This is a genomic window from Streptomyces sp. NPDC007929, assembly GCF_042959065.1.
Lineage (GTDB): Bacteria > Actinomycetota > Actinomycetes > Streptomycetales > Streptomycetaceae > Streptomyces.
The window spans coordinates 115,343-230,685 of sequence record NZ_JBIBKD010000007.1; the positions used below are offsets into that span (position 1 = coordinate 115,343).

A 115,343-nucleotide genomic window follows, 5' to 3' on the forward strand; every position below is an offset into this window, starting at 1 on the left:
GCCGCGCCCAGGCCATCGCCGCCTGGCAGGCCGGACTGCGGGACACGGCACGGCCGGAGCCGGTGTTCGAAACGGACGGCGAACACAGCGTCAACTCGGACGTGTCAAAAGATCGCCAACTTGCGCCGGTAATAGGCGAGTTCATTACACTGGGGCCCCTGGGTACCGCCCTGCTGCCCTACGAACGGCCCCGGGTGCTCCTCGTCGACGAACTCGACAAGAGCGACATCGACCTGCCGAACGACCTGCTGCACGTTCTGGAGAATGGAAGTTATGAGGTTCCGGAGCTGGTGCGTGACGCCGCCGACGCGGCGAACGTGCACACCAGCGACCCGGGGCGCCGGGCCGTGGTGCGCGGCGGACGGGTCGAGTGCCGGGAGTTCCCGGTCGTGGTGATCACCAGCAACGGGGAGCGGGAATTCCCCGCCGCCTTCCGCCGCCGCTGTCTGCCCATGGAGATGCACACCCCCACCCGGGAGCAACTACTGGCCATGGTGGAGGGCCATCTCGGGCTCCGGCCGCGAGGCACCGAAGACCTCGTCGACCTGTTCGTTCAGCGGGTCCAGGCGGGTGGGGTCCACTCCCTCGACCAGTTGCTCAACGCTGTCCAGATGACTACCGCGGGTGGTTTCCAGGCCGACGGTGACGGGCGTAAGCTCGTCGAACTGCTGCTCCGCGACCTCGCGAAGGGCCGCTGATGACCCGGGAGCGCGCATCCGGACCCGGCGACGGGGATCCCGCATCGGGATCGTCGCCGCCTCCTTCGGTGTACCCCGAGCCGCCCGAGGGCGAGCGCGGAGACCGGGTCCCCGCCGCTCCCGATGACTGCGTCCCGCGCTGGCAGGAGTTCGCCGACGCGGTATGGCTCGCCGCGCACCGCAGCCGGTACGACCGCCCCGGCGACGAGGACCGGCCGGCCGTGAAGGCGCAGACCGGACACCCGCGGGACGCCGAGGGCGAACAGCCACCGCTCCCACCCACGGCGGACGACGACGCCCTCCCGCACCGGCCCGCCCCCGACGACCAGGACACTCCGGCCGGGACGGAGGCCGAGCTGTCACCGGCCGGCCGCGTCCCGGCGCCGGTCCCGGCCGACGACGGGGCCGCCTCCCTCGCCAGCGACGGCGCGGCGGCCCGTAAGGCCGACCGGGTCGCGCCCCGCGCCGCCGAGCGCTTCTTACCCCACCCCGAAGGCGGCTTCACCCTGCACCTCGGGCCGCCGCTGCTGCCCCGGGCCGAACCCGACCCGTCCGGCCCCGGCCGTGTCACCGCCCTGCTCGCGCGCGCCCTGCACCACCTGGCCCGCCGCGTCCCCTCGCGCAGCAGCCTGGAGCTGGACGAGGAGACCACGGCCGAGCAAGGCCTCGCCGACGGACTGTGGATGCCGTTCCTGCGGCCCGCCCGGGTCTCCGCCTTCGACCTGGTGCTGCTGCTCGACGACGCCCCCACCATGCGGATCTGGGAGGAGAGCGCCGCACGCCTCGCCCGCGCCGCCGAGCACAGCGGCGCCTTCCGCAGCGTGCGCACCATCCGGGCGACCGTGCCGCGCACCGGCGCCGCGACCCTGCGCTGGCCCACCGGCCGGGCCGTCGCCGACCCGGCCGAACTGCTCGACGGCCGGGGCAGCCGGATCTTCCTCGTCGTCACCGACGGACTCGCCCACGGCTGGGCCGCCACCGCCGCCGACGAACTCCTCGGCCGCCTCGCCCACGCCGGGCCCACCGCCCTGGTCCACCTGCTGCCGCCGCACCTGCGCCACCGGTCCTCGCTCTACCCGTACCCGGCCGTCCTGGAGGCCGGCGGCTTCGGAGCCCCGAACGGCGCCCTCGGGCACTGGGCCCCGCCCGGCGGCCCCGATCCGATGCGGCCGCTGCCCGAGGCGGGTGACGCCTCCGTCGCCGTCCCGGTGCTCTCCCTGAAACCCGCCTCCCTCGCCGCCTGGTCCGATCTGGTCACCGGCGGGCGGGGCGTGCGACGTTCGCTGCCCGTGGTGCTGGCCGGCACCCTCAGCAAGGGGGCGCCCGCGCCCGGTCTGCGCGCCCCGCGGCTGCCGCGCGCCGCCACCGCCGCCGTACGGCGCTTCTCCAGCCTCGCCACCCCCTCCGCCCGCCGGCTCGCCACCCAACTGGCCGCCATCCCCTTCGACTTCGACCTGGTCGAGCAGTTGCGCAGGCGCGTCATGCCGGAGACCGGCCCCGATCACCTCGCCGAGATCCTCATGGGCGGGCTGATCGACTGGGAGGGCGGACAGCAGGGGCGCCCCGAGTTCGCCGAGGGTGTCCGCGAGGCACTGCTCGCCACCACCACCCGCAGCCAGCTCGCCCGCACCGTGAGCGTGGTCGGCGAGCTGCCCGCCGCCGGGGAGCGGGGCGTCGCCCTGCGCGCGGCGCTGCGCGACCCGCTGCGCACCCGGCTGCCCGACCCGGCCGAAGCCGGCTGGGCCCGCAGCGAACTGGCCGTGATGCGAGCCCTGTCGGGTCCCTACTCCGACCGGGCCAGGCGCATCGAACCGAACCTGTCCGGGAACCTGCCCCCCGCGGCCGGACAGGTGGACAACATCACGTCCGCCCACCCACCCCCACAGGTGAAAAACCCGGGCGAAACGACTCCATCCAGCCCAGCGGGCGGTAACCCGGATTCGGGAATCTCCGATCCGACTGGAGAATCCGCGCCGTCGGAGACGGCCGAGGCGCACCGACCACCACAGACCCCGGAGGCAGAGCCGCTCATGCAGCGCACCACGACCGCAACGCCGGCCCTACTGGTGAACGTGCCCATGCGCAACACCTCGTTCGTCGGCCGGCAGGCGCTGCTGAGGGCCGTGGAGGAGCAGCTGGCGGCCCAGGACACCGCGGCCGTGCTGCCCAACGCCCTGCACGGCCTCGGTGGCGTCGGAAAGTCCCAGCTGGCGCTGGAGTACATCTACACCCGGCAGCGTGACTACCGGATCATCTGCTGGATCCCGGCCGAGCGCGAGAGCCTCATCCTGGCCGCGCTGTCCTCCCTCGCCACCCAGCTGGGCGTCGCCCCGGCCGGCCAGGACAGCCTGGGCGCCGCCGCGGCCAACACCGCCGTGCCCGCCGTACTGGAGGCCCTGCGCACCGGGACGCCGTACGACAACTGGCTGCTGGTCTTCGACAACGCCGAGGACATCGGGGCGGTGCGCGGCTACTTCCCGCACAACGGCCCGGGCAAGGTCATCGTCACCTCCCGGAACCGGGGCTGGGAACGGGTGGCGACCTCCCTGCCGGTGAACGTCTTCGAACGCGACGAGTCCATCGAACTGCTCCAGAAGCGCGCCACGGACCTGCCGCGGGAGGACGCCGACCGCCTCGCCGAAGCACTCGGCGACCTGCCGCTCGCCGTGGAGCAGGCGGGCGCCTGGCTCGGTGTCACCGGCATGGAGGTCGACGAGTACCTCGACCTGCTCGCCCAGCGCAGCCCGGAGATCCTGGAGATCGAGCAGAGCCCCGACTACCCGGTCTCCGTCGCCGCCGCCTGGGACATCTCCCTGGAGCGCATCCGCGAGAACAACCCCGGCGCCCGGCAGCTCCTCGACATCTGCGCCAGCATGGCCCCCGAGCCGATCCCGCGGTCGATCCTGCGCAGCAGCCGCGGCGTCAACATCACGCCGCAGGTCGACCCGATGCTGCGCGAGCCGATCAAACTGAACCGCGCCATCCGCGACCTGAGCCAGTTCTCCCTGATCAAGGTCGACTCGCGCCAGGGCACCCTGCAGATGCACCGCCTGTTGCAGACCGTGCTCCTCGCCAAGCTGAGCGAGGAGGAACGCGAGCGGATGCGGGACGCCGCCCACCAGCTGCTGTCCGCCGCCAACCGCGGCCCGTTCGGGTCCTCCCAGGAGTGGCGCGACTACCAGGCGCTGCTGCCCCACGTCCTCGCCTCCCAGGCGGTCACCAGCACCGACCCCTATGTGCGCGACCTGGTCTACGACACCATGTGGTTCCTCTACTACTGGGGCGACCACGAGGGCGCCGCGTCCTTCGGCCGGCAGGCCTGGAGCGCCTGGCTCGCCGCCTCCGGCGAGGAGGACATCTACGTCGTCCGGATGACCAAGGGCTTCGCCTTCCTGCTGCGCCAGGTCGGCCAGATCGCCGAGTCGATCCCGCTGACCGAGAAGGCGCTCGGGGTGTCCCGCCGGATGGAGGTGGAACCGGAGGAACTCATCGACTCCCTGTGCGAGATGTCCGACGCCCACCGCTACCAGGGCCGCTTCCAGGAGGCCCGGGACCTGGGCAAGGAGGCCACCGAACTGGCCCGCTCGCTGTTCGGGCCCGACGACCCGGCCACGCTGCGGGCCAGCCACAGCTGGGGCGTCGACCTGAGACTGTGCGGGGAGTTCGAGGAAGCGCTGTCGCTGGACCAGGAGACCGCCCGCCAGCGCGACCTGCTGCTCGGCGGAACCAGCTTCTTCACGCTCAACACCATGCACTGCGTCGGCATCGACATGGGCGAGGCGGGCCGCTACTCCGCCGCGCGCGAGTGGCAGGAGGACGTCTACCGCCAGGCGCTCACCGCGCTGGGCGAGAAGCACCCCCTGACCCTGCGCATCGCCCGCTCCCTCGGCGTCTGCCGCCGCCGGGACGGTGATCTGTCCGAGGGCGCGAAGCTCGCCGAGGAGACCCTGCTCCACTTCAAGTCCCGCTACGGCGACGAGCACCTCGACTCGCTCACCACGGCGACCAACGTCGTCGTCGACCGGCGTCTGGCCGGGAACCTGGAGGGCTCGCTGCGGATCGCGGAGTCCACCGTGGCCCGGCTGGTGCGACGGCTCGGCGGCGACCACGCGCACACCCTGGTGACCCGGGCGAACCTGGCGGCCACCCAGCGGACTCTGGGCTCGCTGGACATCGCGCAGGAGGTGGAGGACGACGTGGTGCGCCGGCTGAACGACACGGTCGGCCCGCACCACATGATCACGCTCACCGTGGGCATCGGCCAGGCGAACACCGCCTACGCACGGCTCGACTTCGAGCGGGCGCACGCGATCGACTCCGCCAGCCTGCCGCTGCTGACCGAGGTGGCGGGCGAGCACCACCCCCTCACCCTCGCCTGCACCTCCAACCTCGCCCTCGATCTGCGGGGCCTCGGACGGGGAGACGAGGCGGACGTCCTCCAGCGCAAGGCCGTGGAGGGCTTCGCCGCGGCCCTGCGCAGCGACCACCCCTGGCTCCAGGCCGCGCGCCAGCGCCGCCGCATCGAGTGCGACGTGGCGCCCATGCCCATGTGACGCGCGGCTGCCCAGGTGACGCGCTGCGCACCTCCGCACGGCCCGCGGCCCGGTATCTCCCGGGCCGCGGGCCGTTTGCGCCTGACTGCCAGGCTTCAACTTCCCCGCGATGTGGGTAAGTTGACTCTCGCAACGGCAATCCGGCCAGAGGGGGCGTATGACGACGGTCGTCCTCGTCCATGGGACCGGGGTCCGCGAGCCGGGTCTCTCCGCGCTGGTCGAGCGGGTGACGGCCGGACTGGCCGCACACCGTGACGGGCCGCGCGTCCTGCCCTACCCCTGGGGCGCGGCACACGGTGCCACGCTCGCGGCCGGCGGAGCGAGCCTGCCGTCCCGGTCCGGCACCACACGCGCCCTCGGCGGAGACCCGGGCGACGAGGCGACGGCGGGATGGGCCCTCCTCTACGACGACCCGTACGCCGAACTGGCCCTGGCCGCCGCCCGGTCCGCCCCGGCCGCCGAACGCCCGCCCGGCACCGTCCCGCCGCAGCAGCCGCTGCGGGCGCTGCTCACCGCGCTGGCCGCCCGGGGCGACGCCCCCGCGGCCGAACTGGGCCCCGGGCTGCCCCGGGCCTGCACCGCCCTGGCCGCCCACCCCCTGCTCGGCCCCGCGGCGGACACCCTCGGCCCGGCGGACCTCGCCGTCCTCGCGGCCCGCTCCCTGACCGCGCGGATCATCGCCGACGCCCTCGACGCCGACTCCCCGCTCATCCCCACGGGCGAGACCCGTGACGCCGTCACCGACCGGATCGCCGAGGCCCTCGGAGCGCCGCCCCAGGGCGCGGAGCGAGGACTGCGCTCCCTTCTGCTGCGCACGGCCGGGGGTGTGGCCGCACGCGCCGTCGAGCGCCGCCGGCGCGCCCTCACCGAGGCCGCCCACCCCGCCGCCGGTGACATCCTGCGCTACCTGAGCCGGGGCGAGGCCTTCCGCGCCGGCCTGCGCACCCTCGTCGCCGGTCTCGAGCCGCCCGTCGCCGTGGTCGGCCACAGCCTCGGCGGCGTCATCGCCCTCGACACGCTGATCTCCGCCCCGCTGCCGCAGGTCGCGCTCCTGGTGACCGCGGGCTCCCAGGGACCCTTCCTGTACGAGACGGGTGCGCTGCCCTGCCTCGAACACCCCGCGCCCCTGCCCGGGCACGTCCCCGCCTGGCTGAACCTGTACGACCCGCGCGATCTGCTGGGCTACGTGGGCGCGCGGCTCTTCCCGGGCCGGGTCACCGATGTCGCCGTCGACAGCGGGCAGCCGTTCCCCGCGGCACACAGCGCCTACTGGACCGACCCGGCCGTGTACCGCCACATCGCGGACCACCTGCCGTGACCGCCCCGGACCCGCCCGTCGACCCCGCTCGGGTGCACGCCCTCATCGTCGGGATCGAGGCGTACGAGGCAGGCGACGCCTGGCGCCTGTCCGGGCCCGCCCGGGACGCCGTACGGTTCCGTCGGCTGCTGCGCGACGCCGGGGTGCCGGAGTCGCACCTGCGGCTGCATCTGGCGCCCTTGCCGTCCTACGACCCGCGGGTCCCGTACGAGCGGGCGGACCGGGCCACCCTGCGCCGGGTCCTGGTGCGTGAACTCTCCCTCGCCGAGGGCGAGATGCTGTGGGTGTGGTGGGGCGGCCACGGTGTGCTGGACCGGGCCGGGCGGCTGCGGCTGTTCTGCGCGGACGCCGGCGTCGCCGACAAAGTGGGCATCGACCTGGACTCCGCGCTCGCCCGGTTCTCCGGGGACGCCGTGCCGGGACTGCGCGAGCAGATGTGGATCGTGGACGCCTGCGAGACGTTCGAGGAGGACCTCGGCTTCCAGGAGGCGCTGCCCGCCGACGCGCTGCCGGTGGGCCGGCCCGGCCACGCCCACCGGCAGACGGTGCTGCGCGCCGCCGGCCGGGGCAGGGTGGCGGCCAACGACCCCGTCCGCGCGACCGGTCTGTTCTCCGACGTCCTGCTCGGTCTGCTGGCCGACCGGGCGGCCGTGCTGCCCGCCCCGCCCGATCCGGAGGAACTGTTTCCGGCCGTTCGGGAGCGCATCGCGGCCCTCAGGGAAGAGGGCCGTACCCTTCAGCACCCCGAGATCCGGCTCCAGGGAGCCGACCGCACCGAAACCCTGCCCCCGGCCGTACCGCCCGCCGCCGCGCGCCCGCTCACGGCGACGCTGCGGGCGGTGGAGGCCCTCCTCGCCTACCCCTTGATGCACGACCCGGACGAGCGGCAGACGGTCGTCGCCGCGCTGAACCCCCGTGTCACGGCAGTGCTCCGCCGCCACAGCAAGGCACGCACCGACGTCGTCAACATCCTGGGCGGGCTCGCCCGGCGGTCACCGGAGGCACTGTGGGACCTGTTCGACGCCGTGGTGTCCCTCGACGACGATCCGGAACTGGCAGAGGAACTCTCGGCCGCGATCGCCGCGTTGGCGCCCGGTCCGCCGCATCGGCGTGACCGGTGATGATCAGTGGCGTGATCGTACGGTTTTCGCCCCGGGGGGTATTGGCCATGATGGAAAGACACGGGGCATCGCGTGCCACCGTGCGAGAAGGGGGAGCATCTTGGACCAGCCGCCCGCTCTGCACCACGCCGGAGCCGCCGCACCTGTACCGGCCGTTGCCACGACGGGGACCGACGTCTGGGAATCCGATCTGGCGGACCTCGCGGCACTGCCCCTGAGTGCCGTGGACCGTCTCCCCGCCCTGCCCTACGGCACGCGCCTGCTGACCGAGGTACTGCGCGCCCGCAGCAGCATGAGAAGCGGTGAGGGCTCGGGCGCCCGAGCCGACTAGCCGCCGACCTTCCCGACGGCCGAAGCCCGGTGCGACACCCGCACGCGCACCGGGCCCTGTGCATGTCCGCCAACCGACCGGAGGCCCGCGACGATGACCAGAGAGCAGCACCTCGCTCCCTTCCGCATGCCGGACCGGCTCTTCGCGGAGCTGGCCGCCGGAGGCGGCTCGGCAGCGGCCGTCGCCTTTCTCGAACGGGCAGAACGGGCCCGGCGGTTGCTGCTGCTGCGCACCCTCCTCGGTCACCTCGATGCCCTGCCCACCCCCCTCACCCCGGCCGCCGAGGCCTGGCGGGTGCTCAAGGAGGCGGCGGAGACGTCGCCCGAGCCGGTCGAGCGGCTGCTGCTGGCCCCACCGACCGGCGGCTGGCTCTCCCACATGCTGCGCAGGGTCCACGGCACCGCCGCCGGGCCGCCGCTGTGGGCGGAGGCGGGCCACTTCAGCGCGCTCGCCCTCTCGGCGTCCCTGCACGCGGGCCTGGAGACGGCCTTCGACGTCCCCCTCACCGACGGGCGGTTGCCGCTGCCCGGTCTCGGCATGGTGCGCCTACCCGGGGCGCGCGAGGGACTGACGGTCGGCCGGGCCACGACGGCCGCGGGAGTGCTGACGGTCACCGGGCCGGGCCGCACGACCGGCTCGGTGCGGGTGACCTGCCGTCCGCTGGGCGATGACGACGGCACCGGCGGGGGCGCCTGGCTCGCGCTGCGGACCCTCACCCACGAGGGCCCCGACGGCACCGCCCCGGTCGCCGTGGCGCTAGAGGACCTCGACCCCTATCGCGATCTCGACAACCATCTGCCTCCCGCCCGCCTCGACGAGGACGAGGCGCGGGAGTGGCAGCGGCTGTTCGGCGAGGCCGCGCGGATCCTGACCCGCCCGGGCACGCCCGGCCCGGGGCGGGTGCACCCGGCGATGATCCGGGCGATCGTGCCCTTCGGGCGGACCGGGGTCAGCCCGCCCCCGTTGCCCTTCGTGCAGGTGTCGGCCTCCAGCGGGGACTCCTTCGGCGGCATGCTCATCGTCCGCCCGGCCTCCGCGCTCGCCCTCGCCGAGACGCTGGTGCACGAGCTCCAGCACAGCAAACTGGCCGCCCTGCTGCACCTGTTCCCGCTGCTGGACGACGACCGCGCCGAGCGCTACTACGCCCCCTGGCGCACCGACCCCCGCCACCTCACCGGCCTGCTGCACGGCGCCTACGCCTTCACCGGTGTCGCGGGGTTCTGGCGGGACCGGCTGACCGACGCGCGCGGCGCCGACGCGGTGGAGCGCGCCGGCTACTTCTTCGCCCTGCGCCGGCTGCAGAGCCGCCTGGCCGTGCGCACCCTGCTGACCAGCGGCCGGCTGACCGTCGAGGGCCGCGCCCTGGTGTCGGGGCTGGCCCGCACCCTGGACGGCTGGCTGCGGGAGGACGTCCCACCGGCCGCGCTGGCCCGCGCCCGCACCGCCGCCGCCCTGCACCGCACCGAGTGGCGGCTGCGCAACGTCGTGCCCGCCCCGGCCGCCGGCCCCTCCGACCTCCGCTTCCGGCGCGACCGAACCGTCTGGCCGGACGTGCGCACCCACGCCTTCGCCACCCGCCCCGCCGTCCCGCGCACCGCCGACGAGCACCTCGCCGCCGGGGACGCGGCCGCCGCGCTGATGCGGTACGCCGACGTCCTGGCCGACGCCCCGGCGGAACCGCGGGCCCTCGCGGGCTGGGTCGTGGCCCGGACGATCCTCGAACCGGGCCGGGCCGCCCGCCGGATGCTCGCCCGGCCGGAGGAACTGCTGGAGCCCTCCCCCCGGGTGTGAGCCGGTCCCGCCCCGCTTGTCGTCGGCGCGACGAGAACTGGCCGCCATGGAAACGGCCGAGGAGCGCGTCAATACGCCCTCCGGTGGTCAGGATGGAGGCATGGCATACCACGTCCACTCCGAGGCCGGGCGGCTGCGCCGCGTCATCCTGCACCGGCCCGATCTCGAGCTCAAAAGGCTCACCCCCAGCAACAAGACCTCGCTGCTCTTCGACGACGTGCTGTGGGTGCGCAGGGCCCGCGCCGAGCACGACGGATTCGCCGACGTACTGCGCGACCGCGGTGTCGACGTCCACCTCTTCGGTGATCTGCTGGCCGAGACGCTGGAGGTCCCGGAGGCCAGATCGCTCGTCCTGGAGCGGGTCTTCGACGAGAAGGAGTACGGCCCGCTGGCCACCGACCCGCTCAGAGCGGCCTTCGAGAACATGCCCGCTCCGGAGCTGGCCGAGGTCCTGATCGGCGGCATGACCAAACGCGAGTTCCTCGACGTGCACCCGGAGCCGACCTCCGTGCGCTTCCACGTCATGGAGCTGGACGACTTCCTGCTGGGCCCGCTGCCCAACCACCTCTTCACCCGCGACACCTCCGCCTGGATCTACGACGGCGTCTCCATCAACGCGATGCGCTGGCCCGCCCGGCAGCGCGAGACCGTGCACTTCGAGGCGATCTACCGGCACCATCCGCTGTTCCGCGACGAGACCTTCCACGAGTGGTCGAAGGGGCAGAGAGACTACCCGTCCACCATCGAGGGCGGGGACGTGCTGGTCATCGGGAACGGGGCGGTGCTCATCGGCATGAGCGAGCGCACCACCCCGCAGGCCGTGGAGATGCTCGCGCACAAGCTGTTCGCCGCCGGGTCCGCCGAGACGATCGTGGCCCTGGACATGCCCAAGCGGCGTGCCTTCATGCACCTCGACACCGTGATGACGATGGTCGACGGCGACACCTTCACCCAGTACGCGGGCCTGGGCATGCTCCGCTCGTACACCATCGAGCCCGGCGTCGGCGAGAAGGAGCTGAAGGTCACCGATCATCCGCCGGAGCACATGCACCGCGCGATCGCCGCCGCCCTCGGCCTGAACGAGATCCGCGTCCTGACCGCAACCCAGGACGTGCACGCCGCCGAACGCGAGCAGTGGGACGACGGCTGCAACGTCCTGGCCGTCGAACCCGGCGTCGTGGTCGCCTACGAACGGAACGCCACCACCAACACCCACCTGCGCAAACAAGGCATCGAGGTGATAGAGATCCCGGGCAGCGAACTGGGCCGCGGAAGGGGCGGCCCGCGGTGCATGAGCTGCCCCGTCGAACGCGACCCCGTATAGGCATGCTGAAGCTCGTATAGTATTCCAGCGTTCCCGTCCCCGTATCCCTGGAGTGCCCTCATGGCGACTGTCCCGACCGCCCTCGCCGGCCGCCATCTGCTCAAGGAGCTGGACTTCACCGCGGAGGAGTTCCTCGGTCTGGTCGAGCTGGCCGCCGATCTGAAGGCCGCCAAGCAGGGCGGGATCGAGCCCCGGTACCTCCAGGGCCGGAACATCGCGCTGATCTTCGAGAAGACCTCCACCCGCACCCGCTGCGCGTTCGAGGTCGCGGCCGTCAACCAGGGCGCCTCGACCACGTACCTCGACCCCTCCGGCTCCCAGATAGGGCACAAGGAGTCGGTCAAGGACACCGCGCGGGTGCTGGGCCGGATGTACGACGCGATCGAGTACCGGGGCGACAGCCAGCAGAAGGTGGAGGAGCTGGCGGCGCACGCCGGGGTGCCGGTCTACAACGGGCTCACCGACGAGTGGCACCCCACCCAGATGCTCGCCGACGTGCTGACCATGACCGAGCACTGCGCCAAGCCGCTGACCGAGGTCGCCTTCGCCTACCTCGGCGACGCCCGCTTCAACATGGGCAACTCCTACCTGGTCACCGGGGCCCTGCTCGGCATGGACGTACGGATCGTCGCGCCGAAGGCGTACTGGCCCGCCGAGGAGATCGTCGACCGGGCCCGCGCGCTCGCCGCGGCCAGCGGCGCCCGCATCACGCTCACCGAGACCGTGGACGAGGGCGTGCGCGGCGCCGACTTCGTCGCCACCGACGTCTGGGTCTCGATGGGCGAGCCCAAGGAGGTCTGGGCCGAGCGCATCACCGCCCTCGCCCCCTACGCGGTGACCATGGACGTCCTGCGCGCCACGGGCAACCCGGACGTGAAGTTCCTGCACTGCCTGCCCGCCTTCCACGACCTCGGCACCAAGGTCGGCCAGGAGATCCACGCGGCCTACGGCCTGGACTACCTGGAGGTCTCCGACGAGGTCTTCGAGTCGGAGCACTCGGTGGTCTTCGACGAGGCGGAGAACCGGATGCACACCATCAAGGCGGTCATGGTGGCCACCCTCGCCTGAACCAGCCTGGCCCATCCGTCGCCTGATCAGGCCTTATGCTGTCCGGTGGCCCGGAACCACCCTCCTCCGCGGCCGCCGCGCGACGAACCCGTCGCACTCCCGCACCACCAGAAACGAGCACCACCCGCATGCCCGCTCCCCGTAGCAAGCCCCCCGCCCTTCTCGTGGCGGAGTCGGGCGCCGACCGTGAGGGCCACGGCCTCAAGCGCACGATGGGTCTCTTCCAGCTGGTCTGCTTCGGCGTCGGCGCGATCGTCGGCACCGGCATCTTCGTCGGACTGTCCGACTCGGTCGCCCAGGCCGGCCCCGGAGTCGTCGTCTCCTTCCTCCTCGCCGCGATCACCTGCGTCTTCACCGCGTTCGCCTTCGCGGAGCTGGGCGGCGCGATCCCGGTCTCCGGCTCCTCGTACTCCTTCGCCTACGCCGGCCTCGGCGAGGGCACGGCCTTCGTCGTCGGCTGGTGCCTGCTGCTGGAGTACGGCGTGTCGGTGTCCGCGGTGGCGGTCGGCTGGAGCCAGTACGTCAACGAGCTCCTCGACAGCGTCGTCGGACTGCACCTGCCCACCGCCCTGTCGGCCGGGCCCGGCGACGGCGGGGTCGTCAACCTCCCCGCGGTGATCGTCATCGCCATGGCCGCCGTCCTGCTGGTGCGCGGCGTGCGCGAGAGCGCCCGGGCCACGGCCGCGATGGCCGTGCTGAAGCTCGCCGTCCTGGTGGCCTTCGTCACGATCGGCTTCACCGCCTTCGAGGACGGCAACCTCACCCCGTTCTCCCCGACGGGCCTCGCCGGCATCGGCGCGGGCACCACCGCCGCCTTCTTCTCCTACATCGGCTTCGACGCGATCACCACCGCCGGTGAGGAGGCCAAGAACCCGCGCCGGGACATCCCCGTGGCGATCCTCGTCTGCATCGGCCTGGTCACGCTGCTCTACTGCGCGGTCGCGCTCGCCGCGATCGGCGCCATCGGCGGCGACGCGGTCGGCGGCCGCCCGGCGGCCCTGTCCTACGTGGTCAACCAGGTCACCGGCTCCACCGTCGGCGGCGGTGTGATCGCCTTCGGCGCGGTCGTCGCCATCGCCTCGGTCGTGCTCGCCGTGATGTACGGCCAGACGCGGATCCTGATGTCGATGTCCCGGGACGGGCTGATCCCGCGCGTCTTCGAGAAGGTGTCGCCGAAGACCTCCACGCCGGTCACCGGCACGCTGATCGTGGCGGGCGTCTTCGCGCTCCCCGCGGCCTTCGCCCCGCTGGACGCCGTGGTCAACCTGTGCACCATCGGCACGCTCGCCACCATGGCCGTCGTCAACATCGCGGTCATCGCCCTGCGCCGCCGCGAGCCGGACCTCGCCCGCACCTTCCGGGTGCCGCTCTACCCCGTCACCCCGCTGCTCGGCGTCGGCTTCTGCCTCTACCTGATGTACGAGACGGGCGTGACGACCTGGCTCCAGTTCGCGGTGTTCCTGCTGGCCGGGATCGCCCTGTACCTGCTCTACGGACGCCGCAACTCCCGGCTCGCCGCGCTCACGCCGTCGAACGACGCTGAGCGGGAACCACAGGCAGTCTGAACCAGACCGCCTTGCCGGACTCGGTCGGGCGGTGCCCGCAGGAGGAGCTCAGGGCGCGGATCAGCAGCAGCCCGCGCCCGTGCTCCTGCCAGGGGTCGGGCGGCCCGCCGGACGGGCGGGTGAGGTCGCCGGGCGGGGACGGGTCGGCGTCGTGCACCTCCACCTGACATCCCGACGGCATCAGCTCCACGACCAGCTCTATCGGCGTCTCGCCCGTGGTGTGCTCCACGGCGTTCGCCACCAGCTCCGCCGTCAGCAGCTCGGCGGTGTCGCAGTCCGCCCCGTGCGCCAGCTCGGCCAGCGCCGTACGGACCAGGGCGCGGGCCACGGGGACCGCCGCAGCGGTGTGCGGCAGCGCGATGCGCCAGGAGGCGGGAGCTGAGGAGAGTTCGTACACGGCGGGTCCGTTCATGGAGCAGGACATCCTGCTTTCAACCAGATGAATGGTACGGCGCCGCTCTTCCGAGGCGTCCGAGGGGCACCGTCGGAGGCGCCCTTGCCCCCTTGCCGGACGGCTTACCCAGGTGAACGCGCCGCCGCGCACAACTGCTCCCGCCGTTACGCCGGTGTGGACGATCTGTGACGGATGTGACCGGCCCGGGTCGAGCCGGGCCCATATCCGAGTCCTACCCGGACGGCCTATCGCGCACTCATGACGACAGTCACGGATGAGTGATAGCTTCGAGGGGTAGAGCTCTGTGAGGCAGTGCCCGCCCGAGGAGGCCGCACGTCATGAGTCCCTTCACCGGCTCCGCCGCCCGCACCCCAGGCTGGGAGCATCTGCGCGTCGACATCGCCGACGGCGTCGCCACCGTCACCCTGGCCCGCCCCGAGAAGCTCAACGCGCTCACCTTCGGCGCCTACGCCGACCTGCGCGACCTGCTCGCGGAGCTGTCCCGGGAGCGGTCGGTACGGGCCATGGTGCTGGCCGGGGAAGGCCGCGGCTTCTGCTCCGGCGGCGACGTCGACGAGATCATCGGCGCCACCCTCGCCATGGACACCGCCCAGCTCCTGGACTTCAACCGGATGACCGGCCAGGTGGTCCGCGCGATCCGCGAGTGCCCGTTCCCCGTGATCGCAGCGCTGCACGGAGTGGCCGCGGGCGCCGGGGCCGTCCTCGCCCTGGCGGCGGACTTCCGTGTCGCCGACCCCACCGCCCGGTTCGCCTTCCTCTTCACCCGCGTCGGCCTCTCCGGCGGCGACATGGGCGCGGCCTATCTGCTGCCCCGGGTCGTCGGCCTGGGCCACGCGACCCGCCTGCTGATGCTGGGCGACCCGGTCCGGGCCATCGAGGCGGAGCGCATCGGCCTGATCAGCGAACTGACGGAGGAGGGCGCCGCCGACGAGGCCGCACACCAGCTGGCCCGGCGCCTGGCCGAGGGCCCGGCCCTGGCCTACGCCCAGACCAAGGCCCTGCTCACCTCCGAACTGGACATGCCCCTGGCGGCCTCGGTGGAACTCGACGCCTCGACCCAGGCGCTGCTGATGAACGGCGAGGACTACGCCGAGTTCCACGCCGCCTTCACGGAGAAGCGCCCTCCCAAATGGAGCGGACGGTGACCGCGATCCCCTCCGGGCCGGGCAGCCCCCTACGCGTCGCGATCATCGGCGGCGGCCCCGGCGGCCTCTACGCCGCCGCCCTCCTCAAACGCCTCGACCCCGCCCGCGAGGTCACCGTCTGGGAACGCAACGCCCCCGACGACACCTTCGGCTTCGGCGTGGTCCTCTCCGACGAGACCCTCGGCGGCATCGAACACGCCGACCCGCAGGTCTACGCGGCCCTCCAGCGGCACTTCACCCGCTGGGACGACATAGACATCGTCCACCGCACCCACCGCCACACCTCCGGCGGACACGGATTCGCGGCCCTGGGCCGCAAGCGGCTGCTGGAGATCCTCCACACCCGCTGCCGCGAACTCGGCGTCGACCTGCGCTTTCGCACCGAGGCCCCGCACGACCTCCCGCACACCCACGACCTGGTCATCGCCGCGGACGGCATCCACAGCGCCACCCGCGAGCGTCACGCCGACGTCTTCCGCCCCCGGGTGACGGCCCACCGCTGCCGCTACATCTGGCTCGCCGCCGACTTCCCCTTCGACTCCTTCCGTTTCGAGATCGCCGAGACCGAGCACGGCGTGATGCAGCTCCACGGCTACCCCTACGCCCCCGACGCCTCGACCGTGATCATCGAGATGCGTGAAGAGGTCTGGCACGCGGCCGGCTTCGACGAACTCGGTGCGGCGGAGTCGATCGAGCGCTGCGGCAAGATCTTCGCGGAGGCCCTGCGCGGCCGCCCCCTGAAGTCGAACAACTCCACCTGGACGACGTTCCGCACGGTCGTCAACGACCGCTGGTCGCACGGCAACGTCGTGCTCCTCGGGGACGCCGCCCACACCGCCCACTTCTCCATCGGCTCCGGCACCAAGCTCGCCGTCGAGGACGCGCTGGCCCTCGCCGCCTGCCTTCAGGAGTACGAGTCGCTGCCCGAGGCCCTGAGCGCCTACGAGGAGGAGCGGCGCCCCGTCGTCGCCTCCACCCAGCGCGCGGCCCGGGCCAGCCTGGAGTGGTTCGAGAACATCGCCCTGTACCTGGACCAGCCGCCCCGCCAGTTCGCCTTCAACCTGCTCACCCGCAGCCGCCGCGTCACGCACGACAACCTGCGGCTGCGCGACGCCCGCTTCACGCGGACCGTCGAGCGCGAGTTCGGCTGCCCGCCCGGCACACCCCCCATGTTCACGCCGTTCCGGCTGCGCGGCCTGACCCTGCGCAACCGCGTCGTCGTCTCGCCCATGGACATGTACTCGGCCGTCGACGGCGTCCCCGGCGACTTCCACCTCGTCCACCTGGGCGCACGGGCGCTGGGCGGGGCCGGGCTGGTGATGACGGAGATGGTGTGCGTCAGCGAGCAGGGCCGGATCACCCCCGGCTGCGCCGGCCTCTACACCGGCCGGCAGGCCGAGGCGTGGAAGCGGATCACCAATTTCGTACATGCTCAGGCCCCCGGCACCGCCATCGGCGTGCAGCTCGGCCACAGCGGCCGCAAGGGTTCCACGAAACTGATGTGGGAGGGCATGGACGAGCCGCTGGAGGAGGGCAACTGGCCGCTGGTCGCCCCCTCGGCGCTGCCGTACAAGGAGTTCAGCCAGACGCCGCGTGAGCTGTCCCGCGCTCAGCTCACCGACATCCGGGAGCAGTTCGCGGCGTCCGCGGTGCGCGCCGCCCGGGCCGGTTTCGACCTGCTCGAACTGCACTGCGCGCACGGCTACCTGCTCTCCGGGTTCCTCTCCCCGCTGACCAACCGGCGCACCGACGCCTACGGCGGCTCCCTGGAGAAGCGGCTGCGCTTCCCGCTGGAGGTCTTCGACGCCGTACGGAACGTATGGCCGGGGGAGCGGCCGATGACCGTCCGGGTCTCCGCCACCGACTGGGCCGAGGGCGGCACCAGCGCCGAGGACGCCGTCGAGATCGCCCGGGCCTTCGCCGCGCACGGCGCCGACGCGATCGACGTCTCCACGGGCCAGGTCGTGGCCGACGAGCGGCCGGAGTTCGGGCGGTCGTACCAGACGCCGTTCGCGGACCGGATCCGCCACACCACCGGCGTCCCGGTGATCGCCGTCGGCGCGATCTCCTCCTGGGACGACGTCAACTCCCTGATCCTCGCGGGCCGCACCGACCTCTGCGCCCTGGCCCGCCCCCACCTCTACGACCCCCACTGGACCCTGCACGCGGCGGCCGAGCAGGGCTACACGGGCCCGGGCGCGCCCTGGCCGGCCCCGTACCGCGCGGGCAGCCGCCGCCCCCAGACGGGCAGGCTGGACGCCCCCAAACCGCGCCTGGAGCTCGGCGGCGGAGACGCCCGGGGGCGTTAGGATCCGTGGCATGCCCCTGACGCTGGACGACGTGGACCGGTTCGAAGCCAACCGACCGCGCCTGGAGGCCGTGGCCTACCGGATGCTCGGGTCGGCGAGCGAGGCCGAGGACGCCGTGCAGGAGACGTTCCTGCGCTGGCAGGGCGCCGACACCGACCGCATCGAGGTCCCCGAGGCCTGGCTGACGAAGGTGCTCACCAACCTGTGCCTCAACCAGCTCACCTCCGCCCGCGCCCGCCGTGAGACCTACGTCGGGCAGTGGCTGCCCGAGCCGCTGCTCGCCGGGGACCCGATGCTCGGGCCCGCCGACACCGCCGAACAGCGCGAGTCGGTCTCGTACGCGGTGCTCGTCCTGCTGGAGCGGCTCTCCCCGAACGAGCGGGCGGTGTACGTCCTGCGGGAGGCCTTCGACTATCCGCACCGGGAGATCGCCGAGATCCTCGACATCACCGAGGCCTCCAGCCAGCAGATCCTCCACCGCGCCAAGAAGCGCGTCGCCGACGGCAGGGCCCGCGCCCGCACCGAGATCGACGAGGCCGCCGCGCAGCGGATCATCGACGAGTTCCTCGCGGCCGCCTCCAGCGGCCGGACCGAGCCGCTCGTGCAGCTGCTCACTGGGGACGCCGTCGCGGTCGGCGACGGCGGCGGGAAGGTCCCGGCCCGCGCCAAGGCGTTCGAGGGTGCCCTCGCGGTCGCCACGTTCATGCGGGGCCTGTTCAAGCCCAGCGCGGCCAAGCGCGCCCTGGTCGGCGGCTCGCCGCAGGTCTACGCCTGGACCGCCAACGGCGAGCCCGCCCTCGTGGTGGTCGTCGAGGACCGGGTCATCGGCGTCATGTGCCTGGAGATCGCCGACGACGGCATCCTGGCCTTCCGCAGCCAGGTCAACCCCGACAAGCTCGAACGCGCCACCCGGCTGTGGGCCGCCGAGGACCACGGGGAGCCCCTGCTCACGGTCTTCTGACCCACCCCACCGTGGTGTGACGCGCATCACATCGCACTCCTGTCAGGAAACGGCGGGCCGCCCGGTTCAAGAGGCGTAACCCGCTGAAGACAGCCGTCATGACAGGAGCCACGCCATGCAGCACCGCATCGTCGTCCTCGGAGCCGGCTACACCGGAGCGACCGCCGCCGGCCGCATCGCCAAGCGACTGCACCGCGAGGACATCGACATCACCCTCGTCAACGCCCAGCCCGACTTCGTCGAGCGCGTCCGGATGCACCAGCTCGCCGTCGGCCAGGACCTCGCGCCCCGGCCCTTCGCCGAGATGTTCGAGGGCACCGGCGTCGCACTCAAGCAGGGGAAGGTCACCGCCGTCGACGTGGACCGCAGGACGGTCACCGTCGCCGCCCTCGTCGACGACGCGGCGGGGGAGCCGGCCACCGAGGAACTCCCGTACGACACCCTCGTCTACGCCCTCGGCAGCGGCTGGAACGACCAGGGCGTGCCCGGCACCGCCGAGTACGCCCATGAGATCGCGAGCCGCCCCGGGGCGCTCCGGCTGCGCGAGCGCCTGGCCGGTCTCGCCGCCGGGGAGTCCGTGGTCGTGGTCGGCGGTGGCCTCACCGGGGTGGAGGCGGCGACCGAGATCGCCGAGGCCCGCCCGGACCTCGACGTCGCCCTCGCCGCCCGCGGCGGGCTCGGCGACTGGCTGTCGGAGAAGGGCGCCGGGCATCTGCACACGGTCGTCGACCGGCTCGGCATCACCGTCCACGAGCACACCGCCGTCACCGCCGTCGAGGCCGCCCGCGTCACCACCGCCGACGGCGCCACCATCCCGGCCGCGGTCACCGTGTGGACCGCGGGCTTCGCCGTCCACCCGATCGCCCGGGCCACCACCCTGGAGGTCTCCGGCACCGGCCAGATCGTGGTCGACCGGACCATGCGCTCGGTCTCCCACCCGGACGTGTACGCCGTCGGCGACGCCGCCCTGGCGATGGGCCCCGGGGACAAGCCGCTGCGGATGTCGTGCGCCTCGGGCGTGCCCACCGCCTGGCAGGCCGCCGACGCCATCGCGGCCCGGCTGACCGGCACGAAGATCCCGACCGTGCCGGTGCGCTACTTCAACCAGTGCATCTCGCTGGGCCGCAAGGACGGCCTGATCCAGTACGTCACCGCCGACGACCGCGCGAAGTCCGCGGCCTTGACCGGCCGGCTCGCCGCGTTCTACAAGGAGATCATCTGCAAGGGCGCGGCCTGGGGCGTCGCCCACCCGACGCTGCTGCCGGTGCGCCGCCGCCGCGTCGTGCGGGAGAGCGCCGTCGTCCCGGAGGCCGTGCCGGTCAGGGCGGCGGCCTGAACCGTGGGGACGCCGGCCGTCTCAGACCGGGTAGGCGTGGGTCTGCGCCGCCTTCACCGTCGCCCAGACCTCCGCGCCCGGGTGGAGCCCGAGTTCCGCTGCGGCGACCGTGGTGAGGTCGGCGGCGAGGGGCACGTCGCCGGTGAGGTCGGCCCGGATCTGGTCGCCGTGGGTCTCCAGGCCCGCCACCTCGCAACGCCACAGGTTGCGGGCGCTGGAGCCGGTGGGCCGCTCCTGGTGCAGGGTGACCGCGCTCGGCGGGAACGCCACGAACACCGGGCCGGACAGCACCTCCGTGGTCGTCAGGTCCGGGCCGTCCGCGAGCCGCACGGTGTGGCCGTCGGACTCGCCCCGGTAGAGGTTCAGGCCGACCAGCCGCGCGATGTAGTCCGTACGGGGACGGCGGGCGATGTCGGCCGGGGTGCCCTCCTGGACCACCCGGCCGTGCTCCACGACCACCAGCCGGTCGGCCAGCACCATGGCGTCGAGCGGATCGTGGGTGACGAGCACGGCGACCGCCTCGAAGTCGGCCAGATGGCGCCGGAGCCGGGCTCGCACCTCCAGCCGGGTACGGGCGTCCAGGGCGGCCAGCGGCTCGTCCAGGAGCAGCAGCCGGGGGTGGGTCGCCAGGGCGCGGGCGAGGGCGACGCGCTGGGCCTGACCGCCGGAGAGCCCGCGCGGCTTGGCGCCGGAGTGCGCGGCGAGGCCCAGGCGCTCCAGCCACTGGGCGGCCCGGGCCCTTGCCTCCGCCTTGGTCGCGCCCTGGCAGCGGGGGCCGAAGGCGACGTTGTCGAGGGCCGTGAGGTGCGGGAAGAGCAGATAGTCCTGGAAGACCACACCGACCGGACGGGCCTCCGGCGGCGTCCGCTCCAGTTCCGCGCCGTCCAGCCGCAGATGGCCGCCGGAGAGCGGGGCCAGACCGGCCAGGGCCCGCAGTGCGGTCGTCTTGCCGGCGCCGTTCGGCCCGAGCAGGGCGACGACCTCGCCGGGCGCGACGGTCAGCGCCACGTCGAGACGGAAAGCCCCGCGCTCCACGAGGAGACGGGCGTCGAGGCCCCCGGCGGAGGGATCGGTGGCGGTGTGGGCGTCGGTCATCCGGCTCGCATCCATCGGTCGCGCAACCCCGCCAGCACCGCGATCGACACCGCCAGCAGCACCAGGCTGAGGGCGATCGCGGCCTCCGGGTCGCTCTGCAGGGCCAGGTAGACGGCCAGGGGCATGGTCTGGGTCCGGCCGGGGAAGTTGCCGGCGAAGGTGATCGTCGCGCCGAACTCGCCGAGCGCCCGTGCCCAGGCGAGGACCGCGCCCGCCGCGATGCCCGGGGCGATCAGCGGCAGCGTCACCCGGCGGAACGCGGTGAAGCGGGACGCGCCCAGGGTGGCGGCCGCCTCCTCGTAGCGCGGATCGGCGGCCCTGAGGGTGCCCTCGACGCTGATCACGAGGAAGGGCATCGCCACGAACGCCTCCGCGAGCACCACCCCGGCGGTGGTGAAGGGCAGCGTGATCCCGAACCACTCGTCGAGCCATCGCCCGACGATGCCGTTGCGGCCGAGCGCCATCAGCAGCGCCACACCGCCGACCACCGGGGGCAGGACGAGGGGCAGGGTGACCAGGGCGCGCACGAGACCGCGGCCGGGGAAGTCGACACGGGCCAGCAGCCAGGCCAGCGGCACCCCGACGACCAGGCTCACGCCGGTGGCGAGGGTCGCGCAGATCAGCGAGAGCCTGAGCGCCTGCCATACGTCCGGGCTGGTCAGCTGCGCGGGCAGGCTGTGCCAGGGGGTCCGCGCGACCAGCGCGATCAGCGGCACGATCAGGAAGGCCAGGCCGATCAGCGCGGGGATCAGCAGCGGCAGCGGGACGCCCGTGCGCAGGTGCTTGAGCCGCGGACCGCCCGATGACCGCGGACCGCGCCTGAGGGTGCCGTCGGTGGCGGGAGGCTTGGCGGTCGGGAGGGTCATGGCTTGAGGAACCCGGCCCCGCTCAGCACCTTCTGGCCCTCGGCGGAGCGCACCAGCGCGATGAACGCCTGGCCGGCCTCGGCGTTCGGCGCGTCCTTCAGCAGGGCGATCGGGTAGTCGTTGACGGCGTCGGCGGACTCGGGGAACTCCACGCCCCGCACCTTGTCACCCGCCGCGCGCACATCGGTCCGGTAGACGACGGCGGCGTCGGCCTCCTTCAGCTCGACCTTGGTGAGCGCGGCCTTCACGTCCTGTTCGTAGGAGACGGGCGTGAGCTTCAGTCCGCTCGCGGCCAGGGCCTTCTGCGCGGCGGCGCCGCACGGCACCTCCTGGTCGCAGAGCACGACCTTGCGCCCCGCCCGGGTGAGGTCCGCAAGGGAGGAGATCTTCCCGGGGTCGCCGGGCAGGGTGGCGATCTCCAGCTCGTTGCGGACGAAGGTGGCGGGGGTGCCCGAGGCGTCCCCGGCGTCCGTGACGATCTTCATCGTCTTCGGGCTGGCCGAGGCGAAGACGTCCGCCGGGGCGCCGCCGGTGATGCTCGCGGCCAGCGCGTCGCTGCCGCCGAAGCTGAAGGTGACCTTCGTGCCGGGGTGCTCCTTCTCGAAGCGCTCGCCCAGCGTCGTGAAGCTCTCCTTCAGCGAGGCCGCGGCGAACACGGTCACCTCGCCGGAGAGCCCGCCCGGCCCGGAGGAGCCCTGCTGCGCCGAGGAGTCCGAGCCGGACCCGCAGGCGCTCAGGGCCAGCAGCGCCACGGCTCCTCCCGCGGCCACCTGGAGCGGGCGGCGGGTCCGTCGGGCGATACGGGTCGTCACGGATCTACTCCCTCGGCTGGGCATGCGCCGATGATAATGCCGCAGATGCGAGGGGAAAGCCCCCTGTCGATTCGCATGAGCGTGGGAAGGGATCCAGGAGGCTGGCATGTGCGTTCGTACACAAGCTCCGGCCCGGCCCCGGTCGCCCCGGTCTACTCGGCGTGGTCCCGGTGCCCGTGGTGCTCCAGCACCCAGCGGCCGACGAGCGCGCCGCCGTAGACGACGAATCCCACGCCGATGAGCCAGGACTCCACGACGAGGACGACGCCCATCGCTCCGTAGCTGATGGCGTTGGTGACGATGAGCGGGGTGAAGACGAAGTAGGAGAACATGCGCAGGCCGACCAGGCCGGCCATGGTGGCCAGCGCCCCGGGGAGCAGATCGGTCCAGCGGACCTGCCCGCCCAGCAGGAAGCGCTGCCCCCACCAGAAGAACAGCACACCGGACGCCGAGCTCAGCGCGATCCGCTCCGTTCCCGAGACGATGCTGCGCGTCTGCACCTCCTGGTACAGGTACGCGGTCATCGCGATCATCCACACCGCCTGCCGCCAGACGCGGTGCCACGGGCCCGAGGGCAGGCCCCAGATCCGTTCGTAGGCGTTCTGCACGCTCCCGCCGAAGGCGACACCGAAGACCGCGAGGGCGACCCCGCCGAGCACGCTCGTGGTGCCGATGACCTTGCGCGGCGGGTTGAAGATGTCCGTGAGCACCCGCGCGGACCGCCCGGACAGCCCCATGCCGTCGGCGAGCCACAGGCCGAATCCGCCCCGTCCCAGGGGGTCGGCGGCGGCGACCACGATGAGCAGCGGGGCCAGGGTGACCAGCGCGAGGGTGGCGAACCCCGTGGCCCGGTGCAGCAACTCCACGTCGCGGCCCCGGCGGACGAGGGTGTGCGCACCGGCCCGGTGCCAGCCGACATGCACCGAGCGCCCCCACCGCCTCACGGGAGCCGGTCCGCGCGGGCGCCTGTCGTCCTCGGTGGTGTGGTGACGGTCATCCCTCGGTCCGCCTCCCGGTACGCGCTCCGTCCAGTCGCGGACATCGTTGACCGTTCCATGGCGGGGCAAACGCCGCAAACCGGGCGGCGTCCGGGGGTGAGTCAGAGTCCCACGAACGCCGCCCCCGCGTCCCGCAGCCGCTCGTGCAGCCCCCGGAACACCGTCGCGGAGCGGACCCCCGGCCAGTCGGCGGGAAGCAGCTCGGACGGCAGGCCCGGGTCGGTGTAGGGCAGGTGGCGCCAGGAGTCCAGGGCGAGGAGGTAGTCCCGGTAGGCCTCCTCCGGCGGGGTGTCCTCGCGCTTCTCCCAGTCGCGCAGCACGCGCGCGTGGCGGTCGAGGAACTCCTCGTGCTCCTTGGCGATGGCCGCCAGGTCCCACCAGCGGGCGACGGCCTCCGCGGTCGGGGCGAAGCCGAGGTGGTCACCGCGGAAGAAGTCCACGTACCCGTCGAGCCGCAGCCGCTGGAGGGTGTGCCGGGTCTCCTCGTACAGCCGCGCGGGCGCGATCCACACGCCCGGAGCTGCCGTGCCGAAACCCAGCCCGGCCAGCCGGGAGCGCAGCACGTGCCGCTTCTGCCGCTCCGACTCCGGCACGGAGAACACCGCCAGCACCCAGCCCTCGTCCTCGGGCGGAGCGTCGGCGTAGATGCGACGGTCGCCGTCGTCGAGCAACTGGCGGGCGTCCGGGGACAGTTCGTAACCGGCCGCGCCCTGTGCGGTGCGGGCCGGCACGAGCAGGCCGCGTCTCTTGAGCCGTGACACCGAGGAGCGTACGGACGGGGCGTCCACGCCGGCCGCGGCCAGCAGCCGGATCAGTTCGGCTACCGGCACGGGGCCCGGCACGAAGCGGCCGTACGCGCCGTAGAGCGTGACGATGAGAGACCGTGGTGCATGGTGGTCGGACACGTTGATCATCTTAGGTCGTACGGATCATTCCCGGTCGTCTTCCGGTATCCCCGGGGCCCGCAGCCTGAACCGCTGGAGCTTGCCGGTGGCCGTGCGCGGCAGCGCGTCCAGGAAGACGATCTCGCGCGGGCACTTGTACGGCGCCAGCTCGCTCTTCACGAAGGCGCGCAGCGCCTCGGCGTCCCGTTCCGCGCCTTCCTTCAGGACGGCGAAGGCCAGCACGACCTGCCCGCGGGCCTCGTCGGGCCGTCCCACGACCGCCGCCTCCACCACATCGGGGTGCCGCAGCAGCGCGTCCTCCACCTCGGGTCCGGCGATGTTGTACCCGGCCGAAATGATCATGTCGTCCGCGCGGGCGACGTAGCGGAAGTAGCCGTCGGGGTCGCGGACATAGGTGTCGCCGGTGACGTTCCAGCCGCCGCGCACGTAGTCGCGCTGCCGCGGGTCGGCGAGGTACCGGCAGCCGACCGGCCCGCGCACGGCGAGCAGGCCCGGCTGCCCGTCGGGCACGGGCTCGCCGTCCGCGTCCTGCACCCGCGCCTGCCAGCCCGGCACCGGAACGCCCGTGGTTCCGGGCCGGATCAGGTCGTCCGCCGCGGAGATGAAGATGTGCAGCAGCTCCGTGGCGCCGATGCCGTTGATGACGCGCAGACCCGTGCGCTCGTGCCAGGCCCGCCAGGTGGCCGCCGGCAGGTTCTCGCCGGCCGAGACGCAGCGGCGCAGCGAGGACACGTCGTGCCCGTCGAGCTCGTCGAGCATCGCGCGGTACGCCGTCGGGGCGGTGAACAGCACGGAGACTTGGTGCCGGGCGATGGCGGGCAGCAGCTGCCGGGGCCCGGCCTGTTCGAGCAGCAGCGCGCTCGCGCCGGCGCGCAGCGGGAAGACCACCAGTCCGCCGAGACCGAAGGTGAAGCCCAGCGGGGGGCTGCCGGTGAACACGTCGTCCGGGCCCGGCCTCAGGACGTGCCGGGAGAAGGTGTCGGCGATCGCCAGCACGTCCCGGTGCAGGTGCATACAGCCCTTCGGGCGGCCGGTGGTGCCGGAGGTGAAGGCGATCAGCGCCACGTCGTCCGACGCCGTCGCGACCGCCTCGTACGGGGTGGCGGGTGCCGGGCGGTTGAGCAGGTCGTCCGGGGCGTCACCGCCGTAGGCCGTGATCCGCAGGCCGGGGATCTCGGCCTTGGCCAGGTCGTCGACGGCCCGGACGTCGCACAGTGCGTGCTCCACCCGCGCGATCTCGCACATCGTGCTCAGCTCGTGCGGGCGTTGCTGGGCCAGCACCGTGACCGCCACGGCCCCCGCCTTCAGCACCGCCAGCCAGCACGCCGCGAGCCAGGGGGTGGTGGGGCCGCGCAGCAGCACCCGGTTGCCCGGGACGACGCCGAGCTCGCCGGTGAGCACATGGGCGACGTGGTCCACGCGGGCGCGCAGCTCGCCGTACGTCCATGACGGGCCGCCGTCGCTGAGGAAGGCCGGCCGGTCGTCGGGCGGGCCGGCCAGCAGTTCGGCGGCGCAGTTGAGCCGTTCGGGGTAGTGCAGCTCCGGCAGATCGAAGCGGAGCTCTGGCCATTGGTCCGGGGGTGGCAGATGGTCCCGGGCGAAGGTGTCGACATGGGCCGTGCGCCGTGCGGTCATACGGTTCGCCCCCTCGGCGTGGTGGGCTCGCACTTGGAGCGTATCGTGTTGGTGACGACAGTCAACGGTCCGCGATAGCCTCGGAGTGGCCCAGCCGGAACGCAGGGTGGCGGAGAAGGGACTGGCGATGACCGCATTCTCACTCGAACCGGCACAACTCGCCCGGTGCGCGGAGCTGCGCACCGTGGCGGCGCAACGGCTCCACCCGCTCGCCGACAAGGGGGAACCGGGGCATGTGAACCGCGCCCTGGTCGCCGAGCTCGGCAGCCTCGGCCTGCTCGGCCGCCTGTTCACCTCCGGCGCGCTCGACCTGTGCCTGATGCGCGAGTCCCTCGCGTACGCCTGCACCGAAGCGGAGACGGCCCTGGCTCTCCAGGGCCTCGGCGCCCACCCGGTCCACGCACACGGAACCGAGGCCCAACGCGCCCGCTGGCTCCCCCGGGTCACCACCGGCACGGCGATCGCGGCCTTCGCCCTGAGCGAGCCGGGGGCGGGCTCGGACGCGGCGGCACTGCAACTCCGGGCGGAGGCGGAGGTTCCGGGGGGCGGGGCCCCGAGCCTTCGGGCGGGGGCCGACGCGTCGCGGGGCGGGGCGGCGCCGGGCCGTCCGGGCGGGGCTGACGCGCTCCAGGACGGCGGGGCATCGAGCCTTCGGGCAGGGGCGGACGCGTCGGAGGGCGGGGCGGCGCCGGGCCTCGGAGCGGGGGCGGACGCGCTCCAGGACGGTGGAGCGCCGGGCCTTCGGGCGGACGCGTCGCGGGGCGGCGCGGTATCGGGCCTTGGGGCGGGGGCCGACGCGTCGCGGGGCGGTCGGGCGCAGGGTCGTCGGGTGGAGGCGGACGCGCCCCGGGGCAGTGGCCGGGTGGCGGATGTCGTCGGGCTCGGTGCCGAGCCCGACGGGTCCGCCCGCTGGCGGCTCAGTGGGGAGAAGTGCTGGATCTCCAACGCCCCCGAGGCCGACTTCTACACCGTCTTCGCTCGCACCACCCCGGATGCCGGGGCGCGCGGCGTCACCGCCTTCCTGGTGCCCGCCGACCGGCAGGGCCTGACGGGCCGTGGGCTCGACATGCTCTCGCCGCACCCCATCGGCGCCCTCGACTTCGACGCCGTACCGGTGACGGCCGACGACGTGCTCGGCGAAGTGGACCGCGGCTTCCGGGTCGCCATGGGGACGCTCAACCTGTTCCGGCCCAGCGTCGGCGCGTTCGCGGTCGGTATGGCCCAGGCGGCCCTCGACGCCACCCTCGCCCACACCGCCGGACGGGACGCCTTCGGGGGCAAGCTGCGGGACCTGCAAGCCGTCTCGCACCAGGTCGCCGAGATGGCCCTGCGCACCGAGGCGGCCCGGCTGATGGTGTACGCGGCGGCCTCGGCGTACGACGCGGGCGCCCCGGACGTGCCCCGGCGCTCCGCCATGGCGAAACTGCTCGCCACCGAGACCGCGCAGTACGTCGTCGACACGGCCGTCCAGCTGCACGGCGCCCGCGCGCTGCAACGCGGCCACCTGCTCGAACACCTCTACCGCGAGGTGCGCGCCCCGCGCATCTACGAGGGGGCCAGCGAGGTGCAGCGCGGCATCATCGCCAAGGAGTTGTACGCCCGTCAGGAGGCCCGGTGAGCACCGTACGCGTCAACCCGCCCGAGCTGTCCCCGTCGGCCGGCTTCTCGCACGCCGTCGTGGCGTCCGGGTCGCGGCTGGTGTTCCTCGCCGGGCAGACCGCCCTGGACTCCGACGGCAAGGTCGTCGGCCGCACCCTGCCCGAGCAGTTCGAGCGGGCCCTCACCAACCTGCTGGCCGCCCTCGCGGCGGCCGGTGGCACGCCCTCCGACCTGGCCCGCGTCACCGTCTACGCCACGGATGTCGAGGCGTACCGCACGCACGCACCCGAACTCGGCCGCACCTGGCGCGAGTTGGCCGGTCGCGACTACCCCGCCATGGCGGTCGTCGAAGTCGTCCGGCTGTGGGACGCGGAGGCGATGGTGGAACTGGACGGCTTCGCGGTCCTGCCGTAGCGGGGCCGTCGTACCGCCGTGCGGCGGCGCCCCGGGCTCAGGCCGCGACGGCCAGGCCGGCGGCGCTCACCCGGCGCGGCTGCACCACGCGTCCGTCCGGCAGCAGTTCGCCGGTGTCGTCGAAGACGACCGTCCCGTCGCACAGCAGGCTCCAGCCCTGCTCGGGGCGGGCCGCCACGACATGCGCGGCGGGGGAGTCGGTCGCGGGGCACTGGGGCTGGTGGGCACACATGGCGCACCTCCAAGTCGGCAGGGCCGCCCGAAGGGTTCGGACGACTCGTACAGACAGACCATCCTCCCGTGCGGAACTCATCGGAACGGCCCGGCGGGAAGCGTGACACGCCCAGGACATTCCCCGGACGGTTCCACGACGGCCGGGTCGGACTCGCCACCGAAGGGGTGAGGATCACAGGCGCCGGGCCGGGCGGCCGGTACGAGTGGAAGCCGCAATTCCACTCCTTTCGGGAGGTTTCCCCCATGCGTTCCCCCATGCGTTCGCCCATGCGTTCCCCCTTGTGTTCCCGCACGCGTTCCCCCCTGCGTGTCCGTCCCCTTCTCGGCGCGGCGGCCGGTGCCGCGCTGCTCCTGCTCACCGGCGTCGGCGCGGCGCCCGCCACCGCGTCCGTCCTCGCCCCGACCGGCTCGGTGACGGTCGACACCGTCGGCCGGATCACTGCGGACGGCACCGTCACCCTCTCCGGCACCTACCGCTGCGTGAGCTCCAGCGGCCCGGTCTTCGTCAGCTCCTCCGTCAGCCAGGGCGCCTCCACGACCCGTCACGGCGTCGGCGGCACCCGGGCCGTGTGCGACGGGGCGGAGCACCGCTGGGTGAACACCGGCCAGGTCACGCCCGGCGCGCTGGTGGCCGGAGCCGCCCGCGTCGAGGCCACCCTGATGGAGCTGCGCACCTTCAGCGGCCTGCCGCTGCCCAGCTTCCACGCCGTCCAGGGGCAGGACATCACCCTGACCCAGGCCTGAGCGCGGGGCGATACGAAACGGCGGGCGGCCCGGCTTCGGGCCGCCCGCCGGTCCTGTTTTAATGGCGATGCCAATTGCGATCTGTTTGCAACAACATGACTAGAGCAACAAGGGTGTGAGGTCACATGTCGACCCGTCGGATACGAGGGGCCGCCGTCACGGCGGCGCTGGCCGCGGCGGTCACCGCCTGCTCGGCCCCCAGCGGCGGCGGCTCCGGCGACGGCAAGTCCGGCGACTCCGTCGTACTCGGGGTGGCCACCGAGCCGGACACCCTCAGCCCGCTGCTCGGCTACGGCAAGGACGGCAACTCCAAGATCTTCGACGGGCTCCTGGCCCGCGACGCCGACCTGAAGCTGAAGCCCGCGCTGGCGTCCGGACTGCCGAAGATCACCGACGGTGGCCGCACCTACACCTACACCCTGCGCGACGGGGTCGAGTTCAGCGACGGCGAGCCCCTGACACCCGCCGACGTCGTCTACACGTACCGGACCGCCCTCGACCCGAAGACCAACAACACCTTCAAGAGCGAGCTGGACGCGGTCGAGGAGGTGAAGGCGAGCGGCGACGACAAGGTCGTCTTCACGCTGAAGTACCCCTACGCGCCCTTCGCCGCCCGCACGATCCTGCCCATCGTCCCCGAGCACATCGCGGGGGAGCAGGACCCCAACACCGGCTCCTTCAACACCAAGCCGGTCGGCACCGGCCCGTACGTCCTCACCGGCTGGAGCAAGGGCGAGAAGCTCACCTTCGAGGCCAACCCCCGCTACTGGGGCGGCAAGCCCACGGTGCGCGGCTTCACCATGGCGGTCATCGCCGACGACGACGTACGCGCCACCCGCCTGCGATCCGGCGACCTCGACGGCGCGGTCCTCCCGCCCAACCTCGCCGCCACGTTCAAGGGCGACGACACCAAGCGCACCTACCAGGCCCGCTCCTACGACTTCCGGGCCGTCACACTCCCCACCGCGCACCAGGTCACCGGCGACCGCGCGATCCGGCGGGCCCTCGACGCGGCCGTGGACCGCGAGGCCATGACCGCCAAGATCCTCGACGGCGCGGGCCGCCCCGCCTACGGGCCGCTGCCCGTCGACGACCCCGCCTTCAGCAAGGGCATCGAACGCACCCGCGACCTCGCCAAGGCCGGGAAGATCCTGGACGAGGCCGGCTGGAAGCCCGGCAAGGACGGCGTCCGCAACCGGGACGGACAGCGGGCGTCCTTCAATCTGCTCTACCCCTCCGGCGACAAGGTCCGCCAGGACCACGCCCTCGCGTACGCCTCCGACGCCAAGAAGGCCGGCATCGACGTGAAGGTGGAGAGCGCCACCTGGGAGGTCATCGAGCCCCGCATGAAGGACACCGCCGTCCTCGCGGGCTTCGGCAGCACCGGCGACCCCGACTTCGGCCTCTACACCCTGCTGCACTCCTCCCTCGCCGGCGACGGCTTCAACAACATGGCCCGCTACGACAACCCGGCCGTGGACCGCGCCCTCGACGACGGCCGCCGCAGCCAGGACCCGGCCGAGCGCAAGTCCGCCTACGGCAAGCTCCAGCGGGCCCTGGTGCAGGACCCCGGCTACACCTTCCTCACCCACATCGACCACCTCTACGTGCTGGCCGACCGCTGGGACGGCCTGAACACCCAGCTGGAGCCGCACGAACACGGCTTCGCCAGCGGCCCCTGGTGGAACATCGAGGACTGGCAGCCGAAGAAGTGACCCGACTCCCCTGGGGAGCGATGGCACGACTGGCGGGACGGCGGGCCCTGTTCGCCGTCCCCGTCCTGCTCGTCGTCACCTTCGGCGTCTTCGCCATCGCCGCCGCCTCCCCGTTCGACCCCGTCAAGGCCTACGCCGGCACCGCCGCGCTCGGCGCCGACCAGCAGACCCTGGACCGGTTGCGCGAGAACCTCGGCGTGGACCAGCCCTTCGCCGCCCGCTGGTGGCACTGGCTGACCTCCGCGCTCACCGGCGACCTCGGCCACTCCGTCGTCATGCGGCAGCCGGTCGCCCAGGTCATCGGCGAACGGCTCGTGTGGTCCGCACTCCTGTGCGCCGTCGCCTTCGCCGCCGCCGTCCTGGCGGGCACCCTGCTCGGCGTACTCGCCGCGCGCCGCCCCGGCTCGCTCGTCGACCGCACCGTCACCTCCCTCGCGTACACCCTGGAGGCGGCGCCGGTCTTCTGGATCGCCCTGCTCGCCATCTGGCTGTTCGCCCTCCAGTGGGACGTGCTGCCGGCGGGCGGCCTGACCGACACCGGCAGCGCACAGGTCACGCCCGGCCAGGTCGCCGGCCATCTCGTCCTGCCCGCCGGTGTCCTCGCCGCGTCCCAACTGCCGTGGTTCACCCTGTACGTCCGCCAGGGCGTCGGCGACGCCCTCGCGGAGGACCCGGTGCGCGGCGCCCGGGCCCGGGGCCTGAGCGAGCACACCGTCCTGCTCGGCCACGCCCTGCGCTCCGGGCTGCTGCCGGTGCTCACGCTCATCGGCTCCCGCGTCCCCGAACTCATCACCGGCGCCCTGCTGGTGGAGAGCGTCTTCAGCTGGCCGGGCATCGCCGCCGCCACCGTCGAGGCGGCCACCGCCGTCGACTTCCCGCTGCTCGCCGCCCTGACGACACTGGCCACCGCCGCCGTGCTCGCCGGGAACCTGCTCGCCGACCTGCTCTACGGACTGTTCGACCCGAGGGTGAAGCTCAGTGACATGTGACGCCCCGGCGCCCGCCGACGCCCCCACCGAGCCCGAATGGCGCTCACACGGCCCCCAGCGCCGCTCCACCCGCGCCCTGCGCGTGCGCACCTCCGCCGCGCTGATGACCGCGACCGTCCTCGCCGTGCTGCTCGTACCGCCGCTGGTCCAGCTCGACCAGCAGGCCGTCGACCTCGCCGCCAAGCTGCGACCACCCTCCTGGGCGCACCCGTTCGGCACCGACGACGTCGGCCGCGACCTGCTGCTGCGCTGCGTCTACGGCCTGCGGGTGTCGCTGCTCGTCGGAGTGGCGGCGGCGCTGACCGCCACCGTGGTCGGCACGGCCGTGGGCGCCGCGGCCGGTGCGCTGGGCGGCTGGGCCGACCGGGCCCTGATGCGGATCGTCGACACCTTCTCCTCCGTGCCGCACCTGCTGCTCGGCATCTTCATCGTCGCCATGTTCCGACCCGGCGTGTGGCCGGTGGTCATCTCGGTCGCGCTGACCCACTGGCTGTCCACGGCCCGGATCGTGCGCGCCGAGGTGCTGTCGCTGCGGTCGCGGCCGTACATCGACGCGGCCGTCTCCGGCGGGGCGTCCCGGTGGCGGGTTACCGTACGGCACCTGCTGCCCGCCGTCCTTCCGCAGGCCGCGCTCGCCGCCGTGCTGATGGTGCCGCACGCCATGTGGCACGAGTCGGCCCTGTCCTTCCTCGGCCTCGGGCTGCCCACCCACACGGCGAGCCTCGGCACCCTCATCCAGGGCGCCCGCGGCTCCCTCCTCGCGGGCCAGTGGTGGCCCACCCTCTTCCCCGGCCTCTTCCTCATCGTCCCCACCCTCGCCGTCGCCGGACTCGCCGGGGCCTGGCGGGAGCGGATCAACCCACGTCACCGATCGGAGCTGATGCTGTGAGCGCCGGAACGGAGTCCACGACCCCCGTGCTGTCCGTGCGCGGCCTGTCCGTACGGTTCCTGATGCCCGGCGGGCGGCGCGTCGCCGCCGTCACCGACGCGCGCTTCGACGTGGCGCCCGGCGAGTGCCTGGCCCTGATCGGGGAGAGCGGCTGCGGCAAGTCCGTGCTGGCCTCCGCCCTGCTCGGACTGCTCCCCGGCAACGCCCGGACCGCCGGCTCGGCCCTGCTCGGCGACCTGGACCTGCTCATGGCCGACGAGCGGACCCTCGCCCGCACCGTACGAGGACGGCTCATCGGCCTCGTACCGCAGAGCCCGGCCGCCCACCTCACACCGGTCCGCACCGTCCGCTCCCAACTGGAGGAGACGGTGGCCGCGTTGACCGCGACCCGGGGCCGCGCCGCCCTGCGCGTGGCCGCCGAGGCCGCCGCCGCACGGGCCGCGTTCCCCGCCGACCACCTCGACCGCCACCCCCACCAGCTGTCCGGCGGCCTCGCCCAGCGCGCCGCCACCGCCCTCGCCCTGGTCGGCGGCGCGCCCCTGCTGCTCGCCGACGAACCGACCACCGGACTCGACCGCGACCTCGTGGACCGTACGGTCGACGAACTGCGGCGGCACATCGACGAACCGGGCGAGAACGGCGGCCGACGGGCCCTGCTGATGATCACCCACGACCTGGCGGCCGCCGAGCGCATCGCCGACCGGGTCGCGGTCATGTACGCGGGACGGATCGTCGAACTCGCCGACGCCGCGGCCTTCTTCGGCGAACCAGGCCCCCGCCACCCCTACAGTCGCGCCCTGCTCCAGGCCCTGCCCGACCGCGCGTTCACCCCGCTGCCCGGCCTGCCGCCCGAACTGGGCGACCTCCCGCCGGGCTGTGCCTTCGCCGCCCGCTGCGACCGGGCCACCGGCACCTGCGCCGCCCCGCCGCCCGCTGGCCCGGTCGCCTGCCACCACCCGCACGTGCCGGAGGACGCCCGTGCTTGAACTGCGCTCCATCACCGCCGGATACACCAGGAACGCCCCGGTGGTCCGGGACGTCTCCCTCACCGTCGCCGCGGGCGAGTCCGTCGGCCTGCTCGGCCCGAGCGGCTGCGGCAAGTCCACTCTCGCGCGGGTCGCCGCCCTGCTGCACCGCCCCGACTCCGGCACCCTGCTCCTCGACGGCGAGCCCGTTCGGCACTGGCGGCACCGCGCCCCCCGCGCCCTGCGCACCACCTTCGGGGTCGTCTTCCAGCAGGCCAGGCTCTCCGCGGACCCCCGGCTGCCGCTCACCGACCTGATCGCCGAACCCCTGCGGGCCACCGGCCGCGGCAGGGAAGCCGACGACCGGCTCGCCGAGCTGGCCCCCGCCGTCGGCCTCACTCCCGACCTGCTCACCAGGCGGCCGCACGAGGTCAGCGACGGCCAGCTGCAACGCGCCTGCCTCGCCCGGGCTCTGGTGCTGCGCCCCCGCCTGCTGGTGTGCGACGAGATGACCGCGATGCTCGACGCCTCCACGGCGGCGGCCCTGGTCGCGGCCGTCGAGCGCTACCGGGCCTCGACCGGCGCCGCCCTGCTGGCCGTCGGCCACGACCGCACCCTGCTGGAGCGCTGGTGCGACCGCACCGTCCACTGGGGCGCCCTGACCTGAGGGCCGCGTCAGTGGTCGTCCCAGTGGCCCTCGTGGGCGGCGTGGCGGTGGCCGTCGTGCACGTAGTCCGTGTGGTCGCCGTGCCGTACGGCCAGGTGGCCGCAGTCGTCGCCGTGCTCGTGGTCGTGGTTGCGGTGCACCGTGTGGCGGCCGTCCGCGCACTCGTCGGCCTGCCCGTCGTGCATCCGGTGGATGTGGCCGTCATGGGCGTAGTCGGTGTGGTCACCGTGGGTGAAGGCGAGGTGGCCGCAGTCGTCGCCGTGGGCGTGCGCGTGGTTGTCGTGGGTGCGGTGCTCGGCGGTGGTCATGGGGGCTCCTCGTGGGGGGGGGCGGGGGAGTGCCGCTCGGGGCGTCTTCGCCGGGGGCGGCCGTCGGCATCACCGTGCGGTGACACCTGCATGCATGGTCGGCAGACCGGCCCCTGCCCGCCATCCGGCGCGGGGCGCCCGGGTGAGGCACCGGGTCAGCGCACCGCCACGACCACGCAGCTGTCCCCGTACTGCCAGACCGGCCCGGCCGTGCCGAATCCCGCCTCCCGGAGCAGCTCCAGATGCGCGCGGAGGGGGAGCTCGGCGGGGCGTCCGGTGCCGAGGAGGGCGTCCCGCCGTCGGCGTTCCGCGAGGAGGTCGGCCAGCTCCGGATCCTCGCCGACGGCGGCCCACCAGGCGCCCCAGTCCTCGTGGACGAACACGCGCTGCCGTTCGGCCCGGCACCGCCCGACGTGGGCCGCGATCCCGGCCGGGCCCTGCTCGCCCTGCGGGAGGTGGTCGCCGTTGACGAGGACGCCGCCGGGACGCATCAGCACGGCGAGCTGCCGGTAGACGCCGAGCAGGGTGTCGCGGTCGAGGTAGTGCAGGGCCGTCGTGGAGACCGCCGCGTCCAGGGGCCGGTCCAGCTCAAGCGCCCATGTCCAGCCACGGGCGCCGATCTCGGCGTCGACGTAACGGGCCGCGTCCGGGTGGTGGGTGCGGCCCAGCTCCAGCAGGACGGGGTCCCGGTCCACGGCCACGATCTCGGCGTCCGGCAGCCGCCGGACGAGCCGGGCCGCGAGGGAACCCGGCCCGCATCCCAGGTCCACGACGAGCGGCGGGGCCGAGCGCCCCGCCGTGACATGCTCGACGACATCGGCGATCACCGTGAACCGCTCCTCGCGGTCGACGGCGTACCGCTGCTGCTGGAGCTCCCAGCGCTCCACCCAACGCTCCGCCGTCTCCAGACTCAGCCCCATCCGGTCGCGCCACCTCGCCGTCTCGCACCTGACACCTGCCCGCCCGAGCCTACAGGTGGAAACGGTTCCCATTACGCCTTACGGTCGCGCGGGACGGGCCGGTCAGGCGAGCGAGGCGAGAACCGACAGCAGCCGGTCGATCTCCTCACCCGTGTTGTACACATGCAGACTCACCCGCACCGAACCGGTCTTCTCGCCCGCGTCGCCCTGGCAGTGATGGTCGGAACGGACCATGAAACCGTGGCTGAACAGGATGAACCCCAGGTCGCCCGAGTCGATGCCGCGATGCCGCAGGGTCACGATGCCCTGCCGCCGCTGTACCTTCGAGCCGGCGGCCAGGCTGAGCGGGCAGCCGAGGATCTCGTAGGCGTCCATCCGCCGCAGCCCCTCGGTGAGCCGCGTCGCCAGTTCGGACGTCCAGCGCTCGATCCGGTCGACACCGGCCGCGTCCAGCCAGTCCAGAGCCGCCTCCAGCGAGGCGATGCCCACCGTGTTCGGGGTGCCGCTCCAGCCGCCGGGCACGAAGGCCGGCCCGCGCTCCTGCCGGGCCCACACCGCCCCGGAACCGGGCAGGGCCAGCGCCTTGTGCCCGGAGAACACGACGAAGTCCACATCCAGCGCGGCGACCGACACCGGCAGATGACCCACACTCTGCGCGGCGTCCAGACAGATGACCGCCTCGGGGCCGACGGCCTCGCGGATGCGCCCCACGTTCATGTCACCGCCGTACACGTGGTGCACATGGGTGGTGGCGACGAACCGCGTGCGCGGGCCCGCCCGTTCGGCCAGCGCCCGGTGGTCGTAGTCCCCGGAGCCGCTCTGGTACGGCATCGGCACCACCCGGATACGCACGCCCTCCCGCGCGAGCAGACCCCGCACCTCCAGCCACGGCGTGATGTTGGCCTGGTGGTCGGCGTCCGGCACGACGATCTCGTCGCCGTCGCGCAGGAACCCCGGCAGCCAGTCGCGGGCGACCGCGCGCAGCCCCTCGGTGGTGCCGCTCGTGAAATGGACGGCGGAACCCTCCGGCCGGGGGTCCCCGAGGAAGCGGGCCACGCGCTCGCGGGTGCGCTCCACCAGCTCCGTCGTCCGGTTGGCCCAGGTGTAGGTGCCGCGCGCCGCGTTGGCGTTGGACGTGGTCAGATACGTCTGCACCGCCTCCAGCACGGCCCGCGGCTTCTGCGCCGTGGCCGCGCTGTCCAGATAGGCGAGCTCGGGGTGCCCGGTGACGATGGGGAACTCCTCGCGCAGCGCCCGCTGCCAGGCGCGCTGATCCTCGCGGGTGATCGACGCGGTCATGCCGGTCAGTCCCGCACCAGAGGGGCGCCCGCGTCCCGCCAGGCGATGATGCCGCCGGCCAGGCTGCGCACGTCCGGGTGACCCATCCGGGTCAGCAGCGCCGCGTACCGCGCGGACTGCTCACCGACCGGGCAGGCCAGCAGCACCGGTTGGCTCCGGCTGAACGGCAGCCCGCCCCGCAGGAGTTCGGCGAACAGCTCGTCGACGATGTTGACCGACCCGTCGATGTGCAGTGCCGCGTACGCGAACGGGCTGCGCAGGTCGACCACGAGCGGCCGGTCGGTGCCGATCCAGCGCCGGGCGTCCGCCACGCCGATCGACGGCGCCGCGCCGACCTCGGCGTCCGACAGATCGGCCGGCGAGTTCTTCCGGGGCGGCCGGCCCAGCAGATCGGGGCGCCGCTGCCGGACATAGCTCAGATAGCTCTCCACGCGGTCGCAGACGATGAACACCGCCGTCCGGCGCTCGGTCAACTCCTCGTCCACGGACCGCAGATGACGGACCGCGCCGAAGTACGCGGCCCCTCCGGTCGGGCCGCCGAGGATGCCGCAGCGGCGATTCAGGATGAGCATGCCCTCGATCGCCTCATCGGCGCTCACCGACTCCATCACGTCGTACGTCTCCGGGTCGAACAGGCCGACCTCCTGCACCTCGTCGATGGTGCGGATCCCCGGGATGAAGTCGGACTTGGCCCCGACCAGCCCGAGCACCCGCACCGACGGGTCCTCCTCGCGCAGGGCGCGGGCGACCCCCGTGGAGGAACCGGCGGTGCCCACGCAGGCGACGAACCAGTCCGGGACCCGGCCGTCCAGGTCCTTGACGATCTCCGGCCCGGTGCCGGTCAGATGGGCCTCGGTGTTGCGCGGGTTGAAGTACTGGTCGGTGTGCAGACAGGCGCTGCCGGAAGCCGACAGCGTCCGGTGGAACAGCGTCAGCGGATCATCCGTGGCGGTGGGGTCCAGGCACTCGCTCTGCCCCGGCAGCTCCTCGATCTCCGCGCCGAGCAGCAGCAGGAGGTCCTTGATCTCCGGGACCCGCATCCGGTTGGTGACGCTCTTGAAACCCAGGCCGTGCATGCCCGCGATGACCGCGAGGGCTTTGGCCGTGTTACCGCTGGACAACTCCACCACCTGGCTGCCCTGTTCGACCGCCTCCTCCAGCAGCGGCCGCGCCATGCCCCAGGCGGCCCGGTCCTTGACCGAGCCGAACGGGTTGAGCATCTCCAGCTTGGCGTACAGGTCGATGTTCCGCAGGCCGTGCACGGCCGGGTCGATCCGCACCAGCGGGGTGTTGCCTATCGCCTCGGTGATGCTGTCGTACCTCACTGGGCTCCCCTCGAAGGCGTGATCGGCCAGAACTGGTCGTCGAGGCACCAGCGCCACGCGTCGCCGTCCTGCCAGGCGGCGACCTTGCGGGCGGCGGGCTGCTGCTGGGCGCGCGTGGCGTGGAAGTCCATGGCGTAACCCGCGGTGTTGGCGAAGGCGAGCAGGTCACCGGGTTCCGGGCGGCGCGGCAGGAACACCGTGCGCCGCGTGATGAGGTCGGTCTCCAGGCAGAGGCTCCCGAAGAGGTGCACGGCGACGGGTCCCTCACCCGGCCCGGCGCCGCTTCCGGGAACGACGAGCGGGTCCATCAGCACTCCGTGGTCCTCCAGGGCGATGTCGTCCGCCTTCGCGGCCAGCCGTACCAGCAGTTCCCCGCCGGGCTGTGGGCCGCGGACCTCCAGAACCCGCGCCAGGGTGAGGCCGCACTGGTCCAGCAGGGCCCGGCCGGGCTCGGTGTGCAGGTCGTACAGGTGCTCCAGCAGCAGCGCGGCCAGCGGGCGCCCGCCCATGGAGGCGGCGGGCTGGGCCAGCAGCTCGTCCAGATAGGCGGCGCCGGCGACCGGGCGTGGGCGGGGTAGAGGCCCAGCGTGCCGCGCAGGGTGCCGGAGTCGTCGCGCAGCCCGTAGCCGTGCCCGCCCCACGTCAGGGGCGGACGCCGGCCGAGGACAGCCGCGGTGAGTTCGCTGGTGTACTCCTCCCACTGCTCCCGCTCGGCGAGATAGCTGACGCCGAACCCGCCGCCGATGTCCACGGCCCGGGGCCGCAACCCCCGGTCCCGGCACAACTCCAGTGCGGCCAGGCACCCTTCGAGCGCCGTCGCCTTCTCGGTGACACTCGTGGTGTCCAGATGGAAGGCCACCCCCGTGGCGTCGACCGCGTCACCGTGCCGCTCCACCGCCTTCAGCAGCAGCTCCAACTCCCGTACCGGCGTGCCGAAACGGCTGCGCCGGCTCAGCACCTTCACCCCCGACGTCTCGAAGCCCGACAGCCGCAGCAGCACCCGCACCGGGGCGAGCCCGTGCTCGCGTACCACGGCCGCGAGCCGGTCCAGCTCGCCGGCGCCGTCGACACCGACCGTGACCCCCGCACGCGCCGCCAGCCACAGGAACTCGGGGTTCTTCGGCCCGGTGGCCGTGATCCGGTCGGCGCCGAACCCGGCACCCAGCGCGTGCTGCAACTCGCCCAGGGACGCCACGTCCACGCCCGCGTCCGTCGCGGCGAGCCGGCGCAGCAGCGCGCTGGAGCGGTTGGCCTTGTGGGCGTAGAAGACCTGCCCCGACAGGTGGTGCGCCCGGTACACCGACCGGAACCGCTCCAGATTCCCGGCGATCTGGTCCGGCACCACGACGTGCACGGGTGAACCGAGTGCGTCGACGATCGAGTGCAGCGTGCCGTGCGCCGCCACGAGCGATCTCAGCCGTGGCTCCAGCCGCGGTTGGAGATACAAGGGCCGGCCGTCCATGCGCGCTCCCCCTCCTGAAGCCGCTGCGCCCGGCATCCGGGCACGTCGGACACTCCCCGCGTTTCGCCGTATAGCCCCTATCCATTCTTCGGTCGCTTTACGCCCTGTTAGGCCCGGACCCGGTTGCACGCCGGTGACATTCGGGACGGATCCGTAGCGGGCGTACCGGGCAACGGTCGTGGGCGGTGGCGGGTCGTACGGGGGGCAGGGGGCAAAGGCCCGTGCATTCGACCGGGAAACCGATCGGTCAAACCGATCGGTCAAACCGATCGGGGAAACCGGTCGGGGACGACCCAAGGGGGAAACCATGCAGTTCCGCACCCGAAGCACCCGTACCCGAGCCATCCGTACCCGAGCCATCCGTACCGGAGCCGTCCGCACCACCGTGGCCGCGCTCGCGGCCGTCGCCGGTGTCGCCGCGGCCGCCGTCCCGGCTACCGCCGCCACCGCGCCGGCCTCCGACACCCCCCGGTTCCTGGAGCCGGCCGAACTGCCGCCCCACCCCTCCTCGCCCTGGTACGCCGGACCGGTCACGGCCGGCCGCCCCGACCCGCTGCCGATGTGCGTGGGCGACGCGCTGCCGTCCATCACCTCGCACCGCGACTACTGGACGGAGTACGACACCAACGCCCAGCAGCTCACGGTCGAGGGGCACAGCGAACAGTGGGCGAAGGACTTCGCGGCGCTGCTGCGCAAGGACCTGGCCGGCTGCGCGAAGAAGCTGATGCGGCAGGACCCCGACATCACCGCGACGCAGAAGAACTACGGTCGGCTGAACGTCGAGGAGGGCGCCTACGTCTACGGCATCCACACCGCCTCCGCCTGGGGCTCCTCCGACATCGGCCTCTTCTCCGTCGGCCGGGACGGAGCGACCGTCACCCTCGTGCGGTGGGGCCAGATGGGCACCTTCCAGCACGCCCAGGTGGCGGACTTCAAGGCCACGACCGTCACGGCGGTGAACAAGCTGTACTGACGGCTCACCCCCGGGGCGGCTCGGTGGGGGCGGCGTCGTACACGAGGAGCCCGTCGTCGCGCAGCCGGGCTCCCGGCGTCGGCGGGTGGGCGATCAGGCGGCCGTCGTGCATGAGGTGCAGGGCGGCCGCACCGCGGGCGAGCACCGCGAAGTCGGCGATCAGCCGACGGTGGCAGCGCCACCAGACCGCTTCGCTGCACATCACGGCGGTACGCGTGTGCGCCGCCTCCCGCACCAGCCGGTCCATGGCGGCGACGAACTCGGGGGAGCGGGTGTGGGCGGCGTACCCGCGGAAGGAGACGTTGCGCCAGAAGACGTCCGGGCTGTCCTCCGGCAGACGGCGGAATCCGCCCAGGTCACGCTCCCACCGGTAGGCGAGGCCGGCCTCCGGCAGCCACTCGGCCAGCCGCTCCCGCAGCAGGTCCGGGTCACGACGGCTGCCGGGAGCGGTCCGCACGTCCACGACGGCCGTCACACCGGCCGCCCGCAACAGCTCGGCGATCCGCTCCCGCCCGGCGGTACCGTGCCCGAAGGTCACCAAAGGCGCGTCCACGGTGTCGGACTATCCATTCTCGGCGGGCGCACACCTCACGCCCCCGCGGGATCAGATGTCCCGGAACGTCTCGATCTGTGCCCCCACCGAGTTCAGCCGCTCCGCCAGCTCCTCGTAACCCCGGTTGATGACGTACACGTTGCGCAGCACCGACGTGCCCTCGGCGGCCATCATCGCCAGCAGGACGACCACCGCGGGGCGCAGCGCGGGCGGGCACATCATCTCGGCGGCGCGCCAGCGGGTCGGGCCCTCGACCAGGACGCGGTGGGGGTCCAGGAGCTGGAGCCGGCCGCCGAGGCGGTTGAGGTCGGTCAGGTAGATGGCGCGGTTGTCGTAGACCCAGTCGTGGATGAGGGTCTGGCCCTGGGCGACCGCCGCGATGGCCGCGAAGAACGGGACGTTGTCGATGTTCAGGCCGGGGAACGGCATGGGGTGGATCTTGTCGATCGGCGCCTCCAGCTTGGAGGGCCGGACGGTGAGGTCCACCAGCCGGGTGCGGCCGTTGTCGGCGAAGTACTCGTGCGTGCGGTCGTGATCGAGGCCCATCTCCTCCAGGACCGCCAGCTCGATCTCCAGGAACTCGATCGGCACCCGGCGCACCGTCAGCTCCGACTCGGTGACCACGGCCGCCGCGAGCAGGCTCATCGCCTCGACCGGGTCCTCGGAGGGGGAGTAGTCCACGTCGACGTCGATGGTCGGCACACCGTGCACGGTGAGGGTGGTGGTGCCGATGCCGTCGACCTTGACGCCGAGCGCCTCCAGGAAGAAGCAGAGGTCCTGGACCATGTAGTTGGACGAGGCGTTGCGGATGACGGTGATGCCGTCGTGCCGGGCGGCCGCGAGCAGCGCGTTCTCGGTCACCGTGTCGCCGCGCTCGGTCAGGACGATGGGGCGGTCGGGGCTGACCGCGCGATCGACCTGGGCGTGGTACTGGCCCTCGGTGGCGGCGATGTCGAGGCCGAAGCGGCGCAGCGCGATCATGTGCGGCTCGACGGTGCGCGTACCGAGGTCGCAGCCGCCCGCGTACGGCAGCTTGAAGGAGTCCATGCGGTGCAGCAGCGGGCCGAGGAACATGATGATGGAGCGGGTGCGGCGGGCCGCGTCCGCGTCGATCGCGGCCAGGTCCAGCTCGGCCGACGGCACGATCTCCAGGTCGACCCCGTCGTTGATCCACCGGGTGCGCACCCCGATGGAGCCCAGCACCTCCAGGAGGCGGTACACCTCCTCGATGCGGGCGACGCGGCGCAGCACGGTGCGCCCCTCGTTGAGCAGTGAGGCGCACAGCAGCGCCACGCATGCGTTCTTGCTCGTCTTCACGTCGATGGCGCCGGACAGCCGGCGTCCGCCGACCACCCGCAGATGCATCGGACCGGCATAACCGAGGGACACGATCTCGCTGTCGAGGGCCTCCCCGATGCGCGCGATCATCTCAAGGCTGATGTTCTGGTTGCCGCGCTCGATCCGGTTGACCGCGCTCTGGCTGGTACCGAGCGCCTCCGCCAGCTGCGACTGGGTCCAGCCCCGGTGCTGCCGGGCGTCACGGATGAGCTTGCCGATGCGTACGAGGTAGTCGTCTGCCATGCGCTTGAGGTTATCTCAGATATGAGATGTCACCCGACCGGGGGGTCCGAACGGGTGACGGGATGTCAATCTCGCCCGGCGGTCTCAGTGTCGACGTGCGTTCGTGGTGCGCCGCCATCCGAAAGGTCCGGGTAGATCCATCGATGTCGTACGACGTCCGGTGCTGCTACGGGTGTAGCGCGGGCCGTTCTTTCCGCCGCCGGTGGTGATGGACCAGGAGCGCTTGTTGATGTTCAGGCGCACCCCCGGAAGGATCCGGAAACTCTTGCGGAACGTGAGCGGCATGCTCGTCTCCCCTCCGTATGGCTGGATGTCGCGCGTGGGTACCCGGTTCGGATACCCGGGAAAAGGGCGCACATGACCGCACGGCGGACGCCGGGGCATGACCATCGGGCGCTCGTGTACTAGAGTTATCTCGACATCGAGATATCTGCCGAGAGAGCACCCCAGCCGCCACCCCGGTAAGGGTTACCTAACTTAGCCTTACCTTAGCGGATCGGCCAAGATGCCGTGGCGGCAGGATCGTGGTGGTACGCGCACATCAATGAAGGAGACTGTCGTGTCGGCGAACAGCTTCGACGCCCGCAGCACGCTGCAGGTGGGCGACGAGTCGTACGAGATCTTCCGGCTGGACAAGGTGGAGGGCTCGGCTCGCCTGCCCTACAGCCTCAAGGTCCTGCTGGAGAACCTGCTCCGCACGGAGGACGGCGCGAACATCACCGCCGACCACATCCGTGCCCTCGGCGGATGGGACTCGCAGGCCCAGCCCAGTCAGGAGATCCAGTTCACGCCGGCCCGCGTGATCATGCAGGACTTCACCGGCGTTCCCTGTGTCGTGGACCTCGCGACCATGCGTGAGGCCGTCAAGGAGCTGGGCGGCGACCCGGCGAAGATCAACCCGCTCGCCCCGGCCGAGCTGGTCATCGACCACTCCGTCATCGCCGACAAGTTCGGCACCCGCGACGCCTTCGCGCAGAACGTCGAGCTGGAGTACGGCCGCAACAAGGAGCGCTACCAGTTCCTGCGCTGGGGCCAGACCGCGTTCGACGAGTTCAAGGTCGTACCCCCCGGCACCGGCATCGTCCACCAGGTGAACATCGAGCACCTGGCGCGCACGGTCATGGTCCGAGGTGGCCAGGCCTACCCCGACACCCTCGTCGGCACCGACTCGCACACCACCATGGTCAACGGTCTCGGCGTGCTCGGCTGGGGCGTCGGCGGCATCGAGGCCGAGGCCGCCATGCTCGGCCAGCCGGTCTCCATGCTCATCCCGCGCGTCGTCGGCTTCAAGCTCACCGGTGAGCTCACGCCCGGCACCACCGCCACCGACCTCGTGCTCACCATCACCGAGATGCTGCGCAAGCACGGCGTCGTCGGCAAGTTCGTCGAGTTCTACGGCGAGGGCGTCGCCGCCACCTCGCTGGCCAACCGCGCCACCATCGGCAACATGTCGCCGGAGTTCGGCTCCACCGCCGCGATCTTCCCGATCGACGGCGAGACCATCAACTACATGCGGCTCACTGGCCGCAGCGAGCAGCAGCTCGCGCTGGTCGAGGCGTATGCCAAGGAGCAGGGCCTCTGGCTCGACCCGGCCGCCGAGCCCGACTTCTCCGAGAAGCTCGAACTCGACCTCTCCACGGTCGTCCCCTCCATCGCCGGCCCGAAGCGCCCGCAGGACCGCATCGTCCTGGCGAACGCCGCCGAGCAGTTCAAGCAGGACGTCCTCAACTACGTCGACACCGTGGACGAGGCCGGCCAGGAGTCCTTCCCGGCCTCCGACGCCCCGGCCGTCACCCCGAACGGCGCCCCGTCCAACCCGGTCACCGTGACCGCCCCCGACGGTACGTCGTACGAGATCGACCACGGCGCGGTGACGGTCGCGGCCATCACCTCCTGCACCAACACCTCCAACCCGTACGTCATGGTCGCCGCCGCCCTGGTGGCCAAGAAGGCGGTGGAGAAGGGCCTGACCCGCAAGCCGTGGGTCAAGACCACCCTCGCCCCGGGCTCCAAGGTCGTCACCGACTACTTCGAGAAGGCGGGCTTGACCCCCTACCTCGACAAGGTCGGCTTCAACCTCGTCGGCTACGGCTGCACCACCTGCATCGGCAACTCCGGCCCGCTGCCGGAGGAGGTCTCCAAGGCCGTCAACGACCACGACCTCGCGGTCACCTCGGTCCTCTCCGGCAACCGGAACTTCGAGGGCCGGATCAACCCCGACGTCAAGATGAACTACCTGGCGTCCCCGCCGCTGGTCGTGGCCTACGCGCTCGCCGGCTCCATGAAGGTCGACATCACCCGGGACGCCCTGGGCGCCGACCAGGACGGCAACCCGGTCTACCTGAAGGACATCTGGCCCTCCGAGGCCGAGGTGAACGACGTCGTCGCCAACGCCATCGGCGAGGACATGTTCTCCAAGTCCTACAGCGACGTCTTCGCGGGCGACGCCCAGTGGCAGGCGCTGCCGATCCCCACCGGCAACACCTTCGAGTGGGACTCCGAGTCCACCTACGTCCGCAAGCCCCCGTACTTCGAGGGCATGGCCCACGAGCCGGCCCCCGTGGAGAACATCTCCGGCGCCCGGGTGCTCGCCAAGCTGGGCGACTCGGTCACCACCGACCACATCTCCCCGGCCGGCGCCATCAAGGCCGACACCCCGGCCGGCAAGTACCTCACCGAGCACGGTGTGGAACGTCGTGACTTCAACTCCTACGGCTCGCGCCGAGGCAACCACGAGGTCATGATCCGCGGCACCTTCGCCAACATCCGCCTGCGCAACCAGATCGCGCCGGGCACCGAGGGCGGCTACACCCGCGACTTCACCCAGGACGGCGCGCCGGTGTCGTTCATCTACGACGCCTCGCAGAACTACCAGGCCGCCGGCATCCCGCTGGTCGTCCTGGCCGGCAAGGAGTACGGCTCCGGCTCGTCCCGCGACTGGGCGGCCAAGGGCACCGCGCTCCTCGGCGTCAAGGCCGTCATCGCCGAGTCCTACGAGCGCATCCACCGCTCGAACCTCATCGGCATGGGCGTCCTCCCGCTCCAGTTCCCGGAGGGCCAGTCGGCCGCGTCCCTCGGCCTCACCGGTGAGGAGACCTTCGACTTCACCGGCGTCGAGGAGCTCAACAACGGCACCACCCCCCGCACGGTGAAGGTCAGCACCGACACCGGCGTCGAGTTCGACGCGGTCGTCCGCATCGACACCCCCGGCGAGGCGGACTACTACCGCAACGGCGGCATCATGCAGTACGTGCTGCGCAGCCTGATCCGCAAGTAAGCGGACCGCCACGGCAGTTCGAGGGCCGCGCTCCCGGGTGACCGGGGGCGCGGCCCGCGCCGTTCGCCGACGCTCCGAAGCCGTGCGGACCTCGCCGGTCACCCGCCCCGGTACTTCGCCGCCGCGGCCTGGGCCAGGTCCTGGGACTTGTCCAGAGCCGAGTCCACCGACTGCCGCCCCGCGATGGCCGCCGCGATCTGCTCGGAGACCGCGGTCCCCAGCACGGCGAACTCGGGGATGCCCAGGAAGCCGATGCCTTCGTAGGGGCGCGGGCCCACGCCCGGGTTCTTCGGGTCCGCGGAGTCCGTCGCCGCCCTGAACTCCTGCCGGTACCAGGCATGGGCCGCCTGCTGGTACTCGGGCTTTTCGTAGAGCGACATACGGTTCCCGGCGGGCGCCGAGGTCCAGCCCACCTCCTCGCCGACCAGCTCCTGGAACTCCTTGGAGGAGGCCCAGGAGATGAACTCCCAGGCGGCGTCCTTGTGCTCGGAGGCCTGCTGGATGCCCCAGGCCCAGGTCCACAGCCAGCCGGCCTTGTCGGTGCGATCGTGCGGGGCGGGGACGTAGCCCACCTTGCCCTTGACCGAGGAGCTGTCGGCCTCGATCGACGACGCCAGCGACGTGGCGTCGTACATCATGGCGCACTTGCCCGCGATGAAGCGCTCCAGGATCTCCAGCACGCCCATCCGCTCGGCGCCGGGCTGGCCGTGGCCGCGCAGCAGGTCGACGTAGAAGCCGACGGCCTTCTTGAACTCCGGTGAGGTCAGGCGGGCGTTCCAGTCCATGTCGTACCAGGCGCCGCCGAAGGTGTTGACGACCGTGTTGATCGGGGCGAGGTTCTGGCCCCAGCCGGGCAGGCCGCGCAGGCAGATCCCGCTCGCGCCCTCGGAGCCGTCGACCCGGGCCGCGAGGTCGGCGACCTGCTCCCAGGTCGGCTCCGGCGGCATGGTCAGCCCGTCCTTGCGGAACAGGTCCTTGCGGTACATCAGGAAGGAGCCCTCGCCGTAGAAGGGTTCGGCGTAGAGCTTGCCGTCCTGGCCGGTCAGCGAGGACGCCAGGTTCGGGAAGACGTCGTCCTGGTCGAAGTCCGCGTCGGCCTTCACATAGGGATCCAGCGGGGCGAGCCAGCCGTTGTCCGCGTAGATCGGCACCTCGTACGCGCTGACGCTCGCCACGTCGTAGGTGCCGGCCTGGGTGGCGAACTCGCGGTTCATCGTCACCCGCGCCTCGTTCTCCGGCAGCACCGTGTAGTCGACGGTGATACCGGTCTCCGCCGTGAAGTGCTTCTTGGTCAGCTTCTTGAGGGTCTGGATCTGCGGCACGTCCGTCGCGAGCACACGGAGATCGGCCTGCTCCCCGCCGCCGGGCAGATCGGCGTCACCGCACCCGGCGAGGACCAGACCGGCGGCGGCCGTGAGGGCCACGGCCGCCTGGGTGAGGCGGCTGCGTTTCATGACATTTCGGCCCCTACCCATGATTGCCGATTATTAGGCACTTCTTGAGAAAAAGGATAGGGGGGTGCATTTCCGGCATGCTCGCGCCCGGGCGCGCAGCCGGCCGAGTCCGGCTCAGGTCCGGCCGCGTCTGGCCTGGGCGCGCCGGGACAGCGCGTCGGCCGCCACGGCGGCCAGCAGCACCCCACCGGTGATCATGAACTGCACGGCGTCCTGCACGCCCAGCAGCCCCATACCCGAGGCGATCGACTGGATGACCACCACACCGAGCAGCACCGACCAGGGCGAACCCCGCCCGCCGAACAGACTCGTGCCGCCGATGACGGCCGCCGCGATCGCGTTGATCAGCAGCATCCCCGAACCGGCGGCACGCGCCGTCGTGGGGCTCGCCGAGGTCAGCCCCGACGCCACGAACAGCCCGCCGAATGCGGCCAGCGTCCCCGACACCATGAACATCGCGACCCGCACCCGCTCCACCGCGATGCCGGCCCGCCGTGACGCCTCGACCCCGCCGCCGAGCGCGTACACCCGCCGCCCGTAGCGGGTGCGGCGCAGCACGTAGTCCGAGACGACCAGCACCACCAGGAAGATCAGCAGCGCGAGCGGCAGCCCCTGGAACCGGTTGAGGGTGTGCGCCCCGGCGAAGGCGACCACCGCGAGAAGACCGGTGCGCAACCAGATCTCGCCCCCGGGCCGGTAGGGCATCCCGGTCGCCAGATGGCGGCTCCGGCGGCGGCGGGCAGCCAGGAAGTACCCGCCCGTGCCGAGCGCCGCGACCGCGTACGCCGCCAGGTCGTTGCCGAAATGCCGACTGGTCAGGGAGGCGACCAGACCCTCCTCGTCGATGTTGATCGTGCCGCTCGCGCCCAGCAGGTAGAGCGTCAGACCGTTCCAGATCAGCAGCCCGGCCAGCGTCACCACGAACGCGGGCACGCCGAGCCAGGCATGGAAGAACCCGTGGAAGGCACCCACCGCCGTGCCCGCGGCCACCGCCACGATCACCGCCAGCCACTCCGGCACCCCGTGGTTCACATTGAGCACGGCGAACGCCGCCCCCGCCAGGCCGCTGACCGAGCCGACCGACAGATCGATCTCCCGGATCAGCAGCACGAACACGATGCCGACGGCGACCAGACCGGTCCCGACGATGTCCACGCTGAGATTGGACAGGTTGCGCGGCGAGAGGAACTTGTCGTCAAGTCCCTGGAAGACGATCCAGATCACGATCAGACCGGCGAGGACCAGCAGCGGCCCCCGCTCGCCGTCCCGCACCCCGCCGCGCAGGTCGCGGACGTACTCCCGCACACTGTCCTGCCAGCCGCGGACGGCGCCCCGCTCGCCGCCGGTGGCGACCGGACCGGCACTGCCCGGCCCGGCCGGCCCGCCGTCCCCGCGCGACCCGCCCCGGCTCACGGCCACGCCTCCTCGTCGCCCTTCGAGCGATGGGCCACGGCATTGTCCGCCGCCCCGGTGACCGAGGAGATGATCTGCTCCTGGGTCACCGTGCTCACGTCGAACAGACCGTTGTTGCGGCCCAGCCGAAGCACGGCGACCCGGTCCGCCACGGCCTTGATGTCCCCCATGTTGTGACTGATGAGGATGATCGCCATCCCGCGATCGCGCACCCCCTCGATCAGGTCGAGCAGATGGCTGGTCTGCTCCACCCCCAGGGCGGCGGTCGGCTCGTCGAGCAGCAGCACCTTGGGCGAGCCCATCAGCGACCGGGAGATCGCCACGGCCTGCCGCTGCCCGGCGGACAGCGCGGCGACCGGCATCCGCACGTCGGGGATGCGGATCGACAGGTCCTGCATGAGATCACGGGCCCGGCGCTCCATCTCCACCTCGTCCAGGACGCCCACCCGGTCGATCTCCCGGCCGAGGAAGAGATTGCCGACCACGTCCAGGTTGTCGCACATGGCGAGGTCCTGGTAGACGGTCGCGATGCCCAGGGTGTGGGCGTCGTGCGGGCGTTTGATCTGCACCAGGCGCCCCTCCCACTCGATGATGCCCCGGTCGGCGGGGCTGACCCCGGAGATGACCTTGATCAGCGTGGACTTGCCGGCCCCGTTGTCCCCCGCCAGGGCCACGACCTCCCCGGCCCGGACCTGGAGGTCGACGTCCACGAGCGCCTGGACGCCGCCGAAGCGCTTGGTGATGCCGCGCAACGCCAGTACGGGGGGATGAACCACGGGGACCACCTCGCTCACCGGATGAGCCCGGCCCGCTCGCAGGCCGGACGGAGCTTAGGGGTGCAGATCTGGTCGATCGTGTAGACGCCGTCGCGCACCAGCGTCCGGCCGATCGTCTCGAGCGTCACGGCGGTCGGGGTGAGCAGGATCGCCGGGACGTCCTTCGTCGTGGGGCTGTTCACCTTCGTCGAGACCAGGGCGTCGATGTCGTTGCCGCGCGCCAGGGCGACGGCCATCGCGGCGGCCGCCTCGGTCTCCAGCCGGAACGGCTTGTACACGGTCATGTACTGCTCGCCCTCGACGATGCGCCGCACGGCGTCGAGATCGGCGTCCTGCCCGGTGACCGGGGGCAGGGGCGAGATCCGGGCGCTCTTCAGGGCCGAGACGGCACCGGCCGCGATCGAGTCGTTGGCCGCGAGCACCCCGTCGATCCGGCTCGGGCCGAGGGCGCTGATCGCGGAGGACATCTGATCGTGCGCGTTCTCCGTGCGCCACCCCAGGGTGTTGTACGACTTCAGGATGCGCACCCGGTCCTCGAGGACGGACCGGGCGCCACCCTCGTACCAGGCGGCGTTGGGGCTGGAGGGGTCGCCGTTCAGCATGACGACACCGCCGCCGTCGGCCCTGGCCCCCATGCCCTTCAGGAGTGCCTGGCCCTGGAGCCTGCCGACCTGGGCGCCGTCGAAACTGACGAAGCCCGATATCGGGCCCTCGGCGAGCCGGTCGTAGGCGACGACCGGGATGCCCTCACGGTGTGCCGCGCGCACCGAGGAGCGCAGCGCCTTGGGGTCGACGACGTCCAGCATCAGGGCCGAGACCCCTCGGGTGATCATGGACGTCATCTGCTGGCGCTGGCTCGCCGCGTCGTTCTCGGCGTTGGCGTACACGACCGTGCATTCGGCGCACAGCTCCTTCACCCGCTTCTCGATCAGAGGCCTGTCGGACTTCTCCCAGCGGGGCACGGCCCGGCTGGGCAGCAGCAGCCCGATGGTCAGCTCGCCGTCACCCTCCCCGCCGCTGTCGGTACACCCGGCGAGGGCCACGGCCAGAAGAACCGCCAGCAGCCCGGCGACACCGCGCAGCCCGACACCACGCATCAGGAACCTCCCTCGTGGGTCCGGGCCCGGGGCGGGCGGGGAGCGGAACGGGACCGGGGCCGGTCCTGCTCACGGGGGGCCCGCGCGCCTTCGGTGCGGTTCTGGTCCCGTTCTTGCCGCCGGCTCCGGCCGCCGCCCGGCCCGCGGGGCTGATCTCGGTCCGGGTGGCGGTCTCTGGTGCCGTTTTCGGGGTGGGGCTGGTCTTGGTGTTCGTGGCGGGGTGGGGTGTCGTCTTCGGGGTGGGGCTGGTCTTGGTGCGGGTGGCGGTCTCTGGTGCCGCTTTTGGCGTGGACCTGGTCTCGCTCTTCGTACGGGTCCGGGGTGCCGACCGACTCGCGGTTCTGGTGCCGGGTCCGGCCGTCGACTCCGGCGCTGTTCGTGCCGTGCTGTTCGGACCCGGACCCGGAGCCGTACTCGGGGGCGGGGGCGGAGGCGTGCTCGGGCCCGGAGTCGTACTCGGGCCCGGGGCCGTGCTCGGGGGCGGGGGCGTCGCTGTCCGGTGGCCGGTCGCCGGTGTGGTCGTGGTCGCGGTTCCGGCCCTGCTCGCGGGACCTGCGGCGGTCCCGGTTGCGGCCCAGGCCCCAGCTCCGGTCACGGCCCAGGCCCCAGCCGCGGCCCGGCTTCCGCTCCTCCTGCGGTTCCTCCTGCGGTTCCTCCTCCGGCTCCGCCTCCGGTTCCACGTCCGGCCCCGCTTCCGGCTCCTCGCCGGCCTCCGCCCGCCGTTCCGTACGGGTGACGACGATCTCGCTCCACACCTGCTTGCCGCCGCCCACCGGCACCGAGCCCCAGGCCGCGGACATCGCCTCGACCAGGAACAGCCCGCGGCCGCCCGTCGACTCCCAGTCCACGACCACCGGCTTGGCCGGTGCCCGGGGCGAGGAGTCGCTCACGGCCACCCGCAGCCGGTCCGCCGCCAGGGTCAGCTCCACCCGGACCGCGCCCTGCGTGTGCACCAGCGCGTTGGTGACCAGCTCCGACACCACCAGCAGGACGGTGTCGGCCTCGGCCGCGATGCCCCACGATCGCAGCGTGCGCGCACTGAACCTGCGGGCGTGCATCACGGCGTCCGGCAGCCGCCACACCACCCAGCCCGCCCGCACCGGCCGGACCCGCATCCCGTCGTAGCGCAGCAGCAGTACCGCCACGTCGTCCTCACGGCGCCCGTTCTCACCGAGCAGCGCGTCGGCCATCCGCCCCGGGTCGGCGGGATCGGCCGCGGCGAGCGCCCGGCGCACCAGCCGCATGCCCTCGTCCACCTGGAGATCCGCCGACTCGACCAGACCGTCCGTCACCAGCGCGAGCACCGAGCCCGGCGCGAGCGCCAACGCCGTCAGCGGGAACTCCGCGTCCGCGAGGACGCCCAGGGGAAGCCCGCCCTCGACGGCGATCTCCGCGGTGCTGCCGTCGGGATGCCGTACGAGCGGCGCCAGATGCCCCGCGCGGACGAACAGCGCGTTGCCCTCCTCCATGTCGAGCTCGACATAGCAGCAGGTGGCGAACAGGTCCGTCTCCATGCCGACGAGCAGCCGGTTGGCGTGCGCGACGACCACGTCCGGCGGGTGCCCCTCCACCGCGTAGGCCCGGACCGCCGTACGCATCTGGCCCATGATCGTCGCGGCGCCGGCGCTGTGCCCCTGCACGTCACCGATGACCAGGGCCACCTTGCTCTCCGACAGCGCGATCACGTCGTACCAGTCGCCGCCCACCTGGAGCCCGCGCCTGGCCGGCAGATAGCGGGCCACCGCGGTGCCGCCGGGCAGCCGGGGCAGCCGGCGCGGCAGCAGGCTGCGCTGGAGCATCGTGGCGAGCTCCTGCTCGGCGTCGTAGGCGTGCGCGCGCTTCAGGGCCTGCCCGACGAGGCCCGCGGTCGCGGTCAGCAGGGCCCGCTCCTCGGGGACGAACTCGTGCGCGGCGTCCCAGCCGACCAGGCACACCCCCGCCACCCCGCTCTTGGCCGGCAGCGGCAGTACGGCGAGGCCGCCGGGGCCGATCCCCGCGAGCCCGGGCTCCAGCACGGAACCCGCCGGCCACAGGCTCATCCGCCCGTCCCGCAGCGCCGCCTGGAGCGTGGGCAGGGCGCTGACCGGCGCGTCGGGCCACTCCGAGCGCCACTCGCGCCGCCACAGCTCCGGCCAGACACCGGCGCTCGGCGGATCGAGCACGGTGACCGCGAGCCGGTCCTCCAGCAGTTCGGCGAGCGCCACCCGGTCGGCACCCAGCGGCTCGCGCAGCGCGGCGACCACCACACGGCTGACGTCCCGCACCGTCGTGGCGTCGTCGAGCGCGGCCGTCAGCCACTGGATCCGGGCCACGTCGCTGGCACTGCGGCGCAGCACCGGCGCGGCGCTCACCACGCCCAGCACCCGCTCCGGGGCGCCGTCGGGCCCCTTCAGCACGCGGCAGTTCAGCCGCAACCAGCACAGTTCACCGGTCGGACGGCGGATCCGGAACTCCAGCTCACGGCGGCCCGGGGTCTGCGCGGACGGCTCGATGACCGACATCAGCGCGGGGACGTCCTCCGGGACGCTGCACGAGAGCAGGGTGTCGGTCTTGCCGTCGAAACCGCCTTCGGGGATGCCGACGAGTTCCAGCAGGGCCGGATCCGTCTCGACCAGGCCGGTGCCGGGTGACAGGGCGAAGGAGCCGACCCCCATGGCGCGCAGGGCCGAATCCAGCAGGGGTGAGGGCGCCGACCGGTCGGCCTCACCGCGCAGCCGTTCGGCGACGGCCTCGGCGTACCGCTCCAGGAACTCCTGCTGCTCGACGCCGAATCCTTCCCCGGGCTCTCCCACCACCACGAGACAGCCCAGCCACCCGCCCGCGGCCCCCAGCGGCAGCGCCCCGAGCGGGACGGCGGCGGCTTCGGCGTCCTCCCGGCCCGGGAGGACCACGCCCGCGACCCATACGGCCCGCCCCCGCAGGAACGCCTCGACGAGAGCCGGACAACCGCCGCCCGAGTCGGCAGGGCCTGACGGTAGCGAGGGGGGAGTGGGGTGGGTGTCGGTCGGGCCTGACGGCTCGGTGGGGGGAGCGGGGTGGGAGTCGGCAGGGCCCGACGGTACCGAGAGGGGAGCGGGGTCGGAGTCGCCAGGGCCTGGTGGCACGGTGGGGGGAGTGGCGTGCTCGGTGCCAGGTGGTTCAGCCCTGGGGGAGGCGCTCGGCCCCGTGCCCGGCGCTCCCGCTGACTCCAGGAGCGCCACCCGCCCCGGCAGCCGGTACCGCGGCTCGGACTCGGCTCCGGCCGACTCCACCAGGCGCAGTTCCGCACCGTCCTCACCGCGCACGTACACCGCCGCCAGCGCCACCCCGGCGTACGCCAGCAGCCGCGCTCGCGCCGCCGTCTCCGGAGCGGGACGAGGCGGACCGGTACCCCCGTTCCCCGGCGCCCGAAGACCGGGGACCGAGGCCGCCCGGGCATCGCCGTGATGGGGCATGTCCGCATCCACCTCCCGTCCACGCCGCAGCCAGCGGCAGGTGGGAGTCCCCGGAACTCAGGCGACGACGACGCGGGCACGGGACCGGCGGCGCGGGGTCGCGCCTCCCATGGCGGATCCACGCCGCACATGAGCGGCAGGGCACCCACACAACAGAATCGCACACCTGGATAACACCGACATATGGGGCGACCGGCCTGGCTCTACGGACACGTCCACCGGGTTCCGATCCCAGGCCTCTGGCCTCCGGCCCCTGGTCCCTGGTCCCCGGTCCCTGGTCCCCGGTCCTTGGCCCCCGGCCCCGGTCCCTGGCCCCGGCCCCGGTTTCTGGCCCCGGCCCCTGGGTCCTGCCCCAGCCTCGGCCCCTGGCCCCCGGGTCCCGGGCCTCGGCCCCCGGGCCCCGGCCCGGCCTCTGCCTCGGCCCCTGGGTTCCGGCCCCCCGCCTCGGCCCCCGGCCTGCCCCCAGCCTCGGCGCCTGGCCCCTGGCCCCTGGCCTCGGCCCTCGGCCCTCGGCCCCCGGCCTCGGGCCCGGCCCCAACCCCGGCCCCGGCCCCGGCCCCGGCGAGTGGCGAGCCGCGCGGGCGCAGTGGCTCGGGCGGCATGGCGGGCCCGGTGATCATCTGTCTCGGGTCACCGGGCCCGTTCCGTGCGGTGGTCAGCCCACTCGGCAGGGTGGGCTGCTCGTGCTCTCGGCTCCTGAACCGGAGACGACGTAGCCGAACGTCGCACTCTTACCCGGGGCCAGGGAGCCGTTCCAGTTGGCGTTGTGGACCATCACCGACTGGCCGTTGTAGGTCGCGCTGCCGCTCCACAGGCTCTCGACCTTCTGGCCCGCCGGGAGCGTCCAGTCGACCATCCAGCCGAGCATCGGGACCGTGCCGGTGTTGGTGACGGTCACCTCGGACTGGTAGCCGCCGTTCCAGGTGCCGGTCGTCTTGCGGGTGGCCGTACAGGTGCCGGGCACCGGCTCGGACGGGTTGCCCGGCTCCTTGACGCCGGTCACCTCGCCGTTGCCACCGTCGAAGACGACGTCGGAGCAGGAGTAGAAGGTCTCCTGGCTGTCGGAGCGCTGCCAGACCATGTAGATGATGTGGCGGCCCGACTTGTCGGCCGGGAGCTTGCCGGTCCAGGAGTAGTTGGCCTCGACCGTCCCGGGGGAGCCGTTGAGCGGCGGGTGGTCGACCGAGAGGAAGGGCTGGGCCTCCATGTCGTTCCAGGTGAGCGTCTTGGTCGGGTCGAAGCCGTCCTTGGTGATGTAGACGTAGAACCAACCCGGGTGCGCCGCCCAGGCGTTGTACGAGAAGTCGACCGTCGCCCCCGAGGTGAGATGGGTCAGCGGCCAGTCCTTGCTGGGTGTGTTGAAGCCGGTGAAGTTGGTGTTGCCGCCGCTGCACAGCTCGCCGTCCGGTACGAAGCCCCGGGTGCGGCCGGCGCCGTCCGAGCGCAGCACCGAGAACCAGTTGTAGAACGGCGTGGTGCCGCTGACCTGCTGCGCACCACGGCACGCGGGGTTGACCGGCTTGATCTCACCGGTGTCGGTCAGCCCGTCCTGCCAGCACAGGAACGTGCGGCTGCCCGGTTTCATGGGTGTGCCGTGCGCTTCCGCCTTTCCGCCGGCCGTCATGACCAGGCCGATGGCCGGGACGGTGGCGAGGAGGGCGAGCAGGACGAGGAAGAGGGCTCTGACCCGGGTGGGGAGCGCTAATCGGGGCATCGTGGATCCTCCCGGCTCTCTTGTCAGGATCATCCGTTCGTGGGGGTGTCGGGCCTGCGGATGCGTGTGCCTGGATGCGCGGGATGGGAGCGACTCGAGGGCGGGTTCCGGTCCACCGTGATGGGAGCGCTCCCACCCCGCCTGTTGCGGAAGTTAGCGCTCGACGGGGGAGATGTAAACGGCTCGGGCGAAAGGGCGTGGCGGGAAGCGGCGACCCGTGGCAATGGCGCGCCTGTCGTGTGGTGCGGAGCCCGTTCGGCTGGTGACAGCGCGCGCGTGCGTCGAGGTGCTCGCAGACTTCGGATGGATGGACGACTCGTCAAGTGGAAAGCAGGAGGCGGTCATGGGGTGCATGCCGACGGAGGACGCCGAGTTTCACAACGCCATCAAGGAGGTTTTCCTGCGGTACCCGGAAGCGCAGGGGAAATACGCGCTGTCCAGTCTCGCGCTGGAAAACCGTATCCCGGTCGACTTCGACAAGAAGGTCGCCGTCTCCAGGATCGAGGGCGACAAGATCATCACCGAATTCAAGGACCGGAAGTCGGTGATCAGGATGCAGCTCTGCTTGAAGTGGAACTTCGACTACAGCGAGTGTCTGATGTGGGAAGAGGCTCCGGAGTAGCGCGTGGTGTCATCGTCGGCGGCACGTCCATGAGGGCGCGGTTCAAGGCGAGTTGACTTGACCTTCCCTTTGCGGTTGGCTGCGGATCCGACCATCATGATCCGGGGGGATCCGCGTGAACCGCACACTTCGTGCAGCCGTCTGTTCCGTCGCCGTGGGCGCTCTCGCGCTCGGCCTCAGCTCCTGCTCCGAGGCGGTCGACCAGGTCGACAAGGCGGTGAACGAGACGTACGAGGTCACCTACGAGGTCACGGGGAAGAACGTCGACTCGATCGACTTCCACGGGGGCGGTGGCAAGGCCATGGAGCCGAAGATCGAGTCGGTGTCGAAGCCCGAGCTGCCCTGGAAGAAGACGGTTACGCTGCGTGGCATCATGCCCGCGGCGGTCATGCCGATCGCTACGGACCCCGAGGGTGCGCAGGTCACCTGCAAGATCATCTACAAGGGCAAGGTGATCGAGGAACAGAGCGCCAAGGGTCTGGTGACCGCCGGCGGCTGCACGGCGGAGTCCCCCGTCACGGAGTGATCCGGGGCGGCGCGGGGGACGGCGCGGGGGCTTCGCCCGGGGCCCGGGAGGATGGCCCCGGTCGCGATGAGCCACAGTGGGTCGTCCCGGCCCGGGCGTTCACCTCGCAGCCCCGGCTGCGCGCCGCATCCTGGCCACCCTGCCTCGTGGCCCCGGCTGCGCGCCGCATCCCGGTCACCTCACCTCGCAGCCCCAGGGCACGAGTCACGCCCCACGCACCTCACCGTCGGTCACCCCGCCCCCTGAGCGGAACTGACCGCGAGCCCTCCCCGTCGTCCCCCGTCTCGTCCAACACCCCCCGCAACCACCCCAGTTGACGCCCCACCTGCACGGCCTCACCCCCTCGTGCCCGTTGAACGGATACGCGTGGATCTCCTTGCGCGGAGCCGTACCCGTCAGTTCCGCATAGCGGTTGAACGCGGCGTACACCCCGCTCGGCGGACACACCGTGTCCCGCAGCCCCACCCCGAAGTGCGCCGGGGCCTGCGCGCGCCGGGCGAAGGAGATGCCCTCGACGTAGGAGAGGGTGCGGTGGGCCGCGGTCTCGGCGCCCCGGTGGACCGCGAGGTAGGCGGCGATCTCGCCGTACGGACCCGCGTCCGTGAGGTCCAGGGCCCGCCGGATGCCGCACAGGAGCGGGGCGGTGACCAGGACGGCCGCCAGATCCGGGACGAGCCCCGCGACGGCCAGGGCCAGCCCGCCGCCCTGGCTGTTGCCGACCGCCACGGTCCGCGCCGGATCGACGCCGGGCAGCGCCCGTACCGCCGCGACCGCCCGCACCGCGTCCGCGATCAGGCGCCGGTAGTGGTATTCCTCGGCGGCGAGCAGCCCCCGTACGGCTGGACCGGGTCCGCCCGGCGCGGTGACGTGCGGGTCGGGTGTGTCACCGCCGCACCCGTACTGGTCGCCCTGGCCGCGGTTGTCCATGAGCAGATGCGCGTACCCGGCGTTGACCCACGTCAGGCGCTCGTGCGGAAGTCCGCGCCCGCGCCCGTACCCGGCGAACTCCACCACGGCGGGCAGCAGTTCACGCTCATCTCCACCCACCTCCACCCGCGAGCCTCCACCCACCTCCACCCGTGAGCCTCCACCCCACCCCACCCCCGCCGGCCGGCTGAACCACCCCCGCACCGGATCGCCCCCGAACCCCCGGAACGTCACATCCCAGGTCCGCGTCAGACGGAGCCCCGTCTCCACCGGCCGCACCGACACCAGGGGGTCCGAGCCCCCGGCCACCTTCAGCGTGTCCCGCCAGAACGCGTCGAAGTCGCCGGGCTCCTCGATGTCCGGGCGGTGGCGTTCCAGCTCTGTCAGGGGCAGGTCGAACGCGGGCACGACAGCACCTCGCAGGAGTCGGTGATCATCCAGAAACTTGCGGTGGGATAGAGGCTCGACTCTGGGGGGCATACCCAGCTTCATCGATGTTCCAACGCGCCCCACGCGTCCCGTCCGAGTCTCGCAGCACCCATTGACAGCGCTTTCTGGTGCCCCTAGGTTGCCGCGAAGTTACCGGTAGAAGCTCGAAAGTTTCGGTTCCGCGTCCCACGCCCACGGGAGGCCCGAGCAAATGAGCACGCCCACCACATCGGCCCCGCCGGGCACCCAGGACCCGCCCCCGGCCCGGGCCGCCCCCCGGCGCGGCAAGCGGGCGAGCACCCGGACCGGTTGGCGCCGGGCGCTGCGCCGCGACTGGCAGTTGTACTCGCTGGCGATACTGCCGCTGCTGTTCTTCCTCGTCTTCCGCTATCTGCCGATGATCGGAAACATCATCGCTTTCCGGCGCTTCGAGCCCGGCGGTTCGCTCTTCGGCGAGGAATGGGTGGGGCTGCGCTATGTGCGGATGTTTCTCAGCGACCCCACCTTCTGGCAGGTTTTCCGTAACACCCTCTGGCTGGGCGGGCTCACCCTCGTCTTCTGTTTCCCCATTCCCATCGTGCTGGCGCTGCTGCTGAACGAGGTGCGCCGGCGTTCCCTGAAGCGGTTCGTGCAGTCGGTGTCGTACCTGCCGCACTTCCTGTCGATCGTGATCGTCGCGGGCATCACCATGCAGATGCTCGCGAGCGACGGCCCGGTCAACCATGTCCTCGGTCTGCTCGGCCACGACCCGGTCCGCTTCATCCAGGAACCCGAGTGGTTCCGCGCCCTCTACGTCGGCTCGGAGATCTGGCAGACGGCCGGCTGGGGCACGATCCTCTACCTCGCCGCGCTCACCACGATCGACGAGGACCTCTACGAGGCCGCCCGCATCGACGGTGCCAACCGCTGGCAGCAGATCTGGCACGTCACCCTGCCCGGCATCCGCCCCACCATGATCACCTTGCTGATCCTCAACGTCGGCACGTTCATGGCGGTCGGCTTCGAGAAAGTCCTGCTGCTGTACAACCCGCTGACGTACCCGACCGCGGACGTGATCTCGACGTACGTCTACCGCTCCGGCGTCGAGTCCAACAGCTTCAGCTACGCCGCCGCCATCGGCCTGTTCGAGGCGATCATCGGCCTGGTCCTCATCACGTCCGCCAACCAGCTCTCGCGTCGCACAGTGGGGACGAGCCTGTGGTGAAACCGAGCCGCGCGTACCGGGTCTTCCAGGGGGTCAACGGGGTGGTCCTCACGCTCGTCGTGCTGGTCACCCTCTACCCGTTCGTCAACATCCTCGCCCGGTCCTTCAGCGGGGAGCGGCAGATCCGGGCCGGTGAGGTGACCCTGCTGCCCAAGGGGTTCAACCTCACCACGTACGAAATCGTTTTCCAGGACTCGATGTTCTGGCGGAACTACGGAAACACCGTGCTCTACACGGTCGTGGCGACAGCGGTCGCGATGATCCTGACGACCTGTTACGCCTACGTCCTGTCGAAGAAGCACCTCAGGGGCCGTGGCCTGCTCGTCGGCATCGCCGTGTTCACCATGTTCTTCACCGGCGGCCTGATCCCGAACTACATCCTGGTCACCAGCCTCGGCCTGAAGAACAGCGTGTGGGCGATCGCCCTGCCCAACGCCATCAGCGTCTTCAACCTGCTCGTGATGAAGGCCTTCTTCGAGAACCTGCCGCCGGACCTGGAGGAGGCCGCGCAGATCGACGGCCTGAGCACCTACGGCGTCCTGCTGAGGATCGTCCTGCCGCTGTCCAAGGCGGTCGTGGCGACGATGGTGCTGTTCTACTCGGTGTCCTTCTGGAACTCCTGGTTCAGCGCGTTCCTCTACATGGACCGCTCCGAGCTGATGCCGGTCACGGTCTACCTCCGCAACCTCATCCAGGGCGCCACCGGCGGCGGCAACGCCGGCGCCGGAACCGAGCAGCTCAGCCAGGTCGGCGCGAACATCCAGGCGGTGACCATCGTCCTCACCGCCCTGCCGATCCTGTGCGTGTACCCGTTCGTCCAGCGCTACTTCGTCTCGGGCGTGATGCTCGGCGCGGTCAAGGGCTGACCGTCGCACCTCTCAGACCGGCATACGGAACAAGGGGGTTCCCGTGAAGAACACAGGACAGCTGTCGCGGCGCCAGATGCTCGCCGCAGCCGGTTTCCTCGGCCTTGCCACGATCACCGGCTGCGGCGGCGGAGACGACGGCGGCGACGGCAAGGACCTGTCGAAGAAGCGGGACGGAGCCATGAAGAACCACCGGCCCGGCCAGCAGTTCAAGGCGTCCCGGCCGCTGTCCTTCTCGGTGCTGCACAACAACAACCCGGTGTACCCGATGAAGAACGGCTGGCTGTTCTGGAAGGAGGTCACCAAGCGCACCGGGATCACCCTCAAGCCCCTCGACGTCCCGCTGGCGGACTACGAGAAGAAGCGCAGCGTCCTCATCGGCTCCGGCGACGCGCCCCTCATCATCCCGAAGACCTACCACCCCGGCGAGGTCGCCTTCGTGTCCTCGGGGGCGATCCTCCCGGTCAGTGAATACGTCGACCTGATGCCCAACTTCCGCGACAAGGTGCGCAAGTGGAGACTGGAGCCCGAGCTGGACTCCATCCGCCAGTCCGACGGCAAGTACTACCTGCTGCCGGGCCTGCACGAGAGGCCCAAGGCCGGCTACTCCCTGGCCCTGCGCACGGACATCCTCGACCGGCACGGACTCGCCCTGCCCACCACCTTGGACGAGGTGTACGCCGTCCTCAAGGCGCTGAAGGCGGAATACCCGGACAAGTACCCGTGGACCGACCGCTGGAGCACCAACACCCCGTTCCCGTGCGGGGCGTTGTTCAGCTATCTCGGCCAGGCGCACGGCGTCAAGGCGGGCTGGACGTACGACAACATCAGCTTTGACACCAAGGCGCGGAAGTTCGTCTTCACCGCGACCCAGGACGCCTACCGGCAGATGGTCGAGTACCTCAGAAAACTGGTTTCGGAAAAGCTCCTCGACCCGGAGAGCTTCACCCAGCAGGACGACCAGGCCGTGCAGAAACTCCTCGCGGAAAAGTCGTACGTGATCAGCGCCAACCCCCAGGAACTGGTGCAGAACTACCGCTACAACCTGGCCAAGCAGGTCAAGGGGGCGAAGATCGAGATGATCCCGATCCCCCTCGGCCCGGCGGGGCCGGTCCTGCTGAGCGGAATCCGCCTGGAAAACGGCATCATGATCTCCAGCAAGGCCCTCAAGAGCGACACCTTCGTCGCGATGATGCAGTTCGTGGACTGGCTCTGGTACTCCGACGAGGGCCAGAAGTTCTGCAAGTGGGGCGTGGAGGGCGTCACGTACACCGAGTCCGGCGCCACGTACACGCTGGAGCCCGGGATCTCCCTCATGGGCTCCGACCCGGACGCCCCGAAGGACCTCCAGAAGGACTACGGCTTCTTCAACGGCGTGTTCACCTACGGCGGCAGCTGGGAGCTGGTGTCCTCCAGCTTCAGCCCGGACGAGAAGAAGTTCCAGGAGGTGATGTCCCAGCGCAGGGAACTCCCCGTCGACCCCGCGCACCCGCTGCAGTCCTTCGAGCAGGAACAGGCGACGCTCTGGGACACCCCGCTCAAGGACACCGCCATCCAGAACACCCTCCAGTTCGTCCTCGGCAAGCGCCCGATGTCCGACTGGAACGCCCATGTCGCCGAGCTGAAGTCCAAGAACATGCAGCAACTCGTCGACCTGCACAACAAGGCGTACGAGCGGTTCAGGAAGGAGAACGGATGATGGCGGCCGGACCGACGGCGACCGCTCGGCCGGAAGGGCCCCACATCGGTGCGGCGCGCACCTCCGGCTTCGGCACCGGCCCCCTCTCCCGCGCCGCCGCCCTCGTCCACACCCTCCTGACCGTCGAAGCGCTGCTCCTGCTCACCGCCTCCCCGGGCCTGGCCGGACTGCTCCTGCTCGGCCCCGACCCCACGAACCTCCCCCTCGCGGCCCTGTGCCTGCTGCCGCTCGGACCGGCCCTGTCCGCCGCGCTCTACGCCCTCCACCGCCGCAGCCGGGACCTCACCGAACTGCACCCGGCCCGCGCCTACCTGCGCGGCTGGCGGCTCAACGCCGTACCGGCCCTCACACTGTGGGCACCGATGCTGGCCTGGCTGACGGTCATCGCCTTCACCCTCACGCACTTCCCCGCCACCGGCCTGCCCGGCTGGTGGGCACTGCTGCTCGGGGTGATCGGCACCGGCTCCCTCCTCTGGGGCGCGCACGCCCTCGTCCTCACGTCCCTCTTCGCCTTCCGGGCCCGGGACACCGCCCGCCTCGCCGCCCACTTCCTGTTCCGGCACGGCCGCGCCACCCTCGCCGCCGCCTCCCTGCTGGTCCTGACGGCCGGGTCGGCCGCCCTGCTGACCGAGGCCCTGCCCGCCCTGCTGGCCGCCCCGCTGCTGCTCTCCCTGCTGCACGGCAGCCGGACCGTGATCAGCGAGACGCGGAAGGACTTCACCACATGACCCACAAGATCCACTACGGCGGCGACTACAACCCCGAGCAGTGGACTCCCGAGGTCTGGGACGAGGACCACCGGCTGTTCACCCGGGCCGGCATCGACACCCTCACCATCGGCGTCTTCACCTGGTCCATCACCCAACCGGACCCGGACACCTACGACTTCACCGTCCTGGACCGCACCATCGAACGGGCCGCCGCCGAGGGACGCCGGGTATGCCTGGCCACCGGAACCGCCGCCCTCCCGCCCTGGCTCGCCCAGCGGCACCCCGAGGTCAACCGCACCGACTTCGAGGGCCACCGCCACCGCTACGGCCAGCGGCACAACTTCTGCCCCAGCTCACCGGCGTACCGCGCACACGCCACCGCGCTCGCCGCCCGCCTCGCCGAGCGGTACGCCGCCCACCCGGCCCTGCTCGCCTGGCACGTCAACAACGAGTACGGCGGCGCCTGTTACTGCGAACTGTGCGCCGAGGCGTTCCGGACCTGGCTGCGGGACCGGCACGGCACCCTCGACGCCCTCAACGACGCCTGGTGGACCACCTTCTGGTCCCACCGCTACACCGACTGGAACCAGATCGAGCCGCCCAGCGCCCTCACCGAGCACTGGCGCGGCCCCGACCACACCGCCTTCCAGGGCATCACCCTCGACTGGTTCCGCTTCACCACCGACGCCCTCCTCGGCTGCTTCCTGGCCGAGAAGGAGATGATCCGCGCCCACGACCCGGACACGCCCGTCACCACCAACCTCATGGGCCTCTACCGCCCCCTCGACTACCACCGCTGGGCGCCCCACCTGGACTTCGCCTCCTGGGACAACTACCCGCCCCTCGACGCCCCGCCGACCCGGCCCGCCCTCGCCCACGACCTGATGCGCGGACTGAAGGACGGCGCCCCCTTCTGGCTGATGGAGCAGACCCCCTCGACGACGGCCTGCCGGGACGTGAACCCGCTCCGGCGGCCCGGCGAACTGCGCCTCGCCACCTTCCAGGCCATCGCGCACGGCGCCGACGCCGCCCTCTACTTCCAGATGCGCGCCTCCCGCGGCGCCTGCGAGAAGTACCACGGGGCCGTCATCGGCCACGCCGGCCGCGCCGACACCCGCGTCTTCCGCGAGGTCGCCGAACTGGGACGGGAACTGGAGGCCCTGGGCGACCGCACACTCGGCGCCCGCACCCCCGCCCGCACCGCGCTCCTCTTCGACTGGGACAGCTGGTGGGCCCTGGAGATCTCCGACGGCCCCTCCCGGCTGGTCAGGTACCCGGACGTGGTCCACGTCTACTACCGGGCCGCCCGCGAGGCCGGGGCCGACCTGGACGTCGTCCCGCAGACCGCCGACCTCACGCCCTACGACGTGGTCCTCGCGCCCGCCCTGCACCTGATCAAGGGCGACCTCGCCCCCCGCCTGGAAGCCGTGGCGGCCCGCGGCGGCACCGTCCTGACCACCTTCCTCTCCGGCCGCGCCGACGAGCACGACCGCGCCTTCCTCGCCGACGTCCCCGGCCCACTCGCCCCGCTGATGGGCATCCGCGTCGACGAATGGGACGCCCGGCCACCGGAGTTCACCCAGACCGTCCCCGAACTGGGCGCCGAAGCCCGGCTCGTCTTCGAGATCGTGCTCCCACGCGGCGCGAAAACGGTTGCTACCTACGGCACCGACTTCTACGCCGGCACCCCGGCCGTCACCCGCAACCGCTACGGCGACGGCGAGGCCTGGTACGTCGCCACCGCCCTCGACCAGCCGGGCGTCGACGAGGTCGTCCGCCGGATCCTGACCCGCCACGACCTGCTCGGCCCCTATGCCGACCACCCGGAGGTGGAGACCGCCACCCGGGTCGCCCCCGACGGCACCCGCCTGCTCTTCCTCCTCAACCACGCCCCCGAACCGGCCCATCTGACCGCCCACACCACCGCCACCGACCTGCTCACCGGCAAGCGGGTGGACCAGGGCGAGCCCCTGGTCCTCGACCCGCTGGGCGTGGCGATCCTTCAGTAGACGCGCCGGCCCCGCCCGTCCGGCACCCCGGACTTGCGGAAGAAGTAACTGTTGACCTGGTCGCGCCACTCGCGGGCACTGCGCAGCTGCTCCTCGTAGCGCTCGGCCACCCTCGCGTGGCGCGCCGGGTCCACCAGCCCGGCCAGCGAAGCCCACACCGCCCGCGCCTCCTCCACCTCCTCGACGCCCTCGAAGTGGGTGTCGTAGATGTGCTGGATCACGGTTTTCCCGCTCTTGAGCACATGCCCGTACGGCACATGGTGGAAGAACAGCAGCAACTCGTCCGGACAGCTGTCCGGCGACTCGTACAGCTCGGCCCACGGCTTGCCGTACTGCCCGGCGTACCCCGTGCCGCTCGCCGCGCTGCGGTCCACTCCGACGCCGTCCCGGTCGGCGAAGTGGTACGTCCCCCACGGGCTGTACTCGTAGCCGTCCACACTCGGCCCGTAGTGGTGCCCCGGCTGCACCATGAAGCCCACACCCAGCGGAGCGGTGTACTTCTCGTACGTCCGCCACGAACCGTCGAGCACGGTGTGCAGCCCGTCGATGAGCTGTCGCGAGGCGTCCGGGAAGCTGAGCCCGATCCACTCGTCGAGCACCGCGACCGGGTCGGCGTCCGGCTGCCAGGCCAGCCGCCCGAAGGTGTAGAGGTTGGCCTGCGCCAGCGGATGACCCGTCCAGAACGGGTCGTCACCGACGTTCGGCACCGCCACGAGTCCGCCCCGGGCCAGTGCGCCGACCTCGGTGTCCTGGGGACGGAACCGCAGCACCTCGCTCCACATCGGCCCCAGCCAGCACACGTGCCGCTGCTGCCCGGTGTACTCCTGGGTGGCCTGCAACTCCACCGCGAGGCGGGTCCGCGGCATCGCCCCGAGCAGCGGCGACACCGGCTCCCGCACCTGGAAGTCCATCGGCCCGTGCTTCACCTGGAGCACGGCCCCGGACGCGAACTCCCCGTCCAGCGGCGTGAAATGGTCGAACGCGGCCCGGGCCCGGTCCGTGCCGCGGTCCCGCCAGTCCTGGCGGTGGTCGTAGACGAACGCCCGCCAGTGCACCGTGCCGCCGTACGGCTCCAGCGCCGCCGCCAGCAGGTTCGCGCCCTCGGCGTGACTGCGGCCGTACGCGAACGGCCCCGGCTGCCCCTCCGAGTCGGCCTTCACCACGTACCCGCCGAAGTCGGGTATCGCCTCGTACACCCGCCGGGTCGCTGCGGCCCACCAGTCGCGCACGGACCCGTCCAGCGGATCGGCCGTGGGCAGCCCGCCCAGCGTGATCGGCGCCGCGAAGGAGACCGACAGGTGGGTGCGGATGCCGTAGGGGCGCAACGCCTCGGCGATCTCGGCGACTTCACCGATGCGCTCGGTCAGCAGGCGCGCTTCGGCCGCGTGCACATTGACGTTGTTCACGGAGATCGCGTTGATCCCGCACGCCGCGAGCAGCCTGCCGTACGCCCGCACGCGGCCGAGTTCACGCCGCGCCCCGCCGTCCCGCCAGAACAGCGAGCCGCCCGCGTAACCGCGTTCCACCTGGCCCATGACCGGGTGGACGGCCACGTTGTCCCAGTGGTCCAGCATGCGCAAGGCGAGCGTGGGGCGGTGGACCTCCCGCGCCCACGCGCCGGTGAAGGCCGCCTCCCCGCGCCGGACGACGTGGAACAGACCGTGGAGCAGCCCGCGTCCTTCGGCGGCGGTGACGGTTGTGGTGCCGCCCTCGCGCGCGAAGGTGAAGCCCTCGCGGTCGGGGTCGGCGCCGTCGGGCGCGTTGTCACCGAGGTCTTCGCCGCCCAGTCCTTTGCCGCCCAGTCCTTCGCCGTCGAGGTCGAGGACCAGGTCGTACGCGCCGTCCGGCGCGGCGTCGCGCACGACCCGGCCCCCGAACCGCCGGCAGGCCTCGGCCACCTCCCCGTGCACCGTCTCCACCAGCGGACCCGATCCGCGGATCAGGGTCCGCCTGCCGCCGATCGCCCGGAAGGCGGCGGGCGGCAGCCAAGCCGGGTCGACGGCTTCGGGCAGGACGGGGACGGGAAGTGGCATCGGACCCCCAACTCGGTTGCTCAGGAAAGCAGTTCGACCTCCGCCAGGGTGGCCTCGCGGTCGAGTACCAGGCGGTACTTCTCGTACGTACCCGGGGACCTCACGGAGAACGCGCGGGTCTGCCGGTCCCAGGCGAAGGACTCCCCGGAGCGCCGGTCCAGCGTCCGCCAGGTGGTGCCGTCCAAGGAGCCCTGGAGCGTCCATGCGGCCGGTGCCTTCGCCCGGTCCGCCGACGAGGTAAGCGTGTACTGAACCGCTTTCACGCCTTCTCGGACCGGCAGGTCCACGGACGTCACCGCGGCGTCCGTGGCGGAGGTGTCGTCGAACAGCGCGCCGTCACCCCCCAGCACGTCGGCACGGGGCGTCGGCACCTCGTCGTCCCGGGTGATCGACACGGGCGCCGCGTGCTCGCCGGTGCCCCAGGACGACGGCCGTGGGCCCATGGCGAACTCCAGGACGCCGCCCTTGGCGATCAGCGCGTGCGGCAGTGAGGTCTTCGTCCAAGTCCGGCCGTTGACCTTCAGTCCCTGGACGTAGACGTTCCTCGTGCTGTTGCGGGGCGCCTTCACCACCAGCTCGCGGCCGTTCTCCAGATGCACGGTCGCCTTGGTGAACAGGGGCGAACCGATGGCGTACTCGCCGCTGCCCATCACCAGCGGGTAGAAGCCGAGCGAGGAGAACAGGAACCAGGCCGACTGCTCGCCGTTGTCCTCGTCACCGTGGTAGCCCTGCCCGATCTCGCTGCCCGTGTACAGCCGGGACAGCACCTCGCGGACGTTCTTCTGCGCCTTCCAGGGCTGCCCGGCCGCGTCGTACATGTAGATGGCGTGGTGGGCGACCTGGTTGGAGTGCCCGTACATGCCCATCCGGACGTCGCGCGCCTCGGTCATCTCGTGGATGACGCCGCCGTACGAGCCGACGAACTCGGGCGAGGCGGTCTCCGGGGTGGAGAAGTATGTGTCGAGCTTGTCGGCGAGGCCCTTGCGGCCGCCGTAGAGGTTCGCCAGGCCCCGGCTGTCCTGGGGGGCGGTGAAGGCGTACCCGTAGCCGTTGGTCTCGGTGTAGTCGTGGCCCCACACGCGCGGGTCGTACCTGGAGGACTCCACCCGCCAGTCGCCCTTGGCGTTACGGCCCTGGAAGAACCCGGCCTTCGTGTCGAAAAGGTTTACATAGTCCCGGGCGCGGTTCAGGAAGTACTCCGACTCCTCCTTGTAGCGCCGCTCGCCGGTCTCCTCGTAGAGCTTTCGCCCCATGCGGGAGATGCCGTAATCGTTCAGGTAGCCCTCCAGCGCCCAGGACAGGCCCTCGTGGGTCTCGGTGCTGGTGTAGCCGAGGAAGGGAGAGGTGGCCATGCCCTTGCGGCCGACGCCCGAGCTCGGCGGTACGACCGTGGCGTTCTTCACCGCCGCCTCGTAGGCCGCCTTCGCGTCGAAGTCGACGCCCTTGACGTACGCGTCCGCGAACGCCACGTCCGAGGAGGTGCCCGTCATGAGGTCCGCGTAGCCGGGAGAGGACCAGCGCGAGGTCCAGCCGCCGTCCTTGTACTGCTGCACGAAGCCGTCGACCAGCTCACCCGCCCGGGACGGCGTCAGGAACGAGTACGCCGGCCAAGTGGTCCGGTAGGTGTCCCAGAAACCGTTGTTCACGTACACCTTGCCGTCGACGATCTTCGCGCCGGTGTGCGTGGGGGTGTCCGGGTTCGGCATGGGGGAGAAGGGCGAGGCGTACTTGTGCCTCCCGTCGACCTTCTCGAAGCCGGAGTTCGGGTACAGGTACAGCCGGTACAGACTGGAGTACAGCGTCGTCAGCTGGTCGGGGGTGGCGCCCTCGACCTCGACCTTGCCGAGCAGCCGGTCCCACTGCCGCTGTGCGCCCTTCTTGACGGCCTCGAAGGACTTCCCTTCGGGGATCTCCTGGCGCAGGTTGTCCTTTGCCTGGTCGACGCTGATGAGCGAGGTCGCCAGGCGCAGGGTGACGGTCCGGTCGTCGGCCTTGAAACGGAGGTAGCCCTTCACCCCGGCCGACGAGCCCTCGCTCACCGGCTTGTCGAAGGCGCCGTAGACGAACAGCCGGGTCGCGCCCGTCGACAGCCCGGACTTCACGTCCGAGTAACCGGTTACGACCCCGTTCTCCTTGTCCAGCGTCAGACCCGCCTGGTCGGTCACGTTGTCGAAGAGGACACTCGCGTCGTCGCCGGGGTAGGTGAAGCGCAGCGCCGCCGCGTGGTCCGTCGGCGCCATCTCGGCCTTCAGCCCGTTCTCGAACCGCACGCCGTAGTAGTACGGCCGCGCGGTCTCGTTCTCGTGCCGGAAGGCCAGTTCCCGCGCCTCCCGGCCCAGATCCGGAGTTCCGGAGGCGACGGACGGCATCACCTGGAAGGTCTGCCGGTCGCCCATCCACGGGCTGGGCTCATGACTCGCGCTGAACGCCTGGATCGTCGGCAGGTTGTCCGCGTTGTTCGCACGTGCGTAGTCGTACAGCCAGCTCAGCGAGCCCGCGTTGGTCACCGGCGTCCAGAAGTTGAAGCCATGCGGCACCGCCGTCGCCGGGAAGTTGTTGCCGCGTGAGAAGCCGCCGCTGGAGTTCGTCCCGCGAGTCGTCACCGCGTAGTCCGACAGATGTGCCTTCGGCCGCTCGGGGGCGACGGACTCGATGCGCACGTCGTCCAGCCAGCCCCGGAACTTCGCGGGGCCCTTGGGGGAGTCGTAGGCCACCAGGATCCGGTCCACGGTCTTTCCGGCCGCGACCGAGCCGATCCGCGAGGCCACGTTGTTCCACTGGTTGACGTAGAGGATCTTCGCCGCGCCCTGCCCCTGCGGGGTCAGCGGAAAGCCGTGCTGGTCGGTGGCGCGCAGGTCGCTCAGGTGGGTGCCGTCGGTGAAGGCGAGGTCGACGGAGACGTTCGTCGCGTCGTAGTCGAGGTCACCGTCCGCCATGGACGGGAAGATCCGGTAGGCCAGCCGCGTGTTCCGGCCGACGGCCACGTTCACGTCGAAGACCTTGTTGTACGAGTACGCCCGGCCCTCGGTGGTGTGCCGCCCGGCGTAGCGCAGGGCGCGCTTTCCGGTGAACCCGGCGCCCGCCTTCGCGGTGGGGGAGCCGCTGGGGCCCCGGTCGACGAGCGAGAGCATGTCCTGCGGGACGGGTCCGTCGGCGCCGCCCGTGGACAACTGGAGATCGGCGAGCTGGAGGATGTCGCCGCCGTTGTTACCGGTGACGTCCAGCCGGAAGTGCCGGTACTCGCCGGGTTCGGCGAGGTCGTACGTCTTCGTCTGGAAACGCTCGGAAAACGATTCGCCGGAGCGCGTGTCGAGGGTCTTCCACTCCTTACCGTCGGTGGAGCCCTTCAGGGCCCAGTCCTTCGGGTCGCGTTCGGCGTGATCATTGGCCGAGGTCAGCGCGTAACGCTGGAGTTGGACCGGTTTGTCCAGGTCGAACTCGGCCCAGCCGGTGGATGCGAAGACGAGCCACTTGGTGCTCGGCTCGCCGTCGACGAGGTTCTCCTTCACCTCGCCGCCGCCCGTGTTCTCGCCGCTGGCCCGGACATCGGTGACCTGGTCGGTCACGTTGCCCGGTATGCCGCTGCTGTAGCCGCCGTCGACTCCCGAGGCCCGTTTGCCGCCGCCCGGGGTGGTGTCCACGGTGTTCAGCCAGTCCGGAAGCGGGTCGTCCGCCTCGAACGAGGACGCGAACTCCCGGTCGGGGCTCTCAGGGGCTACGGGCCGTGCGACCGCAACGCCCTGTGAACTCAGGGCCAAAGCGAAGGCGGTCGCCGACACGACCGCCGAACCCCATCTGTGCCGAGCTTTCCGCTGCATCAACGGGTACCCTCCCTGCGCAGTGGACAACGTTGTCACCTTCGATGCGCAAGGACCAGTAGTTGCCCAAGTGGCCGGGAGTGTCAAGGGTGTTGCCTGTGGCATTCGGGCGCGTCGACGGGGATATTTCCGGCGGAGCACCCACAGGCCGCTCATACTTCCGCGAGGTCTCAACTCGGATAAGACCCACGGCCAACCTTGTGTTCGATCTTGATCCGCTGGCGGGAAGTGGACTATACCTGTCGGGCGATTCACACGATCCGCACGTCACCACCCGCACTTTCCTGCACGACCCAGCTTGACCCGATCGCGGTGCCGGGAAGGATCCCGTTCACCGCCTGAGTCCTGGAGAAGGCGAGGACTTGAGCATGGGATCCACTTCCGCCGAGAACCACGGCACCGAAGGCGTCGGCCGCCGTGATCTGATCAAAAGGTCTGCCGCGCTCGGGCTGATCTCCGTCCCCACGATGAGCTTCCTGTCCGCGTGCGCCAGCAGCGGCGGCGACGACAGTGGCGACAAGGCCAAGGCCGGCAAGAAGACCGCGAAGAACCCGCTCGCCGTCAACGACACGGCCGGCATGGAATTCGTCCTGTTCGACGGCGGTTTCGGCAAGGAGTACGCCGAGGACGCCGTGAAGATCTACGAGAAGAACTTCCCCAAGGCTGCGGTGAAGTTCTCCGCCACCCAGAAGATCCAGTCCACGCTCCAGCCCCGCTTCAACCAGGGCACCCCGCCGGACCTCATCGACAACTCCGGCGCCGAGCAGATGGACATGGGCGTCCTGGTCGGCAAGGACCAGCTCACCGACCTCACCCCGCTGCTCGACGCGCCCTCCTACGACGACCCGAACAAGAAGGTCCGCGACACGCTGCGCCCCGGCATCGTGGAGATGGGCCAGTTCGACGGCGAGAAGGTCTGGATCCTGTACTACGCCTACACGGTGTACGGCGTCTGGTACTCGCGGAAGGCCCTGGAGTCGCTCGACGAGCAGTACCCGGAGACCTGGGACCAGATGCTCGCGGTCTGCGCGAAGGCCAAGAAGAAGGGCATGGCGGGCTGGACATACGCGGGCAAATACCCGTACTACATCCCCTTCTCGCTCTACCCGATGATCGGCAAGGTCGGTGGCCGCGAGGTCCTCGACGCGATCGACAACCTGGAGCCGAACGCCTGGAAGCACCCGGCCGTCAAGGCCTGCTTCGAGGCGTACTACGAGCTGTTCAAGAAGGGGTACGTCCTCAAGGGCACCCCGGGTCTGGACCACATCCAGTCGCAGACCGCCTGGGCCGAGGGCAAGGCGCTGTTCATCCCGAACGGCTCCTGGGTGGAGAACGAGTCGGCCAATGTCATCCCCGACGACTTCGATCTGGCCGTTTCCGCGCCCACCGGCCTCGACTCCTCCGACAAGATGCCCTTCGGCACCATCTGGGCCTCCGGCGGCGAGCCGTTCATCGTCCCGGCGAAGGCGAAGAACGCGGCCGGCGGCATGGAACAGCTGCGCATCATGCTCAGTGAGGCGTCGTCCAAGAACTTCACCGGCAAGGTGAAATCGCTGACCGCGTACAACGGCGGCACCGACGGCATCTCCCTCACCCCCGGCCTCACATCCGGTGTCGCGGCGCTGGACAAGGCGGGCGAGAACGTGGTGAATCCCCGTCTGCAGGACTGGTACGTGCAGTTGCAGAAGGAGAAGATCGGCGTGTCCGGTCTGGGCGAGATGATGGCCGGCCGCCTCACCCCGGCCGAGGCCATCAAGAAGATCCAGGGTTTCGCCGACGAGGCGGCCAAGGACGACTCCATCAAGCACTACAAACACCAGTAACAGCAACCGGAAACCCAATTTCCGCAACGGCACCGGAGTGGCGATGCAGCACGGCAAGTACCGGTTCATCGTGGGCTTCCTAGCGCTGCCCCTGGGACTGTACGCGCTCTTCGTGATCTGGCCGTTCATCCAGTCCATCTACTACTCGTTCACGGACTGGACCGGCCTGAGTCCCGAATTCAAGATGGTCGGTTTCGACAACTACAGCCGGATGCTCGACGACGACATCTTCTGGAAATCGTTGCAGCACAGCCTGCTGTTCGCCCTCCTGCTGCCGGTGGTGACGATCGGCCTCGCGCTGTTCTTCGCCTTCATGATCAACGTCGGCGGCAGAAAACGCAGAAACGGACCCGTCATCACCGGTGTCCGTGGCTCCGGTTTCTACAAAATCGTCTACTTCTTCCCGCAGGTCCTCTCGATCGCCATCGTCGCGCTGTTGTTCGCGTTCGCGTACAACCCGGACAGCGGCGCGATCAACTCGCTTCTGCGCGGCATCGGCCTGGACGACGTCCAGCCCCTCTGGCTGGGTGACCCCGATCTGGCCCTCTGGGCGGTGATGGGGGTCCTCGTCTGGTCCACGGTCGGCTTCTTCGTGGTCCTCTTCTCCGCCGGCATGGCCTCCATCCCGGCGGAGATGTACGAGGCCGCGCTGCTGGACGGCGCGAACCGCGTCACCACGTTCTTCCGGGTCACCCTGCCCCTGCTCTGGGACACGGTGCAGTCCGGCTGGATCTACATGGGCATCCTCGCCCTGGGCGCCGAGTCGTTCGCGGTCGTGCAGATCATGACGACCGGCCCGGGCGGTCCCGACTACTCGACCACCGTCATGGTCCTGTACGTGTACCAGAAGGCGTTCCGTGACGGGCAGGCCGCCTACGCCACCACCATCGGTGTCGCCCTGCTCGTCGTCACGCTGGCCTTCGCCGCCGTGGTGATGCGGCTGGGCCGTCGCGAGCGGCTGGAGTACTGACCGATGAAGACGACCGAAACCCCCGCGCCACTGCCGGCCGAGTCCGGAGCGCCGATCACCAAGACGGACATCCGGCCACCCGCGCCCCCCAAGGAGAAGAAAGAGGGCACCGTCCTCAACGTCTTCTCCCACGGCGTCCTGGTCATCTGGGCGTTCATGGTGGTCCTGCCGCTGCTCTGGGCGGTCATGACGTCCTTCAAGGACGACCGCTCCATCTTCAGCTCCCCCTGGTCGCTCCCGGACTCCCTGCACTTCGACAACTGGTCACGGGCGTGGACCCAGGCCAACATGAGCGACTACTTCCTCAACACGGTCCTGGTCGTCGGTGGTTCGCTCATCGGAACCCTGGTCCTGGGATCCATGGCGGCCTACGTCCTGGCCCGCTTCGACTTCCCCGGAAACCGTTTCATCTATTTCCTGTTCATCGGCGGCATGAGCTTCCCGATCATGCTCGCCCTGGTCCCGTTGTTCTACGTCGTGAACAACATGGGCCTGCTGAACACCATCCACGGGCTGATCCTGGTCTACATCGCCTACTCGCTGCCGTTCACGGTGTTCTTCCTCACGGCGTTCTTCCGCACCCTGCCCACGTCGATCGCCGAAGCGGCCTTCGTGGACGGGGCGTCCCACAGCCGCACGTTCTTCCAGATCATGCTGCCCATGGCCAAGCCGGGGCTGATCAGCGTGGGCATCTTCAACTTCCTGGGCCAGTGGAACCAGTACATGCTCCCCACGGTCCTCAACACCGACCCCGACAAGCGGGTCCTCACCCAGGGCCTGGTCCAGCTCGCCGTCAGCCAGGGCTACAAGGGCGACTGGTCGGGTCTCTTCGCGGGCCTCGTCATGGCGATGCTGCCGGTGCTGGCGGCGTACATCATCTTCCAGCGGCAGGTGGTGCAGGGGCTGACGGCGGGCGCGCTGAAGTAGCACGCCGAGCTGTACTGCTGCCGGTATTCACGACTCGGCGTCGGTGCTGGGGCCGGGTGGGTCCGCAGCCCGGCGTAGCGGGGTGCCGCTGCGCCCACCCGTGCCGCCCTCAGCGGCACGCATGCCCGCAGCTAGGTACGTCGCAAGGGGTCGTGTCGGGGGGTGTCCGCCCGCAGCGGTTGGCGCGTCAACGGGGAGTGAGTCGGTATCCAAGCCCATCGCGCCGTTCCGAGGACGGACACCCCCCGGCGCGGCCCCGACCCCCACCCGGCGTCACGCAAGGGCGCGAACCCCCACGTAGCACTGCGCAACCACCCGCATACCCCTCGGAATCAGTTCAACCTCTTGACGGGAGGCAACCCGAACGGCTCAGCTTAGAGTTCACTAGTTGGACATAGACGGGGCCTCATCGAAGCGGCCCCGCGCGCAGGAGGTCGTCGTGGAGACTCCGGGGTCGCAGTCATCGCTGCACCGAGCCAACCTGGAGCGTGTCGTACGAGCCGTACGCCTGGCGGGCTCCCTCACCCAGGCCGAGATCGCGCGGACGACAGGCCTGTCCGCGGCGACGGTCTCCAACATCGTCCGGGAGTTGAAGGAGGGCGGCACCGTCGAGGTCACGCCGACCTCCGCCGGCGGCCGCCGCGCCCGCAGCGTGTCGCTGAGCGGCGACGCCGGCATCGTCATCGGCGTCGACTTCGGCCACACCCACCTCCGCGTCGCCATCGGCAACCTCGCCCACCAGGTCCTCGCCGAAGAGTCCGAGCCCCTGGACGTGGACGCCTCGTCCACCCAGGGCTTCGACCGCGCGGAACAGCTGGTCACCCGCCTGATCGAAGCCACCGGCGTCGACCGCTCCAAGATCGCCGGCGTCGGCCTCGGCGTCCCCGGCCCCATCGACGTCGAGTCCGGCACCCTCGGCTCGACGGCGATCCTCCCCGGCTGGACCGGCACCAAGCCCGCCGAAGAGCTGCGCGACCGCCTCGGCGTCCCCGTGCACGTGGACAACGACGCCAACCTCGGCGCCCTCGGCGAGATGGTCTGGGGCAGCGGCCGGGGCGTCCGCGACCTGGCCTACATCAAGGTCGCCAGCGGCGTCGGCGCCGGCTTGGTGATCAGCGGAAAGATCTACCGGGGCCCCGGCGGCACCGCCGGAGAAATCGGGCATATTACACTCGACGAATCCGGCCCGGTCTGCCGATGCGGAAACCGCGGCTGCCTGGAGACCTTCACGGCCGCGCGCTACGTGCTCCCGCTCCTCCAGTCCAGTCACGGCACCGATCTGACCATGGAGGGCGTCGTACGGCTCGCCCGGGACGGAGATCCGGGCTGCCGTCGGGTGATCGCCGACGTCGGCCGCCACATCGGCAGCGGAGTGGCCAACCTCTGCAATCTGCTGAACCCGAGCCGCGTGGTCCTCGGCGGTGATCTCGCCGAGGCCGGTGAGCTGGTCCTCGGGCCGATCCGGGAGTCTGTCGGCCGCTACGCCATCCCCAGTGCGGCGCGCCAGTTGTCCGTTCTCCCCGGTGCCCTCGGCGGCCGTGCGGAGGTGCTCGGAGCGCTCGCCCTCGCCCTCAGCGAGATGGGTGATTCGACCCTTTTGGACGGGACTGCCCCCGGCGCGCCGCAGGCAGTGGCTCCTGCCTTCACTTAGAGAACGGATGGCACCGTTGCCATCTCGTTAAGGATTTACTTCTTGACGTCGCACGTGTGGCCGAGTTGACTTCCAGCCACCTCGGCCGCAATGTCGCGGCCTCGTCAGGGAGGTTTCTGAAGTGAACACGCGTATGCGTCGCGCCGCTGTTGCTATTGCCGCTGGTGCGATGGCCGTTTCGCTTGCTGCCTGTGGCAGCGCCAAGGAGTCGGGTGACAACGCCGACTCCACCGGGTCCGCCAAGAAGGGCGACGACATCAAGGTCGGCCTCCTCCTTCCGGAGAACGCGACCGCTCGTTACGAGAAGTTCGACCGGGTGCTCATCGAGAAGAAGGTCAAGGAACTCACCAACGGCAAGGGCGAGGTCGTCTACGCCAACGCCAACCAGGACGCCGCCAAGCAGAACCAGCAGGTCGACACCATGGTGTCGAACAAGGTCGACGCCCTGATCGTGGACGCCGTGGACTCCAAGGCCATCGCCGGCTCGGTGAAGAAGGCCAAGGACGCGGGCATCCCCGTCGTCGCCTACGACCGCCTGGCCGAGGGCCCGATCGACGCCTACACGTCCTTCGACAACGTCACCGTCGGCAAGACCCAGGGCGAGGCCCTGCTGAAGGCCCTCGGCGACAAGGCCAAGGACGGCGAGATCGTCATGATGAACGGGTCCTCCACGGACCCGAACGCCGCCCAGTTCAAGAAGGGCGCGCACGACGTGCTCGACGGCAAGGTGAAGATCGGCCGCGAGTACGACACCAAGGAGTGGAAGCCGGAGAACGCCAACGCCAACATGGAGGGCGCCATCTCCGCCCTCGGCAAGGACAAGATCGTCGGCGTCTACTCCGCCAACGACGGCATGGCGGGCGGCATCATCACCGCCCTGAAGGCCGCCGGCATCGCCGACATCCCGGTCACCGGCCAGGACGCCGAACTCGCCGGTGTGCAGCGCATCGTCACCGGTGAGCAGTACATGAGCGTCTACAAGCCCTACCCGCAGGAGGCGGACGTCGCGGCCGAGATGGCCGTCGCCCTCGCCCAGGGCAAGTCGCTCGACTCGATCGCCAAGGACAAGGTCGACAGCCCGACCACCAAGGCCATCCCCTCCGTCCTGGTCCCCGTCGTCTCGCTGACCAAGGACAACATCAAGGACACCGTCCTCAAGGACGGCATCTACACCGTGAGCGAGATCTGCACGGCCAAGTACAAGGCCGCCTGCGACAAGATCGGTCTCAAGTAAGCAACCCCAAGTCCCTCGCGGAGCACGGGAGTCCGAGCCGGACTCCCGTGACCCGTGCGGGGGACGGGTTGCCCCCGAGTTCCGCCGGCGCCCCGCCACATCAGCCCCGCAAGCTCCGCGGGGCGCCGGACGGATCACCCCTCCCACTTCTGCACAACCTCCCGCCGGGTCAGGCGGCGAAGGAGATGGTTCACGTGTCCGCTACGCCCGTGCTGGCGTTGCGCGGGGTCTCCAAGCGGTTCGGTGCCGTTCAGGCGCTCACCGACGTAGAGCTTGAGGTCCACGCCGGTGAGGTGGTCGCCCTGGTCGGCGACAACGGAGCCGGAAAGTCCACGCTGGTCAAGACGATCGCCGGCGTGCACCCCATCGATGAGGGCGTCATCGAATGGGACGGCAGGTCCGTCCAGATCAACAAGCCGCACGACGCCCAGAACCTCGGCATCGCGACCGTCTACCAGGACCTCGCGCTCTGCGACAACATCGACGTCGTCGGCAACCTCTACCTGGGCCGGGAGATCCGCAAGCGCGGCGTCCTGGACGAGGTGGAGATGGAGCGCCGCTCCCGCGAGCTGCTCGACACGCTGTCGATCCGCATCCCCAGCGTGCGCATCCCGATCGCCTCGCTCTCCGGCGGTCAGCGCCAGACCGTGGCCATCGCCCGGTCCATGCTCGGCGAGCCCAAGCTGGTCATCCTCGACGAGCCCACCGCCGCCCTCGGCGTCGAGCAGACCGCGCAGGTCCTCGACCTGGTCGAGCGGCTGCGCGAGCGCGGCCACGCCGTGATCCTCATCAGCCACAACATGGCCGATGTGAAGGCCGTCGCGGACAAGGTCGCCGTACTGCGCCTCGGGCGCAACAACGGCGTCTTCGAGGTCAAGTCGACCTCGCAGGAAGAGATCATCTCCGCCATCACCGGCGCCACCGACAACGCCGTGACCCGCCGTGCGGCGCGCACGAACGGGGAGGGTTCCAAGTGAGCATCGACAAGACCTCCGCGGCTCCGGACGACCACGTCGTGGAGAACCCCGAGGCGGCCAAGGCCGCCGTCACGGTCGTCGACCCCCGGCTGCTGGTGCGCGAGCAGGGCCTCAAGGGCTACGTCACCGAATACCGGCGGAAGATGAAGTCCGGTGACCTGGGCTCCATCCCGGTCGTCATCGGCCTGGCGATCATCTGGATCATCTTCACGAGCCTCAACTCCAACTTCCTCACCGCGGGCAACCTGTCCGACATGTCCGTCGCCATGGTCGGCACCGGCATGATCGCCGTCGGCATCGTGTTCGTGCTGCTGCTCGGCGAGATCGACCTGTCGGTCGGCTCGGTGTCCGGTGTGGCGGGTGCGTCGTTCGCGGTGCTGAACGTCACCAACGGCATGAACGAGTGGCTCGCCTTCGTGCTGGCCATCATCACCGGCACCGTCGCCGGTGCGCTGCACGGCTTCTTCTTCGCGAAGGTCGGCGTCCCCGCGTTCGCCGTCACCCTGGCCGGTCTGCTGTTCTGGAACGGCCTCATGCTCCAGATCCTCGGCGACAACGGCACGATCAACCTCGACCCGGACGGGGTCGTGGCCCAGCTGACCAGCTACTACTTCTCCGATGTGGCCGCCGCGTACGCGCTGGCCGCGGTGGTCACCGCCGGGTTCTTCCTCAGCTCCTTCCTCGAGAACCGGCGCCGCGAGGCCGCGGGTGTGCCGTCGAGGCCGCTGAGCGAGACCATCGTGCGCACGGCGCTGCTGGCGGTCCTGGCGTTCGCCGTCGCGATCGTCTTCAACCAGTACAAGGGCCTGCCGCTCGCCGTGGTGATCTTCATGGTGGTGCTGCTGGTCACGGACTTCGTGCTGCGCCGCACCTCGTACGGCCGGAAGGTGTTCGCGCTCGGCGGCAGCGTCGAGGCGTCCCGCCGAGCCGGTATCAACGTGGAGATGGTCCGGATCTCGGTGTTCGCGATCTCCGGCACCTTCGCCGCCGCGGGCGGCCTGTTCATCGCCTCCAAGATCGCCGCGGCCAACCAGGGCGCCGGCGGCGGTGACCTGCTGATGAACGCGATCGCCGCTGCGGTGATCGGCGGCACGTCGCTGTTCGGCGGTCGCGGACGCACCTGGAACGCCCTGCTCGGTGTGCTGGTGATCGTGTCCATCCAGTACGGCCTCGCCCTGGAGGGCATCGCCTCCCCGGTGCAGTACATGATCACCGGTGGTGTGCTGTTGGCCACGGTCGTCATCGACGCCGTCACCCGCAAGACGCAGAAGACGGCCGGGCGCGCGTAACGCCCGAGACCCCCGTTGTGCCCGGTACCTCCCAGGTACCGGGCACAACTGTGTCGTAGGAGTGGCACAAGATGGGTACAGCCGAACGCGTGACGTACGACGCAAGGCCACGGCACCGCCCGCAAAGGCGGAACATTAGACTCGACAAGCCCGGCAACAGCTCTACTGCAAGGAGGCACGGGTGCCGCTGCTGACCCGTATCAGGGGACCGCGCGATCTGGACCGGCTCAACCTGGAGGAGCTGAACCAGCTTGCGGAGGAGATCCGGACCTTCCTTGTCGACGCGGTCTCCAAGACCGGCGGTCACCTCGGCCCCAACCTCGGCGTGGTGGAGCTCACCATCGCCCTGCACCGGGTCTTCGACTCGCCCCGGGACAAGGTGCTCTGGGACACCGGCCACCAGTCCTACGTCCACAAGCTGCTCACCGGCCGTCAGGACTTCTCGAAGCTGAAGATGAAGGGCGGCCTGTCCGGCTACCCCTCGCAAGGAGAGTCCGAGCACGACGTCATCGAGAACTCGCACGCCTCGACCGTCCTCGGCTGGGCCGACGGCATCGCCAAGGCCAACCAGATCCTCGAGCGCGACGACCATGTCGTCGCCGTGATCGGTGACGGCGCGCTGACCGGCGGTATGGCCTGGGAGGCGCTGAACAACATCGCCGATGCCAAGGACCGCCCGCTCGTCATCGTCGTCAACGACAACGAGCGCTCCTACGCGCCGACGATCGGCGGCCTCGCCAACCACCTGGCGACCCTGCGCACCACCGACGGCTACGAGCGCTTCCTCGCCCGCACCAAGGAGGTCCTGGAGCGCACCCCCGTCGTCGGCCAGGCGCTCTACGACACCCTGCACGGCGCCAAGAAGGGCCTGAAGGACTTCATCGCCCCGCAGGGCATGTTCGAGGACCTCGGCCTGAAGTACGTCGGCCCGATCGACGGGCACGACCTGGAGGCGCTGGAGTCGGCGCTCGCCAAGGCCAAGCGGTTCGGCGGGCCGGTCATCGTGCACTGCCTCACCGAGAAGGGCCGTGGCTACCAGCCCGCCCTCCAGGACGAGGCGGACCGCTTCCACGCCGTCGGCAAGATCCACCCCGACACGGGCCTGCCGATCGCCAGCTCCGGCGCCGACTGGACGTCCGTCTTCGGCGAGGAGATGGTCAAGCTCGGCGAGGAGCGCGAGGACATCGTCGCCATCACGGCCGCCATGCTGCAGCCGTTGGGCCTGGACAAGTTCGCCAAGCGCTTCCCCGAGCGGGTCTACGACGTGGGCATCGCCGAGCAGCACGCCGCGGTGTCGGCGGCGGGCCTCGCGACGGGCGGCGTGCACCCGGTGTTCGCCGTCTACGCCACCTTCCTCAACCGCGCCTTCGACCAGGTGCTGATGGACGTGGCCCTGCACAAGTGCGGCGTCACCTTCGTGCTCGACCGGGCCGGGGTCACCGGCACCGACGGCGCCTCCCACAACGGCATGTGGGACATGTCGATCCTTCAGGTCGTGCCCGGACTGCGGCTGGCCGCACCGCGCGACGCCGACCAGGTCCGCGCCCAGCTGCGCGAGGCCGTCGCCGTCGACGACGCGCCGACCGTGGTCCGCTACTCCAAGGGCGCCGTCGGCCCCGCCGTGCCCGCCGTGCGGCGCGTCGGCGGCATGGACGTCCTGCGCGAGCCCGGCACCGACCGGCCGGACGTCCTGCTGGTCTCCGTCGGCGCCCTCGCGCCGATGTGCCTGGAGATCGCCGGCCTGCTCGACAAGCAGGGCATCTCCACGACCGTCGTCGACCCGCGCTGGGTCAAGCCGGTCGACGAGGCCATGGCCCCGCTCGCCGAGCGGCACCGCGTGGTCGTCACGGTGGAGGACAACAGCCGGGTCGGTGGTGTGGGCTCGGCGATCGCGCAGGCGCTGCGGGACGCGGGCGTCGATGTGCCGCTGCGCGACTTCGGCATCCCGCCGCGCTTCCTCGACCACGCCTCGCGCGCCGAGGTCCTGGCCGAGATCGGTCTCACCGCACCGGACATCGCCCGGCAGGTGACCGGGCTGGTCGCCAAGCTCGACGGACGCTTCGAGCACGGTGCCGCCGATGCGGTGGAGTCGGTGGAGTCGGTGGAGAGCGCGCGGGACTGACGCCGTCGGCTGACGCGGTCGGCTGACGCGGTCGGCGCGGCCGAACGGGTTCGAGATGGGCCGGTTTCCCCACCGTGAGGGTGGTGTAACCGGCCCATTGGCGTGAATGCGTCCGTGCCGGGGCATACGGATGGTGCCACCTCTCGATCATGTCGAGGACGACAAGCGTGGGAGGTACCCCGTGAGCAGTACCCTCTTCCGGACGAAGAAGGTCGAGCAGTCCATCCTCGACACCGAGGAACCAGAGCACGCGCTCAAGAAGTCCTTGTCCGCGCTGGATCTGACCGTCTTCGGCGTCGGTGTGATCATCGGTACCGGCATCTTCGTTCTCACCGGCACAGTCGCCAAGGACAACGCCGGGCCCGCGACGGCCCTGGCGTTCGTGGCGGCCGGCGTCGCCTGTGCGCTGGCCGCGCTCTGTTACGCCGAGTTCGCCTCCACGGTTCCGGTCGCCGGGTCCGCCTACACGTTCTCGTACGCCTCGCTCGGGGAGCTTCCCGCCTGGATCATCGGCTGGGACCTGGTCCTGGAGTTCGCGCTGGGGACGGCGGTGGTGGCCGTCGGCTGGTCCGGCTACATCCAGTCGCTCATGGAGAACGCGGGCTGGACGATGCCCGCGGGGCTGGGCAGCAGGGAGGGCGCCGACACCTTCGGCTTCGACATCCTCGCCGCCGCGCTGGTCCTGGTCCTCACGGCCATCCTCGTGGTCGGCATGAAGCTGTCCGCTCGGATCACGTCGCTCGTCGTCGCCATCAAGGTGACGGTCGTCCTCGTGGTGATCGTCGCGGGCGCGTTCCTCATCGAGGGCAAGAACTACGACCCGTTCATCCCGAAGGAGAAGCCGGTGGAGGCCGGGTCGAGCCTCGACTCCCCACTGATCCAGTTGATGTTCGGCTGGGCGCCGTCGAACTTCGGCGTGATGGGCATCTTCACCGCCGCCTCGGTGGTGTTCTTCGCCTTCATCGGTTTCGACGTCGTGGCCACGGCCGCCGAGGAGACGAAGAACCCGCAGCGGGACATGCCGCGCGGCATCATCGGCTCCCTCATCATCTGCACCACGCTGTACGTGCTCGTGTCGATCGTCGTCACCGGCATGCAGCACTACAGCCAACTGTCCGTCGACGCGCCGCTGGCCGATGCCTTCAAGGCGACCGGGCATCCGTGGTTCGCGGGCTTCATCAGCTTCGGCGCCGCGGTCGGCCTGACGACGGTGTGCATGATCCTGTTGCTCGGGCAGACCCGGGTGTTCTTCGCGATGAGCCGGGACGGGCTGCTGCCGCGGTTCTTCTCGCGCGTCCACCCGCGGTTCAAGACGCCGCACCGGCCGACGATCCTGCTCGGTGTGCTCATCGCGGTGCTCGCCGGGTTCACGCCGCTGACGGAGCTGGCGGCGCTGGTGAACATCGGCACGCTGTTCGCGTTCGTGGTCGTCGCCGTCGGTGTGATCATCCTGCGCAAGAGCCGCCCGGACCTGCCGCGGTCGTTCCGTACGCCGTGGGTGCCGGTCATTCCGATCCTGTCGGTGTGCGCGTCCCTGTGGCTGATGATCAACCTGCCCGCCGAGACGTGGGTCCGCTTCGCGATCTGGATGGCGGCGGGCTTCCTGGTCTACTTCCTGTACGGCCGCTCCCACAGTCGCCTCGCCCGCCGTGAGGAGGGTGAAGAACAACCGACCGCGTAGGGGGAGGGTGCGGGTTCGCTTCGCGTGACGCCGGGCGCGTGACGCCGGGTGGGGGTCGGGGCCGCGCCGGGGGGTGTCCGTCCTCGGAACGGCGCGATGGGCTCGGACACCGACTGATTGTCCGTTGACGCGCCAACCGCTGCGGGCGGACACCCCCCGACACGACCCCTTACGTACGACGGCGGCTGCGGGCCGCCCCCGCTGCGGGCAGCGTGGCGCGCTAGCTGCGGGCATGCGGGCCGCCCCCGCTGCGGGCATGCGTGCCGCTAGGGGCGGCACGGGTGGGCGCAGCGGCACCCCGCTCCGCCGGGCTGCGGACCCACCCCCGGCCTGAGCACCAACGCCGGGCAACCCCAAGGACCCACCCGGCCCCGGCACCAACCCCGGGCACCCTACGGACGTACGGTTCGTGGTCCTGCCACGTCCGCCCCCAGTGAACCGACCCGCCCCCGCAGTTCCCGGTCCGCCGTGATCACCAGCACGGGGCGGTCACCGGCCGAGGACACCACCTCGACGATGTGGTCGTCCCCACTGCCCGGCGCCGACGACACCCGTACCCCCGGCACGGACTCCACCCCACGCGCCGCCCCTTCCACGACCAGGACGATCTCCACCGGGCCGGGAACGGCCGGCACCCCCTGCGCCGCCAGCCGGTCGCGCAACCGCTCCGCCGCGCCCCGCCGGTCCCGCCACCACCCGTCGGGCACCGACCCGACGACGTTCGCGGCGTCGACGACGACCAGGACAGGCACGGTGGCGTTCATGTGGCCAGGGTCGCACGGGAGATGGACGCGAGGCAGGGGTGGGCGGGCGCGCCGGGCGCGGTCGGCCGCATAAAGTGAACACGTGAACGGCGACTGGCTCATCCGCGGCCGCGACGGCCGCCTCACCGTGTACCTGCCCTCCGGCGACGCCGTCCTGTGCCGTGCCGAACGTGGCCCCGCCGGCCCCTGGGAGGACACTCCGCGCACCGTCGGCGGCAGCCAGAAGCTGCACCCGGGCGCGGCGGTCGGCCAGGGCACCGACGGGTACGCGCACCTGGCGGCCTGGCGCCCCACCAAGCCGGGGGAGTCGGGGCTCGTGCACTCCACGCACTTCCGCCCCGGGCTCGCGGCCCTGGACTGGATCCCCATCGGGCACCCGGACCAGTCGGGCGACCGGACGGGCCCGCCGGCGGTCGCCGTCGACGGCGTGGGACGCGGCTACGTCTTCGTCCGGAACAAGGGCGGCGGGGTGAGCCTGCGCAACCAGAAGGTCAAGGGCGGCTGGGGCGGCTGGCTGGACCTCGGAGGGCATGACGTCGAGGGAGAGCTGACCGCCGTGGCGGCTCAGTCCGGGCTGGTGGAGCTGTACGCCAGTGTGCCCGGCGGGATCCTGCGCTGGCGGCAGGAGTCGGACGGGAAGAAGCCGGTGCGGGCCGAGGGCGTCGACGCGCCCGTCCGCCCCGGGACCCTGCGCGCGCTCGCCACCTCCGCCGAGCACACCACCCTGTTCTTCACGAACCTGTCCGGGGACCTGTGTGCCTGGCGCGCTGGTGAGAAGCCGGTGACCCTGCTGGCGTCGGCCGGGCCGGGGCCGGTCTCCGCCGTGCGGTGTGTCATCGAGGGGCACGACTGCACCGTGCTCGCGCAGCGGTCGGCGAGCGGCCGGGTCGCCTTCGCCGCCTATCCGACCGAGCAGGAGTCGGCCGGTGCCTGGTGGACCGAGTCGGGGCCCGCGCTGCCCGCCGACGCCATGGTGTCGGTGGCGCTGGACGAGCACGACGAGGTCGTCGCCGCCTCCCTCTCGCCCTCCACCGGCACCGTGCTGCTGACCCGCCGCAAGGACGAGCCGGGGCTCGCGCTGGAGGCCTGGCGGGAGATCTGACCGCGTTCAAGAAGCGGAACTGATCACTTCACCTTGAGGCTCTTGACGCACCAGACACATGAAATGTGTCAAGGGTTGTACAGATGTGTGCGTGACAAGGCGCACCTAGGGTGAACATGGTCAAAAAGTGAAGGTCTTGTTAGCCTCCTCGGACTTGTTCGATTTTGCTCGGGGGGCCGGTTGCTACTGCGTCTGGCCGACGCCGTGGCAACGGGGTTGGGGATGAATTCGTGAGCAGATCCTCCACGGTGGATCTTGTGGTGGTCGGACTCGGTTACGTGGGACTGCCGCTGGCCAGGTCCGCGGCGGCCGCGGGGCTGAAGGTGGTCGGTCTCGACCGCAGCCGTCGGGTGGTCGAGGGGCTGAACGCCGGCCGTTCGCATGTCGACGACATCTCCGACGCCGAGGTGCGCGCCATGCGGGAGCAGGGCTTCGAGGCCGTCGACCGGGCCGATGTGATCGCCGGTGCCGCCGCGGTCGTGGTGTGTGTTCCGACGCCGCTCACCGAGCACGGCGCCCCGGACCTCGGCGCGGTGCACGCCGCCGTGGAGGACATCGCCGCCCACCTCGCTCCCGGCACCCTCGTGGTCCTGGAGTCCACGACGTACCCGGGCACGACCGACGAGGTGGTCCGGCCGCGTCTGGAGGCCGGGGGCCTGCGCGTCGGCGTCGACTTCCACCTCGCCTTCTCGCCCGAGCGCATCGACCCGGGCAACCCCTCCTACGGCCTGGAGAACACCCCGAAGGTCGTCGGCGGCATCACGGCCGACTGCACCAAGGCCGCCCGCGCCCTCTACGAGCGCTTCGTGAACCGGGTCGTCGAGGCCAAGGGCACCCGCGAGGCCGAGATGGCCAAGCTGCTGGAGAACACCTACCGGCACGTCAACATCGCGCTCGTCAACGAGATGTCGATGTTCTGCCGCGAGATCGGCGTCGATCTGTGGGACGCCATCCGGTGCGCCTCCACGAAGCCGTTCGGGTTCGCGCCGTTCTACCCCGGCCCCGGCGTCGGCGGCCACTGCATCCCGATCGACCCCAACTACCTGTCGTACAAGGTGCGTTCGCTGGGCATCCCGTTCCGGTTCGTGGAGCTGGCGCAGGAGATCAACCAGCGTATGCCCGTGCACGTGGTGAACCGGGCCGCCGACCTGCTCAACGACCAGGGCAAGGCCGTGCGCGGCTCCCGGGTCCTGCTGCTCGGCGTGACCTACAAGCCGGACATCTCCGACCAGCGCGAGAGCCCGGCCCTGGCCGTCGCGGAGAACCTCCTGGCGCGCGGTGCCGAGCTCGTCTACTTCGACCCGCGGGTGGAGGACTGGCGGGTCGCCGGGGAGCCCGTGGAGCGGGCCGGGGACTACCTCGCCGCCGCCGAGACCGCGGACCTGACGATCCTGCTCCAGCCGCACCGCGAGATCGACCTCGGCGAGCTGGCCGACCGCGCCCGGGCGCTCTTCGACACCCGGGGCAAGTCCGCCGACCACCCGCGGGTGGTCAAGCTGTGACTTCCGAAGATACGTACATACCCGGGGCCGTCGACTCCGGTGGGCGTCGGGCCCACCGCAAGCGGCGGCACCTGAAGGTCTCGTACTTCGTCTTCCTGGGCCTTGCCGCGCTGATCGCCACCCGGCTCGACGCCGGTTCCCTGCACCTGTACTCCATGGGTGCCATGGGCCTGCTCGCGCTGAAGATGTTCGGCGCCCTCTTCTACCGTCCGGCGAAGGCCGGGCGGGAGGAGCTGGAGTACCTGGAGAACGCCTGGGTCACCGCGGTCATCCCGATCTACAACGAGGACCCGGTGATGTTCGAGCAGGGCATGCGCAGCCTCCTCGCGCAGAGCCGACTGCCGAACGAGATCCACATCATCGACGACGCCAGCGCCAACGACTCCGGCATCAGGGCCGCGAAGAAGATGCGCCGGGAGTTCGAGGCCAAGGGCGTCAAGTACACCGTCAGCGTCCAGCCCGAGAACAAGGGCAAGCGGGAGGCACTGGCGCTGGGCTTCGAGGCCGCCCCGTACTCCGACATCTTCCTGTGCGTCGACTCGGACACCGTGCTGTCCCGGGACACCGTGCGCGAGCTGCTGCTGCCGCTGGCCGACGAGAAGATCATGGCCTCCACCGGCATGGTGCTGGCCCTCAACCACGACAGCAACATCTTCACCCGCCTCCAGGACCTGCGTTACGGAAACTCGTTCCTGTTCGAGCGGGCCGCCTACTCGCGGCTGAAGTCGGTGCTGTGCTGCTGCGGCGCGCTGTCGGCGTACCGCGGCACGCTGGTGCGCAAGTACCTGCCGGACTTCCTCAACCAGCAGTTCCTGGGCAAGCCGGCCGTCTTCGGCGACGACCGCCGTATGACCAACTACTGCCTGATGGAGGGCCAGGTCGTCTTCCAGGAGACCGCCGTGGGTTACACGGCCGTCCCCGAGAAGCTGCCGCACTTCCTGCGCCAGCAGGTGCGCTGGAACAAGTCCTTCTTCCGTGAGTCGCTCTGGGCGTTCCGGCACCAGAAGAAGTACCGGCCGGCTTTCTGGCTGACCTGCATGGAACTCGCCCTGTGGCTGGTCTTCGGCTCGGCGATGTTCTACTCGATGGTCATCCTGCCCATCATGAAGCCCCAGCAGTTCGTCAACCACATCGGCGACTACCTGGTCTTCATGGTGCTGATGGGCTATCTGCGCAATGTGCGCTACCTCGACTTCCCGCGCCGCGGGATGGGCTTCATCAAGCGCTTCGGCATGTTCCTGCTCGCGCCGATCTACGGCGTGATCCAGCTGACGCTGCTGACCCCGCTGCGTTTCTACGCCCTGTTCACCCTCCACAAGGGCAGTTGGGGCACCCGCCAGGGCGGCGTCGAGGTGTCCGTGGCCGGGGACCACGAGAGCGATGTGACGGAGATCTTCGAGGAAGAGGACCCGTACTCCGACAAGAAGGTCACCGAGACGCTCCAGTTGATGCGCCTGGAGGGCGTGGCGCTGCGCACCCGGCCCCGCCCGGAGGGCGGCATCCCCTCCCAGCCGCAGCCGATCCCCGGCTACGACGAGGAGCACCACGCGGGCGTCCCGCAGCAGCGCGTGAGCTGGGGAGCGCCGGCCCCGGCCGGTCACCAGGACCCGTACCGGCAGCAGTACCCGGGCCAGGGCTACGGGCAGGGCGGCTACCCGCCCCAGGACCCGTCGTGGCAGCAGGGCCAGGGACATGGCCAGGGCGGCTACGGGCAGGGCGGCTGGTAGAGCCGTAGGAAAACCGAAGAGAGCGAAGAGAACGAAGAGAGGGGCGGCCGGGGGGCCGCCCCTCTCTTGTGCGTCCGGGGCCGGACGCCCGGGCCTCAGGTGTAGGAGGCCATGGCCTCCTCGACCGTCAGCACCGGGATGTCCCGGTCGTCGATCGCCTTCATCAGCGTTTCCAGGCCCGCCTTGCCGATCTCGGTGCTCGTGGTGGGGGCGCCGTCGGTGACCTTGTGCAGACAGAGGATCAGCCAGTCCCCGCTGTTCACGCACCGGTCGAGCTTGCCCCCCGCGCCCGTCAGCTTCGACAGGGCCGTACCGCCGATCCCGGTGCCGTCGTTGATGCCCGTCAGCGCCTTGAGGCGGTACGGCATCGCCGGTGCGAAGGACTCGATCGTCTCGGAGATGATCGACCGGGCGGTGGTGAAGTGCCGGCTGGCGATCTGGTCGACCGGGACGCCGTCGGAGGTCTTCTGGAACGCGCCGTGCGGATAGGCGAAGTGCTCGCTGGTGAAGCCGTTGGACACCATCCACTCGCGCAGCTTGCGGAAGTCGTCGTCTGCCTGCTCGGCGGTCAGCTTGGGGTAGCTGGCCGTGTGGACGGCGTTCGCGTACGAGTGGCCGCCCATCTCCCAGCCGGAGAAGTCCTGCATCGACCGCATCTGGTTCAGCGTCAGGAAGCTGCCCGTGCCGATGGCGTCGGCGATGTTGTAGATCGTGCCGGGGAAGCCGAAGCGGTCCATGACCGGCCGGGCCAGGTCGTGGATCGACTTGTGGGAGTCGTCGAAGGTGATGGAGACGACGCCCTTGGGGAAGACCGAGACGGTGTCCGGTATCAGCTCGACCGCCTGCAGCCGGTAGGTCACCGGGCCGCCCGCGTTGTCGTACACCGCGAACGACATGTCGGTGAAGCCGGTCTTCGTGGAGGGCTTGCCGTCGGCGCCGATGGAGTAGCTGCCGGCCGCGGCGCTGACGTCCGCCCACTGGAGGTGGACCGTCACCCACTCGCCGGACTGGACGTAGTTGGCCGCCGTCTTGGAGTGGGCGTGGAACGTCCAGGCGAAGTGGTTCGCCAGGGAGCCGCTGCCCAGGTAGAACACCATCTTGGCCAGGTTCGTCACGTCGTCGACGCGGAAGACCAGCCGGATCATCTTGCCGGTCATGCTCATCGCGGTCATGCCGGTCTTGCGGACGTAGGACTGCTTGCCGCTGCCGTTGGTGGTCACCCGGACCGACTGGGTGCCGCGCGCGAACTGCGAGGTGTCGTTGGCCTGGGACGACGTGGTGCCCGCGCCACCGGGCGTCCAGCCGTGGCCGGACTGGAACTGCTGGGACCACGTGGCCCGGCGGTACTTGGGGCGGCGGCCGGACGGGGCGTAGAGGGGAGGCGTGGTGAGGCCTCCGATGCCGCCCGCGGCGGCCGGGGCGGCGGCGGGCTGCGCCACCACCTTGCCCAGCCACGCGCCGCCACCGGCCATGGCGACGCCTCCCGTACCGCCCATCAGCAGGGCGGAACGCCTGCTCACCACCGGCTTGTCCTCCGTTGCTCGCGCAGCCTGCCTGTGGGCGCCGGACCGCCTGTTCCTCACCGGGACTCCCGAACCGTGTCGAAGTAGTTCATACCCTCGTCGGTGAAGCCGTCGACAGCGGACTGCACCTGCTTCGCCGAGAGGGTGTCGTTCGCGTTGTAGTAGAGCCAGTCCACCTTCATGTCCCAGGCGCGTTCGCCCTTGAACGGCAGGTCGATGAACCAGTGGTTGAAGTTCACGGACATGTCCGCGCGCGGCGCGTACTTGCCGTTGCTGAGGAAGAGCTTCTTGCCGTCGAGCCAGTAGGCGACGACGCCGTCCTTCACCCGGATCAGCACGGTGTGCCAGGCGTCGAGGCTCTTGTTGGTGGTCTCGTAGACCCGGTCGTTCGTCTTGTGGTCGAACCAGGTCACGGTGTCGAGCTTGGGACCGGGGCGGCCCCAGCCGCCGTTCGGCATGTACTCGTTGTCCAGCTCGCTGTACTTCGAGCCCTTGCCGCCGATGGTGTAGAAGGTCTGGTTGACGTGGTCGCCCGGGTCCCCGGTGGTCGGCTTGTCGCTGAAGTGGATCCGGGCCGCGTAGGTGCCGTCGCGGAACTTGCTCGCGGCGGTGCCGAGGCTGGCCTGCTTCGTGCCGGCCTTGGTGCCGTCCGTGCTCGCCCGCAGGTTGAGCACCTGGCCGTCGGCGTGGGAGCCCTCAGCGGTGGGGAAACTGACACCGCCGGCGGACCAGGTGCTCTCGACGCCCGGGCCGCCCTTGCTGGTGCGGACCAGCCAGCCGTGCTTGAACAGGGCCGGGTCCTTGGGCCCCTGGTAGGTGAAGTCGTCGAACAGCACCCCGGCCGGAGGGGCCGGGACGGGGGCGGGCGCCGAGGCCTTCGCCGTGTCCTGCTTGTCGTCGCTCGCCTTGGTGCCGTCCGGCTCCTCACCCCAGGCGAGGACGCCCCGCTTGTAGGCGGTGACCTTCTCCGCCTTCTTGTAGCTGGTCATCTCCGCGTCGAAGGAGCGGTCGTCGGACTGCTTCAGCCTCTTGTGGTCGGTGCGGAACAGCTGGAGGTCGATGCCCTTGCTGTTGGCGCCGGGCTTCAGACTGCCCGCGGCGGCCGTGAAGCGGACCTCCAGATAGTGGTCGGCGGTGTCGGTGGGCTTGTCCATCGCGACGATCCGCCCGGCCACGTTCGAGCAGCCGAAGACGACGTTGACACAGTTGAAGGCGTACGAGGACGGACTCGCCGCGCCGTCGGCGGTGAACCAGTACCGGAGCGTGACATCGCTCAACGGCACTGCCTTGTCCGTGTCGTTGAAGATCTCGAACGACGGCTTGGCCGCGGCCGCAGTCGCCGGGGTGTCGGTGCGGTAGCGGATCGTCAGCTCGGGCGGATCCGGGTTCGCCGCCTTCCACACGGGGTACAGCGCCGTGCCGCCCGCGGCGACCACCGCCACGAGGAGCAGGAGCCTGATCTTGGGCCAGACCCGGCGTCGGGGTGTTCGGCGACGAGGGGACGCCACGCAGGACTCCTTCGAGGACACCCGGCGGTCTGGGGTGGAGACCGTCAGAGTCAGGTAAACAATGGTCGGATTGTGTGAGGATCCTATCTGTGCAGGCATGCAGAAAGGGGGGCGGGTGCACGGATTGTTACCGTACGCCCCACCCCCCTCAGGGGTAACGCGTTACGCCGGGACGCTCGCGACGCCCTGCGCCAGGAACCTCTTGCCGTTCACCCGCTCGGAGACACCCTCGCGGTCCAGGTACGGCGTGATGCCGCCCAGGTGGAAGGGCCAGCCGGCGCCGGTGATCAGGCACAGGTCGATGTCCTGGGCCTCGGCGACGACGCCCTCGTCGAGCATGATGCCGATCTCCTGCGCCACCGCGTCGAGCACGCGCTCGCGCACCTGCTCCTCCGTCAGGACAGTGTCGCCCTGCTTCAGCAGCGCGGCGACCTCGGGGTCCAGCTCCGGCTTGCCGGAGTCGTAGACGTAGAAGCCGCGCTTGCCCGCCTTGACGACGGCCGCGAGGTTCGGGGAGACCGTGAAGCGGTCCGGGAACGCCCGGTTGAGCGTCTCGGAGACGTGCAGACCGATCGCCGGTCCGACCAGCTCCAGCAGGACCAGCGGCGACATCGGCAGACCGAGCGGCTCGACGCCCTTCTCGGCGACCTCGACGGGGGTGCCCTCGTCGATGATGTTCTGGATCTCGCCCATGAAGCGGGTCAGGATGCGGTTCACGACGAACGCCGGGGCGTCCTTGGTGAGGACCGCGGTCTTCTTCAGCTTCTTGGCGACGGCGAACGCCGTGGCCAGGGAGGCGTCGTCGGTCTTCTCGCCGCGCACGATCTCCAGCAGCGGCAGGACCGCGACCGGGTTGAAGAAGTGGAAGCCGACGACCCGCTCGGGGTGCTTCAGCTTCGACGCCATCTCCGAGACGGAGAGGGAGGAGGTGTTCGTCGCGAAGATGGCGTGCGCCGGGGCGACCGCCTCGACCTCCGCGAACACCTGCTGCTTGACGCCGATCTCCTCGAAGACCGCCTCGATGACAAAGTCCGCGTCCGCGAAGCCCTCGGCCTTGTCCAGCACACCGGACACCAGCGCCTTGAGGCGGTTGGCCTTGTCCTGGTTGATACGGCCCTTGCCGAGCAGCTTGTCGATCTCGGCGTGGACGTAGCCCACACCCTTGTCGACGCGCTCCTGGTCGATGTCGGTCAGCACGACCGGCACCTCCAGGCGGCGCAGGAACAGCAGCGCGAGCTGGCTGGCCATCAGACCGGCGCCGACGACGCCGACCTTGGTGACCGGGCGGGCCAGGTTCTTGTCCGGGGCGCCGGCCGGGCGCTTGCCGCGCTTCTGCACCAGGTTGAAGGCGTAGATGCCGGCGCGCAGTTCGCCGCCCATGATGAGGTCGGCGAGGGCCTTGTCCTCGGCGTCGTAGCCCTGCTGGAGGTCGCCGTTCTTGGCGGCGGCGATGATGTCCAGGGCTCGGTAGGCGGCCGGGGCGGCGCCGTGCACCTTGGAGTCGGCGATGAATCGGCCCTTGGCGACGGCCTGGTCCCAGGCCTCGCCACGGTCGATGACCGGACGCTCGATCTCCAGCTCGCCCTTGAGGACGGAAGCGGTCCAGATCAGCGACTGCTCCAGGAAGTCAGCGCCCTCGAAGATCGCGTCGGCGATCCCGAGCTCGTAGACCTGCTTGCCCCTCAGCTGCTTGTTCTGGTTGAGGCTGTTCTCGATGATCACCGAGACGGCCTTCTCGGGGCCGATCAGGTTCGGCAGCAGGGCGCAGCCGCCCCAGCCCGGGACCAGACCGAGGAAGACCTCAGGCAGCGAGAACGCCGGCAGGGCCGCGGAGACGGTCCGGTAGGTGCAGTGCAGACCGACCTCGACACCGCCGCCCATCGCGGCACCGTTGTAGTACGCGAAGGTCGGCACGGCCAGCTTCGACAGCCGCTTGAAGACCTCGTGACCGCCCTTGCCGATGGCGAGGGCGTGCTCGTACTCCTTGAGGATCTCCACGCCCTTGAGGTCGGCGCCGACCGCGAAGATGAACGGCTTGCCGGTGAGGCCGACGCCGACGATCTCGCCGTCCGCGGCCTCCTTCTCGACCTGGTCGATGGCGGCGTTCAGGTTCGCCAGCGAGGCCGGGCCGAAGGTGGTCGGCTTGGTGTGGTCGTGGCCGTTGTCCAGGGTGATCAGGGCGAAGCGCCCGGCACCCGCGGGGAGGTCGAAGTGGCGTACGTGCGCACTCGTGACGACCTCGTCCGGGAACAGTTCGGAAGCCTGCTTCAAAAGCTCGGCGGTGGTGCTCACTTGTCCCCCTCGAAGTGCGGGTTCTCCCAGATGACCGTCGCGCCCATGCCGAAGCCGACACACATGGTGGTCAGGCCGTAGCGGACGTGCGGCTGCTCCTCGAACTGGCGGGCCAGCTGCGTCATCAGACGGACGCCGGAGGAGGCCAGCGGGTGGCCGAACGCGATGGCGCCGCCGTACTGATTGACGCGCTCGTCGTCGTCGGCGATGCCGTAGTGGTCCAGGAAGGCCAGCACCTGGACGGCGAAGGCCTCGTTGATCTCGAACAGGCCGATGTCGGAGATCGACAGGCCGGCCTGGGCCAGCGCCTTCTCCGTCGCCGGGATCGGGCCGTAGCCCATGACCTCCGGCTCCACGCCCGCGAAGGAGTAGGAGACCAGGCGCATCTTCACCGGGAGGTCGTGCTCGCGCGCGAAGTCCTCGGAGGCGATGAGGGAGGCGGTGGCGCCGTCGTTCAGACCGGCGGCGTTACCGGCGGTGACCCTGCCGTGCACACGGAACGGGGTCTTCAGCCCGGAGAGGTTCTCCAGGGTCGTGCCCGGCCGCATCGGCTCGTCGGCGGTGACCAGGCCCCAGCCCGTCTCACCGGCCTCGGGGGAGGTGCGGCGGACCGAGACCGGCACCAGGTCGGCCTGGATCTTGCCGTTGGCGTACGCCTTGGCGGCCTTCTCCTGGGAGCGCACGGCGTACTCGTCGGCGCGCTGCTTGGTGATCTGCGGGTAGCGGTCGTGGAGGTTCTCCGCGGTCATGCCCATGAACAGGGCCGACTCGTCGACCAGCTTCTCGCTCACGAACCGCGGGTTCGGGTCCACGCCCTCGCCCATGGGGTGACGGCCCATGTGCTCGACACCGCCGGCGATGGCGATGTCGTAGGCGCCGAACGCGACGGAACCGGCGACCGAGGTGACGGCGGTCAGGGCGCCGGCGCACATGCGGTCGATGGAGTAACCGGGGACCGACTGCGGCAGCCCGGCGAGGATGCCCGCGGTGCGGCCGATGGTCAGGCCCTGGTCACCGATCTGCGTGGTCGCGGCGATGGCGACCTCGTCGATCTTCTTCGGGTCGAGTCCGGGGTTGCGGCGCAGCAGCTCCCGGATCGCCTTCACGACGAGGTCGTCGGCACGGGTCTCGTGGTAGATGCCCTTCGGGCCCGCCTTGCCGAACGGGGTGCGGACGCCGTCGACGAAGACGACGTCCCTGACGGTACGAGGCACGATGGCTCTCCTCCAGGGTCAGGATTGCAGTGCTGCTGCGGTGCGCTGAGCGCGCGCTCAGGCCCATGCTACTTATGAGTAACGTGACTGCACACCCCTGACAGGCGGAGCGGTGAAGGTCACATCTCCGGGTAGCGCGACGCCCCGCTTTTCAGGGGCGCGGGGAACTGCGCGAGCAGCCCATGACGGCCCGCACCCTCGCACGGTCCCTACCGAGGCGGCGCGGTGGACCCGCGAGGCGTCAGCACGGGCGTGGGCACAGGATGCGACCCGACCTCACCCCCGGTGATCACCGAGAACAGCGTCCTGGCCACCTCCGCCCCGAACCCGTGCACGTCATGACTCATGGCCGACAGCGTCGGATGCGTCAGCCGGCACAGCTGCGAGTCGTCCCAGGCCAGCAGCGACACGTCCTCCGGCACCCGAAGGCCCATCTCCGCCGCCACCGAAAGACCCGCCACCGCCATGATGTCGTTGTCGTACACGATCGCCGTCGGCCGGTCGGCCGGCGACGCCGTCAGCAGCGACCGCGTCGCCCGCGCCCCCGCGTCCCCCGAGAAGTCCGTGGCCACCTGCCACGCCCCGGCCAGCGCCAGCGCTCCCGCCGCCTCGTCGAACGCCGCCGTCCGGATCACCGTGTGCCCGAGGTCCGCCGCCCCGCCGACCCGGGCGATCCGCCGGTGCCCGAGCGCGGCCAGATACCGCACCGCCTCCGTCACGGCCGTGCCGTCGTCCGTCCACACCGAGGTGAGCCCCCCGGTCAGTGACGGGTGCCCGACGGCGACCACCGGCATCCCGAGCCGCTGCGTCATGGCCACCCGCGGATCGTCCGCACGGAAGTCGACGAGGATCGACCCGCCGATCTGCCGCCCCCGCCACCACGCCTCCTGGACGCCCACCTCCTCGTCCATGTCGCGCACCAGCCGCAGCAGCAGCGAGCTGGAGTGCTCGGCCAGCACGCTCTCCACGCCGGAGACGAACTCCATGTACCAGGGTTCGAGGCCGAGCACCCGCGCCGGCCGGCACACGGCGAGGCCCACCACGTCCACCCGCGATCCGGCCAGGGTCCGCGCCGTGAGGCTCGGTGACCAGCCCAGCTCGCGCGCCGCGAGGAAGATCCGGTCCCGGGTCGCCTCCGACAGCCCGGGCTTGTGGTTGAAGGCGAGGGACACGGCCCCCTTGGACACGCCCGCGCGCGCGGCGACGTCCTTGATGGTGACGCGAGGGGTCGGCGTTGCCGTCATCGGGTGGGCTCCACGCAGTACAGGGCCGAACGGGCGGTCTCCGCGTCCGGAGTCTTCCAGCCGCGCACCCCGATGGTCACCTCTTCGCCCGGGAGCAGTGTGACCAGCCCCCGGTCCGCCCGCGCCCCCGGCTCCAGCCGGTCGGCCTGGAGCAGCAGGTCCCGGACCAGGGTGCGGGCTCTCACCGTGACGCCTCCCGGGGCGAGCGCGACCTCGAACCGCGGGGCGGGGTAGGGGACATCGCGGTCGGGCACCGGGAAGTGCAGCGCCCGCAGCCGCTCCCCGTCCGCACCGGCGTCCGCGACCAGGAACTCCTCCGGTCCGAGCGGCGTCAGCTCACGAGGCACCTCCACCCGGGCCACGCTGCGCGCCCCGGCGGCCAGCTTCACCTCCGCCCGGCCCAGCACCTCGCCCTCGACGGACATCCGCCGCAGGGCCGGCGCGTCGGTCCACGGTGCGGCGGCCTGGTTCACGGCGGCCAGCTCCAGCCGGCCGTCCCGCTCCCGAAGCGTCAGCAACCGGTCCGCGTACAGCCGTCGCAGCTCGTGGTACAGCGGCTTCTCCCGGCCGTCCCCGTCGATCGCCGCCCAGGACGTCACCGGCCAGCAGTCGTTGAGCTGCCAGACGATCGTGCCCGCGCAGACGGGCCAGTGGGAGCGCCAGTGCTCGATTCCGGCCGCGATCGCCCGGGCCTGGTTGAGCTGCATGAGGTAGTGCCAGCGGTCGAAGTCCCCGTCCGGCACGGCGAAGTGCCGTGCGAGCCCCCGCTCCAGCTTGCCGTTGCCGTCGTCGGCCTTCTGGTGGTGCAGCATGCCGGGGGAGTCCGGTGCGAGCTCCTCCCCGGGCAGTGCCCGGCGCAGCGTGGTGTAAGCGGGCGGCGCCTGCCAGCCGAACTCGGCGACGAACCGGGGCACGCTCAGCCGGTAGTCCGCGTAGTCCTCCCGGTTCCACACCTCCCAGGAGTGGTGGGTGCCGTGCGCGGGGTCGTTCGGGTGGTGCTCCCAGGACCCGGACCAGGGGCTGCCCGCCGTGTACGGCCGGGTCGGGTCCGACTCGGCCACCACCCGCGGCAGCACGCCCAGGTAGTAGCCCTCGCCCCAGGAGTCCCCGGCCAGCCGCGGCTCCCACTCCCAGTCGCGGAACCCCCACAGGTTCTCGTTGTTGCCGTTCCACAGCACCAGCGACGGGTGCGGCATCAGCCGTACGACGTTCTCCCGCGCCTCGGCCTCCACCTCGCCGCGCAGCGGCTGCTCCTCCGGGTAGGCGGCACAGGCGAACGGGAAGTCCTGCCAGACCAGCAGGCCCAACTCGTCGCAGGCGTCGTAGAAGTCGTCACTCTCGTAGATCCCGCCGCCCCAGACCCTGACGAGGTCCACGCCCGCTCCGGCCGCCTGCGCCAGCCGCTCCCGGTAGCGCGCGCGGGTGATCCGGGACGGGAAGACGTCGTCGGGGATCCAGTTGACGCCCCGGGCGAAGAGCCGCTCGCCGTTGACGACGAGGGTGAAGCCGGTGCCGTGGGCGTCGGGGCGCCGGTCCAGCTCCACGGTCCTGAAGCCGAGCCGCCGCCGCCACACGTCCAGCGTGTCCTCCCCGTGCAGCAGCCTCAACTCGACGTCGTACAGCGGCTGTTCGCCGTACCCTCGGGGCCACCACAGCCGGGCGTCCGGCACCCTCAGCCGTACCGCTGCGCCCGCCCCCTCGATCTCCGCGCGGGCCCGCACCCCCGCGACGGTCGCCTCCACGGACAGTGGTGCCTCGACCCGGGTCCGCTCGACGTCGACGGCCAGCTCGACGGCGCCGGTGCCCTCCTCGACGGTGACCAGCGGGCGCACCCGGGCGATCCGGGCCGTCGACCAGTGCTCCAGACGCACCGGCCGCCAGATCCCGGCCGTCACCAGGGTCGGCCCCCAGTCCCAGCCGAAGGAGCAGGCCATCTTGCGCAGGTACTGATAGGGCTCGGCGTAGGCGGCGGGCCGCTCGCCGACCCGGCCCCGCACCGCCTCGGCCTCGGCGTAGGCGGAGACGAACCGCACGGCCAGCCGCCCGGACAGGCCCGTCACGTCGAACCGGTACGAGCGGTGCATGTTGCGCACCCTCCCCAGCAGCCGTCCGTCCAGGGAGATCTCGGCGACGGTGTCGAGCCCGTCGAAGACCAGGTCGGTCTGCTCCTGCCCCCACCCGCCGCCGATCTGCCGCTCGTACGTCCAGTCCCGGCGTCCCACCCAGGCCACTTCGGTCTCGTTCCGGCCGAGAAACGGGTCCGGGACGACCCCGGCGGCCATCAGGTCGGTGTGCACGCACCCCGGCACCGCGGCCGGGAGCGGGTCCGTCCCGTGCCGCAGGATCCATCCGTCGCCGAGCGGTGTGGCCTCCAGCATGCGCACTCCCTTAACCGGTCCAGTGAAGAGTGGGGTGACGGTTTCACATCGTTGGCGGGATTGGGACTTTACCGGTTGAGTGCGCGCTGCCAGAGTTCCGAACCAGCCATACCGCACGTGCTCGTCCGTCCCGAGTTCCCCTCCGCGAACGGAGCTGATGCACATGAACCGCCGTACCCTCCTCGCCCTCGCCGTGGGCGCCGCCCTGCTGGCCTCCGGCTGCACCGGCTCCGGAGGCTCCACCGAGGGCGCCGACGCCGAGGCACCCGACGATCCCTCCAAGGTCGACGGGACCATCACCGTCCTCACCCACCGGACCGACCTCGTGCAGGACGGGACGATGAAGAAGTACGCCGCCGAGTTCAACCAGACGTATCCGAAGGTGAAGGTCGAGTTCGACGGCATCACCGACTACGAGGGCGAAGTCAAGATCCGTATGAACACGGAGAACTACGGCGACGTCCTCATGATCCCCGCGGTGATCGAGAAGAAGGACTACCCCAAGTTCTTCGCGTCCCTGGGCGGTCAGGAGGAACGCGGCGAGAAGTACCGCTTCACCGACTACACCGCCGTCGGCGGCAAGGTCTACGGCCAGAGCCCGCTCGGCGCGGTCCCCGGGTTCATCTACAACAAGAAGGTGTGGAGCCGGGCCGGCGTCACCGACTGGCCCACGACACCGGCCGAGTTCCTCGCCGGCCTCAAAGCGGTCAAGGCGAAGACCGACGCGGTCCCCTACTACACCAACTTCAAGGACGGCTGGCCGCTCAGCCAGTGGACGGGCGTCAAGGGCTCGGTCAGCTGCGACGAGCAGGCCACCACCCGGTGGGCCGAGGGCAACCCCTGGGCCGAGGGTGGCGAACTGCGGGTCGCGGACCGGCTGTTGTACGACATCGTGCACGAGGGGCTCGCCGAGAAGGACCCGACCACCACCAACTGGGAGGCGTCCAAGCCCCGGCTGGCCAAGGGCGAGATCGCCACCATGTGGCTCGGCTCCTGGGCGGTCATCCAGATGCGGGGCGCGGCGAAGCAGGCCGGCGCCGACCCGGACGACATCGGGTTCATGCCCTTCCCCGCGCAGAAGAACGGCACGTTCTGCGCGGTGACCTCCCCGGACTACAACCAGGCCGTCAACATCCACTCCTCGCACAAGGAGGCCGCCCGCGCCTGGATCGACTGGTTCACCGACAAGTCCGGCTACGCGCGGGACAACCTGGCGCTGTCGCCGCTCAAGGACGCACCGCTGCCGGACATGCTGAAGCCCTACGAGGAGGCGGGCGTCAGGCTCCTCGACCTCGACGACAGCAAGGGCGCCGAGCTGAAGACCCTCGAGAACCAGTCCGAGGTCGGTATCAACAAGCCCGACTACCGCAAGGAACTCGTCGACATGGCCCGCGGCGCCAGGAAGGGCGACCCGGACGACTTCCTGGACGGCCTGGGCGAGAAGTGGACCGAGACCCAGCAGTCACTGGGGTACTGATGACGGGCACGACCGAGACGTCGGCCACAAAGGCGGCCCCGGGATCCCCGGGGGCCTCGGGGGCCCGGGGATCCTCGGGGGCCTCGGGGGCCCGGGGATCCTCGGGGGCCGCCGCCCCGGATCCCGCTCCCGCCCCGCGCCGGGCACGCCTGTGGCGCGGGGCCACCCCCTGGCTCTTCCTGCTCGCCCCGCTCACCCTCCTGATCCTCTTCACCTACGCGCCGATCGCCAACATGGTCGCGTACAGCTTCACCGACTGGGACGGGGTGAGCCCGCAGCTGCGCTGGACGGGCGCCGAGAACTACGCCGAACTGTTCACCCGCTCCGAGCTGTTCGAGGTCTTCTGGGTCAGCGGTTACTACCTCGCGGCGTCGGTGATCCAGATCGTGGCCGCGCTGTACTTCGCCACGATCCTCAGCTTCGACATCCGTTTCCGGAACTTCTTCAAGGGCGTGCTGTTCTTCCCGTACCTGATCAACGGCGTGGCGATCGGTTTCGTCTTCCTGTACTTCTTCCAGGACGGCGGCACCCTCGACTCCGTGCTGAGCCTGCTGGGCGTGGAGACGGACCGCGCCTGGCTGGGCACCCCGGAGTCGGCGAACACCTCCCTCGCCGCCGTCTCCGTCTGGCGTTATCTGGGCCTGAACTTCGTGCTCTTCCTCGGCGCGATCCAGTCGATCCCGGGGGAGCTGTACGAGGCGGCGGAGCTGGACGGCGCGAACCGCTGGCACCAGTTCCGTCACATCATCGCGCCGGGCATCAGGCCGGTCCTGAGCCTGACGGTGATCCTCTCGATCTCCGGTTCGCTCTCGGTCTTCGAGATCCCGTACATCATGACCGGCGGCGCGACCGGCTCCGAGACCTTCGTCATCCAGACCGTGAAGCTGGCGTTCCAGTTCAACAAGACGGGACTCGCCTCGGCGGCCGCGGTCGTGCTGCTGCTGATCGTCCTGGCGGTGACCTGGGTGCAGCGGCGTCTCGCCCCCGACGACAAGGTGGACCTCGTATGACGCGCCGCACGGTGACCCGCGTCCTCGTGTACCTGTCGCTGATCGCCGCGACCGCGGTGGTCCTGCTGCCGCTGGCCGCCGTGTTCCTGACCTCGCTGAAGACCGAGAAGGAGATGGCGGCCGGCAGCGGAGCGCTCGCGCTGCCCTCCGACCCGTTCAACGTCGGCAACTACGTGACGGCGTTCCAGGACGGCCGGATGCTCTCGGCGTTCGCCAACACCGCGATCATCCTGGTCGTCGCCATCGGCGGCACGGTCGTCGTCGGTTCGATGACGGCCTACGCCATCGACCGCTTCCGGTTCCGCTTCCGCAGGCCGGTACTGGCCCTGTTCCTGATCGCCGCGCTGGTCCCCGGGGTGACCACCCAGGTGGCCACCTTCCAGATCGTCAACAGCTTCGGCTTGTTCGACAGCCTCTGGGCGCCGATCGCCCTCTACATGGGCACCGACATCGTCTCGATCTACATTTTCCTGCAGTTCGTCCGCTCGATCCCGGTCTCGCTGGACGAGTCCGCCCGCATCGACGGCGCCAACGCCTTCACGGTCTACCGCAAGGTCATCTTCCCGCTGCTGAAACCGGCGATCGCGACGGTCGTGATCGTGAAGGGGATCACCGTCTACAACGACTTCTACATCCCCTTCCTCTACCTGCCCTCCGAAGATCTTGGCGTGATCTCGACGTCGCTGTTTCGCTTCAAGGGGCCGTTCGGCGCCCACTGGGAAACGATTTCGGCGGGAGCGATCCTGGTGATCGTCCCCACCCTGGCCGTCTTCCTGTTTCTCCAGCGGTTCATCTACAACGGTTTCACGCGAGGCGCCACGAAGTAGACGCCCCCTTTCAGGGGCGCGGGGAACGGGCTAGGCCTCCTTCGCGGCCAGCGCCTCCACCAGTACCGGTGTCACCTGCTCGACCTGCCACCGGCGGGCGCCATGACCTGTCAGCGCGGCTGCGACGGACTCCGCGTCCACCACCGCCGGCGGCTCCCAGCACACCCGCCGCACGGTGTCCGGGGTGATCAGATTCTCCTGCGGCATGTTCAACCGCTCGGCCAGCGCCGACACCCCGGCCCGGGCCGCGGACAGCCGGGCCGCGGCCACGGGGTCCTTGTCCGCCCAGGCGCGCGGTGGTGGAGGCCCGGTCACCGGCTGGCCCGGCTGCGGCAACTGCGCCTCGGTCAGCCCCTTCGCCCGGTCCACCGCCGCCTGCCACTGCTCCAGCTGCCGCTTGCCCACGCGATGGCCGAAACCGTTCAGCGCGGCCAGGGCGTGCACGTTGGCCGGAAGCGCCAGCGCGGCCTCCACGATGGCCGCGTCCCCGAGCACCTTGCCGGGTGAGACGTCCCGGCGCTGCGCGATCCGGTCCCGGGTCTGCCACAGCTCCCGTACGACGGCCAGCTGCCGCCGCCGGCGCACCTTGTGCATGCCGGACGTACGCCGCCACGGGTCCTTGCGGGGCTCGGGCGGCGGAGCCGAGGCGATCGCGTCGAACTCCTGGCGGGCCCAGTCCAGCTTGCCCTGCCGGTCCAGCTCCTTCTCCAGCGCGTCGCGCAGGTCGACGAGCAGTTCGACGTCCAGCGCCGCGTAGCGCAGCCAGGGCTCGGGCAGCGGCCGGGTCGACCAGTCGACGGCGGAGTGCCCCTTCTCCAGGACGAATCCCAGCACGCTCTCGACCATCGCGCCGAGGCCGACCCGGGGGAACCCGGCGAGCCGCCCGGCCAGCTCGGTGTCGAACAGCCGCGTGGGCACCATGCCTATCTCGCGCAGGCACGGCAGGTCCTGGGTGGCGGCGTGCAGCACCCACTCGACGCCGGACAGGGCGTCGCCGAGGGCCGACAGGTCGGGGCAGGCCACAGGGTCGATGAGGGCCGTTCCGGCGCCCTCGCGGCGCAGTTGCACGAGGTAGGCGCGCTGCCCGTAGCGGTAGCCGGACGCGCGCTCGGCGTCGACGGCGACGGGCCCGGACCCCGCCTCGAAGGCGGCGATCACCCGGGCCAGGGCGGTCTCGTCCGCGATTACGGGCGGAATGCCCTCACGCGGTTCCAGCAGGGGGATCGGCGCCTCCGTAGCAGAAGATCCGCCGTCGTCCGGAGGGGCGCCTCCGGTGGTTCGCAGTGAGCTGTCTGCTGCGGTGTCGTGGGCGTCGGTCACCTGTCAAGGGTATCCATGTATGGACAGCGCCCGCCGACGGAACGTTCCGTCGACGGGCGCCCGAGGGTCGCAAACCAGTCATGTCGGGGAAGCGGCGGGTTCACGAACCGTGTGTGACGTGAACGGGGCCGACGGCCGACCCCGTTCACGTGAATGAATGATCACGGCGGGTCACGGCGGATCGGGTCAGTGGATGATCCCGGTCCGCAGCGCCACCGCGACCATGCCGGCGCGGTCGCCCGTGCCGAGCTTGCGGGCGATGCGGGCGAGGTGGCTCTTGACGGTCAGGGCGGACAGGCCCATCGAGACGCCGATCGCCTTGTTCGACTGGCCCTCCGCGACCAGCCGCAGCACCTCGACCTCGCGGCCGGACAGTTCGCGGTAGCCGCCCGGGTGGCTCGGGGCACCCGGGGGGCGGCGGTGCAGTCGCGCGGCGGCGGCGCCGATGGGGGCGGCGCCCGGCCGGGTGGGGAGCCCGACGTTGGTGCGCGTGCCGGTGACGACGTAACCCTTCACTCCGCCGGCGAGTGCGTTGCGCACGGCGCCGATGTCGTCGGCGGCGGAGAGGGCGAGCCCGTTGGGCCAGCCCGCGGCGCGGGTCTCCGACAGCAGGGTGAGGCCGGAGCCGTCCGGCAGGTGGACGTCGGCGACACAGATGTCGCGGGGGTTGCCGATGCGGGGACGAGCCTCCGCGATGGACGAGGCCTCGATGACGTCGCGCACACCGAGCGCCCACAGGTGGCGGGTGACGGTGGAGCGGACGCGCGGGTCGGCCACGACCACCATGGCGGTCGGCTTGTTCGGGCGGTAGGCGACCAGGCTTGCGGGCTGCTCGAGGAGAACGGACACCAGGCCTCCTGGGGTGCGGGACGGGGCCGGCTCGTGGGGGTGAAGCCGGGACGAACCGTGCTTTCAAGGTCACAGTCGTCTTCGGCACCGAACCCGTCCGCCTTTAGAGAATGATCACGATTCGGTGATAACAATCCGTGCAATTCGGACACGCGGTCGATCATTCGAAGGCCGGACGGTTTCGGTCTGCGTCGGTACGCGGTCGAAAGTGGCCGTATCGACAAAGTGATTCGGCCAAGAGGGGTACTCAGGTGTGATCGTCGACCGGACATGGTTGACCGCCCCGCACAAGGTCGATCAGTGCGGGGCGGTCGGGGGTCGATCAGAGGTCGTACAGAAGTCGGTCGGGGGGATGGATCAGGAGGGGCGGTCAGCGCGACTGCGGGCCCCGCCGCTGGGGGAGGGTCACGACGGACGCGTCCCCGGGGACGGCCGGGGGAAGCCCCGCGATCTGGGCCAGCAGATCGCACCAGGCGGCCAGATGCGCGGCCGTGTCCGGGGCCCCGCCCAGGCCCTCGCGCGGCGTCCACGACGCGCGGATCTCGATCTGCGAGGCGGCCGGGCGCGCGGACAGCCCGCCGAAGTAGTGCGAACTCGCGCGCGTCACGGTGCCGCTCGGCTCCCCGTACGTCAGCCCGCGCGTCTGCAGCGCACCCGTCAGCCAGGACCAGCACACCTCCGGCAGCAGCGGGTCCGCCGCCATCTCCGGCTCCAGCTCGGCGCGCACCAGCGTCACCAGCCGGAAGGTGCCCCGCCAGGCGTCGTGCCCGGCCGGGTCGTGCAGCAGCACCAGCCGGCCGTCGGCCAGGTCCTGCTCGCCGTCCACGACCGCGGCCTCCAGCGCGTAGCTGTGCGGAGCGAGCCGACGCGGCGGAGGCGTCGCCTCGACCTCGATCTGGGGCCGCAGCCGCGCCGCCTTGAGCGCGTCGACCGCGGCCCGGAAGGGCGGCGGGACGGAGTCCGCCTCCCGCCGGTCGTTCCCGGTGTCCTTCGCTTCGTCCATACCGCCAGCGCCGTCCGACAGTCGTCCCTGAGCCGCAGCCATGCGGGAAGATTACGGGGCCCCGAGCTCCGGTGCCGGGCTAGACACCCCGCGCCCGTGCAGGGGCTGAATAGTGCCGTCCGACGGCGTGCGAAACTGGGCTCCGTGAGTGCCAACGACGCCCCTCGGGCCCAGCAGCCGTCCGCCCCGTACGACTCCGCCTTCCTCAAGGCCTGCCGGCGCGAGCCCGTGCCGCACACGCCGGTGTGGTTCATGCGGCAGGCCGGGCGCTCGCTGCCGGAGTACCGCAAGGTGCGCGAGGGCATCCCGATGCTCGAGTCCTGCATGCGTCCGGAACTGGTCACCGAGATCACGCTCCAGCCGGTGCGCAGGCACGGCGTGGACGCGGCGATCTACTTCAGCGACATCGTCGTCCCGCTCAAGGCCATCGGCATCGACCTCGACATCAAGCCCGGCGTCGGCCCGGTCGTCGAGCGCCCGATCCGCACCCGCGAGGACCTCGCGCGGCTGCGCGACCTCACCCCCGAGGACGTCTCCTACGTCACCGAGGCCATCGGCCTGCTCACCCGCGAGCTCGGCGCCACGCCCCTGATCGGCTTCGCCGGCGCCCCCTTCACCCTCGCCAGCTACCTGGTCGAGGGCGGCCCGTCCCGCACGTACGAGAACGCCAAGGCGATGATGTACGGCGACCCCGAGCTGTGGGCCGAGCTGCTCGACCGCCTCGCGGACATCACCGCGGCGTTCCTCAAGGTGCAGATCGAGGCGGGCGCCTCGGCGGTCCAGCTGTTCGACTCCTGGGCCGGTGCGCTGGCCCCCGCCGACTACCGGCGCTCGGTGCTGCCCGCGTCCGCGAAGGTCTTCCGGGCCGTGGCCGGTTACGGCGTGCCGCGCATCCACTTCGGGGTCGGCACCGGTGAGCTGCTGGGCCTCATGGGCGAGGCCGGGGCGGACGTCGTCGGCGTCGACTGGCGCGTGCCGATGGACGAGGCCGCCCGCCGGGTCGGCCCCGGCAAGGCACTCCAGGGCAACCTCGACCCGACCGTGCTGTTCGCCTCGACGGAGGCCGTCGAGGCCAAGACCCTCGAGGTTCTGGACTCGGCGAAGGACCTCGAAGGCCACATCTTCAACCTCGGCCACGGCGTCATGCCGTCCACGGACCCGGACGCGCTCACGCGGCTCGTGGAGCACGTGCACCTGCGGACCCTGCGCTGACGCGAGAAACCGACGCGACGAACTGATCGGCCGTGCGCTGAACGCGGCCGTACGCGCGTGCGTATGTCTCGGCAACCGCCCGCGGCGCGGGGAAGGCGGGTCGCGGGGCCGACGTGAGGAACAGGCGATGAACGACCGAGTGACTCCCGCGATGCACGCACTGCCCGACGGCGAGGCGGAGTTGACGCTGGTGGTGCGGCTGCCCTGGGAGGACGTGGCCCGCCTGGGCCAGGACGCGGGGCGGCTGGCCGCCCAGTTGCGGCGGCCGGTGACGCTGGAGGAGGCGGTGAGCCACCGTCTGCGGTCGACGCGGGTGGCTTCGCACGCGAAGCCGGCGGGGGAGCAGCCACCGGCGGTGACGGCTGCGCCGGCGTCGGTTTCCTCGTTGCCGGCGCGGCCGCCGGCGGAGCAGGCGCGGCAGGCGATCGATCGGATCAACGGTACGGCGGGGACGGCGTGAGGGATGCCCCGTAGGGGTGCGGGATCGTTGCCGAGTGCGCGACGTCTGTGGCTTGTCGCGCAGTTCCCCGCGCCCCTGAGGGGCGCGATCCCGCCCCACCTCACAACGAACCGCGCACCTTCGCCGACGCCTTGCGGGCCGCCACCAGGATCGGGTCCCAGACCGGGGAGAACGGTGGGGCGTAGCCGAGGTCCAGGGCTGTCATCTGTTCCACCGTCATGCCTGCCGTGAGGGCGACCGCCGCGATGTCGACGCGTTTGCCCGCGCCCTCCCGGCCGACGATCTGGACGCCGAGGAGGCGGCCCGTGCGGTGCTCGGCGAGCATCTTGACCGTCATCGGGGAGGAGTCCGGGTAGTAGCCCGCGCGGCTGGTCGACTCGATGGTGACGGCCTCGAAGCGCAGGCCCACCCGCTGGGCGTCCTTCTCCCGCAGACCCGTGCGGGCGATCTCCAGGTCGCAGACCTTGCTGACCGCCGTGCCGACCACGCCCGGGAAGGTCGCGTAGCCGCCGCCGACGTTGGTGCCGATGACCTGGCCCTGCTTGTTGGCGTGGGTGCCGAGCGGGATGTGCCGCTGCTGGCCGGAGACCAGGTCGAGGACCTCGACGCAGTCGCCCCCGGCCCAGATGTTCTCGTGGCCGCGCACCCGCATCGAGCGGTCGGTGAGGAGACCGCCGTGCGGGCCGAGGGGGAGGGCGGCGGCCTTCGCGAGGGCCGTCTCGGGGCGCACGCCGATGCCGAGCACGACGACGTCCGCGGGGAACTCGCGGTCCTGGGTGAGAACCGCCCGCGCCGTCCCGTCGTCGCCGGTCAGGATCTTTGTGACCTCGGCGTCGTTCACCATCGTGATGCCCAGGCCCTCCATGGCCCGGTGCACCAGGCGGCCCATGTCGGGGTCGAGGGTCGACATCGGTTCGCTGCCCCGGTTGACGACCGTCACCTCGTAGCCGCGCTTGATCAGCGCCTCGGCCATCTCCACGCCGATGTAACCGGCCCCGACGACCACCGCGCGGCGGCCCCGCGTGCCCTGGAGCGTGTCGAGGAGCGCCTGCCCGTCGTCCAGCGTCTGCACGCCGTGCACCCCGGCCGCGTCCGTCCCGGGCAGGTCCGGGCGGATCGGCCGGGCGCCGGTGGCGATCACGAGCCTGTCGTACGACGTCCAGGACTCCTCGCCGGACTCCAGGTCACGCGCGCGTACCCGCTGCGCGCCGGGGTCGATCTCCGTGACCTCGGTGCGCAGCCGCAGGTCGATGTCCCGGGCGCGGTGCTCCTCGGGGGTGCGGGCGATGAGCTGGTCCCGGTCGGTGACGTCGCCGCCGACCCAGTAGGGGATGCCGCACGCCGAGTACGACGTGAAGTGGCCCCGTTCGAACGCCACGATCTCCAGCTCGCCGGGGCCCTTCAGACGGCGGGCCTGTGACGCCGCGGACATGCCCGCGGCGTCGCCGCCGATGACGACCAGTCGCTCCCGTGCACGGCTCATGTTCATGCGAACACGCTACGGGAGCAGGGCATTTCAGTCCCCTTCACCCGGGTGTCGCGGGTGCGCGGACTCCGGCGCCGGCCGGGCCGCCGGCAGTGGGCCGAGTGCGCTCGCCGCGGGCGCGGGCGCGGGGCGGCGCGGCAGCCGGGGGCGTACGACCCGCAGCCACAGCAGGACGAGCAGCGCGGCCACCGCCGCGAACGGCAGGACCGCTCCGAACGCCACGGCCAGCCAGCGCAGCATCGTCACGAAGGCGCTCCAGCCGCCCGCGAGCGCGTCGACGAAGCCCGGGTCGTCGTCCTCGGCGTCCTTCTTCACCGGGGTCTCGGACAGCGACAGGGTGATGGTGGCCAGGCTGGTGCGGTCCTTCAGGGACTTCTGCCGGGCGAGCAGCGACTCCAGGTCGGCCTGGCGGGTGCTCAGCTCGCCCTCCAGGGTCACCACGTCGCTGAGCTTGGTGGCCCGGTCCATCAGCTCGCGGATCCGGGCCACGCTGGCGCGCTGCGTGGTGATGCGGCTCTCCACGTCCACGACCTGGTCGGTGACGTCCTCGGCCTTCGCACTGCGGTCCAGGAGCGTGCCGGAGCCCTCCAGCTCGGCGAGGACCTCGTCGTACTTCTCGACGGGCACGCGCAGCACGACCCGGGTGCGCTCGCGGCCCTCGGCGTCGCGGGTGGTGGTCTCGTTGCCGATGTAGCCGCCCGCGTTCTGCACGCCGGTGCGGGCCTGGTCCAGGGCCTTGGGGACGTCCTTGACCCGCACGGTCAGGGACGCCGTGCGGATGATGTGGCTCGCGGCGAGCTTCGGCGGCGCCGTGGCCTTGGCGCCACTGCCGGTACCGCCGGGCGCGGCCTCGCCCGAGAAGCCCTTGCCGTCCGCCCCGCGATCGGCCGCGGCGCTGCTGCCGCCCGATTCGTCGCCCCCGGCGCTGCACCCCGTGAGGGCGAGGGCGGCCGCCAGCAGGAGGGCGGCCAGGGCCGGGGCGGGGCGTCGTACGGATCGTCGAGTGCGCATGCGGCAATCCCCCGAGGGTCGATTTCAGCTGACGCTTCTTCGACGCCGGGACGGCGCCGATCGTTTGGCCCGGGACGGTTCCGATGCGGTCACGGTCGGGACTCGTGCCGGACACCGGGGCGCGGAGGCGCTGTCGGTGGGGTCTGAGAGGCTGGGGGCATGCGCGAAGTTCAAGGGCAGGTCGTCGTCATCGGGGCGGGCATCGCGGGGCTGGCCGCCGCACACCGGCTGCTGGGGCGCGGTGCGCGGGTGACGGTGCTGGAGGCCTCCGACCGGGTCGGCGGCAAGCTGCTGCCCGGGGAGGTCGCGGGTGCGCGCGTGGACCTCGGCGCCGAGTCGATGCTGGCCCGCCGCCCCGAGGCGGTGGCTCTGGCCCGCGAGGTGGGTCTCGCCGACCGCCTCGAGCCCCCCGCGACCGCCACGGCCTCGCTGTGGACCCGCGGCGCCCTGCGTCCCTTCCCCAAGGGCCATGTGATGGGCGTGCCCGGCACCGCGTCCGCCCTGGCCGGTGTGGTGTCCGAGGAGGGCCTGGCCCGCATCGAGCGCGACGCCGAGCTGCCCCGCACCGAGGTCGGCGACGACGTGGCGGTGGGGGAGTACGTGGCGCGGCGCCTCGGCCGCGAGGTCGTCGACCGCCTGCTGGAGCCCATGCTGGGCGGGGTGTACGCGGGCGACGCCTACCGCATCTCCATGCGCTCGGCCGTCCCGCAGCTCTTCCAGGTCGCCCGGACCCACACCTCCCTGACGGAAGGGGTCCGCGAGCTCCAGGCCAAGGCGGCCGCCGCCCAGCAGACCGGCCCGGTGTTCATGGGCATCCGGGGCGGTGTCGGCACCCTCCCGCTCGCGGTCGCCGACTCGGTCCGGGCCCGCGGGGGCGAGATCCTCACCCGGACGCCGGTGACGGAGCTGCGGCGCACTCCCGAGGGCGGCTGGCGGGTCGGCTCCGGTGAGCGCGCGTGGCGCGCGGACGCCGTGGTGGTCGCCGCCCCCGCCCCCGTCGCCGCCCGGCTGCTGCGCGCCGAGACCCCCGGGGCCGCCGCCGAGCTCGACGCCGTCGAGTACGCCTCCATGGCCCTGGTCACCCTCGCCTACCGCCGCGCCGAGACGGCCCTGCCCGACGGCAGCGGCTTCCTCGTGCCGCCGGTCGACGGGCACACCATCAAGGCGTCCACGTTCGCCTCGCACAAGTGGGGCTGGATCGCCGGCGAGAACCCGGACCTGGTCGTCCTGCGCACCTCCGTCGGACGGTACGGCGAGACGGAGGTCCTCCGGCGCGACGACAGCGAGCTGGCCGAGGTCTCGCGGCACGACCTGAAGGCGGCGACCGGGCTGGACGCCACGCCCGTCGCCACCCGCGTCACCCGCTGGGACGACGGGCTGCCCCAGTACTCCGTCGGCCATCACGCGCGCGTGGCCCGCATCCGCGAGCACATCGCCCGGCTCCCCGGCCTCGCCGTCTGCGGCGCCCCGTACGACGGCGTCGGCATCCCGGCCTGCATCGCCAGTGCGTACGCGGCCGTGGACCGGATTTACGGGGACACGGGCGGTGTGGAGGAGCTCACCGCCCACCCGGTGCAGAGCCTGCACGGCGGAGCGGGAGAATGAGAAGCATGAGTGACGACGCCTCCACCACCGCCTCCAGCGCCGCGCCCGGCCGCATCGCGAACAAGGGCAAGCTGGCCAAGGACCTCAACGAGGTCATCCGCTACACGCTCTGGTCCGTCTTCAAGCTGAAGGACGTCCTCCCCGAGGACCGCGCCGGGTACGCCGACGAGGTCCAGGAGCTGTTCGACCAGCTCGCCGCCAAGGACGTGACCATCCGCGGCACCTACGACGTCTCGGGCCTGCGCGCCGACGCCGACCTCATGATCTGGTGGCACGCGGAGACCAGCGACGCGCTGCAGGAGGCGTACAACCTCTTCCGCCGGACGAAGCTGGGCCGCGCCCTGGAGCCGGTCTGGTCGAACATGGCGCTGCACCGCCCCGCCGAGTTCAACCGCTCGCACATCCCGGCGTTCCTCGCCGACGAGACGCCCCGCAACTATGTGAGCGTCTACCCCTTCGTGCGGTCCTACGACTGGTACCTGCTGCCCGACGAGGACCGCCGCCGCATGCTCGCCGACCACGGCAAGATGGCCCGCGGCTACCCGGACGTGCGGGCCAACACCGTCGCCTCGTTCTCCCTCGGCGACTACGAGTGGATCCTCGCCTTCGAGGCCGACGAGCTGTACCGCATCGTCGACCTCATGCGTCACCTGCGCGCCTCGGAGGCCCGGATGCACGTCCGCGAGGAGGTGCCGTTCTACACGGGCCGCCGCAAGGACGTCGCCGAGCTGGTCGCCTCCCTGGCCTGATCAGCGGATGCGTCGCGCGGCCCCGGCCCGGTCCGGGGCCGTCGGCCTCGGCTCGGCGTGCGGGGCGCACTGCGCGCCGCGTCCCGGCAGCCGGCCCTCCAGCAGATACGCCTCCAGGTGCCCGTTGACGCAGGCGTTGGGGCCGCCCGCCAGGCCGTGGGCGCCGGCGTCCCGCTCCGTCACCAGCACCGAGCCCGCCAGACGGTCGTGGAGTGCGAGGGCGCCGTCGTACGGCGTGGCGGCGTCCCGCTCGGCGGCCAGGATGAGGGTCGGCGGCAGCTCGCCCGGCCCGGCTCCGACGTCGAGCGGCCGCTGCCGGGGCCCCGGCCAGTAGGCGCACGGCAGGTTCGTCCACACGTTGTCCCAGGTCTCGAAGGGCGCCACCCGCGCGAGCCGGGTGTTGTCCCGGTCCCACACCTTCCAGTCCGTGGGCCAGGGGGCGTCGTTGCACTCGACGGCCACATAGACCGCCCGGGAGTTCTCCGCCTCGGCCGCCGCCTGCGGATGCTGCTCCATCTGCTCGATCAGCGGCCCGGCATCACCCTTGAGGTACGCCGACAGCGCGTGCGCGCGGTGCGGCCACTGGTCGTCGTAGTAGCCGGCCTGAAGGAACGCCCCGTGCAGCTGTCCCGGCCCGACCTTCCCGCCCGCCGGTTCGGCGGCCAGCCTCGCGCTCGCCCGCTCGTAGCTGCGCTGCACCTCCCGCTGCGTCGCGCCGAGCCCGTACACGTCGTCGTGCCGGGCGATCCACTCCCTGACGTCCCGCCAGCGGTCCTCGAACGCCGCCGACTGGGCGAGGTTGTTGCGGTACCAGATCCGCCCGGGGCCGGGGTGGACCACCGAGTCGAACACCATCCGCCGCACATGACCGGGGAACAGCGTCGCGTACAGGGCACCGAAGTAGGTGCCGTACGACGAGCCCATGAAGGTCAGCCGCTCCTCGCCGAGCGCGGCGCGCAGCACGTCGAGGTCGCGGGCGTTGTTCAGCGAGTGGTAGTGCCGCAGCGCGTCGCCGTTGCGCTCGGCGCACCCCCGGGCGTACGCCTTCGCCTTCGCGACGCGCTCCTTCTTGTACGCCGGTGAGGGGTGCGCCGGTGCCTGCGAGGGCCCGGTGTAGAACTGCTTCGGGTCCTTGCACGACAGCGGAGCCGAACGGCCCACCCCACGCGGGGCGTAGCCGACGAGGTCGTACGCGGCGGCGATCCGCTTCCACCCGGGGAGCAGGCCGACCAGCGGGAAGTACAGGCCGTTGGCGCCCGGGCCGCCCGGGTTGTGCACGAGGGCGCCCTGCCGCGGGACCTGACGCCCGTCGGTGTGCGGGTCCTTCCGGGTGGCCCGGGCCCTGCTGACGGACAGTTCGATCTGCCGGCCGTCCGGGCGGGCGTAGTCCAGCGGAACGCTCACCGTGCCGCACCGCATGCTGCCCGGCAGGTCCTGCGCGTCGGGGCACGGGCCGAAGTCGATTCCGGCCGCCTTGGCGCGCGCGGCGGCCACGGCGGTGCCGCGCCGCTCGGCCGTGCCCGTCCGGTCCTCCGCGTCCGGGGCCGCGGTGAGGGCGCTCAGCAGCAAGGACCCGGCGGCCGAGTAGAGCAGGGCGGCTCTCATCGCGTATCCCTTCGGTGCACGGTGGCGACGGAAGGGATGTTTCGTTCGCTCCGAAGGGAACGCAAGCACCGTCGACCGGTGTCGGGCCCGCCGCCCCCGCGCGCCCCCGGTCCGTCAGTCGTGCGACTCGCGGTGCGCGAACGCGGCGCGCAGATCCGGCTCACCGATCGCCCGCACACCCCGTACGGCCACCGAGGTGAGGTACGTACGGTCGTCGGCGGCGCCGTCCGCCGAGCGGGTCAGGGCGCCGAGCAGCCGCCGGCCGGCCGGCGAGGCCCAGCGCGAGTAGGGGTGGATCTCGACCCGGGCGACGGCCAGGCAGCTCAGGGTCAGGGTGAGCGGCAGCGCGAACCACAGGGCGACCAGATGCCGGGGCATGTCCGGCGGAAGCGGCGTCAGCAGCGCGGCCACGCCCAGCCCGAGGACGGCGACGGCCGCGACCCGCACCTGGCGCACGGCAGCGGCGACGGTCGTGCGGGCACTGTCGGGCACCGCGAGTCCCGCGCGCACCAGCCCCTCGGCGATCCCGCGCACCGGGTCCGCCGCCGCGGCCGTGGCCCGCACCGGCGCGATCCGGCACTGCCCCTCGGGACCGATGGCCCCTATCACCGACCGCTCCATCTCGTCCCGCCCGCGCGGGTCGACGACCGTCGCCCAGCCGGTGTGGGCCAGGAGCAGCCGGCGCTGGCGGGCCATGGCGACCAGGGTCACATCGGCGACCCTCCGGGGGCCGCCGGAGAGGAACGCCGCCTCGTACAGCGTGAGTTCACGCCCCCGGCCGGTGTCCGCGTCCACGGCCGCCGCACGCACGGCGGCCAGGCACAGGCGGGTGCACGCCGTGCCTGCCACGGCCCAGGACGCCAGGAGGAAAAGAACCCAGAGCATATGTTGTTTGTATGTGACACGGGCTCGAAAACACCATGCCTCGTTCACCATCCGGACACAGTGTTGTCGGTATGTGACGTTCCGTTTCAGTCCGGTGGCGGCCGGTGAGCGGGCGGTCGGGAGTGTGCGGTCCCCCGACTAGTCCACCCGGGTCCTCTGGGCCGTCAGGACGCCGTCGCGGCGGTGTGCCCCGTGGCCGCCGCCCGCCCCATGGGCCATGTTGCTGACCGTCGAGCCGATCGGGCTCCGGCCGGACACGAAGGAGGCCCCGCGGTGGGCGAGCTGTACATCGACGGCGAGTGGACACAGGCGGCGGCCGGCGGCCGGCGCGAGGTGGTCAACCCCTACGACGCCTCGGTCGTCACCACCGTCGACGAGGCCGACGCCACCGACGTGGACCGCGCCGTACGCGCCGCCCGGCGCGCCTTCGCCGAGGAGGACTGGGCGAACGCCCCCACCCGCCGCCGCGCCGACCTGCTGATGCGCGTGCACGACCTGCTGCTGCGCGACCGCGAGGACATCGCCCGCACCGAGACGCTCGACACCGGCAAGACGCTCACCGAGGCCCGCATCGACGTGGAGGACGTGGCGAACGCCTTCCGCTACTTCGCCGAACTCGCGGGCAAGGACGGCGGCCGGGTCGTCGACGTCGGCCCCGACGTCCTCAGCCGGGTCGTCTACCAGCCGATCGGCGTGTGCGCGCTGATCGCCCCGTGGAACTACCCGCTGCTCCAGGCCTCCTGGAAGGTCGCCCCGGCACTCGCCGCCGGCAACACCTTCGTCCTCAAGCCCAGCGAGACCACCCCGCTCACCACCCTCGCCATGATCCGGCTCATCGAGGAGGCCGGCGCCCCGCCCGGCGTCGCCAACCTCGTCCTCGGCTCCGGGGCGACCGTGGGCGCGGCCCTCACCAACCACCCCGACGTCGACCTGGTCTCCTTCACCGGCGGCCTGAACACCGGCCGGGCCATCATGGCCGCCGCCGCCGAGGGGCCGCGGAACATCGCCCTGGAACTGGGCGGCAA

Annotated in this window: 86 protein-coding genes and 3 pseudogenes (2 of these 89 running past the window's edge); 50 read left to right on the top strand and 39 right to left on the bottom strand. The window is 71.4% G+C overall.

Features of this window, described 5'->3' with window-relative positions:
• From ACFZDE_RS24020 to ACFZDE_RS24060, 9 genes are all read left to right on the top strand, one after another.
• On the top strand, positions 1-698 hold the 3' portion of the coding sequence (locus tag ACFZDE_RS24020; RefSeq protein ID WP_391202799.1) for an AAA family ATPase. It extends 394 nt beyond the left edge of the window; 698 of the gene's 1,092 nt are visible here — the last part of the coding sequence; its start codon lies beyond the left edge, outside the window; the stop codon is at positions 696-698.
• Positions 698-5,251, top strand: a complete 4,554-nt coding sequence (gene fxsT, locus ACFZDE_RS24025; protein WP_391202802.1) for an FxSxx-COOH system tetratricopeptide repeat protein — start codon at positions 698-700, stop codon at positions 5,249-5,251. Before ACFZDE_RS24020 ends, fxsT begins: the two co-directional genes overlap by 1 nt.
• Before the next feature lie 157 nt (positions 5,252-5,408).
• Entirely contained in the window at positions 5,409-6,569 is a 1,161-nt protein-coding gene (locus tag ACFZDE_RS24030) for a hypothetical protein (RefSeq protein WP_391202805.1), read from the top strand.
• Complete coding sequence (locus ACFZDE_RS24035; protein WP_391202808.1) at positions 6,566-7,690, top strand: caspase family protein; 1,125 nt, start codon at positions 6,566-6,568, stop codon at positions 7,688-7,690. The genes ACFZDE_RS24030 and ACFZDE_RS24035 overlap by 4 nt, the downstream gene beginning before the upstream one ends.
• Before the next feature lie 100 nt (positions 7,691-7,790).
• Entirely contained in the window at positions 7,791-8,021 is a 231-nt protein-coding gene (locus tag ACFZDE_RS24040) for a hypothetical protein (RefSeq protein ID WP_390994340.1), read from the top strand.
• A 93-nt stretch (positions 8,022-8,114) separates the two neighbouring features.
• Positions 8,115-9,812, top strand: coding sequence for an aKG-HExxH-type peptide beta-hydroxylase (locus ACFZDE_RS24045; protein ID WP_391202811.1), 1,698 nt, complete (start codon positions 8,115-8,117; stop codon positions 9,810-9,812).
• A 100-nt stretch (positions 9,813-9,912) separates the two neighbouring features.
• Positions 9,913-11,136 (top strand): arginine deiminase, encoded by a 1,224-nt coding sequence (locus ACFZDE_RS24050; RefSeq protein ID WP_391202814.1) that lies wholly within the window; start codon positions 9,913-9,915, stop codon positions 11,134-11,136.
• 60 nt (positions 11,137-11,196) lie between these two features.
• Entirely contained in the window at positions 11,197-12,204 is a 1,008-nt protein-coding gene (gene argF, locus ACFZDE_RS24055) for an ornithine carbamoyltransferase (RefSeq protein WP_391202817.1), read from the top strand.
• Positions 12,205-12,332: 128 nt separating this feature from the next.
• Positions 12,333-13,769 (top strand): amino acid permease, encoded by a 1,437-nt coding sequence (locus ACFZDE_RS24060; RefSeq protein ID WP_391202820.1) that lies wholly within the window; start codon positions 12,333-12,335, stop codon positions 13,767-13,769.
• Here the strand turns inward: ACFZDE_RS24060 and ACFZDE_RS24065 are convergent.
• Complete coding sequence (locus ACFZDE_RS24065) at positions 13,726-14,193, bottom strand: ATP-binding protein (protein WP_390994335.1); 468 nt, start codon at positions 14,191-14,193, stop codon at positions 13,726-13,728. The two genes, ACFZDE_RS24060 and ACFZDE_RS24065, sit on opposite strands and share 44 nt — an antisense overlap.
• Before the next feature lie 308 nt (positions 14,194-14,501).
• Here ACFZDE_RS24065 and ACFZDE_RS24070 point away from each other — a divergent pair, with 308 nt between their 5' ends.
• The 4 genes from ACFZDE_RS24070 (at position 14,502) to ACFZDE_RS24085 (ending at position 19,935) form a co-directional block, all read left to right on the top strand.
• Positions 14,502-15,329 carry an enoyl-CoA hydratase family protein gene (locus tag ACFZDE_RS24070; protein WP_391202823.1) on the top strand — a complete coding sequence of 276 codons (828 nt, stop codon included), beginning with the start codon at positions 14,502-14,504 and terminating at the stop codon, positions 15,327-15,329.
• Entirely contained in the window at positions 15,314-17,638 is a 2,325-nt protein-coding gene (locus ACFZDE_RS24075; RefSeq protein WP_391202826.1) for a bifunctional salicylyl-CoA 5-hydroxylase/oxidoreductase, read from the top strand. Before ACFZDE_RS24070 ends, ACFZDE_RS24075 begins: the two co-directional genes overlap by 16 nt.
• A 10-nt stretch (positions 17,639-17,648) precedes the next feature.
• A complete protein-coding gene (gene sigJ / locus ACFZDE_RS24080; protein WP_391202829.1) occupies positions 17,649-18,599 on the top strand; it encodes an RNA polymerase sigma factor SigJ in 951 nt (316 codons plus the stop codon).
• Between the two features lie 115 nt (positions 18,600-18,714).
• A complete protein-coding gene (locus tag ACFZDE_RS24085) occupies positions 18,715-19,935 on the top strand; it encodes an FAD-dependent oxidoreductase (RefSeq protein WP_391202832.1) in 1,221 nt (406 codons plus the stop codon).
• A 21-nt stretch (positions 19,936-19,956) separates the two neighbouring features.
• Here ACFZDE_RS24085 and ACFZDE_RS24090 read toward each other — a convergent pair whose 3' ends face one another.
• The 6 genes from ACFZDE_RS24090 to ACFZDE_RS24115 all read right to left on the bottom strand — a co-directional run bounded on the left by ACFZDE_RS24090 (position 19,957) and on the right by ACFZDE_RS24115 (position 26,246).
• Entirely contained in the window at positions 19,957-21,030 is a 1,074-nt protein-coding gene (locus ACFZDE_RS24090; RefSeq protein WP_391202835.1) for an ATP-binding cassette domain-containing protein, read from the bottom strand.
• Positions 21,027-21,896, bottom strand: coding sequence for a molybdate ABC transporter permease subunit (gene modB / locus ACFZDE_RS24095; RefSeq protein ID WP_391202839.1), 870 nt, complete (start codon positions 21,894-21,896; stop codon positions 21,027-21,029). Before modB ends, ACFZDE_RS24090 begins: the two co-directional genes overlap by 4 nt.
• A complete protein-coding gene (gene modA / locus ACFZDE_RS24100; RefSeq protein WP_391202842.1) occupies positions 21,893-22,708 on the bottom strand; it encodes a molybdate ABC transporter substrate-binding protein in 816 nt (271 codons plus the stop codon). The genes modB and modA overlap by 4 nt, the downstream gene beginning before the upstream one ends.
• 152 nt (positions 22,709-22,860) lie before the next feature.
• Entirely contained in the window at positions 22,861-23,652 is a 792-nt protein-coding gene (locus ACFZDE_RS24105) for a ribonuclease BN (RefSeq protein WP_391202845.1), read from the bottom strand.
• Positions 23,653-23,807: 155 nt separating this feature from the next.
• The gene (locus tag ACFZDE_RS24110; protein ID WP_391202848.1) at positions 23,808-24,620 is read right to left on the bottom strand and encodes a PaaX family transcriptional regulator C-terminal domain-containing protein; all 813 of its coding nucleotides are present in this window, start codon (positions 24,618-24,620) and stop codon (positions 23,808-23,810) included.
• A gap of 15 nt (positions 24,621-24,635) precedes the next feature.
• Entirely contained in the window at positions 24,636-26,246 is a 1,611-nt protein-coding gene (locus ACFZDE_RS24115; RefSeq protein ID WP_391202851.1) for an AMP-binding protein, read from the bottom strand.
• Between the two features lie 127 nt (positions 26,247-26,373).
• Between ACFZDE_RS24115 and ACFZDE_RS24120 the strand changes: the two genes are divergently transcribed.
• Positions 26,374-27,864 (top strand): acyl-CoA dehydrogenase family protein, encoded by a 1,491-nt coding sequence (locus ACFZDE_RS24120; RefSeq protein WP_391202854.1) that lies wholly within the window; start codon positions 26,374-26,376, stop codon positions 27,862-27,864.
• Complete coding sequence (locus tag ACFZDE_RS24125) at positions 27,861-28,259, top strand: Rid family hydrolase (protein WP_391202857.1); 399 nt, start codon at positions 27,861-27,863, stop codon at positions 28,257-28,259. The genes ACFZDE_RS24120 and ACFZDE_RS24125 overlap by 4 nt, the downstream gene beginning before the upstream one ends.
• 37 nt (positions 28,260-28,296) lie before the next feature.
• Here the strand turns inward: ACFZDE_RS24125 and ACFZDE_RS24130 are convergent, their stop codons facing one another.
• Positions 28,297-28,491 (bottom strand): DUF5999 family protein, encoded by a 195-nt coding sequence (locus tag ACFZDE_RS24130; RefSeq protein WP_390994322.1) that lies wholly within the window; start codon positions 28,489-28,491, stop codon positions 28,297-28,299.
• Between the two features lie 305 nt (positions 28,492-28,796).
• Between ACFZDE_RS24130 and ACFZDE_RS24135 the strand changes: the two genes are divergently transcribed.
• The 6 genes from ACFZDE_RS24135 to ACFZDE_RS24160 all read left to right on the top strand — a co-directional run bounded on the left by ACFZDE_RS24135 (position 28,797) and on the right by ACFZDE_RS24160 (position 34,462).
• Positions 28,797-29,237, top strand: coding sequence for a DUF6299 family protein (locus ACFZDE_RS24135; RefSeq protein WP_390994975.1), 441 nt, complete (start codon positions 28,797-28,799; stop codon positions 29,235-29,237).
• Positions 29,238-29,362: 125 nt separating this feature from the next.
• Positions 29,363-30,952, top strand: coding sequence for an ABC transporter substrate-binding protein (locus ACFZDE_RS24140; protein WP_391202860.1), 1,590 nt, complete (start codon positions 29,363-29,365; stop codon positions 30,950-30,952).
• 20 nt (positions 30,953-30,972) lie between these two features.
• Positions 30,973-31,941, top strand: a complete 969-nt coding sequence (locus ACFZDE_RS24145) for an ABC transporter permease subunit (RefSeq protein WP_391202863.1) — start codon at positions 30,973-30,975, stop codon at positions 31,939-31,941.
• Positions 31,931-32,830 carry an ABC transporter permease subunit gene (locus ACFZDE_RS24150; RefSeq protein ID WP_391202866.1) on the top strand — a complete coding sequence of 300 codons (900 nt, stop codon included), beginning with the start codon at positions 31,931-31,933 and terminating at the stop codon, positions 32,828-32,830. The genes ACFZDE_RS24145 and ACFZDE_RS24150 overlap by 11 nt, the downstream gene beginning before the upstream one ends.
• Before the next feature lie 62 nt (positions 32,831-32,892).
• On the top strand, positions 32,893-33,816 hold the full coding sequence (locus tag ACFZDE_RS24155; protein WP_391203678.1) for an oligopeptide/dipeptide ABC transporter ATP-binding protein: 924 nt from the start codon (positions 32,893-32,895) through the stop codon (positions 33,814-33,816).
• Positions 33,809-34,462 carry an ATP-binding cassette domain-containing protein gene (locus ACFZDE_RS24160; RefSeq protein WP_391202869.1) on the top strand — a complete coding sequence of 218 codons (654 nt, stop codon included), beginning with the start codon at positions 33,809-33,811 and terminating at the stop codon, positions 34,460-34,462. The genes ACFZDE_RS24155 and ACFZDE_RS24160 overlap by 8 nt, the downstream gene beginning before the upstream one ends.
• Positions 34,463-34,470: 8 nt before the next feature.
• On the opposite strand, the gene ACFZDE_RS24165 is transcribed toward ACFZDE_RS24160, so the two are convergent.
• The 5 genes and pseudogenes from ACFZDE_RS24165 to ACFZDE_RS24185 form a co-directional block, all read right to left on the bottom strand.
• Positions 34,471-34,770, bottom strand: coding sequence for a hypothetical protein (locus ACFZDE_RS24165; protein WP_391202872.1), 300 nt, complete (start codon positions 34,768-34,770; stop codon positions 34,471-34,473).
• A 155-nt stretch (positions 34,771-34,925) separates the two neighbouring features.
• A complete protein-coding gene (locus tag ACFZDE_RS24170) occupies positions 34,926-35,690 on the bottom strand; it encodes a methyltransferase domain-containing protein (protein WP_391202875.1) in 765 nt (254 codons plus the stop codon).
• A gap of 102 nt (positions 35,691-35,792) precedes the next feature.
• Entirely contained in the window at positions 35,793-36,989 is a 1,197-nt protein-coding gene (locus ACFZDE_RS24175; protein ID WP_391202878.1) for an aminotransferase class V-fold PLP-dependent enzyme, read from the bottom strand.
• A 5-nt stretch (positions 36,990-36,994) separates the two neighbouring features.
• Positions 36,995-38,314: a pyridoxal-phosphate dependent enzyme gene (locus ACFZDE_RS24180; protein WP_391202881.1), complete on the bottom strand. Its 1,320-nt coding sequence runs from the start codon at positions 38,312-38,314 to the stop codon at positions 36,995-36,997.
• Positions 38,311-39,776 (bottom strand): annotated as a pseudogene (locus ACFZDE_RS24185) (Y4yA family PLP-dependent enzyme). The gene ACFZDE_RS24180 and the pseudogene ACFZDE_RS24185 overlap by 4 nt, the downstream one beginning before the upstream one ends.
• A 307-nt stretch (positions 39,777-40,083) precedes the next feature.
• On the opposite strand from ACFZDE_RS24185, the gene ACFZDE_RS24190 reads away from it, so the two are divergent.
• Positions 40,084-40,749 (top strand): hypothetical protein, encoded by a 666-nt coding sequence (locus ACFZDE_RS24190; RefSeq protein WP_391202884.1) that lies wholly within the window; start codon positions 40,084-40,086, stop codon positions 40,747-40,749.
• 4 nt (positions 40,750-40,753) lie between these two features.
• On the opposite strand, the gene ACFZDE_RS24195 is transcribed toward ACFZDE_RS24190, so the two are convergent.
• From ACFZDE_RS24195 to ACFZDE_RS24205, 3 genes are all read right to left on the bottom strand, one after another.
• Positions 40,754-41,302: a DUF488 family protein gene (locus tag ACFZDE_RS24195; protein WP_391202887.1), complete on the bottom strand. Its 549-nt coding sequence runs from the start codon at positions 41,300-41,302 to the stop codon at positions 40,754-40,756.
• Positions 41,303-41,353: 51 nt separating this feature from the next.
• Positions 41,354-42,883 (bottom strand): UDP-N-acetylglucosamine 1-carboxyvinyltransferase, encoded by a 1,530-nt coding sequence (locus tag ACFZDE_RS24200; RefSeq protein WP_390994201.1) that lies wholly within the window; start codon positions 42,881-42,883, stop codon positions 41,354-41,356.
• 84 nt (positions 42,884-42,967) lie between these two features.
• Positions 42,968-43,168 (bottom strand): DUF4236 domain-containing protein, encoded by a 201-nt coding sequence (locus ACFZDE_RS24205; protein ID WP_390994200.1) that lies wholly within the window; start codon positions 43,166-43,168, stop codon positions 42,968-42,970.
• A gap of 274 nt (positions 43,169-43,442) precedes the next feature.
• Here ACFZDE_RS24205 and acnA point away from each other — a divergent pair, with 274 nt between their 5' ends.
• Positions 43,443-46,160, top strand: coding sequence for an aconitate hydratase AcnA (acnA, locus tag ACFZDE_RS24210; RefSeq protein ID WP_390994199.1), 2,718 nt, complete (start codon positions 43,443-43,445; stop codon positions 46,158-46,160).
• 98 nt (positions 46,161-46,258) lie between these two features.
• Here acnA and ACFZDE_RS24215 read toward each other — a convergent pair whose 3' ends face one another.
• From ACFZDE_RS24215 to ACFZDE_RS24240, 6 genes and pseudogenes are all read right to left on the bottom strand, one after another.
• Complete coding sequence (locus ACFZDE_RS24215; protein WP_391202890.1) at positions 46,259-47,614, bottom strand: extracellular solute-binding protein; 1,356 nt, start codon at positions 47,612-47,614, stop codon at positions 46,259-46,261.
• 114 nt (positions 47,615-47,728) lie between these two features.
• Positions 47,729-49,033: a sugar ABC transporter permease gene (locus ACFZDE_RS24220; RefSeq protein WP_390994197.1), complete on the bottom strand. Its 1,305-nt coding sequence runs from the start codon at positions 49,031-49,033 to the stop codon at positions 47,729-47,731.
• Positions 49,024-49,803 carry an ATP-binding cassette domain-containing protein gene (locus ACFZDE_RS24225; protein ID WP_390994196.1) on the bottom strand — a complete coding sequence of 260 codons (780 nt, stop codon included), beginning with the start codon at positions 49,801-49,803 and terminating at the stop codon, positions 49,024-49,026. The genes ACFZDE_RS24220 and ACFZDE_RS24225 overlap by 10 nt, the downstream gene beginning before the upstream one ends.
• Positions 49,804-49,817: 14 nt before the next feature.
• Positions 49,818-50,900 carry a substrate-binding domain-containing protein gene (locus ACFZDE_RS24230; RefSeq protein WP_391202893.1) on the bottom strand — a complete coding sequence of 361 codons (1,083 nt, stop codon included), beginning with the start codon at positions 50,898-50,900 and terminating at the stop codon, positions 49,818-49,820.
• Between the two features lie 686 nt (positions 50,901-51,586).
• Positions 51,587-54,334 (bottom strand): annotated as a pseudogene (locus tag ACFZDE_RS24235) (SpoIIE family protein phosphatase); the annotation flags it as partial.
• 655 nt (positions 54,335-54,989) lie between these two features.
• The gene (locus tag ACFZDE_RS24240) at positions 54,990-56,048 is read right to left on the bottom strand and encodes a lytic polysaccharide monooxygenase (RefSeq protein ID WP_391202896.1); all 1,059 of its coding nucleotides are present in this window, start codon (positions 56,046-56,048) and stop codon (positions 54,990-54,992) included.
• A gap of 217 nt (positions 56,049-56,265) precedes the next feature.
• On the opposite strand from ACFZDE_RS24240, the gene ACFZDE_RS24245 reads away from it, so the two are divergent.
• Both ACFZDE_RS24245 and ACFZDE_RS24250 read left to right on the top strand, forming a co-directional pair.
• Positions 56,266-56,670 carry a hypothetical protein gene (locus ACFZDE_RS24245; RefSeq protein ID WP_391202899.1) on the top strand — a complete coding sequence of 135 codons (405 nt, stop codon included), beginning with the start codon at positions 56,266-56,268 and terminating at the stop codon, positions 56,668-56,670.
• Positions 56,671-56,785: 115 nt separating this feature from the next.
• A complete protein-coding gene (locus ACFZDE_RS24250; RefSeq protein ID WP_390994192.1) occupies positions 56,786-57,196 on the top strand; it encodes an MmpS family transport accessory protein in 411 nt (136 codons plus the stop codon).
• Positions 57,197-57,416: 220 nt separating this feature from the next.
• Here ACFZDE_RS24250 and ACFZDE_RS24255 read toward each other — a convergent pair.
• Positions 57,417-58,531, bottom strand: a pseudogene (locus ACFZDE_RS24255) (acetylxylan esterase).
• A gap of 232 nt (positions 58,532-58,763) precedes the next feature.
• Here ACFZDE_RS24255 and ACFZDE_RS24260 point away from each other — a divergent pair.
• From ACFZDE_RS24260 to ACFZDE_RS24280, 5 genes are read left to right on the top strand one after another with little or no spacing between them, the layout of a single operon-like run.
• Positions 58,764-59,756: an ABC transporter permease subunit gene (locus ACFZDE_RS24260; RefSeq protein ID WP_390994190.1), complete on the top strand. Its 993-nt coding sequence runs from the start codon at positions 58,764-58,766 to the stop codon at positions 59,754-59,756.
• Positions 59,750-60,622 (top strand): ABC transporter permease subunit, encoded by an 873-nt coding sequence (locus ACFZDE_RS24265; RefSeq protein WP_390994189.1) that lies wholly within the window; start codon positions 59,750-59,752, stop codon positions 60,620-60,622. The genes ACFZDE_RS24260 and ACFZDE_RS24265 overlap by 7 nt, the downstream gene beginning before the upstream one ends.
• A 43-nt stretch (positions 60,623-60,665) precedes the next feature.
• Positions 60,666-62,321 (top strand): extracellular solute-binding protein, encoded by a 1,656-nt coding sequence (locus tag ACFZDE_RS24270; RefSeq protein WP_391202902.1) that lies wholly within the window; start codon positions 60,666-60,668, stop codon positions 62,319-62,321.
• On the top strand, positions 62,318-63,049 hold the full coding sequence (locus tag ACFZDE_RS24275) for a hypothetical protein (RefSeq protein ID WP_391202905.1): 732 nt from the start codon (positions 62,318-62,320) through the stop codon (positions 63,047-63,049). Before ACFZDE_RS24270 ends, ACFZDE_RS24275 begins: the two co-directional genes overlap by 4 nt.
• Positions 63,046-65,040, top strand: coding sequence for a beta-galactosidase (locus tag ACFZDE_RS24280; RefSeq protein ID WP_391202908.1), 1,995 nt, complete (start codon positions 63,046-63,048; stop codon positions 65,038-65,040). The genes ACFZDE_RS24275 and ACFZDE_RS24280 overlap by 4 nt, the downstream gene beginning before the upstream one ends.
• Here ACFZDE_RS24280 and ACFZDE_RS24285 read toward each other — a convergent pair.
• Positions 65,034-67,073, bottom strand: a complete 2,040-nt coding sequence (locus ACFZDE_RS24285; protein WP_391202911.1) for an alpha-glucuronidase — start codon at positions 67,071-67,073, stop codon at positions 65,034-65,036. The two genes, ACFZDE_RS24280 and ACFZDE_RS24285, sit on opposite strands and share 7 nt — an antisense overlap.
• Positions 67,074-67,093: 20 nt before the next feature.
• Positions 67,094-70,891 carry a GH92 family glycosyl hydrolase gene (locus tag ACFZDE_RS24290; protein WP_391202914.1) on the bottom strand — a complete coding sequence of 1,266 codons (3,798 nt, stop codon included), beginning with the start codon at positions 70,889-70,891 and terminating at the stop codon, positions 67,094-67,096.
• A gap of 368 nt (positions 70,892-71,259) precedes the next feature.
• Between ACFZDE_RS24290 and ngcE the strand changes: the two genes are divergently transcribed.
• The 9 genes from ngcE to ACFZDE_RS24335 all read left to right on the top strand — a co-directional run bounded on the left by ngcE (position 71,260) and on the right by ACFZDE_RS24335 (position 83,565).
• The gene (ngcE, locus tag ACFZDE_RS24295) at positions 71,260-72,714 is read left to right on the top strand and encodes an N-acetylglucosamine/diacetylchitobiose ABC transporter substrate-binding protein (RefSeq protein ID WP_390994183.1); all 1,455 of its coding nucleotides are present in this window, start codon (positions 71,260-71,262) and stop codon (positions 72,712-72,714) included.
• A 43-nt stretch (positions 72,715-72,757) separates the two neighbouring features.
• Complete coding sequence (locus tag ACFZDE_RS24300; RefSeq protein ID WP_391202918.1) at positions 72,758-73,684, top strand: ABC transporter permease subunit; 927 nt, start codon at positions 72,758-72,760, stop codon at positions 73,682-73,684.
• Between the two features lie 3 nt (positions 73,685-73,687).
• The gene (locus tag ACFZDE_RS24305) at positions 73,688-74,611 is read left to right on the top strand and encodes an ABC transporter permease subunit (protein WP_391202921.1); all 924 of its coding nucleotides are present in this window, start codon (positions 73,688-73,690) and stop codon (positions 74,609-74,611) included.
• A 439-nt stretch (positions 74,612-75,050) separates the two neighbouring features.
• Positions 75,051-76,262 carry an ROK family protein gene (locus tag ACFZDE_RS24310; protein ID WP_390994180.1) on the top strand — a complete coding sequence of 404 codons (1,212 nt, stop codon included), beginning with the start codon at positions 75,051-75,053 and terminating at the stop codon, positions 76,260-76,262.
• Between the two features lie 133 nt (positions 76,263-76,395).
• The gene (locus ACFZDE_RS24315; protein WP_391203681.1) at positions 76,396-77,496 is read left to right on the top strand and encodes a substrate-binding domain-containing protein; all 1,101 of its coding nucleotides are present in this window, start codon (positions 76,396-76,398) and stop codon (positions 77,494-77,496) included.
• 185 nt (positions 77,497-77,681) lie between these two features.
• On the top strand, positions 77,682-78,473 hold the full coding sequence (locus ACFZDE_RS24320; RefSeq protein ID WP_030244550.1) for an ATP-binding cassette domain-containing protein: 792 nt from the start codon (positions 77,682-77,684) through the stop codon (positions 78,471-78,473).
• The gene (locus ACFZDE_RS24325; protein WP_390994179.1) at positions 78,470-79,762 is read left to right on the top strand and encodes a sugar ABC transporter permease; all 1,293 of its coding nucleotides are present in this window, start codon (positions 78,470-78,472) and stop codon (positions 79,760-79,762) included. Before ACFZDE_RS24320 ends, ACFZDE_RS24325 begins: the two co-directional genes overlap by 4 nt.
• Before the next feature lie 181 nt (positions 79,763-79,943).
• Positions 79,944-81,884, top strand: a complete 1,941-nt coding sequence (gene dxs, locus ACFZDE_RS24330; RefSeq protein ID WP_391202924.1) for a 1-deoxy-D-xylulose-5-phosphate synthase — start codon at positions 79,944-79,946, stop codon at positions 81,882-81,884.
• Between the two features lie 181 nt (positions 81,885-82,065).
• Positions 82,066-83,565 carry an amino acid permease gene (locus tag ACFZDE_RS24335; protein WP_391202927.1) on the top strand — a complete coding sequence of 500 codons (1,500 nt, stop codon included), beginning with the start codon at positions 82,066-82,068 and terminating at the stop codon, positions 83,563-83,565.
• A 392-nt stretch (positions 83,566-83,957) separates the two neighbouring features.
• Here ACFZDE_RS24335 and ACFZDE_RS24340 read toward each other — a convergent pair whose 3' ends face one another.
• Positions 83,958-84,329 carry an NTP pyrophosphohydrolase gene (locus ACFZDE_RS24340; RefSeq protein WP_391202930.1) on the bottom strand — a complete coding sequence of 124 codons (372 nt, stop codon included), beginning with the start codon at positions 84,327-84,329 and terminating at the stop codon, positions 83,958-83,960.
• Positions 84,330-84,411: 82 nt separating this feature from the next.
• Here ACFZDE_RS24340 and ACFZDE_RS24345 point away from each other — a divergent pair, with 82 nt between their 5' ends.
• From ACFZDE_RS24345 to ACFZDE_RS24355, 3 genes are all read left to right on the top strand, one after another.
• Positions 84,412-85,431: a hypothetical protein gene (locus tag ACFZDE_RS24345; RefSeq protein ID WP_391202933.1), complete on the top strand. Its 1,020-nt coding sequence runs from the start codon at positions 84,412-84,414 to the stop codon at positions 85,429-85,431.
• Positions 85,432-85,661: 230 nt separating this feature from the next.
• Complete coding sequence (locus tag ACFZDE_RS24350) at positions 85,662-86,933, top strand: nucleotide sugar dehydrogenase (RefSeq protein WP_391202935.1); 1,272 nt, start codon at positions 85,662-85,664, stop codon at positions 86,931-86,933.
• Positions 86,930-88,660: a glycosyltransferase gene (locus tag ACFZDE_RS24355; RefSeq protein ID WP_390994173.1), complete on the top strand. Its 1,731-nt coding sequence runs from the start codon at positions 86,930-86,932 to the stop codon at positions 88,658-88,660. Before ACFZDE_RS24350 ends, ACFZDE_RS24355 begins: the two co-directional genes overlap by 4 nt.
• A gap of 95 nt (positions 88,661-88,755) precedes the next feature.
• Here the strand turns inward: ACFZDE_RS24355 and ACFZDE_RS24360 are convergent, their stop codons facing one another.
• The 6 genes from ACFZDE_RS24360 to ACFZDE_RS24385 all read right to left on the bottom strand — a co-directional run bounded on the left by ACFZDE_RS24360 (position 88,756) and on the right by ACFZDE_RS24385 (position 98,819).
• Positions 88,756-90,180, bottom strand: a complete 1,425-nt coding sequence (locus ACFZDE_RS24360) for a polysaccharide deacetylase family protein (protein ID WP_391202938.1) — start codon at positions 90,178-90,180, stop codon at positions 88,756-88,758.
• Positions 90,181-90,239: 59 nt separating this feature from the next.
• A complete protein-coding gene (locus tag ACFZDE_RS24365) occupies positions 90,240-91,691 on the bottom strand; it encodes a cellulose binding domain-containing protein (protein WP_391202941.1) in 1,452 nt (483 codons plus the stop codon).
• 162 nt (positions 91,692-91,853) lie between these two features.
• Positions 91,854-93,983, bottom strand: coding sequence for a 3-hydroxyacyl-CoA dehydrogenase NAD-binding domain-containing protein (locus ACFZDE_RS24370; RefSeq protein WP_391202944.1), 2,130 nt, complete (start codon positions 93,981-93,983; stop codon positions 91,854-91,856).
• A complete protein-coding gene (locus ACFZDE_RS24375; protein ID WP_030838745.1) occupies positions 93,980-95,197 on the bottom strand; it encodes an acetyl-CoA C-acyltransferase in 1,218 nt (405 codons plus the stop codon). The genes ACFZDE_RS24370 and ACFZDE_RS24375 overlap by 4 nt, the downstream gene beginning before the upstream one ends.
• A gap of 209 nt (positions 95,198-95,406) precedes the next feature.
• Positions 95,407-96,441, bottom strand: coding sequence for a substrate-binding domain-containing protein (locus ACFZDE_RS24380; protein WP_391202947.1), 1,035 nt, complete (start codon positions 96,439-96,441; stop codon positions 95,407-95,409).
• The gene (locus tag ACFZDE_RS24385; RefSeq protein ID WP_391202950.1) at positions 96,438-98,819 is read right to left on the bottom strand and encodes a glycoside hydrolase family 2 protein; all 2,382 of its coding nucleotides are present in this window, start codon (positions 98,817-98,819) and stop codon (positions 96,438-96,440) included. Before ACFZDE_RS24385 ends, ACFZDE_RS24380 begins: the two co-directional genes overlap by 4 nt.
• Before the next feature lie 163 nt (positions 98,820-98,982).
• Between ACFZDE_RS24385 and ACFZDE_RS24390 the strand changes: the two genes are divergently transcribed.
• Genes ACFZDE_RS24390 through ACFZDE_RS24400 form a run of 3 tightly spaced genes read left to right on the top strand, consistent with a single transcriptional unit; the run spans position 98,983 to position 102,133 of the window.
• Complete coding sequence (locus ACFZDE_RS24390) at positions 98,983-100,296, top strand: extracellular solute-binding protein (RefSeq protein ID WP_391202953.1); 1,314 nt, start codon at positions 98,983-98,985, stop codon at positions 100,294-100,296.
• The gene (locus ACFZDE_RS24395) at positions 100,296-101,306 is read left to right on the top strand and encodes an ABC transporter permease subunit (protein ID WP_391202956.1); all 1,011 of its coding nucleotides are present in this window, start codon (positions 100,296-100,298) and stop codon (positions 101,304-101,306) included. The genes ACFZDE_RS24390 and ACFZDE_RS24395 overlap by 1 nt, the downstream gene beginning before the upstream one ends.
• Positions 101,303-102,133 (top strand): ABC transporter permease subunit, encoded by an 831-nt coding sequence (locus ACFZDE_RS24400; protein WP_391202958.1) that lies wholly within the window; start codon positions 101,303-101,305, stop codon positions 102,131-102,133. Before ACFZDE_RS24395 ends, ACFZDE_RS24400 begins: the two co-directional genes overlap by 4 nt.
• 30 nt (positions 102,134-102,163) lie before the next feature.
• Here ACFZDE_RS24400 and ACFZDE_RS24405 read toward each other — a convergent pair whose 3' ends face one another.
• The 3 genes from ACFZDE_RS24405 to ACFZDE_RS24415 form a co-directional block, all read right to left on the bottom strand.
• Complete coding sequence (locus tag ACFZDE_RS24405) at positions 102,164-103,453, bottom strand: HRDC domain-containing protein (RefSeq protein ID WP_391202961.1); 1,290 nt, start codon at positions 103,451-103,453, stop codon at positions 102,164-102,166.
• A 186-nt stretch (positions 103,454-103,639) separates the two neighbouring features.
• Positions 103,640-104,302 (bottom strand): response regulator transcription factor, encoded by a 663-nt coding sequence (locus tag ACFZDE_RS24410; protein WP_003993737.1) that lies wholly within the window; start codon positions 104,300-104,302, stop codon positions 103,640-103,642.
• A 370-nt stretch (positions 104,303-104,672) separates the two neighbouring features.
• Complete coding sequence (locus tag ACFZDE_RS24415) at positions 104,673-105,347, bottom strand: DUF3000 family protein (protein WP_390994163.1); 675 nt, start codon at positions 105,345-105,347, stop codon at positions 104,673-104,675.
• 102 nt (positions 105,348-105,449) lie between these two features.
• On the opposite strand from ACFZDE_RS24415, the gene hemE reads away from it, so the two are divergent.
• Together hemE and ACFZDE_RS24425 are read left to right on the top strand one after the other, a co-directional pair.
• A complete protein-coding gene (gene hemE / locus ACFZDE_RS24420) occupies positions 105,450-106,517 on the top strand; it encodes a uroporphyrinogen decarboxylase (RefSeq protein ID WP_391202964.1) in 1,068 nt (355 codons plus the stop codon).
• A 127-nt stretch (positions 106,518-106,644) separates the two neighbouring features.
• Positions 106,645-106,977 (top strand): hypothetical protein, encoded by a 333-nt coding sequence (locus ACFZDE_RS24425; RefSeq protein ID WP_391202967.1) that lies wholly within the window; start codon positions 106,645-106,647, stop codon positions 106,975-106,977.
• Between the two features lie 100 nt (positions 106,978-107,077).
• Here ACFZDE_RS24425 and ACFZDE_RS24430 read toward each other — a convergent pair whose 3' ends face one another.
• Positions 107,078-108,466 carry an FAD-dependent oxidoreductase gene (locus tag ACFZDE_RS24430; protein ID WP_391202970.1) on the bottom strand — a complete coding sequence of 463 codons (1,389 nt, stop codon included), beginning with the start codon at positions 108,464-108,466 and terminating at the stop codon, positions 107,078-107,080.
• Positions 108,467-108,493: 27 nt separating this feature from the next.
• Complete coding sequence (locus tag ACFZDE_RS24435; protein WP_391202973.1) at positions 108,494-109,474, bottom strand: DUF4349 domain-containing protein; 981 nt, start codon at positions 109,472-109,474, stop codon at positions 108,494-108,496.
• A 159-nt stretch (positions 109,475-109,633) separates the two neighbouring features.
• On the opposite strand from ACFZDE_RS24435, the gene hemG reads away from it, so the two are divergent.
• Both hemG and hemQ read left to right on the top strand, forming a co-directional pair.
• A complete protein-coding gene (gene hemG / locus ACFZDE_RS24440) occupies positions 109,634-111,079 on the top strand; it encodes a protoporphyrinogen oxidase (protein WP_391202976.1) in 1,446 nt (481 codons plus the stop codon).
• Positions 111,080-111,084: 5 nt separating this feature from the next.
• The gene (gene hemQ, locus ACFZDE_RS24445; protein WP_390994157.1) at positions 111,085-111,828 is read left to right on the top strand and encodes a hydrogen peroxide-dependent heme synthase; all 744 of its coding nucleotides are present in this window, start codon (positions 111,085-111,087) and stop codon (positions 111,826-111,828) included.
• Here the strand turns inward: hemQ and ACFZDE_RS24450 are convergent, their stop codons facing one another.
• Together ACFZDE_RS24450 and ACFZDE_RS24455 are read right to left on the bottom strand one after the other, a co-directional pair.
• The gene (locus tag ACFZDE_RS24450; RefSeq protein WP_391202979.1) at positions 111,829-113,433 is read right to left on the bottom strand and encodes an alpha/beta fold hydrolase; all 1,605 of its coding nucleotides are present in this window, start codon (positions 113,431-113,433) and stop codon (positions 111,829-111,831) included.
• A gap of 114 nt (positions 113,434-113,547) precedes the next feature.
• Positions 113,548-114,318, bottom strand: coding sequence for a TIGR04222 domain-containing membrane protein (locus tag ACFZDE_RS24455; protein WP_390994155.1), 771 nt, complete (start codon positions 114,316-114,318; stop codon positions 113,548-113,550).
• A gap of 273 nt (positions 114,319-114,591) precedes the next feature.
• Between ACFZDE_RS24455 and ACFZDE_RS24460 the strand changes: the two genes are divergently transcribed.
• Positions 114,592-115,343, top strand: partial view of an aldehyde dehydrogenase family protein gene (locus tag ACFZDE_RS24460; RefSeq protein WP_391202982.1) — the 5' portion only. The gene runs 715 nt beyond the window's last position; 752 of the gene's 1,467 nt are visible here — the first part of the coding sequence; the start codon lies at positions 114,592-114,594; its stop codon lies beyond the right edge, outside the window.

Coding starts and splice junctions, on each gene's coding strand:
- ACFZDE_RS24305 (WP_391202921.1), top strand. CDS start 73,688: ATGAAGACGACCGAAACCCCCGCGCCACTGCCGGCCGAGTCCGGAGCG.
- ngcE (WP_390994183.1), top strand. CDS start 71,260: ATGGGATCCACTTCCGCCGAGAACCACGGCACCGAAGGCGTCGGCCGC.
- ACFZDE_RS24145 (WP_391202863.1), top strand. CDS start 30,973: ATGGCACGACTGGCGGGACGGCGGGCCCTGTTCGCCGTCCCCGTCCTG.
- ACFZDE_RS24175 (WP_391202878.1), bottom strand. CDS start 36,989: ATGACCGCGTCGATCACCCGCGAGGATCAGCGCGCCTGGCAGCGGGCG.
- ACFZDE_RS24435 (WP_391202973.1), bottom strand. CDS start 109,474: ATGCGCACTCGACGATCCGTACGACGCCCCGCCCCGGCCCTGGCCGCC.
- ACFZDE_RS24385 (WP_391202950.1), bottom strand. CDS start 98,819: ATGCTGGAGGCCACACCGCTCGGCGACGGATGGATCCTGCGGCACGGG.
- hemQ (WP_390994157.1), top strand. CDS start 111,085: ATGAGTGACGACGCCTCCACCACCGCCTCCAGCGCCGCGCCCGGCCGC.
- hemG (WP_391202976.1), top strand. CDS start 109,634: ATGCGCGAAGTTCAAGGGCAGGTCGTCGTCATCGGGGCGGGCATCGCG.
- ACFZDE_RS24200 (WP_390994201.1), bottom strand. CDS start 42,883: ATGGCAGACGACTACCTCGTACGCATCGGCAAGCTCATCCGTGACGCC.
- ACFZDE_RS24120 (WP_391202854.1), top strand. CDS start 26,374: ATGACCGCATTCTCACTCGAACCGGCACAACTCGCCCGGTGCGCGGAG.
- ACFZDE_RS24215 (WP_391202890.1), bottom strand. CDS start 47,614: ATGAAACGCAGCCGCCTCACCCAGGCGGCCGTGGCCCTCACGGCCGCC.
- ACFZDE_RS24030 (WP_391202805.1), top strand. CDS start 5,409: ATGACGACGGTCGTCCTCGTCCATGGGACCGGGGTCCGCGAGCCGGGT.
- ACFZDE_RS24300 (WP_391202918.1), top strand. CDS start 72,758: ATGCAGCACGGCAAGTACCGGTTCATCGTGGGCTTCCTAGCGCTGCCC.
- argF (WP_391202817.1), top strand. CDS start 11,197: ATGGCGACTGTCCCGACCGCCCTCGCCGGCCGCCATCTGCTCAAGGAG.
- ACFZDE_RS24415 (WP_390994163.1), bottom strand. CDS start 105,347: ATGGCTGCGGCTCAGGGACGACTGTCGGACGGCGCTGGCGGTATGGAC.
- ACFZDE_RS24400 (WP_391202958.1), top strand. CDS start 101,303: ATGACGCGCCGCACGGTGACCCGCGTCCTCGTGTACCTGTCGCTGATC.
- ACFZDE_RS24390 (WP_391202953.1), top strand. CDS start 98,983: ATGAACCGCCGTACCCTCCTCGCCCTCGCCGTGGGCGCCGCCCTGCTG.
- ACFZDE_RS24285 (WP_391202911.1), bottom strand. CDS start 67,073: ATGCCACTTCCCGTCCCCGTCCTGCCCGAAGCCGTCGACCCGGCTTGG.
- ACFZDE_RS24230 (WP_391202893.1), bottom strand. CDS start 50,900: ATGCGTGGTGTCGGGCTGCGCGGTGTCGCCGGGCTGCTGGCGGTTCTT.
- ACFZDE_RS24340 (WP_391202930.1), bottom strand. CDS start 84,329: ATGAACGCCACCGTGCCTGTCCTGGTCGTCGTCGACGCCGCGAACGTC.
- ACFZDE_RS24050 (WP_391202814.1), top strand. CDS start 9,913: ATGGCATACCACGTCCACTCCGAGGCCGGGCGGCTGCGCCGCGTCATC.
- ACFZDE_RS24045 (WP_391202811.1), top strand. CDS start 8,115: ATGACCAGAGAGCAGCACCTCGCTCCCTTCCGCATGCCGGACCGGCTC.
- ACFZDE_RS24090 (WP_391202835.1), bottom strand. CDS start 21,030: ATGACCGACGCCCACACCGCCACCGATCCCTCCGCCGGGGGCCTCGAC.
- ACFZDE_RS24450 (WP_391202979.1), bottom strand. CDS start 113,433: ATGAGAGCCGCCCTGCTCTACTCGGCCGCCGGGTCCTTGCTGCTGAGC.
- ACFZDE_RS24065 (WP_390994335.1), bottom strand. CDS start 14,193: ATGTCCTGCTCCATGAACGGACCCGCCGTGTACGAACTCTCCTCAGCT.
- ACFZDE_RS24115 (WP_391202851.1), bottom strand. CDS start 26,246: ATGACCGCACGGCGCACGGCCCATGTCGACACCTTCGCCCGGGACCAT.
- ACFZDE_RS24140 (WP_391202860.1), top strand. CDS start 29,363: ATGTCGACCCGTCGGATACGAGGGGCCGCCGTCACGGCGGCGCTGGCC.
- ACFZDE_RS24430 (WP_391202970.1), bottom strand. CDS start 108,466: ATGAACATGAGCCGTGCACGGGAGCGACTGGTCGTCATCGGCGGCGAC.
- ACFZDE_RS24275 (WP_391202905.1), top strand. CDS start 62,318: ATGATGGCGGCCGGACCGACGGCGACCGCTCGGCCGGAAGGGCCCCAC.
- ACFZDE_RS24060 (WP_391202820.1), top strand. CDS start 12,333: ATGCCCGCTCCCCGTAGCAAGCCCCCCGCCCTTCTCGTGGCGGAGTCG.
- ACFZDE_RS24280 (WP_391202908.1), top strand. CDS start 63,046: ATGACCCACAAGATCCACTACGGCGGCGACTACAACCCCGAGCAGTGG.
- ACFZDE_RS24315 (WP_391203681.1), top strand. CDS start 76,396: ATGCGTCGCGCCGCTGTTGCTATTGCCGCTGGTGCGATGGCCGTTTCG.
- ACFZDE_RS24290 (WP_391202914.1), bottom strand. CDS start 70,891: ATGCAGCGGAAAGCTCGGCACAGATGGGGTTCGGCGGTCGTGTCGGCG.
- ACFZDE_RS24455 (WP_390994155.1), bottom strand. CDS start 114,318: ATGCTCTGGGTTCTTTTCCTCCTGGCGTCCTGGGCCGTGGCAGGCACG.
- ACFZDE_RS24425 (WP_391202967.1), top strand. CDS start 106,645: ATGAACGACCGAGTGACTCCCGCGATGCACGCACTGCCCGACGGCGAG.
- ACFZDE_RS24170 (WP_391202875.1), bottom strand. CDS start 35,690: ATGGGGCTGAGTCTGGAGACGGCGGAGCGTTGGGTGGAGCGCTGGGAG.
- ACFZDE_RS24190 (WP_391202884.1), top strand. CDS start 40,084: ATGCAGTTCCGCACCCGAAGCACCCGTACCCGAGCCATCCGTACCCGA.
- ACFZDE_RS24155 (WP_391203678.1), top strand. CDS start 32,893: ATGCCCGGCGGGCGGCGCGTCGCCGCCGTCACCGACGCGCGCTTCGAC.
- ACFZDE_RS24260 (WP_390994190.1), top strand. CDS start 58,764: ATGAGCACGCCCACCACATCGGCCCCGCCGGGCACCCAGGACCCGCCC.
- ACFZDE_RS24110 (WP_391202848.1), bottom strand. CDS start 24,620: ATGATCAACGTGTCCGACCACCATGCACCACGGTCTCTCATCGTCACG.
- ACFZDE_RS24165 (WP_391202872.1), bottom strand. CDS start 34,770: ATGACCACCGCCGAGCACCGCACCCACGACAACCACGCGCACGCCCAC.
- ACFZDE_RS24320 (WP_030244550.1), top strand. CDS start 77,682: ATGGTTCACGTGTCCGCTACGCCCGTGCTGGCGTTGCGCGGGGTCTCC.
- ACFZDE_RS24240 (WP_391202896.1), bottom strand. CDS start 56,048: ATGCCCCGATTAGCGCTCCCCACCCGGGTCAGAGCCCTCTTCCTCGTC.
- sigJ (WP_391202829.1), top strand. CDS start 17,649: ATGCCCCTGACGCTGGACGACGTGGACCGGTTCGAAGCCAACCGACCG.
- ACFZDE_RS24380 (WP_391202947.1), bottom strand. CDS start 96,441: ATGACGGCAACGCCGACCCCTCGCGTCACCATCAAGGACGTCGCCGCG.
- fxsT (WP_391202802.1), top strand. CDS start 698: ATGACCCGGGAGCGCGCATCCGGACCCGGCGACGGGGATCCCGCATCG.
- ACFZDE_RS24130 (WP_390994322.1), bottom strand. CDS start 28,491: ATGTGTGCCCACCAGCCCCAGTGCCCCGCGACCGACTCCCCCGCCGCG.
- ACFZDE_RS24075 (WP_391202826.1), top strand. CDS start 15,314: ATGGAGCGGACGGTGACCGCGATCCCCTCCGGGCCGGGCAGCCCCCTA.
- ACFZDE_RS24205 (WP_390994200.1), bottom strand. CDS start 43,168: ATGCCGCTCACGTTCCGCAAGAGTTTCCGGATCCTTCCGGGGGTGCGC.
- ACFZDE_RS24395 (WP_391202956.1), top strand. CDS start 100,296: ATGACGGGCACGACCGAGACGTCGGCCACAAAGGCGGCCCCGGGATCC.
- ACFZDE_RS24070 (WP_391202823.1), top strand. CDS start 14,502: ATGAGTCCCTTCACCGGCTCCGCCGCCCGCACCCCAGGCTGGGAGCAT.
- modB (WP_391202839.1), bottom strand. CDS start 21,896: ATGACCCTCCCGACCGCCAAGCCTCCCGCCACCGACGGCACCCTCAGG.
- ACFZDE_RS24085 (WP_391202832.1), top strand. CDS start 18,715: ATGCAGCACCGCATCGTCGTCCTCGGAGCCGGCTACACCGGAGCGACC.